Consider the following 115343-nt stretch of genomic DNA (forward strand, 5'->3'; position numbering starts at 1 on the left):
CAATCTGACACTGGCACAAGCCATCGAACAGGAAAAACGCATTCTTGCACCACTGAAAGAACATGCTGATCTGCTCCTCGACAGTACCAATCGTTCTATTCACGATCTCAGTGAAACGATCCGGATGCGGGTTGAAGGCAAAGAGCGAAAAAATCTGATCATGGTATTCGAGTCCTTCGGCTTCAAATACGGCTTACCCAGCGATTCAGATTTCGTCTTTGATGTCCGTTTTCTGCCAAATCCCCACTGGCAACCTGAATTACGTGCTTTTACCGGTCTTGATGCGCCGGTGAAATCTTTTCTGGAACAGCATACCGATGTGATTGATATGCGTCAGCACATTCAGTCTTTCATCGGCTACTGGTTACCTTCTCTGGAGAAAAATAACCGAAGTTATCTGACCGTTGCGATCGGCTGTACCGGTGGCAAACACCGTTCCGTTTATCTGACCCAACAAATCGGAGAATACTTCTCGCAACTGGGACATCAGGTACAAATACGCCATACTTCACTTGAGAAAAATCAGTAAAGGAAGATGTTATGCCACAACTGAGTAAAACGGTTTTAATCCAGAACAGACTCGGGCTTCATGCCAGAGCTGCCGTCAAACTGGTTGAACTGGCCCAGTCATTTGATGCCATTCTGACCATCCGTAGTCAGGAAGGCAAAGAAGCCACTGCCGACGGCGTTATGGGGCTGCTGATGCTGGAATCGGCACAGGGACAGTACGTCACCATTGCTGCCGAAGGAAGTGAAGCCGAACCAGCACTGGAAGCTGTTTGTTATTTAATTGAAGATAAATTTGAAGAAGAAGACTAACCTGCCGTTTTTACGCAAAATAAATTTCTGTACTGCAATAACTTCTTATTAAATCAGGCATAGAATTAAGTTACTATGTCACTTACATAATAAATACGACACAGGAGGAAGTTATGGCAGAGCATATTGAGTTTGATCAGGCTCACCTCACCCTCCAGGAAGTCACCGAAGCCTTAGAAAATGGTCGTTTTGTCCATGTCCGCCGTCAACTTCAGGACATGGAGCCGGAAGATATTGCTCATCTTCTGGAAGCTTCTCCCCGCAAAAGCCGTGAAGTCCTCTGGCAACTGACCGACCCGGAAGACTATGGTGAAATCCTTGACGAGCTGAGCGAAGACGTCAAAGATGCGCTGGTGTCCAAAATGGCTCCGGAACGGCTGGCAGAAGCAACCGAAGGGATGGATACCGACGACGTTGCCTACGTGCTGCGAAGCCTGCCTGATGATCTCTCCCGGGAAATTCTCTCCCAGATGGATACCATCGACCGTCTCCGTGTCGAAATGGCGCTCTCGTATCCGGAAGACACTGCCGGTGGTCTGATGAACACGGATTTCGTCACCATTCGTGGCGATGTCGATGTCGATGTAGTTCTGCGTTATTTACGCATGAAAGGGGAATTGCCTCAGGCAACTGATGCCCTGTATGTGATTGACGAAGACAGTAAACTGATTGGTCATCTGTCACTAACCAGCTTACTGACCAGCCAGCCGGACAGCCGGATTTGCGATATTATGGAGGATGCCGACGAGGCGATTCAGGTTGATGCTAAAGATTCGGATGTTGCCAGTCTGTTTGAACGGCGTAACTGGATCTCCGCACCGGTGGTAAACGCAGAACAACATCTGCTGGGGCGGATCACCATCGATGATGTGGTCGATGTCATCCGGGAAGATGCCGAGCACTCAATGATGAGTCTGGCCGGGATGGACGACGAAGAAGACACTTTTGCCCCAGTGATGAAATCTGCCCGTAAACGTAGCATCTGGCTGGGTGCCAACGTACTGGCCGCTCTGGCTGCGGCTTCGGTATCCAATATGTTTGAAGCCACGCTGGATCAGATGGCGGCTATCGCGGTACTGATGACGATTGTTCCTTCGATGGGCGGAGTTGCCGGTAATCAGACTATTGCTCTGGTGATCCGTGGTCTGGCGCTGGGCCATATCGGTGACAGTAACAAGCGGGAACTGCTGCTCAAAGAAGCTGCCGTCGGTCTGCTCAATGGCTGTCTGTGGGCACTGCTCATTGGCGGTATTGTGGTGTTATGGAAAGGGAACTGGTTGCTGGGTGGTATTATCTCAGCAGCGATGCTGACCAATCTGACGGTGGCTGGTATTGCTGGCGTGACCATTCCGGTGTTACTGAAAAAGATGAAGATTGATCCGGCACTGGCGGGCGGAATGGCTCTGACAACAGTCACCGATGTGATTGGTCTGTTTGTATTTCTGGGGCTGGCGACAATTTTTATTGCCTGATTAAAGTCAGCCTAATATATATTAATAGGTTATTATACAGGGATATTTAATAACTCAAAGATAAAATCTCTATATATTGGAATTTACATATATTTTCTGATATGAGTATCTTGATCATTTCAACTATATATTGTTATAACAATAACCAGTTGTAATAATTGAGGATATGTGTATGCCAACTAAAAGTGGTAAATACTGGGTAACATGGGCAAATGCTAATGCAAAAAATAGTAAAAAAATAGACGATCTTGAAGAGAACTTTAAATCTAACGTTAACAGTTTTATAAAAGCACTAAAAGCTGCCGGAGCTACAGTTAGTGTTTCTGCAACAAAAAGAAATAAGAAGCGAGCATATCTTTTCCATTGGTCATGGAAAATCTCACAAGGTAAAAGTAAGCCTTCAGATGCTACAAAATTGCCTGGTGTAGATATTGAATGGGATCACGGAGATAGCTCAAAAAGCAAAGCTGGCGCTTTAGAAATGGTAAAAGGATTTGGATTAGCAGTTCCTCCCAAAAGTGTTAACCCACCATCTTTAACTAGCAACCATATCTCAGGAAAAGCGATAGATATGACTATAAAATGGACTGGAAAAATAAAAATAAATAAAAAAGATGGGACAACGGTTGAAGTCGAATACATGTCTAACGTTAATAAGAATACTTCATTACACTCTATTGGTGAGTCATATGGTGTAAAAAAACTGAAAACCGATGCTCCACATTGGTCATACAATGGAAGGTAAAATGAAAAATTTGATTTTATATAGTTTATTTATATTCTGTTATCAAAGCTCATCACTTTCAGCAGAAGAACTTCCACTTGATGATAGTAAAATAGGATGGATGCATGGAAAATGCATAGCAATAAAAAACCCCCACATATCTCCACGCCAAGAATTTACTATTATTCATCTTGGAGAAAAAACGCCATCAAGTGTAGGAACTATTGTAGAAAAAACAGAAGGAGATGAAAGCTGTTATCCACTTTTAGAGGATAGAAAAGAAATAAATATTGAAAATGGATATGATTTTTATCTAGTTAGAACCAATGAAGATGTTAATTTAGCTATTGGAACATTTTACCTAGAAAAAACAAATGGGCTAAATTATGGCTATTGTCAAACAAGTGAAGGTATAGAATATTTTATCACCAAAAATGATAAAAAAATCTGGGAAGGATATTATTATTTAGGCTATGAATCTAAACCAACTTGTAAAGATGATTTAACTACTAAATAGTACTGAACTAATAGGCTTTATTAATAAACAATCATTAAAAAAGCCTATTATATAAGGTTAGTTACTCAACCCATCCTCCTTGATCCCAATTATCATATCCCATTGTACCACTGATATTATGATTCCAAATTATCTCTTGATAACTAAGCTCAATAATTTCATACATATCATCTCCATGGGAATTAATGGTATGTGGGAGAGAAAAGTGTATCCCTGAAATAATAGCTTTTTTTAATTCAACTGAATAAAATTTCTCATTATAACCCTGTTCGTTTGTACGATAGAAATTGATAACACAATTCAGAAATTCTTGTTTTGCAAATGCAGTTGACAGGAGAGGACTGGACTTATCTATACTCTTTGTTATACACATAGGGTTATGAGTTTTACCATGCTGTTGTGGATCTTTAGATAGAGAATGATCACAGGATAGCAAAGTTATCTCATCTGTGTGAGATTCTTGATACTTGTTCCCCATTGAGTCTTTTGTGTTACATCCACTGGAAATCAACCCTTGTTTTTCCCCATTAATTGTAATATATGCCACATGTGCCATAAAATAACCTCGTGTTAAGTTAATATTTAACGCTTTCTACCTGATACACTCTACTTCTCTCCAGAAAAGACTATCGCTGTAAAATAAATGAATTATTGTGTTTCTTTTTCTTTAATCAGCAACTCACATATTTCCTGATTCCTTGTATATATATTTTTCGAAAGTTTACCTGTAACAGCCATTTCTTTACAATTCATATAATGATAATTACTCATAAATGCATCAGAAAAAAATATCAAAACAAAAGGAGAAAAAACAGTTACATTTAACATTATTAAGTTTAACTTATATAATAAATTTTCTATTTTTAAACCATTTGCAATATTCTTCAACAAACGATCGAATATAAAATATACTGTTCCTCCAACTCCTAAATTAAACAGCAACATAACTATAAATGACAATTCAACCACTGGAGAATCTGTAGCCATCAAAGCTATGATATGAATAACATAATAAATAGGATAAAGAAGAAACATTCCAGCTAAGTTAATAATCACAAAATAAGTACTAACTTTCTTCCAAAGAGATTGTGGACTATCCTTTTTCCTCATCTGATATACCTATCTGATATATTTTTGATCAAAAAATCACACACTTTTCAGTTATTGATATAAATACGGAACGATTCAATCAGTGTAATCATACTGAAAATAATAAAGATTTTATACCAGCAGTAGCTGAGTCCAAGAAAAATATCAGCATTAATTCCGAGTCGTGATATGTTACACAAAAGATAGAATTATTAATAACACAATTAATATTATTTATTCATAAAGTTGGAAGCAGTGTAAAGCAGGAACGAATTTCAAAATAGACTCGCCATTTATGGCGAGTCTGAGTGACATGGAATAACGATTATTCCCCGGCCACTTTCATCGATTCAATCAGAATAGAACCGGTCTGAATCTGGGAACGAACATCCACATCATTACCGACAGCAACAATATTGCTGAACATCTCTTTCAGTCCGGCAGCAATGGTGATTTCGGACACCGGATACTGAATCTCTCCATTTTCAACCCAGAAACCGGCAGCGCCACGGGAGTAATCGCCGGTGACGATATTCACGCCCTGCCCCATGACTTCGGTGACCAGAAAACCGGTGCCCATTTCTTTCAGCATCTGCTCGAAATTCTGATCGCCGGAAGATTTAACAAACCAGTTGTGGATTCCACCGGCATGTCCGGTCGGTGTCATGTTCATTTTTCTTGCTGCATAGCTGGTCAGCAAATAGGTCGACAGCACACCATCAGTGACAATTTCCAGATCTCTGGTTGCCAGACCTTCACTGTCAAACGGACTGGAAGCCAGGCCGCGCAGGATATGTGGCCGCTCGGAGATCGCAAACCAGTCCGGGAAAATTTTCTCACCCAAATGATCCAGCAGGAATGACGACTTGCGATACAGGTTACCGCCGGAAATCGCCATCACAAAATGCCCGATCACGCCGGTAGCAATCTCAGGAGCAAACATCACCGGATAATGACCGGTTTTCAGCTTCTGCGGATCCAGTCGGCTGACCGTCCGCTCTGCGGCAAGTTCGCCCACTCGCTGCGGCGTCCACAAGTCATCTTTATGCCGGGCAATGGTGTAACTATAATCCCGCTCCATCCGATCCTGCTCACCCTGACCAATCACACAGCAGCTGGTACTGTGACGGCTGGAAGCATAACTTGCCAGCAGGCCGTGGCTGTTGCCGTACACTCTGATGCCGTAGTGGCTGTCATAACTGGCACCATCGCTCTGTTTGATTTTCGGGCTGTAATCCAGCGCCGCTCTTTCGGCAGCAATAGCAATACTGGCCGCTTCATCCGGATTAGGCTCATCCGGGTGGAACAGATCCAGATCCGGAATCTCTTTAACCATTAACTCTTTCGGAGCCGGACCTGCAAATGGGTCTTCCGAGGTGTACTGAGCAATATCCAGTGCAGCCAGAACGGTCTGCTGAATCGCCTGTTCACTCAAGTCTGATGTCGAAGCGCTACCTTTACGTTGTCCCCGGTAAACCGTAATTCCCAGAGCGCCGTCACTGTTAAATTCTACATTTTCAACTTCACAAAAACGGGTTGATACACTGAGGCCCGTACTTTTGGTAATGGCAACTTCTGCGGCGTCCGCCTTTGCCGATGCCAGCTCTAAAGCTTTGGCGACAGCAGCTTCAAGCTCACTTCGCTGTTGTGCAACTTGCTGTTTTACGTCCATAACTGATGTCTTCTTCTTGAAACTATCCCGATAGCATAACAAGAAATTCTCGTTCTCCCCACGATTCTTGCTAAAATAACGGACATTGATAAGCAGATAAGTTAGAGACTATGGCGCGAAAAAACCAAAAAGCTCCCTGGGAAGAGGAAGAAGAGATCATTTGGGTTAGTAAAACCGAAATGAAGAATGACATGATTGAGCTGCAAAAACTCGGGGAAGCACTTGTTGAACTCAAGCCGGCAGTGCTGGAAAAATTTCCGTTACCTCAGGAGCTTGCGGATGCAATCAAAGATGCACAACGTTTTAAAAACGAAGCCAGAAGACGCCAGCTTCAGTATGTCGGTCGTTTGATGCGGCATATTGATCCGGAACCGATTCAGGCAGCACTGGATAAGTTTCGCAACAAACATGCTCAGGCTACGGCCGCGTTTCATCGTCTGGAGCAACAGCGAGACCAGCTCATCACTGAAGGCGACTCCGCTATCAATGACGTGGTAGAAAAGTACCCGGAGGTAGATCGTCAGCATCTGCGTCAACTGGTGCGTCAGGCGAAAAAAGAGCAGCAGAGTGGGAAATCATCCAAAGCCGCCCGGGAGATCTTCCAACTGCTGAAAACACTGGAAGAAGAATCAGAATAAAGCCCGATCCCGATATGCCGCAACAGCGGCATATTTTCAAAGATTTCCGGCCCGGATAAAGGCATTGAGTGACTCATCCGGATGTCGCACCGTCAGTTCATCAATTTCACCAGTCACCTGCACATGATTGTCATTGATATAGGCAAAATGACTGGCCATGTTTCTGGCATCATTCAAATGGTGCGTGATCATCAATACCGAAATATTGCGCTCGTTGGCCAACCGTTTGACCAAAGCCAGCATGTCCGCCCGTAAAATCGGGTCAAGGGCAGAAAAAGGTTCATCCAGCAGCCAGTGAGAGCGTTCCTGTACAAAACAGCGCGCCAGTGCAACCCGCTGCCGCTGACCTCCGGACAACTGCTCCGGACTCCGGTCCAACAGTGTTTCGATGCCAACCTGACCGGCAGCCTGTGCCACTTTATCCCAGTCAGCGCGGGTGAGTTTCAGACCGGGATTCAAACCCAGCCCAATATTGTCCCGAACGCTCAGATGAGAAAACAGATTATGTTCCTGAAACAGCATGGAGAATGGACGCTGATACGGCGGCAGCGCCAGAACGGAATGGTCACCGACCCGGATATCTCCGGATGTCGGCGCAATAAAACCGGCCACCAGACTCAACAATGTCGATTTCCCTGCGCCACTCGGTCCCATCAGCGCCCAGATACTTCCCTGAGGGACGGAAAGAGAGAAATCGAACCACTCCTGCTGATATTCATAACGGACCTGATCAAGTGTCAGCATTGATATTTCTCCCGCTTCGGAACAGACGATCGGCAATAAAGAAGCATCCGAGACTGATCACTAATAAACAACCAGCCACAACAGCCGCAGATTCCATCTGATAACTTCCCAGTAACTGATAAAGATAAAGTGGCAGTGTTCTGAAATCCTGACTGCCAAACAGCGCAATGGCGCTCAAATCGCCCATTGCAACCAGAAAACTGATCACCCAGGCGTGAATAATCGGCTTTCTTACGGCCCGCCACTCAACCAGCCAGAAACGACGCCAGCCCTGCATTCCCAGACTGGCGCACAGATACTGATACTGCTGGGCCAGCATCCACAACGGCTGCTGCAATGTTTTGATGACATAAGGCAAAGCCATCATGGCATTCACCACCACCACAACCCAGTAGGCAAACTCAAAAGCATCGGTAAAAGAACGTAACAAAAGAAATAAACCGGTGCTCATCACCAGTCCCGGAGTCACCAAAATCATCATTCCTACGGTTTCCAGAACATCAGCCCGACGCCGTCTGGCAAGCAGACGCCAGCCCCGGCTGGTCAGCAAAACCCCGATTCCGGCAACCAGTGCCAGCGTACCGGCAACACTGGCAACCGTCAGGGAACTCGCCAGTGCCTGCCAGAAACCAGAACTACTGAACACATGCCATAAGTGCTGATTTATACCGGAGATGATCACCATCAGCAAAGGCGGCAGCACCAGCAGTCCGCAGAAGAGTATCCAACCGCAATCCCAGCAGCGGGCCAGACGGCTGTCCCGGAATAACGGCTGATGATGAGATTCGCCCTGACTTTTCACGTCAGTCGTCTTCGTGATGCTCTGGACCAGAAAAGCCAGCAGACCGCAGAGGAGCATTTGCCACAGCGCCAGCATGGCGCCGGAGCGCAGATCAAAATCAAACTTAATCGCCTGATAGATTGCCAGCTCAATAGTCGTGGACTGCGGCCCGCCGCCCAGAGCCATGACGGTTGCAAAACTGGTAAAACACAGCATAAACACCAGTCCGGCCACATGCGGCAGCTGTTGGCGAATCCGCGGCCAGTCAACATAACGGAACTGCTGCCACGGTGTCATCCCCAGATGACAGGCGAGTAACGTCTGTTCTTCGGGAATCATTTCCAGTGTATGCAAAAATAAACGACTGGCGTAAGGCAGATTAAAAAAGACATGGGCCAGTAATATACCGTTCAGCCCGTAGACCGAAAAACTGAAATCCAGATGCAGTGTATGAAGTATCCGGGCCAGAATACCGCTGTGACCGTAAATGGCCAGCAAACCAAAAACCCCGACCAGAACCGGCATCACCAGCGTGGTCGAAAACAGCTTGATCAGAAACTGGCGTCCGGGAAAAGAACGCCGACGCAGAGCCAGAGCGACCGGAATCGCCGGAAGCACACTCAGCAGCACCGATAAAGAAGCCTGATAGAAACTGAACCGGGTCACATGAAGATAATAAGGATCAGCCAGTATGAGCGTCAGATCCAAACCGGATGCATGGGCAAGCAATGCCCCGAACGCACTCAGGATAAACACAGCGACACCCGCGGCAATCCAGAGCCCGAACCGGGGAACCCGGTGTAATTCAGTCTCCGTCACTGTGCCTGAGTGAGCGCTGTTTGCCATTCACGAATCCAGCGTTTGCGGTTTTCTGAAACCTGCTGCGGGGAAAACTGCAATGCTTTATCCGGCACGGAAAGATTGCGGAAACCTTCCGGCAGAGCAACCGAGGTGACCGGATACATCCAGTTACCAGTTGGGATCACCGACTGAAAATCATCACTGAGCATAAACTGCATAAACTGATCCGCCAGCTCGCTATGCTGGCTGCCGGCCAGCTTCGCAGCGACTTCAATCTGCATGTAATGGCCTTCAGAAAATTCGGCCGTTGCGTAACGGTCATCCTGCTCGGCAATCTGATGGTAAGCCGGAGAAGTCGTATAGGAGAGCACCATATCCGACTCCCCTTTGAGAAACATCGAATACGCTTCCGACCAGCCTTTGGTGACTGTGACGGTTTTCTTCGCCAGTTTTCCCCAGGCCTGAGCCGCCTGATCGCCATAAACGGATTTCATCCACAACAACAGTCCCTGCCCCGGCGTTGAAGTGCGGGGATCCTGATAAATCACTCTCAGATCAGGAAACTGTTCAACCAGAGCTTTCAGGCTATGCGGCGGATGAGCGAGCAGATCTTTGCGGTAAACAAAAGCAAAATAACCGTAATCATAAGGCACAAAAACATCATCCTGCCATGCGCGGGGCAGTTTCAGCGTAGCGGTATCGACATGGTGTTTCGCCAGCAATCCCGTCTGTTTCGCTTCTTCCATCAGGCTGTCATCCAGCCCCAGAATCATATCCGCTTTGCTATGACCACCTTCCAGACGCAGGCGGTTCAGAATCGATACGCCATCATCCAGTGTCACATAGTTCAGATCACAGTGACAGCGGGATTCAAATGCTTTCTCAATCGCAGGTCCCGGTCCCCATTCTGAAGCAAAGGAGTCATAGGTATAAACAGTCAGTACCGGCGTTTCTGCCTGTGCATATCCGGCAGTCAGACTAAGTGATGTGATGCCTGCATAAATCGAGGCTCTGAGGTAGTTGGTTTTCACGGCTCGCTCTCCTTGATACGAGCGGCACAGGGTTGAGGCGGGCTTAAAACAGCAGACCAAACTCAATTCCTACGCCAGCATTATCTGGTTCAGGTATCTGCGGGTTCCGGGCTGTAGCCCGATCTCAGCACCGCTGACAGATAACCGGTTCGGATATCGACGCGGGAAGCTCCCCGATGAGTGTGGAGAATTCTACTGTGAATCGAATCAATTCGCTACCGTTTCAGGCCTGATATCCCCAGCGCGGCACCACGGTCTGTTCAATACCGAGATGATCAAGAATCCGCGCTACCATGAAATCAATGAGATCTTCGATCGACTGAGGCTGATGGTAGAATCCGGGCGCTGCCGGCATGATAGTGACACCGGCCTGAGATAACTTGAGCATGTTCTCTAAATGCACCGTTGAAAACGGGCTTTCCCGCACCACCAGCAGCAATTGTCCTCTCTCTTTGATCACCACATCGGCGGCCCGTTCGATCAAATTATCCGACATACCGTAGGCAATCGAAGCAACGCTGCCGGCAGAACATGGACAGACAACCATCTGTTTGGGCGCTGAAGAGCCGGAAGCGACCGGAGAAAACCAGTCTTCTTTACCACAGACAATCAGTTGTTCATCCCGGCACTGAAAATGTTCCACCAATGTCCGGTGTGCTTTTTCCGGCGCAGCAGAAAGCTGAAGGCCATGTTCCGTAGCCAGCACGACTCTGGCTGCGGATGAGATCAACAGATAAACCTGATAGTCTGCCGCCAGCAAACAGTGCAACAGACGCAACCCGTAAGGTGCACCTGAAGCGCCGGTCCAGGCCAGCGTAATCGCCTTTTCACGAACGACACTATTCATATGACACCTCCAGCTGTTGCAGCAGTTTGTCATGAATCCCGCCAAAACCGCCATTACTCATCACCAGAATAGAATCTCCCGGTCTGGCTTGCCGGGCCACCAGATCAGCTAATGTATCAATATCGTCCGCCGTATAGCCGGGTTGCCGGCACTGTCTGGCAACATCGTCAACCGACCAGCTCAGTTCCTGCGGCTGGTAAAGGAAAACAGCATCGGCCTGAGCCAGCGCATCGGCCAGTTCCTGCTTATGAACACCCATTTTCATGGTTGCCGAACGAGGCTCCAACACGGCCAGAATCCGCTGCTCCCCGACTTTATCTCGCAGCCCGGCTAACGTCTGTCGAATCGCCGTCGGATGGTGGGCAAAATCGTCATAAACCGTCACGCCGTTAATTTCCCCTTTGCGCTCCAGACGACGTTTGGTATTCACAAAATGTCCCAGCGCCTCACATGCCAGTTCAGGAGTCACACCAACATGCCGGGCAGCACCAATCGCCATCATCGCGTTATGCACATTATGATCACCGATCAAATCCCATGAGACTGTGCCGACAATGTCGCCATTGAGTAATATTTGGAATGAAGATCCATCTTTTTCTAATTTCGTTGCATCCCAGTTTGCATTCTTCCCGCAAAACTCTTTTTCACTCCAACATCCCCGCTCTAAAACATCATTTAAAGCAGGGTCATTTTGCGGCAACAGGATGCGGCCAATCCCCGGAACGGTTCGGACCAAATGATGAAATTGTTTCTTGATCGCTTCAAGATCGTCGAAGATGTCTGCATGATCGAACTCTAGATTATTCAGGATCAATGTGTTCGGATGGTAGTGAACAAACTTAGATCGCTTGTCGAAAAAAGCACTGTCATATTCATCGGCTTCGACGACAAAAAAGTCACTTTCTCCCAGCCGGGCGGATATTCCGAAGTTACCTAACACGCCACCGACCAGAAAACCGGGCTTATATCCGCAGTATTCAAGTATCCAGCTCAGCATACTCGATGTGGTCGTTTTTCCATGCGTACCGGAGACCGCCAGCACCCAGCGATCCCGCAGCAGAAACTCACTCAGCCACTGCGGACCGGAGGTATATGGCAAGCGATGGTTAAGCACATATTCAACACAAGGGTTGCCGCGGCTCAATGCGTTACCGATGACAACCAAATCCGGACGCGGCTCCAGTTGTTCAACTTCGAAACCCTCTATAATTTCAATGCCTTGAGACTCAAGCAAAGTGCTCATTGGTGGATAAACATTGGCATCGGAACCGGTCACCCGATGTCCCATCTGACGGGCCAGCGTTGCAACTCCGCCCATAAATGTGCCACAAATTCCGAGTATATGTATGTGCATGAATCTCTCAGTCCTCTGCTTTGCTTTTCGCTCATCTTACCGCTCTTCATTATCATGATTCACACCATAAAAGCGAGCCGGAATTCAACAATCCGAGGGAGAATTTCACAACCCAAACGTAATATTTGCTGTTACATTCCTCTCGTATAAAAAATGAGATCTAGGTCAGTTAGTTTATTACCTTAAATAAGATCCAGATCATAGAATCTTATCTAGTCATCAATATGAATTCGCTGTCTTCGGATATTGATGCAAATGACCCCATGATTGCTTTCAAGGAAATAACATGTCTGAGATGAGAACCTTAGGAGAATTTATTGTTGAAAAACAAACAGATTTTCCTCACGCGAGCGGAGAACTCTCTTCCCTTCTTGCTTCTATACGTTTGGCAGCAAAAATTGTAAACCGAGAAATAAACAAAGCCGGTCTGGCTGATATCACCGGTGCCGTAGGTACAGAGAATATTCAGGGCGAAGACCAGCAAAAACTCGATGTTTACGCCAATGAAAAGTTTAAAGCAGCTCTCGAAGCCCGGGATCAGGTCTGTGGTGTTGCCAGCGAAGAAGAAGACGAAGCAGTTATATTCAATAAAGAACTGAATAAAAATGCTAAATATGTCGTGCTGATGGACCCACTCGACGGTTCAAGCAACATTGATGTTAACGTCTCGGTTGGTACGATTTTCTCGATCTATCACCGTGTTTCTCCGATTGGTACAACGCCAACCGCAGAAGATTTTCTGCAACCGGGGAACAAACAGGTCGCAGCCGGATATGTGATTTACGGTTCCTCAACCATGCTGGTGTACACCACCGGAAACGGGGTCAATGGATTTACTTATGACCCGTCTCTGGGCACATTCTGCCTGTCTCACGAAAACATGATGATTCCTGATGATGGCCGGATCTATTCGATTAACGAAGGCAACTATATCCGTTTTCCGACCGGGGTGAAAAAGTACATTAAATACTGTCAGGAAAACGTGCCGGAAGATGATCGCCCTTATACTTCTCGCTATATCGGCTCTCTGGTTGCGGATTTCCACCGCAATCTGCTCAAAGGCGGTATTTATCTTTATCCAAGCACATTCAGTCACCCGCAGGGGAAACTGCGTCTGCTCTATGAATGCAATCCGATGGCTTTCCTGATGGAACAGGCCGGCGGCATTGCCACTGACGGTATGAACCGGGTTCTTGATATCGATCCGCAAGAGCTGCACCAACGCGTCCCATTCTTTGTCGGTTCAAAAAATATGGTGGCAAAACTCCAGGAATTTCTGGAAGCAAATCAAGACAGTTAAGTCATTCTGAAAGCGCCTCCGGGCGCTTTTTCTTTCTCCGGCCACACCCGTGGTGTGAACACTTTTTGCGTTCGGCGATGAAGTGAATAATAATAGGCCCTTTAAAGACATCCGATAAACAGTAAGGAATACATTCATGAGTTTGAATAACGTACCAGCAGGCAAATCTCTGCCTGATGATATCTACGTCGTCATTGAAATCCCGGCAAATGCTGATCCAATCAAATATGAAGTAGACAAAGAGTCTGGTGCTGTATTTGTAGACCGTTTCATGTCTACACCGATGTTCTACCCATGCAACTACGGTTATGTAAACGATACGCTGTCTCTGGACGGTGATCCGGTTGACGTGCTGGTCCCAACGCCATATCCGCTGGTTCCGGGTGCAGTAATCCGCTGCCGTCCTGTCGGCGTTCTGAAAATGACCGACGAGTCAGGCGAAGATGCAAAAGTTGTTGCGGTTCCTCACTCTAAACTGACTAAAGAATACGATCACATTCAGGATGTTAATGATCTGCCTGAACTGCTGAAAGCACAAATCAAACACTTCTTTGAGCGCTATAAAGAGCTTGAATCAGGTAAGTGGGTGAAAGTTGACGGTTGGGAAGATGCCGCTTCTGCCCGTGCTGAGATCCTGTCTTCTTATGAGCGTGCACAGAATAAATAATTGGTCTTTGGGCTGATATATAAGGAGAGATTTTTATCTCTCCTTTTGTTTATCTGCAGGTTGTATTTCTTGGTTTTTCTTCCTTGTAACCATCCCAGCCTTTAGCTCCGGAATATGACGCACAATGAGTTTTGTGGTTTCAGAGGCATGAGTGTCGTGTGCGCCAGTTCATCTTTCAAAGATGAAAGATGAACCAGAAAATCTTTTTTATCTGGCTTGGTTACTTATGGGCCAGGAACGGTTTTTATGGGAAATTAACCTCCCATCCCTGGTGGTAGAGCGTCAAATTTTGGCACATCGCTAGGGAAGATCGCCCATGATGGCGCTGAAGATGCGTAGATTGACATTTTAGGAGTGAACTTGTTGTCTTTTAGTGAAGTTGCTGATACTGAATAAAAATTACCAGCAGTTACTTCGGCGCATAAAACGGTGCTACAAGTACCACAGAAGTGATAATTTACCTTTTTGCCTGAATCACCAACACGCATGTACGATAATGGTGTGCCCTTTGTAAATTTAAAATTATCTCTTGGCACCCAAAGTCCAAACCATTTGTCTGAACCTGTGAGCGATTGACACTCTGTACAATAGCAAAAAATAGAATTTATCGGATCGTTATTAAAGTAAAATTCAATGTCGCCGCAACTACAATTTCCAATATGTTTTTCCATGTTATCTCCAATCTGGTTGATGCCTGACGCCTAATTCAATGGTACATAAACACCACCATTACAAGGAAAAAGTAACTTAAAACCAAGAGAGTCTGACGCTATATGTAGCCATTGAATGTCTGCAATGCAGTCTAACCCTGTTTTTAAATCGACATATCAACGTTTACTTGAAGCAGGAAAACCAAAGAAAATGGCGATAATTGCCTGCGTCAGAAAGATGGTTGTGATACTAAATTCAATGCTCAGAGATGGCGCTATGTGGAACGAAAATATGGCGAAAAATTAACTATTGACGCCATACTCGTTTGTTAGGTTGTTTTGATGTTTTCTTTTAAGAATGATGCAATCTCTTGTTCAACCTTATATTCAAAATCATGGTCAAAATCATGGTCAAAATTTGCAACCACAATAACGTGGAATTTTAATTCATTTGGTTTATTCTCTACGGGAACTATTTTTATTAATATAGGAACTTGCTCAATCCCTGGGATTTTTTCTGAAAGTTTCTGCCCTAGTTTTCCCATATCTAAATCTTTTAACAATTGTTGTGAAGATTGGATTGAATAACCTTGAGGTACTTTTACGAATACCATAGGATTCAGAGTTTCATGTCTAGAAAGTAAGTTAGTAATATATTCTGCAATAAATTTTTCAACTGTTTTGGTTTTGTCCCAGTCTTCCTTTGAAAAAACTCTAATTTCGTATTTATATTGTTTCTCTTTTTCTCCTGATGGAGAAAAAACTAATGGCATTATGCTAAAAGTAATTTGTTTTTGAGATGCTTCAGGAAACTTTTTAAAAACTATATATTCAAGTTTTCTTATATCCATTTTCTCTATGAATTCTTGACCTGTTTTATCTGTCCAGCCTTGAGGCAATTCAACCAGTGTCATAACTCTAGAATCACCACAGGAAATTAGAAAAACAGTTAACATGATTATTATTATTTTTTTCACTAGTATATCCTTTAATCAAAAGTTGGATGACAACCTAACGAATGACATGGATTCCCCCTCCCGTGGATCTGCCACACTTACGTGGTACTTATTAGCACCGGAGGTACCATGTCTGATTATTCTTATTTTTGCGGTATCGATCTAGCTAAAAACCACTTCAGTATTCATGTCATTGATTCGAAAGGCAAAGTAGCGCTTCATAAATCCGTTACCCGCTCTAAATTATTAACCCCAATGATTGGTATGAACTCCATTATTTGTATCCTAACGCCAACTTAAGCGGACGAAAATAGTTGGCTAAAATTTGTGAGGAACGAACAATAGCCAACTTACGTTCCGTTTAAAGCTCTTGTTACACTTGCTTTTTAGATAACTGTTTATAAAACAATCTTGCACCCCAGCCAAAATTTATTTGTAACATTACATATGAAAGAAACGTTATAAAAATTAAACTTCCAGCCCATATAAATAAAGGTACAGATAAAAGCAATTCTGAAAACTCATTAATAGCCTCTTTACCCTCTATTATTACAAGTGAAGCTAAAAATAGACCTGATATGATTAATGAGGAAAATGTACACGACCACACTAACTTTCTATTCTCAGACTTTACAGGTGCACGTTTATTTTCAGTTACAAATTTCATCATTGTTCCTAGTCCAGCACCTACAAACATTCCTGTATTTGCACTTGACCCTAGGTCGATATCAAACTCTATAACTAATATTTGTACTAGTCCCATTAAGGCAGCATAAATAGCCGAAAATACCGCAATATATTTAACAACGGGTACGGTCTCTATTGTATTTTGTTCATTGTTCACGAAAACCTCCTTGCAGATGTAACAGTATCTTTTAACCAGACTCTGTCTGTATAAATTCGGCAAAAAACACAGAACAGCCTTTCATATCCAATTGTTTCAACTAACAACTCCGCATGGACAATGTCGCAATCACAGCCAGTGTCTGCCTAAAGCACGATACAAAACTAGATACATAATCATCCATTAATAAACATAAGTCAATGAATGACAAAGGAAACACATCCAAAATTTATGGCTGAATGACAATGGGCATGCGACGTGAAATTGTATGAAGTGCTAACCGCCTGAATTTCTTCCCTCGTGAATTGGCTCTCTTTAAGTCAGAAAGTCACTAAATCCACTAAACTCAGGGGAAAAATCAAACTTGTCAATGGGCTGTGGTGAATCAGACATGATACTCAAACTTCCATGAATCCGATTAAAAAAGTACCTTGGAGTTTTAATCGTTTGTTAGCTGCACTCTAAATGAAGGACATAATATCCCATTATTCCTTGCTTATATGTCACATTACATGACCGTCTATGGTTCGGGCATACCTGACCAAAGCCAGAGACTTTCCATTCTTCTCCATTCTCTAAGCGAAATAAAGACCAACTTCCACGAATTTTTCCTCTACCCGTTTTAATACATATAGATGGCTTCACATAAACATTTTCGCTTAATAACTTTGTAGGGTAAGCAGGAAGGGTAGCAAATACCATATACACAAAATATCCCATTATAAAACTAAAAAATGGTAACGCCATTAGCACAAAGAAAAACTCTTTGTAACGACCTTCTTTGTAATGAAGAACTAGATATTTAAAACCTGCTGGTTTCTCTTTGGTACCCTTATAAATGCTCAAAGCAATGATAATCGCGACCAAAATTGATATTGAAGCATATGGAAAAATTGTAGACTCAAGAGTTTCTAAAGGCACATAAGATGAACCAGCTCCAAGTACTATCCCAAGTACTAATAGTGCGAAAATGCTTAATATTGATATCATGACTTTCTCCACTATACGTCATCTCCTTAATCTGACTTATGCTGCTATCATCTGGCTAATGGGCAAAAACAATACCATATGCACCCAATTTAACCAGCCGGAACCTCAAAGCACAAACCGAACCAAAAGTGCCACGTGTCTTTATTCATTTAAGTTTGTCAGCCGCACATTCCAAACGGTTACTGCTTATTCAACAGGAACTTTCGTAAATCTCTTTCTGCACGCAGAACAAACAAAATATAGACTCTGTCATTATCTTGTTTGTAGAAAATACGGCAAGGACCGACAACGATCTCACGGTAACTAAGATGTTCAATTTCAGGTGGAATACGACCTGACTCTGGAAAAGCTTCTAAGCGCTCAACTTTAGTGAAGACAGTCTGAACCAATTGCTTTGCAGCGACTACGTTTTCAAGCGCTATGTATTCAGCAATATCATTGAGGTCGGATAACGCGGGTTCAGTCCAGATTATTTCAGCCATTTTGACATTTTGTCCTTAGCTTCCTCATGATGAACAACTTTACCGTCAGCTAAAGCACGCTCTCCTCGGGCAATCCCTTCAAGAATGACCAAGCGGTTTTGCATAAACTCATAATCATCAACATCGACCAGATATGCCGATGGTTTACCATGCTCGGTAATCAACACGGGTTCTTTAGTGTCGCGCAGATCAGCAAGGATCTTCGTTGCCTGACGTTTAAGTGATGTAACTAGTTCTACTTTCATAAGAACGGCCCCAAAGGAATACTAAAGTGATACTATTCTATCACTTTGAGTATAGCAAGCTCCATGATGGCTAACGCTAAGCTCGTTTTGCGAGGCAAAATTCGTGACAATTATTCTGTCGATTGAAGAAGTTTTCTCGCTCCTTTCTTTTATTAACCTATTGTTTTCAATAAAAAGACTACTGAATCACTTATTGAAATTATAGAAATGAAATACATCTGATTCTATGGCAGACAATCCGACTCTACTGCTTTGAATCCCATCGCATTTTTTTCAGCAACAATCGTAAAATAGCAGGTGGCGGTATTTTTTACCGGCACCTTCTTTTATCCTGTCTCCATTCATTATCTCATTCTGTCCGGTAGCCATACCAAAGGCAGTTGGGTCAATGATCCGGTTAACGGATTGGCTGATTTGTTGATGGACAGCGGTGAATTAGACATGATGTCCCAGCTTCCATGAATCCGATTAGAAAAAGTACCTTGAAGCCTTAAATGTCCCCTTACAACAACCCGGTTGAAACCCATTACTTGTGCATGAAACAGCAGAGCTAATCCGCAAAATACGAGTTATTCAAGCCAGAAAATATGTATTCAAAATCATAATAGATCATGCTTGAGATGTATCACAAAGATACATTTGACTCCCTCTTTCCAATGTATCATTATGATACAAGATAATAAATACTCATTATGACTGACAACCCAAAGCCAGCACCCGTTAGCGAGTTTCCATTGAGAATGGGAACAGCTAAAAAGACAATTAATGATTTAGCGAAAAACCACAAACATAGAATCAGGATTGGCAGGCATACCAAAGATCGAATGGCTGAACGGGGAGTATCCATTAGGGATATTTTTAACGTGCTATCAAGCTCAAGATCTACAATGCAAGAAGAACCAGCAAGACAAGCAAATGGTGACTACATTTGTTCCCTTCTCGGGGTCAGTGCTGGTGAAAGAATAACGGTCGTTATAGCACTCAGGGAAATTGATGTAGCTCCCGGAGCAAAGACTGTAACAGTTTACGTAGAGTAAACTTAAAAATTAGAGAGAAATATAATCATGTATCACTACACCGAAAGCGGCCTTGAAAACATCTACCTGAAAAATGGATTTGTTGTCACAAAGGAAGATGGTGAAGAGTTCGTAAATTTCACAAATTTTGACGGTATCCAACAAGCGATTGCGATTGCTATCTGTACTCAGAAAAAATGGATGTCTTCAGCTCAACTACGATTTTTGCGTAAAGAGTTCAACCTATCTCAAACTGGGTTAGGTCAACTCATTTACTGTGACAGACAGTCAATTGCTCGATGGGAAAAAGGAGAGATTGAAATTCCTCACCTTGCCGATGTTATGTTGCGTGCTTTGTACTTGGAGTCAATCGACAAAGAAAGCCACGTTTCGCTAACGATTAAGTCACTAGCTGACGCTGAAATCGCAGATATGCACAGTAAGATTTGTTTGGAAGAACATAAAGGAGAGTGGAAAGTTATAACAGCTTAAACCACTGCTTCTGACATCTATCAGAAGTAACTGACGCGCTATCACAGAAGTCGCTGAAATTGAAAGATGAATAGCGCATCAAACAGCATCACGATTTATTTCAGAAACCCGGAAAATGATAAATCTCTACTGCTTTGAATCCCATCGCATTTTTCTCAGCAACAATCGTAAAATAGCCGGTGGCGGTATTTTTTACCGGCACCTTCTTTTATGCTGTCTCCATCCGTTATCTCTGTCTGGGCCATTCCGTTGTTATGTCTGTTGTTATGAAAACCTCACTCGACCATCTTCCCGAATATAAACAGCGTGAGCTGGCGACGATCTCGGGCATCCTCCGCGATACGCTGGAAGATTATCTCCGGGGCAAAACCGGGAGTAAAAGTGAGTTTCGCATCCTGAAAATCATTCTGTTTGGCAGCCACGCCAAAGGCAGTTGGGTCAATGATCCGGTTAACGGCTATATCAGCGACTACGATATTCTGGTGATTGTGAACAAACCGGCACTGGTCGAAGATGATGTGGTGTGGCAACGGGCCGAAGAGCAGATCGACCGCAAGGTAAAATCCGCACCGCTCGGTTTGATTGTGCATGATCTTCAGGAAGTAAATGAACGACTGCAACAAGGGCATTACTTTTTTCGGGATATTCGGGAAGAAGGGATTGAGCTATTTGCCGCAACACCAAAGCCATTGGCGCTACCGGGAGATTTGACTGAAGCAGAACAACGGGATATTGCCCGGAAGCATTATGAGCAGTGGTTTACTGGGGCAACTAATGTGTTTAAAAAATACTATTTTTCGTTAAAAGAACTGACGCCCCGAGAAGCAGTATTCGATCTTCACCAAACAACCGAACGTCTTTTTTCCTGCACACTGCTCGTTTGCACCAACTATTTACCCAAATCCCACAATATTGAAAAACTGGGTAAATTCTGCGCGCAGATCGATCCGGCCTTTGCGGAGATTTTTCCGATGGATAACAAATTCCACCGCCGCAGTTTCCGGAGGCTGCAACGGGCTTACATCGATGCCCGTTACTCAGAACATTACGAAATCACGGAGGAAGAGCTGGATTATCTGGCAACGGAAGTGCAGCGATTACAGAAACTCACGGAACGGGTTTGTGGTGAGCGGATTAGTTGACTTGATGGACAGCAGTGAATTAGACGTGTGTTCCAACTTTCATGAACCCGATTAGAAAAAGAGCCTTGAAGTCTTAGAGGTTGTTAAGTTCTATTCGTACCACGACGATGTATCAACATCCAACTCTTCTGCTTCGACCTGAAAATCATCGGGGTTTTCAACGTGTGATTTCATATCCAATGAAAATGGATAACTTTCATTCATAATACATAAGTCATCTTTCGAACCGTACTCTTGGGTAACGTGCACAGTGCCTCTTACAGTAATGTAAATGTACTCGTGGTCAATATTTGTACACTCAATTTCCTCTACTTCTGAGTAGTCGACAAATACATGATTCGCAATAATGGTAAGGCTATCGGGTATAGCACCAACGGCGGTGGTTACCACGGAATCATGGACTTTCTCTTCAAGCGCTTCGATAACGATATGTTCCAAGTCATCTATTTGACTCAAGGAATCACTTGCTATCTTGATAACTTGCCGCGCATCTTCAAAGAACTTTCTGGGGCATGCCTCAAAATATTTCTCAGTGATGTGTGTATATTTATTAAAGAAGTGAAACTCATCTAAAAACTCTGAGATGCATTCATTCAGATGCTCCAGCACATCTTGCCCTAGGTATTCATCTGATATATTTGATTGTGCACAATACTTTAATTGCTGGCGTCTAGTTACTTCATGTTTTTCACTTTCCCGCTCATACCATGAAACTTTCTTGATTTTTTTTACTGGAGCTTTCCGTTTAAGAACATGGAGCACAAGCTCACGCATTGAGAAAGCAAAATTATGGAATCTTAGTGGGTTCCCATGAGATGCATAGTTTCTTAGACTAGCGACGAATAGCTTTTGCTCAAACTCAGTTTCCAAGAGAGATTGAAATTCCTGCATAAAATCTAAGTTTTGTAGTTTCTTTAGCTTCATGGCTTCCTATGGAACTTAACGCCTCACTAAAAGGCAAATAAACGTTTGGCTAAAATTTTTAGCGCAGCGACAAAGCCAAACTTTATTTGTCCTGCTTGAGTGATTTGTTAGTTTTCGTTTGCTCCAACAGCTTCTCCTTTAATGAATTTTCTACTGGAACTATAAACTGCTGACCAACTGAAGTTGATACGCAAACTTTTAGTGAATTAATGTTATTAGATTTTTCAGTTAAAGTTTTTGCCATACTAACCAGCCAATCCTCGTCGTTACCGCGGAGATTAAATGGAACCATAAAAATCGCTTCTTCTCCTTCAGTTAACATTTTAGGAACGTTGTCGGAATTAGGCGTACCAAATATTTGAATCATATGCTGTTTGTTTTTGAAGCGACCAGCTTGCCACCCAATATTTGTAATTTTTACGGGTCGAGCACCAGTGTTAACAACTTGAATGCAACAATAGTCATCGTTAGTTTTTTCTAGCCTTGATATTAGAATTCTATGACCCGCAAAAACTATTAATTTCACTTTGTTTGCGTTGCTCGCTAACCATAAAGAGGTTATGACTGCGCTAACCGTTCCTATGCTGGCAACCCAAGTGCCAACTACATTCCAAATTTGGAGGGTATTATCCATGCTACCTCAGAAAACTAACAGTATCTTTTAACCAAACTCTGTCTGTATAAATTCGGCAGAAAATACAGAATAACTTTTCATATCTAATTGTTTTTAATAACAATTCCACATGACCAATGTTGCAATTACAGCCAGTGTCTGCCTAAAGCACGATACAAAACTAGATACATATTTATCCATTAATAAAAATAGGTCAATGGCAAAAGAAACGCATCCAAAATTTATGGCTGAATGACAATGGGGCGTGCGACGTGAAATCGCATGAAGCGCTAACTGTCTGAATTTCTTCCCTCATGAATTGGCTCTCTTTACTTTTTAGTCAGAAAGTCACTAAATCCACTGAACTCAGGGGAAAAATCACGGATGATTTTTCAGCTATTCTCTAACAAGAAGGCATGAGCAGGATGCGAATAAATCCGCCCCTGATAGCGAGTGCTGAAGCCCAAATAGATGTTTTTGGTTACTTTTGACATCTATCAAAAGTAACTGGTGCGCTATCACAGAGGTTGCTGAAATTGAAAGATTAATAGCGCATCAAACAGCATAACGATTCGCATCTTTATTAACCTTCCCAGCCTTTGGCTCCGGAATATGACGCACTATGAGTTTTGTGGTTTCAGAAACATGAGTGTCATGTGCGCCAGTTCATCTTTCAAAGATGGAAGATGAACCAGAAAATCTTTTTTGTCTGGCTTGGTTACTTGTGAGCCAGGAACGGTTTTTATGAGTCCTCCTGACTCAGAAAAACCTAAAATTTCTTCCCTGAAATTTTTCCTTATTGCAGCAGATCCCATTAATTTTTTATCTCGCAAAAAGTCAGAAGCCGATTGAATCCACTGAGCTCAGGGGAAAAATCAAGGATGATTTTTCAGGATTTGCTGAGCAGGATGCGAATAAATCCGCCCCTGATAGCGTGCGCTAAAGCCAAATCAAAGGCATTTTGGGATACTTTTGCTGCCGGGCAAAAGTATCTGGGGCGCATATGATGAGGCTCTTGAGATTGACTTAGGTTGGGCGCACCAAACCACAGCATAACAATTTACATCTCTAATTGGCTTCATCCTATATTGAAAGGAGTTCGTCTCTGGCTGCTTTAGCCAGCGACTCATTATCTACTCCCAAAACTTTAAACGCTCTTGGCACCACACCGTGTTTTATGGAAGCAGCCACAATGATTACGTGGGCGCTTTGAAGAGGACGACTGTTATCCTCTTTTTTCAGCGCATAAAGAGATTTCATTAAATCTTGGCCTGAAGGATGTGAATCGAGAAGGATTTTGTCTGATTTTATCGGCTCTGGCGTAATCTCCGTCGCTTGCCCACTGATACCGATAGAGCTTAGCGCCTCATCATACTGCGCTTTTATAGCACTTTTGAATTTATTGGCATCGATGCCAAACTTGTCAAATACTCTCTTCGCTGTACCGTCTTCCAGATTGAGTGCAGAAAGTACAAAGTGTTCAGCTCCTGGCTTTTCTTCGCCCATGATATTGGCCTGCTCTTCTGCTCCGGGTATTAACTTTCCAATGGTTTTCATATCTCGAAAACGTAATAGAAGACGCTTAAACATCGCTTTTTCCTTTTTGGCTCGTTGTACTCTGAATGTATGCAGCGTGGCGTTTATGGGCCGCTTGTTTTGAAACACCCAGTGCTTCGGCAACTTGCGACCAACTCCACCCTTGGGCAATGGCTTCTTTGACGGCTTGTCTTTCCAGTTGCTCTGCCATATGGCGAAGCGCAACGACAGCAGCAAGCGCATCTTCGGGGTTATTTGGTGATGGAAGTGATTTTATATCTTTCATGCGTCAACATTAGTTGACGGGCAGAAGATTGTCAACCAATGTTGACGAATCTAAACTGAAGGAAGGGCGATGCAGGCATCTAAGAAATGATATGAATCCTCTCTAAACAACCTCATCAGCATAATGATGAGCTTCCGCCGACAAGCGCCGAAATTCGGCCTGAGCGGATGCCCGGATTGAGTTGGCTTCTATATTGAGTTGACCTCGATAAAGAGTATCTGGGGCGCAAGTGAAAATGCGATTGAAACTGACTGAGGCCGGGCGTATCAAACAATACTCCAAAACTCAGATCCGCTGACACCAATCCCCGGAAGCAATCGTCTTCGTCAGCCTTGAGACATCCTGATAAAGATAGATCCAGGCCATGCCAAACGGTGTTTCAATACTTTCCCGGCGGTATTCAACCGGTACATCTTCCAGTTCATCCAGACGGGACAGGGTTTTGTCATCAACGACGTAGATTTCCCCCATCACCGATTGATGCCCTTCGATCAGGCCCGGATACGGCCCCAGATCATAAAGGGTGAATTCCGGCGGGGTTTCGTAGTATCCAAGCATCGGGCAGTCTCCCAGATGCCAGTGATTATCTTCACCATCACGCAATGTGCCGTAAACAAATACTAACTGTTGCTGCATAAACACTCCTTGTTCACCCTCTACAACGCTGTATCGGATTCAGCCCGCCGCTTTTGTGGCCTGAGAATCCTAATCAAATTCGAACTGGTACAGGACATTCATTGTGCTGGTCAATCCGGATACCGCTTCAATATATAAATCACTCATCAGACGATAGCGCACCGTAAACTCACCGACTGAATTAAAAATACCAACACCGTATTTCACTTGCAATCCCGGCAGAATATAGCCACTAACCGTCACCTGAGAGTCTTCACCGGCTCCGGAAGTGTCTAACTGCAAATCCTGAACACCGAAGGCTTGGCCGATCTCTCCGACCAGTTTCCCGCTCTGAGCCAGACTCAGACCAATCAGGCTGGTCGTCAATGCCCCATTGTTCGATTCTGCATCCAGATTCTGCCCCCGGATCAGATAAGACAGCGCATTTGCCTGTGCCATTGCCGGATTGGAAAAAATCGATACCGACGGATTATCTGCCGGACCGTCAACCTTAATGCCGACAGTGACATCATCTTCAATGTTATCCGGATTGCGGATCGCAGTAATTGCCACATACGGCTGACTGACCGGGCCATTCATAATCACTTTGCCCTGCTGAATCACCAGATCCTGTCCCAGAGAACGATAAGTCCCGTTCAGAATATTCACTTCACCAGTCATAAACGGCGCATTGTCACGCTGTGAAATCGTCAGTCCACCCTGAAGGTTTCCGTCCAGTCCAAATGCAGATAACCGCACTTTTTTCCCCAGTGTCACGGTTACATGACTCTCCAGCGTAAACGGCAATGACTGCTGCTGTTCTACCGGCTGAGAATGGCGAATAATCACCTGATCCTTAGAAACCCGGACCGCACTATCCGGCAACTCATCAACCGTAATGTCGCCTTCCGGTATTTCGACTGTCCCTTCAACTCTGGCAATCTTCGGCGTCAGCGTCAGCGTCATATCCGGAATTGCCCTGAGTTTCACATAAGGCGGAAAATCGATATCAACCCCATCGGCATACAGCCGGGAGTGAACTGCCCATGCGTCCATTTTAGCCCAGTCGGCATCGCCCTGAAGATGTAACTCACCTTCTGGCGTCTGCACCAGTGCTGAAAGCTGAGCCTGATAACCCTGAAAACGGATGTCGATGTTGCCCTGACGAATATCAACCGGTGTCACTTCACCCTGTAACTGTAGCTGACTCACGGCAAGTTTGCCTTCAATCTGCGGATGCAGTATTGGCCCATGTACTTTCAGGCGCCCGTCAACGATCGAACCGAACTCACTGTAATCGCCGAGCAAAGATTGCATCAGGCTCAGATCCAGCCGGTTCACATCGATGTTGCCGGTGATGTGCTTTTGCTGCCGGTTAATGTCCGGAATGGTCACCGCTAAATCAAGCACACCGTGTTCCGCTAAATCAATCCGGCCGGACGCAGCAAGATGGTCATCCTTCAGGTTCATCTGTAACTGCATCTGTTGCCATGCAACCACCAGCGATTTTGTTTCCATCTGCTGCTGTAGCTGCCCCTGTTCTACCGTCACCGTCAGCTCGGCTTCGGGAGGCTGCTTCTGATCCGGCCCCTGCGCCCACTTCAGAAACGCTTGTGCATTTAACTTTCCCTCAACCGTGGTTTCTTCAGGCAGCAGATGGGCCAGCCGGGACAGATCCAATTGATGAAGAGACAGATGAAACTGACCGGATGACGGACTGATCGTTGTATCCTGATCCAGACACAACGATGATGATCCGTCTCGCCAGCAGTGAGCCTGGACGCTCAACTGCTGCTCCTTCGGCATCAACGTCATTTTGACCGGCGCACTTAAAGTCAGATGATGCTTATCCAGAGACAGTTCCGCCTGCTCAAGCATGCCCTGCCATACACGAAATGTTTGATCGGTCGAACCGGCAATCTGTACCTGAATCCGTCCTTCCGGTGCATCAGCATCCAGCTTGAACTGATGTTGGGTGAGATCGCCCTTTCCGCTCAGCATCAACGTCTTCACGGCGTAATCCTGATAACGCCCCTGAGTCATATTCAGGACAACATCACCGCGCATTTCAGGAAAACCGGCAAGCTTGCCCTTTAAAAAGACCTCTTTGGCCTGAATCTCATTATGCCAGCGCAACTGCTTACCGGTCAGAGCGACATTCGCTTCAGGATGACGGAGATTTCCCCGCATACGGATTTTTCCCTGAATGGTTCCTTTCCCACCCGGCAGACTCTTTGATAAATCGGGAATCGCAACCGCCACGTCCATATTCCACTGCTGATCAAGTGTTCCCTGAGCCCGGATCTGATTCTGACCGTGAGAAAAGACCAGTGCCGGAGTCGAAGCTTTAATCTGCATATTTTCCGTTTCACCGGAAAGCATCAGTGGACCGGCAATATGCAGCGGATACTGTTTCAGTTCTCCGTTCAGCTCCAGTTGGGTGACATCAAGCTGCCATTTCTGATCGGAGAGGGAAGCATTCAGATCAATCTGACCCGCCAGTTTACCGGGGAAATCAGGCCATTGAGCCTGCGGTTCGATCTGCCGGAATGCCAACTGAGAACCGAGTTCCAGCGTTTTTTCCCAGTTGAAATGACTTTGTCCGCTCACGGTGCCGTTCAGGGTATTCACTTGCAACGTTGCCAGATCCAATTGTGTCAGTGACCCTTTGCCGGAAATATCAAATTTCGCGGATGGAATATCTTTACCGTCAACCTGCCCCTGAAGTGCAAGCGTGTAGTTGTCGAGCTGCCCTTTCAGATTCAAATGGGCAAGATCCAGCTGATATTGTGAGTCTCCCGTCAGTGGCCACTGCCCGGAGAAATCCCGGACGGTGATTTCAAACGGCAAGCCTTCTGTTATGGGTTCAAGCTGAGCTGAAATATCAGCCTGTACTCGTTCACCCAGTCCTGCGTCTACCTTCATCTTTGCCAGACTGCCACGCAAATGTGCAGTAACCGTCTGCCCGTTGATTTCCGGCAGATGCAACACCGAATTCAACTGGATATTCAGCGGATAACCTCCGGATAGTGTCGCCTGACCTTGTGCGGCAACATCCAGCTCCGGTGTCGACACTTCTAACTGTTGTAAACGAACCCGGTGCCGGAACGCCTGACCGGAAACATGAAGCTGTTTAATCTCCTGGGCCAGTCCGCCGCGAATATTCATCCCTTCCAGACTGAATTCATTCAGGCGGACATCAACCGGAATCCAGACTTCAGGCAATGTGACTGCCGGATATGAAAAAGAGGAGAGTGATGATGCTGCCGTCTGTTGTGATTCCGGTGACGTATGGAGATCAACAGTAATCTGCCGCAATGCTGTTTTATCCAGCGTCAGCCGGCTCCTGTACCACGAAAAACCACCACTGAACTGCTGCCACTGAATCCGCATTTGTGGTAATTCCAGAATGATATCTTCCAGTGAGAAATGGGAAACAGTAATTGGAACCGGCAAACTGATCACCGGATAAGGGTCTGAATCAGTATCATCAGGCCCGGAAGGCTGGCTATCTTCCGGCAGGGAAAGGTGTGCTCCACGAACAGTCAGGGAATCAAGACACAGTGAGGGCTGAAACAGGCAGCGACTCCGTATGGACAATCCGACCTGCGCAAGCTGAACCGCCAGTTGTGTCTGTGAATCAGCGTACACCACATCATGCAGACTCATCTCTCCGCCTAAAATGCCCTCGGCCCGCTCAATACGAAGCCCCGGTACAAAACGCTCAGCTCCGGTAACCGCCAGATGCAGTCCGGCAGGTGTATATAACAGAAATGCTGTCAGTGAAATCAACAGCGCCAGCACTAGTACCACGGCAATCATTAACCACTGACTGGTGCGTAACGCAAGCCGAATCATAGCTCCGGCCCCAGCGTAAAGTGGATCTGGAATTCATCTCCTGGCGTAGTATCCAGTCCCCAGGCGAAATCGAGGCGCACCGGTCCAATCGGAGACACCCAGCGCACACCGAAGCCGGTGCCCCGCTTCCAGTCCGGGGTGTCATTAAAAGCATCACCATAATCGTAAAATAGTGCGCCCCACCAGTTACCATACAGGTTGTATTGGTATTCCAGCGATGCCGTCGCAAGATATTTCGCACCACTGCGCGAGCCACTTGCATCGCGCGGGGAAATCGATTCGTATCCATAACCGCGGATACTATTGTCTCCCCCGGCAAAAAATCTCAGCGACGGAGAAACCTGACTGAAGTCATCGACTAAATTCGCACCACCATCCAGCCGTAACAGGCCACGATGCCGGTCATTATAAGTGCGAATCCACGAAGTCCCTGCCTGAATCCTCAAAATATCGGTTTCCGAGTGAAAGTTCTCATTACCGTATTCCAGCGTCAGTGTTTCTTTGTCACCCCAGGTCAGCAAGCGCTTACCCCGAATCCGGGTGCGGGTAAAGGTGATCCCCGGAAGGACAAACTGACCGACATCATCCAGATCGCCCTGTTCATAGTTCTCAATCAGATAACGGGTAAAAATAGTCCGGTGCCATCCATTCGACAAACGCCAGTGTCTTTCCAGCGAGAGATTGGATTCAATACTTTGCGTATCCAGATTATCAACCCGTTTCAAACCATACTGAATCTGATAATACTGATTCAGTACATCTTCCAGCGGGATTTTATAACTTGCCGAAACGACCTGTTCCGGCTCTGACAATGAGAAACGACTACTGAAACTGTGCCCACGATTATTGAACCAAGGTTTATTCCATTTCAGCAGAACTTCAGGCCCGACGTCGGTCGAATAGCCTAACCCGGTTTCAATCTGATTTTTACTCGCCGGGGTCAGAGTGACATTCATTGGTAAATCACGCTGTGTATCAAGATGGCTCAAATCCGGTTCAACTAATACAGAAGCAAACCAGTCGGTACTCGCCAGACGTTGATTGAATTCTCCCACCTTGGAAACCAGATACGGATCGCCGGGCCGGTATGTCTGAAGTGAAGCAACCCGTTCCGGATCGATCTGACTGCCGACCATAATGGTCTGCCCGAAACGATAACGAATCCCACTGTTAAAATGCAGCACCACACGAGCCAGATTTTCATCGGCCAGGATCTCTAAACGGTTTTCTGCAAACGTCCCGTTAAAATAACCTCTTTCCAGAGCTAAGCTCTGTAGCCCGGATTTCAGTTGCTCATAATCTTCATGATTGAGGATTTCACCTTTTTTCAGCCGACTATTCTCAACCAAACGGATAAAATCCTCATCACTACGTGCTTCTCCCGTTAACTGAATATCGGCAGAATCAATATAAGTGGGCGGACCGGGCTCCACATCAGCCTGAATTTCAGAATTTTCCTGATCATATTCAAAACTGATCACCGGATGATAGTAGCCGAGAGCCTGCAAAGCCTGTGATATGTTGTCTTCAATACGGGCGCGAAAACGTAAGCGGGGAGAATAGTCACTCTGAGGAATTGACGAAAGGTAAGCTTCTACATTGTTATACAAATCCCCACTCAATCCGTTAATCTTTAAAGATATCTGACGCTCAGCAGATACCGCTGAGAAGCACAGAACAGACAGTAAACAGAAAAGCGTTAAATATCGTCTCATACAGCCGTTTTGTAACGTGAATAGGATGAAGTGTTAAAACAATATCTTAACCGTAGACAAGCCTTTCGTCTGTATACTTTGCGTAAATTTTACCTTTTGGACGCATTTTACTCGGTCAATCCCTGTATGGGATGGTCATCGTTTGTCCGACCTTTCTTGTCGGGCTCATCCAATGGCAACACGAGAGATAATCAGGATTGATTCATGCTGTTTCTGCGGTCTGAACTTCATCTCTGGAAGCCAGTTAACACTTTTCACTCAACCGTACAAAACACCATCATTCTCTGACTATTTTTACCGCAGAAAAACAACAAGCCGGTTCGCGTCTCATAAAATATGAACTACATTTATAAACCCAACACCCCAAGACACATCCTTACACATGCCATATGAAGATAATACAAGGTAAAGTCATGTCAGAAAAACAACAGATGGTTACAGAAGAAACTGCGCTGAAAGGTCGTTTCACTCCACTTGAGATTGAAGACAGCCACTTTGTCAATCATTCCCGGCTCACTGCCGAACCGGAAAAAGGGCAGCAGAAAATATTAGTCGGGATGGGGTGTTTCTGGGGAGCGGAAAGACTGTTCTGGCAACTTCCCGGCATCGTTTCTACATCCGTCGGCTATTCAGGCGGATATACGCCTAATCCTACTTATGAAGAGGTCTGTACCGGTCTGACGGGCCATACGGAAGTGGTCAGGATTATTTACCAGCCACAACAGATTTCTCTGGAAAAACTGCTGGGTTACTTCTGGGAAAATCATGACCCGACTCAGGGAATGCGTCAGGGCAATGATCTGGGAACACAATACCGTTCAGCCATTTATGTCTACAATGATAAACAACGATTAATTGCCGAACATTCCCGGCAAACCTACCAAAAATCACTGATGCACGAAGGTCAGGGAAAAATTACGACCGAGATCCTGTCAGCCGGGCCTTATTACTTTGCCGAAAGCTACCATCAACAGTATCTGGCGAAAAACCCCAATGGCTATTGCGGACTTGCCGGCACCGGAGTGTGCTTCAACCCGCTCTGACCGGATAGCGGATTATTATACGAAGAAAAATTGTTACACGAATAAAACTTGCACCAGCCGACAATTGTTATATTATAACATTTCTATCATTAACACCGGATGTTACATGTCGGCTGCCACTCAAACTGTAGGTTTATTAAAAGAAATAGGTTTGTCAGAAAAAACAAATCTGTCAAAAGAAATAAGTCTGTCAGAAATAATACGTCAGCCGATGAAGATGGTTGCACTTGCCTCCATCTTTTTGACACTCTGGCTCAGCGCTGCCTACATTGTTCATCAATCTGACACATTGGCCGTGCATCATCAGCACCATGACTGTCAGTTATTTGCCGGTATTCACCATGCAATTCAATCTCATGGAACCATTCTGCCAGTCATCGCGTCTCACGAATTTATCGAGCCGACTGCTGAAATTATAAAAATAAGCCTCCCGTTTCTGGCTTATTTTGCACGCTCACCTCCGCTAGTCATTCAGTAACCCAGCCCGGAATCGAAGACGCTCAAATATGTCTCAGAAGCGCTTCACAGCATGAAACTCCACAATTACATATGGGTTCTCTTGTGATGCATCTGCAACGGTCAGACTGAGTCATCTAAAATAAAGTCATCAGTCCCCGTATTGATCCATTTGATTGGTACGCCGATTCCGAACCGGGGTTAACTATGAATTTTGTTTAAGTCATCTTAACTACGGAGTTTTTTACATGTTAAAAATACATAACCTTGCAATCCTTGCAGGGCTGATCACGGCTGCATCCGCTCATGCAGAAGAGAACTTTCGCCAGCATGAAGCGCACGTTCACGGTGTTGTCGAAATGAACATTGCTCAGGATGCCAATGAATTACTGGTTGAAATCACTTCACCGGGAATGGATATTGTCGGTTTTGAGCATCCGCCACAAACCCCTCAGGAGCATCAGGCTCTCGATCAGGCGATGGAACTGCTGGAACAGGCGGATAATCTCATCACGATCAATACTCAGGCAGGCTGTAAGCTTGAACATAGCGATGTGCACCAAACCTCTCATCATCATGAAGATGAGCATGATCACGATGCTGCGCATCACCACGATCATGATGAAGCAGCCCATGACAGCGAACACCATCATGACCATGATGAAGACGCCCATGAAGATGAACATCACCATGACGGAGATGAACATGAGCATGGTACGCATAATGCGTTCTCAATTCAGTATCGCTATACCTGCCGGGATAGCGAAAATCTGAACCACCTGTCAACCCAGTGGTTTAATCATTTCCCACACACTCATGAAATCCACACCAATGTCTTTACGGATCGTCAGCAGACAGCCATTAAGCTGAATCCACACCAGACCGATGTGTCTTTATAACGTGAACTTCAAATACCGGCAGGGCAGTCTATGCCCTGCCTTATCAGAGGATTTCGAGTGATGAAGGATTCACAACCATCCGGATCAGAATACGTAATCGAACTCAGCAATGCGCAGTTTCGGTGGGCTGATGATGCACCACCGACCATTGATATTGAACACCTGACTGTCAGCGCCGGTGAACACCTGTTTATCAAAGGACCCAGTGGCTGCGGGAAGTCGACACTTCTTGCTCTGTTAACCGGTATTAATACCTGCCAGTCCGGTTCGGTCTCGGTGTTAAACCATGATCTGTCCCAACTGACATCCAGACAGAGAGACAGGTTCCGGGCTGATCATATCGGTTATATATTCCAGCAGTTTAATCTATTGCCGTATCTGTCCGTCATTGACAATGTACTGCTCCCCTGCCATTTCTCGGAGCTACGCCGCACAAATGTTTCCGGTTCTTTACACGAAAAAGCCCGACAACTGCTGACCGGGCTGAAGCTACCAGAACATCTACTGACTCAACCGGTGGTAGAACTCAGTATCGGACAACAGCAACGGGTTGCCGCTGCCCGGGCTTTAATTGGCTCGCCAAAGCTCATTATTGCCGACGAACCTACCTCAGCGCTGGACTACGATAACCGCAGTGCTTTCATTGAGCTCCTGATGGAAGAAGCCGATCAAGTGAATGCCACACTGATTTTTGTCAGCCACGATCCCACTCTGGAATCAATGTTTAACCGCAGCATCAATTTGCCGCAACTGAACCTGGCGGGGAAACACGTATGAAAATCATTATGAATCTGGCCTGGAAAAGCGTGCTCAACAGGAAAACAACAGCACTGTTAACCGTTCTGACCGTCGCAATCTCGGTTATTCTGCTCATGGGAGTCGAACGGATCCGGACACAGGCCAAAAGTAGCTTTGCCAATACCATTTCAGGTACCGATCTGATCGTCGGCGGGCGCTCCGGACAGGTCAATCTGCTACTTTATTCGGTATTTCGTATCGGCAACGCGACCAACAATATCGACTGGAAAAGCTTTCAGGAATTCAGTCATCACCGGGCGGTAAAATGGGCAATCCCTATTTCACTGGGAGACTCTCATAAAGGCTTTCGGGTGATGGGCACCAACCTTGATTATTTCAAGTTCTATCAATACGGACATAAACAGCATTTAAGCTTTCAGGAAGGTCAGCCTTTCCACAGCCTGTTCGATACCGTCATCGGTTCCGATGTTGCCAAAAAGCTGGGCTATCATATCGGCAGTAAAATCGTCATTGCACATGGTATCAGCGATGTCGGTTTCAGCCGCCACGACAAACTACCTTTCACCGTTACCGGAATTCTTGCTCCCACAGGAACTCCCGTTGATAGAACCGTTCATGTCTCGTTGGGAGCAATTGAAGCGATTCACGTCGGTTGGGAATCCGGAGCGCATATCGGCAATACACCGGATGCTGCCGTTCTGGAAAAGCGACATTTCCAGCCCGGTCAGATTACAGCGATGTATCTGGGCCTGAAATCCCGTATCCAGACTTTTGCCTTGCAACGGGAGATCAATGAATACCGTAAAGAACCATTAAGTGCGATTCTTCCCGGTGTTGCGCTACAAGAGCTATGGGGAATGATGTCCGTTGCAGAACAAGCCCTGATGGCCGTTTCTGTCTTCGTCGTGATTGCCGGTCTGATGGGAATGCTCAGCAGTCTCCTGACCAGTTTGCAGGAAAGACGGCGGGAAATGGCAATTCTCCGGGCGATGGGCGCCCAGCCCAAACATGTCTTTGCCTTACTGATTAGTGAAGCCAGTGCGTTGACCTTTACCGGCATTATTGTAGGCGTGGCGGGTTTATACGGGCTGATGTCGATTATCGCGCCATTGATCCATGCGCAATACGGTATCATTATTACCCTTGATCGCCTGAGTTCTCATGAATGGCAACTACTCGGTTACGTGCAGCTTGCGGGGATTCTGATCGGCGTTGTTCCGGCAATACGAGCCTACCGGCAATCGCTCAGCGATGGGATGACCATAAGAATATAGGAAGTTTGAATGAAGAATTATTTTTTATCTGTCATGCTTTTGTGCGTGACACTGTTTTCTTTCTCAGTCTGGAGTGCGCAAGCACCCCAGACGCTTGACTGGATGGATCTCATCCCACAGAAAGAACGTCACCAGTTCGATCAGAAAGGGATGCCGGCCGTCAGTCACAATGGGAATACTCCGGCCCAGCAAAACCATATCGGTTCAGTCAGACCGGAACTCGACGGAAAGTTTGTCAAAATTCCCGGCTTTGTGATTCCACTGGAAGGAGACGATCAGACCATCACAGAATTTCTGCTGGTTCCTTATTTCGGAGCATGTATTCATGTACCACCGCCACCGCCGAATCAGATTATTTATGTCAAATTTCCTCAGGGAGCTCCGGTTCAGGAACTGTGGGACGTTATCTATGTGGTAGGAAAACTGAAAGCAGAACCCGTCAGCAGTGACGTTGCTGATGCCGGCTACAAGATTGAAGGAAGTCGTATCGAGCCTTACGATGATCAGTAAACGCGGTTATACGACAAGATAGCTTGAAAGATAGCCAAGCAATGCAAAATAAAGAATGAATAATACGGTGACAGACAGAGCCTTTTTCACTGGAAGTATCAATTTTCAAAATTAACAGTAGTAACAATTTTAACAAAACATTAGCATTCTGAGTAGCGAAAATTGATCAATCCGGCTAGATGTATCTCGAATTCCGAGTTAAATTGTCACTATTACGCTTACTTGTCAGTTGGTATCGAATTATTCATGGAACAGCGAACTCCCACGATTATTGAACATGAGGCTGATAGCCCGAAGAAGTCTCATTCAAGAGGTCACTACATCAAAGATAGTGGTCATCGGATTCAGAATATCGCCAGAGATCACGGGTTAGATGCGCTGATCAGTGAAGAGAAAATCGAAGTAACGCCACTCGATCGGGCATTAAAGCGGGAACATAAACGTAAAGAACAACGTCAGAGAAATCTGGAAAGTATTGTCAGACTTGCCCATAAATCCTGTAAAAACGAAACTGCCGGAGATCCGGATCAGGACTGGCTCTACCGTTTCTTCGATATGGCGCAGGATATTCATAACTCTTCGATGCAGCGGCTGTGGGCTCAGGTTCTCAAACGTGAAGTGACTAATCCTGGCTCAACCTCGATGAAAGCGCTCCGGGTTCTGAAAGATATGACGCCGAAAGAAGCGCAAATTCTGCAAAAATCTGCGGCACTCGCTTGTAGTTTCGGCAATGACAACAGCCGGAAACTATTAGTCGGGCTTCGGGCACACAACGGGATTTTTACTTTCGGTAAGCGGGACGTCACCATTACACTGAGTCTGGGCAGCTTCCAGCTTCCTTATTCGAGCCTGCTGGTTCTGATCGAGCTCGGTCTGCTTCACGCTACAGAGCTGGAATCGGGGGAAATTGAGCAAGAGTCTGCACTGTCATTCCATTATCAGGGAAAAAATCTTTCGCTTCAGGCGATGAACAGAGGCATTCACTTGCTCTACTATCGTTTCAGTCCGACCGGTAATGAGCTGTGCAAGCTGTTGGGCAATAAACTTCATCAACAGTACTATGATCAAATGATTGCCCTGCTCGGGCAGAAATTTATGGTGCATACCGATGTCACTGGCAGTATCCACCACACGGTTTAACCGCTTCTGCCCTTCCTGACTTTAATTCGATACCGGTGCAATGATGCCGCGCTGGCTTAACTCACTCACACAAAGTTCAACCAACGCATCGATCCCCTGTTCACCGGCAGGTAAATCAATTTCTGGTTGTAATGGCACTTCATATTCAGAGTCGATCCCGGTAAAGTTTGCAATCTCCCCGGCTCTGGCTTTCTTATAAAGCCCTTTCGGGTCACGCTGTTCGCAGACTTCCAGAGTTGTGTTGACAAATACTTCCAGAAACTCACCTTCCGGAAGCAGTTCCCGAACCATCTGGCGTTCGGCACGGTGAGGAGAGATAAAAGCCGTCAGCACAATAAGTCCGGCATCGGCCATCAGTTTTGCCAGTTCACCGATGCGACGGATATTTTCCCGCCGATCCTGTGCTGAAAAACCAAGATCGCTACATAATCCGTGACGAACATTATCGCCATCTAACAAATAGGTATGATAACCCAGTTGAGCCAGACGATTTTCCAGAGCACCAGCCACTGTTGATTTTCCCGCCCCGGATAATCCGGTAAACCAAAGAACCGCTGGCTTCTGATTCTTCAGCGTCGCACGAAATGCTTTATCGATCGCATGCTGGTGCCACACGATATTCTCATCTTTTTTAGTCGGTGCGGTACTCATAGCACTCTTCCTCTACACATAAACATGAAACATATTAGGTTTAATCAAAATAGGTTAAAACGGGAAAAAAACCGGAATCAACGTCAGAACCAGAGTTGAATAGACCAAAGAAATTGGAATACCGATTCTGACATAGTCACTGATTTTGTAATTTCCGACACTATAAACCAACAGATTGGTCTGATAGCCATAAGGCGAAATAAAACTGGCACTGGCACCAAACAGAACAGCCATAATAAACGGCATTGGATCAACGCCATAACCAACAGCCAGACTATAACCAAGCGGAAAAGCCAGCGCTGCGGCGGCATTATTGGTGATCAGTTCGGTCAGAACCAGAGTAATCAAATAGGTGGCGACCAAACCACCAAAAACTCCCCAGCCGTTTAGCGTATGAATAAAGAATTCCCCCATCCGCTGGGAAAGTCCGGATGAGATCATCAACTGGGCAATCGACAGCGCTGAACCAACGATCACCACAATATCGACCGGAAAACGCCGACGTAACTCACCGATCTGCACTACACCAAATGCAACCAGTAAAATCAGATAGATAGCTAATCCTTTAATGATCGGCAACAGATGAAACAGTGCAGCACCAATCACAGCAGTGAAGCCAAGTAATACCAGACTGGATTTATGACTATCCAGCCTGGCACTCGAATCCAGATCATTCATGAAAACAAATTCCCGGCGCAGCGCATGGCGCTGAGCCTCAAACTGTTTTCCGGGAACCAGCACCAGCGTATCACCGGCAGTTAACACCACATTGCCCAACCCGCCTTCCAGACGTTCGTGTCCACGACGAATCGCAACAACAACAGCATCAAAACGGTCCCGGAATCGACTGGATTTCAGAGTCTTATTACAAAAACTGGCAGAAGAACTCACCACAACTTCAACAAAATTCTGCCCATTCAGATGATGCTGGCCAAACAAGGTTAAGCCTTTAATTTCCTGCAAGGTCGAAACACTTTCTACATCACCACAGAATAGCAATCGGTCCTGAGCCTGCAATACAAAGTCCGGTCCGACTGAAGGCACACTTTCTCCGTTACGGATAACCTCGGCTAAAAACAGTTTTCGCAATGCCCGTAGATTATTTTCTGCAATGCTACGTCCGACTAACGGAGAGTTTGGTTCAACAATCGCTTCCAGAAAATAAGGCAGCTCATCCTGCCCCTGCTCATCATAGTTCGGCAGCAGGTAGCTAAGAGGAATCAGGATCAGAACACCACCGGCAAGAACGGCCAGCCCGATCATGGTCGGCGCAAAAAAATCGAGACTCGGCAGACCGGCATCTTCAACAAAGCTGTTAATGATGAGATTTGTCGATGTGCCAATCAACGTCAGTGTTCCGCCAAAAATGGCAGTATAAGAGAGCGGGATCAGTAATTTTGAGGGAGCATGCTGCTGATTGCGCTTGATCGCCCCGATCAGAGAAACCACAACAGCGGTATTATTGGTAAATGAGGAAAGAAAAGCGGTCGATAATCCCAGTTTAGCAATCACCGTACCTAGCTTTCCTTCTGAAATATTGCTGCTGATCCAACCAATAAGACGGGTTTTTTCCAACCCGGCAGAAGCCAGAATCAACAGAATCAGTGTGAGCAGAGATGAGTTTGTGAAATTCGCCGCCAGATCATTTACTTCGATCATACCGGCCATAAAGGCGATAAAAGCTGCCCCTGCAAAGATAAAACTGGGCTTGACCCGTGTTATCAGCAAGCAGATAACCACACTGCATAGAATCGCAATTAACAGCCCTTGTTCCCACATCACTCATCCCTCAGAGAGGGTGAGTTCACCCCCTCAAACAGCCTACTTCAGCAACTGACCGATATCTTTTGCACCCCAGTGTGGGAAGTGCTTACGAATCAACGCATTCAGTTCAAGCTCAAATTCAGAGAAATCTCCCTGCACCTGAGCAACACTTTGCAGGCTGTCACGAACCAGCCCGGCACCGACAGTCACATTCGTCAGCCGGTCAATCACGATAAAACCACCGGTATCAGCACAATCGAGATACTTATCCAGTGCTATCGCCTGATTGAATGTCCACTCACATAACCCGATACCATTCAGTGGCAGAGACTCCGCCTGATAGGTTGAAAGGTTATTGATATCGTACTGATGTCGAATCTCCTTCACCTGACCAATGGTCTTATGCCCGGCGATTTTAATGTCATAATCACGGCCAGCTTTCAGCGGTTGTTCTGTCATCCAGACCACATCGGCCAGCAGGTGATTGGTCGTTTCAAGCTGAGCATTCTCCAGAACGATCAAATCGCCACGACTGATATCAATCTCATCGTTCAGTGTCAGAGTCACTGCCTGACCGGCAGATGCCTGTTCCAGATCACCATCAAAAGTCACAATGCGGGCGACCGTTGAAATTTTTCCTGATGGTAGTGATTTAACGCTATCACCGACCCGGACAACACCCGATGCGATCGTTCCGGCAAATCCACGGAAATCGAGATTCGGGCGGTTCACATATTGAACCGGGAAACGGAACTCGCCACTGCCTTTCTCCTGATCGACATCGACGGTTTCCAGCAACTCAAGTAACGACGGTCCCTGATACCAGTGCATATGCTGGCTTTTATCAACAACGTTGTCTCCTTCGAGAGCCGAGATCGGAATAATCTGAATATCGATTTCACCCTGAAGGTGCCGGGAAAACTCAAGATATTCCTGACGAATCTCTTCAAAACGATCCTGAGAATAATCCACCAGATCCATCTTATTGACCGCGACAACAAAATGTTTCAGTCCCAGAAGATTGGAAATGAATGAGTGGCGACGCGTCTGATCCAGAACCCCTTTCCGGGCATCGATCAGAATAACGGCCAAATCACATGTAGACGCACCGGTTGCCATATTACGGGTGTACTGCTCATGTCCCGGAGTATCTGCAATAATAAATTTACGCTTTTGTGTCGAGAAATAGCGATACGCAACATCAATCGTGATGCCTTGTTCGCGTTCTGCCTGTAATCCATCAACCAACAGAGCCAGATCCGGACGTTCACCCGTCGTGCCGACCCGCTGACTGTCCGAGTGAACGGCTGCCAGCTGATCTTCATAGATCTGTTTTGAATCATGGAGCAAACGACCGATCAACGTACTTTTGCCGTCATCGACGGAACCACATGTCAGAAATCTAAGCAACGATTTGTGCTGGTGTTGATCGAGATAACCTTCAATACCTAACTCAGCTAGCTGAGCCTGAACTGCGCTATTCATAAAACTTTCCTTCGCCCCTTAGAAATAACCCTGACGTTTTTTCAGTTCCATTGATCCGGATTGATCGTGATCGATGGCACGTCCCTGACGTTCACTGGATGTTGCCACCAGCATTTCTTCAATGATTTCAGGCAATGTACTTGCCGTTGATTCGATGGCTCCGGTCAGCGGATAGCATCCCAGAGTGCGGAAACGAACCGACTTATTCTCAACAACTTCACCCGGCAGAATTTCCATCCGTTCGTCATCAACCATGATCAGCATGCCATCACGCTCAACTACAGGACGAATGTCGGCAAAGTAAAGCGGGACAATATCGATATTTTCCAGATAGATATATTGCCAGATATCCAGCTCAGTCCAGTTCGACAGAGGGAAAACCCGGATACTTTCACCTTTGTTAATCTGGCCGTTATAGGTATGCCAGATCTCAGGACGCTGGTTCTTTGGATCCCAGGTATGGTTCTTATCCCGGAATGAGTACACCCGCTCTTTAGCCCGTGACTTCTCTTCATCCCGGCGGGCACCACCGAATGCGGCATCAAAACCGTACTTATTCAGTGCCTGCTTCAACCCCTGAGTTTTCATAATATCGGTATGTTTTGAACTTCCGTGGACAAATGGATCAATTCCCATTTCAAGTCCTTCCGGGTTCTTATGTACCAGTAACTCAAAGCCGTATTTTTCCGCTGTTTTATCCCGGAATTCGATCATTTCACGGAATTTCCAGTTGGTATCAACATGGAGTAGCGGAAAAGGGATTTTCCCCGGATAAAAAGCTTTGCGAGCCAGATGCAGCATCACCGATGAATCTTTTCCGATGGAATACATCATCACCGGATTACCGAATTCAGCTGCGACTTCACGGATAATGTGAATACTTTCAGCTTCTAGCTGTTTTAAATGTGTTAAGCGTTGTTGATCCATCTCTTGCTTCCTTTTGACTCACAAGATGAGTGTTATGCAATTCGATTTCGTAATTTATATGTCATCACTGGTAATTTATATGTCGCATGTATGCTGATGACTTTACGCATACTGACAGTGGGCTGCTGTATCCTGTCCGCTAAACCAGTTGAGTTTTTCGGACAATGCAACCACTTCACCAATGACGATTAAAGCTGGTGAATCGGCCTGAGCGGCCAGTTGTGGTAAATCAGCCAGAGTGCCGCAAAATAATTTCTGCGCTGCCTGAGTACCTCGCTCAATTACCGCGGCCGGAGTTTCAGCAGAACGACCATGCTGAATCAGCTGTTCCCGGATATAACCTGACTTCATCAGCCCCATATATATCACTAGTGTCTGCTGACCCCGGGCAAGTGTTGACCAGTCCATTTCATCGTTTTCAGCCCGGACATGACCCGTCACAAAAATAGCGGACTGAGCGTAGTCCCGGTGTGTCAGCGGAATACCGGCATAGGCTGTTGCCCCGGCAGCGGCAGTAATTCCGGGAACCACCTGAAAACGGACACCGGCATCGAATAGTGTTTCCAGCTCTTCACCGCCTCGTCCGAAGATAAATGGATCTCCGCCCTTAATACGCACAACCCGATGCCCTTGCTTCGCGAAGTCCACCAGTAACTGGTTGGTTTTTTCTTGTGGGACACTATGGTGCCCAGCACGCTTCCCGACACACACCAGAATGGTGCTGTCGGGGACCAGTGACATGATCTCTTCTGAAACCAGATAATCGTACAAAACGACGTCGGCCTGCTGCAGAAAACTGACGGCTTTGACCGTTAATAATTCCGGGTCACCCGGACCCGCACCGACCAGCGCAACTTCTCCGGCCTGTAACTGAGATTTTGTGAAGTGATAGCTGATTCGTTCTGACTCATTGACCTTCACAGATGAACGTACTTGTTTGACTGGTAAACGAGTCACAACCTGATCCTTCGCCATAACACACTCCACCTAAAATGAATAAGTGCATTATGGCGGCCTCATCATATGACATGAAATTCTAAAATTTTATTTTTTATTCGAAAAACTGCTAAGAACACTTTCTTATCAGTCAGAAGCTCCAGCCCATGTATTCAAAGATACACATCACATTTTATAACCTATTGAAATATAGGTTTCATTCATATTTGCTACATTAATCAGGTTATTCACCTTTATGGATAAGACTCCACATGAAGCAGCAAAAAAAATATCTCACACTGACATTACTCGGCAGTTTGTTGGCACTTCCGTTATCAGTCGATGCAGAAACCGTACATCTTCGTATCATTGAAACCACTGACATCCATGCCAATGTCATGGATTATGACTACTACAAAGACAAACCTTCAGAAAAAATCGGCTTACTCCGGGCTGCAAGTCTGGTCAGAAAGGCTCGTGAGGAAAATCCGAACGCATTACTGGTCGATAACGGAGACCTGATTCAGGGAAGCCCGATGGGTGACTACATGGCAGCCAGAGGGATTAAACCCGGAGAAATCCATCCGGTTTATAAGGCAATGAATCTCCTTGGCTATGAGGTTGGGAATATTGGTAATCATGAATTCAACTATGGTCTGAAATATCTTCGTGAAACCCTCAATGATGCTGATTTTCCTTATATCAATGCCAATATATTTGATGCGAAAACAGACCAGCATTATTTCCGCCCCTATCTCATCAAATCTTATACATTGACCGATACCGAGGGAAAATCTCAGTCGTTGAAAGTTGGTTACATTGGCTTTACACCGCCTCAGATTATGGTTTGGGATAAAAAAAATCTCAGCGGAAACGTTTATACCAAAGACATAAAAGCGACGGCAGAAGCTCTCATTCCACAAATGAAACAGGAAGGTGCGGATGTCATTATTGCCATTCCGCATTCGGGAATTTCTACTGATCCTTACCGGGTCGGTGCCGAGAACTCAGTTTATTATCTGTCAGAAGTTCCCGGAATTGATGCCATCACCTTTGGTCATGCACATGCGGTCTTTCCCGGCAAGGGATTTGACCATCTGCCGGATGTTGATAATCACAAGGGAACAATTCATGGGGTCGCTGCTGTCATGCCCGGTCGCTGGGGAAGCCATGTTGGAATCATTGATCTGACTCTGGAAAAGAAAAATCATCAATGGCAGGTAACGGACAGCAAATCTGAAGCCCGCCCTATCTATGACAATACAGCTCACCATGCACTAGTGTCTGCCGATCCACAGCTCCGTCAGGCCGTTCAGTCAGACCATCTGGCCACCCAACAATTTGTTAATCAGCCTATCGGTCGCGCTAGTGACAAGATGTATAGCTATCTGGCACTGGTGCAGGACGATCCCACAATTCAGATCGTCAATATGGCACAGAAAGCCTATGTTGAAAGGATGATTCAGGGCGATCCGGATTTGGATGGACTACCGGTCCTTGCAGCGGCCGCACCATTTAAAGCCGGTGGCAGAAAGAACGATCCGTCTAACTATACCGAAGTAGAAGCCGGACAGCTTACTTTCCGCAATGCAGCCGATCTCTATCTGTACCCCAACACACTGGTTGCATTAAAGATTAGTGGACGGGAATTAAAAGAGTGGCTGGAATGCTCCGCCGGACAATTCAGACAAATTGATCCCAACAAAGAAGAGCCTCAGTATCTGATCAACTGGGATGGATTCAGAACCTATAACTTCGATGTCATTGATGGCATTCAGTACCAGATCGATATTACTCAACCTGCCAGATATGATGGTGATTGCCAATTGATTCATCCGGATGCCGGACGCATTGATCATCTGTCTTATCAGGGAAAACCAGTACAAGAGAATCAGCAGTTTATTGTTGCAACCAACAACTACCGGGCTTATGGCAATAAATTCCCAGGAACCGGAGCATCACATGTTGCTTTTGACGCACCGGATGAAAACCGGGCCATTCTGGCCAGTTACATCACTCAGATGAGTAAGCAGGACGGAGAAGTTCATCCTAAAGCCGACAATAACTGGCATCTGGCTCCGCTTCAGACATCAAAAATTCTCGATATTCGCTTTGAAACGGCTCCGGGGGAGAAAGCCTCACAATTCATTCAGCAATATGGACGTTATCCGATGAAGCAGATCATGACTGATGACACAGGATTTGCGGTCTATCAGATTCGGCTACAAAAATAAGCATGAATTGATTACAGTAAAGCCGTAACAACGGTTACGGCTTTCTAGGTATTCTCTTGAGGTATTGATGAAAAAAACATTCCAGACCCATTTAGAGCATTATGGTTTTACAGATGAAGAAATTCAGGCATTGGTCGATATCGCAACACCTCTCGATTTACCAACACGCCATATTCTTTCTCATCAGGGAGAAGTCGCATCTCACATCTACTTTGTTCTGGAAGGAATATGTCACGCCAGTTACCTCACCGATAAAGGAAAATCTTTCAGCAAAGAGTTTTACTGGGAGTCAGACTGGATCATTGGTTTTGAAAGTCTGATAAAACAAGAACCATTACCTTATCTGCTGGAAACGCTTTCTCCGGTCAAATTGATGTATCTGCCGGTTAGTACTCTGTTTCAGTGGCACACATCCCAACATCCGGCTTATATCAAGCTACTGGAAGCCAAACTGATGCATAAAGAAAACAAAGAGAGATTTATGCTGCTCTATACACCGGAAGAGCGTTATCAGTTATTCCGCCAAAATTATCCGGAACTGCTCGACCGTCTGGCAGACTATCATGTTGCCGCTTATCTGGGCATCACACCAATCAGCCTGAGTCGTATCAAAAAGCGGCTCAATAATACTCAGGAAAATTGATGGCCAGCTCATTCCTGCTGAGAACTTTGAGTATTTACCATTAACATTTGTTAATGATAATCACATCATATAAAAGTAGATTATTGGTCATGACTTTCATTAACTCAGTCGGTATTTCTGATGATAACCTGGCAATTACTTCCCTTTTCCGAGCTGACAACGACACAGTTGTACCAACTCCTAAAACTGCGGGTTGACGTTTTTGTCGTTGAACAAACATGTCCTTATCCTGAGTTAGACGACAAAGACCATATGTCCGGAGTCCATCATCTGCTGGGTTACCGGAATGGAAAACTTCTTGCCTGTGCCCGCCTGATTCCACCTGGTATCAGCTATTCGGGATGTAGTATTGGCCGGGTCGCAACCCATATGTGTATCAGAGGAGAAGGTGCAGGACATCAGTTACTGACCCATGCGATTGAACGATGCAGTAATCTGTGGCCGGACACACCAATAGAAATTGGAGCACAGGAACAGTTAAAGACATTTTACAACCAACATGGATTTGTTCAGACTTCCGAACCTTATCTCGAAGATGGTATTTCTCATATCGACATGAAGAGAACATAATCATCATGCTGTCTCAGGAAATCGTCCGGACGGCAATCATTTTACTGATACTGGGAAATCTGGCGGCTTCATTATCAGACGTTGCCGTCAAAGCATTAGATGGCAGCGTCTCTCCATTTCAGTATATGTTTTTGCGCCAGCTTTTGTCCGTTGTACTTACTACGCCTTTCTGGTTATTTCAACCCAAAGAGAAGCGAGTACTGACTCACTTCGGAATTACCCTCATCCGCAGTCATCTGATCTTAATCGGAAGCGGATGCATGGTGGTCGCAATTACCTATCTTTCACTTGCCACTGCCAATGCTGTATTCTACGCAGCACCGCTCCTGATGTTACCGCTTTCGATCTGGTTACTCAGAGAATATCCGACCCGGAGTAAAGTGCTGAAAACCCTGATAGGGTTTTGTGGTGTTCTCATTGTATTGCGCCCCTCTCAGTTTCACTGGGCGGCTCTTTTTGCTTTGGGTACAGCAATTACACTGGCATTGTTTCAGATATTGGTTCGTAAATTACCGACTCAGCAAACACTTCCCACAACCCTATTCTGGACAAGTTTATTTTCTCTACCGGTTGCCGCTGTTCTGGCCTTTTATGACTGGCATACACTCGATATCCGAGCTGTTGGCTGGATTGGAATCAGTGCAATGATGGTTCTGGCTTACAACGGACTGGCTGTGGCTGCATACCGGCTCGCACCCGCTAATCAGATAGCTATTGCCGAATATTCAGGACTGATACTTGTCATCTTACTGGGCTGGGGCTGCTTTGGTGAAATACCAACAACACTCTCGATCATAGGAATAGGACTCATCGTTATTCCTCTGATGTCCTTCCGCTCAATTCGTTCATTGTTCAGACTCTATTTGCTACGTCCAAAGCCGCCACTGGATAAACGGAAAAACATCACCGACTGATCTTTCTGCTCCAGTTGTAAAATATCTAACTGCCCTTTGGTCGTCAGCTTATAACGAATCAGTTGCCCCGGTTTAATGTTACTGAGTGGCTTATCCAAACCTTCGACCTGAACCAATGCATTCAGATCAGCCAATGATAAATCATTCGCGCGGAAGACTTTAGAAAGCGTGTCACCATTTTGTACCGTGTAGGTAACCCACGTTGTTGTGCGAGGTTCAGAGGCTGGTTTCGGGGATGCGACTGGTGCGGAAGGTTCCTGTAAGCTATTTGGGTCCAGATCCAACGCAACACGCTGATCTCCAACAGGCAGCTCAGAAGCAATTTGTTCTTCCTTCGGCCACGGGATCAGGACAAGGAGAATGACAACTGGAGCCAGAATCATCAGTAAACGTTGATGTAACTTCGGCAGCTCACACCATACCCGACGACACTGTCTGACAACCTGCTGAAATGACTGCTGGAAATTTATAGCTGACCACTTGCTCTGAATAACGGCAAGATAGCCACCTTGCACCTTTTTTTCCTGTCGGCGATTCACGAATACACATCTCCCATTCTCACCACGAGTAGTATAAAAACTCCCGCGTAATGAGTATAGGGGAATCATGGCTAGAACTAAAATGTTGACATAATCTTAAAATATTTTCATCTAAGTTTAGAGACATGTCACACCAAAGTATGCAATGCAATATTCTCCTGGTTCTTCATTTCATCATTTATCAATAACTGCTATCCTCTAGCGTTTTAACGCAAAAGAGTGACAGTTATGTCTGACGTACAACTTGAAACAAATGAACAAAAGGCAAGCTACGGTATTGGTTTGCAAATGGGCCAACAGCTTGCTGGCAGTGGCTTAGAAGGACTGAGCGTCGATGCTATTGCTGCCGGAATTGCGACAGCATTAACTGGTGATATGCCAGCAATCGAAATCGATGAAATTAATCAGGCACTGCAAGCCGTACACGCAAAGGCGCAAGAAGCACGTGATGCAGTTGCAAAAGTAGCAGCAGCCGATGGTGAAGCATTCCTGAAAGACAATGCGCTACGCCCTGAAGTTACTGTATTAGAATCCGGTCTCCAATATGAAGTCATCACTGAAGGATCGGGTGACGTACCTACCTCAGATAAAACTGTTCGAGTACATTACCATGGTGAGCTGACTGACGGCACAGTATTCGATAGTTCTGTTTCACGTGGCCAGCCAGTTGAATTCCCGGTAACAGGAGTTATCAAAGGTTGGGTTGAAGCACTGCAAATCATGCCTGTCGGTTCAAAGTGGAAACTTTATATTCCTCAGGATCTTGCTTATGGTGAACGCGGCGCAGGTGCTGCTATTCCTCCATATGCTGCACTTGTCTTTGAAGTCGAACTTCTCGACATTCTGTAAGCGAATCAGCTGTAAGTAAATTAGCAAAGAATTAACATCAAGCGGTGCTCAGCACCGCTTTTTTTTATCTAAACTTAATCATCCGCTCACAATGATGGGAAATTCCATTTATGACCACAACACGCACTCTGATATGGGCGCTGATGTTAAGTGCCACACTCACAGCCCCAGGTTACGCTTCTTTCACACTCGGTGGTAACACAGAAAATCTCACAAGCACCATAGGAAAAACTCTTGGACTCACGGAAAGTAATTCAACTCTGATTTCACAGGTAACCAAACAGCTTCCCGTCTCCGGCCAACAGGCAACCGGTGGTGTCGGTGCATTATTATCACTAGCTCAGAATCAACTATCTGATGAGAATAATACCGAGCTCAATCAACTTGTCCCCGGAATAGAACATTTGTCGGATCTGAACCAGTCTGGAATTCAGAATGGGCTATCAGAAATTAACGATATGAATGCGGTCACCAGCACTTTTAAACAACTGGGATTGAGTCCCGACATGGTGTCACAATTCGTACCATTGATCTTAAAATACCTAACCACTCAGGGAGCAAGCGACGGACTACTCAGTTCACTCACCAGCTTATGGCAGAGTTAATCTGACAATTCATCATTTTTTCATCAGACACAAAAAAGCCGAGCATACGCTCGGCTTTCTTAAATAGACGAACTGATTACTCAGCAGCTTCAACAGCTTCTGGGCGATCAACAAGCTCAATGTAAGCCATTGGAGCTTTATCACCTGCACGGAAACCACACTTCAGAATTCGAGTGTAGCCACCTTGACGTGCAGCGAAACGTGGACCAAGTTCGTTAAATAGTTTTGCAACAACTTCGTTATCACGAGTGCGTGCAAATGCCAGACGACGGTTAGCAACACTGTCTGTCTTAGCTAGTGTAATCAAAGGCTCAACTACGCGACGTAGCTCTTTAGCTTTTGGCAAAGTAGTCTTGATAACTTCATGACGTACCAGAGAGCTAGCCATGTTGCTGAACATCGCTTTGCGATGACTGCTGTTGCGGTTGAGTTGACGACCACTCTTACGATGGCGCATGACCAAATCCTTCTAACTTGTATCGATTAATCTTCAGCGATAGATGCTGGCGGCCAGTTTTCCAGGCGCATACCCAGAGAAAGACCACGAGATGCAAGCACGTCTTTAATCTCTGTAAGAGATTTTTTACCAAGGTTAGGTGTTTTGAGTAGTTCCACCTCAGTACGCTGTACTAGATCACCGATGTAGTGAATCGCTTCTGCTTTCAAACAGTTAGCAGAGCGAACTGTTAGTTCAAGATCGTCTACAGGACGCAATAGGATCGGATCGAATTCAGGCTTCTCTTCTTTCTCCTCAGGAACTCGTACATCACGTAGATCTACGAATGCATCCAGTTGTTCAGCAAGAATTGTTGCTGCACGACGGATAGCTTCCTCAGGTTCGATTGTGCCATTTGTCTCCATATCGATGACGAGCTTGTCCAAATCAGTACGCTGCTCAACACGTGCTGCTTCTACAGTATAGGCGATTTTATCAACCGGACTGTAGGTAGCATCAACAAGCAAACGACCAATAGGACGATCATCTTCATCTGTATGAATACGAGCAGAAGCCGGAACATAACCACGACCACGTTGAACCTTGATGCGCATTGCGACCTCAGCATTGTCATCGGTAAGATGACAAATAACGTGCTCAGGGTTTACGATCTCAACATCACCATCATGAGTGATGTCACCTGCAACAACAGGGCCCGAGCCTGATTTGTTTAGTGTAATGAACACTTCATCTTTGCCTTCGGCAACGCGAACAGCCAAACCCTTCAGGTTCAGAAGGATTTCTAGGATATCCTCTTGAACACCTTCTTTGGTGCTGTACTCGTGTAGTACGCCTTCAATTTCAACTTCAGTCACTGCGCAACCAGGCATAGACGAAAGAAGAATTCGGCGAAGTGCATTACCCAGAGTATGGCCGAAACCACGCTCTAACGGCTCAAGAGTTACTTTTGCGTGTGTCGTGCTGATCTGTTCAATATCAACAAGACGTGGCTTAAGAAATTCTGTTACAGAACCCTGCATTGTGTCCTCTCTTTAATTTAAACCTTACTTAGAGTAAAGCTCGACGATCAATTGTTCGTTGATGTCAGCTGATAGATCTGAACGCTCTGGCAATCGCTTGAACGTACCTTCCATTTTGCTGCCATCCACTTCAATCCAAGTTGGTTTTTCGCGTTGTTCTGCAACTTCTAGAGCTGCTGTGATACGAGATTGCTTTTTCGCTTTCTCACGCACTGCAACAACGTCGTTTGCCGTAACATTGAAAGAAGGAATGTTTACTACTTTACCGTTTACCAGAATAGCCTTGTGGCTAACTAACTGACGTGCTTCTGAGCGAGTTGCGCCAAAGCCCATACGGTAAACAACATTATCCAAACGACCTTCAAGAAGCTGAAGTAGGTTTTCACCGGTGTTGCCTTTTAAACGGGCAGCTTCTTTATAGTAGTTACGGAATTGTTTTTCCAGAACGCCGTACATACGACGAACTTTTTGCTTCTCACGAAGCTGAACGCCATAATCAGATAGACGACCGCGACGAGCGCCGTGTACACCTGGTGCGTTATCGATTTTACACTTGGTATCTATCGCACGAATACCTGACTTAAGGAACAAGTCAGTACCTTCGCGGCGGCTAAGCTTCAGCTTAGGACCCAAATATCTTGCCATGATCTTTCTCCAATCTTCCCCGAAACGTTATACGCGACGTTTCTTAGGTGGACGACAACCGTTATGAGGGATTGGTGTCGCATCAACAATGTTTGTGATACGGAAACCAGCAGCGTTCAGTGCGCGAACAGTTGATTCACGACCTGGACCTGGACCCTTCACCATAACTTCCAGATTCTTAAGGCCATACTCTTTAGCCATTTCAGCACAACGCTCTGCAGCGACCTGTGCGGCAAACGGAGTAGACTTACGAGAACCACGGAAACCAGAACCGCCAGCAGTAGCCCAAGCCAGAGCGTTACCTTGACGATCAGTAATGGTTACGATTGTGTTGTTAAAAGATGCATGGATATGCGCCACGCCATCTGCGACTTGCTTGCGTACGCGCTTACGTGCGCGAGTTGGTTGTTTAGCCATTGTACTCTACCTTCCCGATTATTTCTTGATCGGCTTACGCGGACCCTTACGGGTGCGAGCGTTGGTTTTAGTACGCTGTCCACGTAGAGGTAGACTGCGACGATGACGAAGACCACGATAACAACCAAGGTCCATCAGACGCTTGATGTTCATAGATACTTCACGACGTAGATCACCTTCTACAGTGTATTTAGCTACACCATCACGCAGTTGATCGATCTGCTCTTCAGTTAGTTCACTGATCTTAACACTTTCAGCAATACCCAGTTCAGCCAAGATAGCTTGTGAACGAGTCTTACCGATGCCATAGATTGCAGTTAATGCAATTACAGCATGTTTGTGATCAGGAATGTTAATGCCTGCTATACGGGCCACTATTCACTCCTAGTACTTTCATCAAAGAATTAGCCGCAACAAAGCCCGTAGAGGATACGTTGCGGGATACTACTTCTTTTGCACGCAAAAGGTAGGCCGAGGAATATACTCGACCGACCTTGTTTTTTCAAGTAAAAATTTCTGCTAATTAGCCTTGGCGTTGCTTATGCTTTGGCTCACTGCAAATCACGCGAACAACACCGTTACGCTTGATAACTTTACAGTTACGGCAGATTTTTTTAACGGAAGCACGAACTTTCATTGCTAAACTCCGTGAGAGAAATCCGAATTAACGGCCGTAGCCTTTCAGATTTGCTTTTTTCAACACAGAATCATATTGACTTGACATCATATGAGTCTGTACCTGTGCCATAAAGTCCATAATAACCACAACTACAATCAGTAGTGAGGTGCCGCCGAAATAGAAACGTACGTTCCAAGCGACCATCATGAACTGAGGGATCAGACAGATAAAGGTAATATATAGCGCACCAGCTAAGGTTAAACGCGTCATCACTTTATCAATGTATCTTGCAGTCTGCTCACCTGGGCGGATACCGGGTACGAACGCACCAGACTTCTTCAAATTATCTGCTGTTTCACGTGGGTTAAATACCAACGCTGTATAGAAGAAACAGAAAAAGATAATTGCAACAGCATAAAGTATTACATACAACGGTTGACCAGGGCTTAGTGCCAAAGACACTTTCGTCAGCCAGCTAAACGCTGAACCTTCACCACCACTATTGCCAAACCATTGTGCTAATGTTCCGGGGAACAAAATAATACTAGATGCAAAAATTGCAGGAATCACCCCCGCCATATTAATTTTTAATGGCAAATGGGTGCTTTGTGCTGCGAAAACTTTTCGTCCTTGCTGGCGTTTTGCGTAGTTAACAACGATACGACGCTGACCACGCTCCATAAAGACAACAAAATAAATCACAGCAAACGAGATTACCGCAATCAATAATAGAAGAAGCACATGCAATTCACCTTGACGCGCTTGCTCAATCGTTTGTCCGATTGCATTTGGCAAACCAGCAACAATACCTGCAAAAATTAGCAATGAAATACCATTACCAATTCCCCGCTCTGTAATCTGTTCACCTAACCACATCAGGAACATGGTACCGGTTACTAGACTCACTGTTGCGATAAACGTAAACATGGTTTGGTCGATAACAACCAGATTTGAGACCATGTTTGGTAGTCCTGTCGCAATTCCCAAAGCTTGGAATGTTGCAAGTACAAGCGTGCCGTAACGCGTATATTGGCTAATCTTACGACGCCCTGCTTCGCCCTCTTTCTTGAGCTCAGCTAACGCGGGATGAACTACAGTTAGCAACTGGACTACAATCGATGCCGAGATATACGGCATGATTCCCAGAGCTAATATAGATGCACGCGAAAGAGCACCACCGGAGAACATGTTAAACATTTCTACGATGGTCCCTTTTTGCTGTTCGAACAAATCGGCTAGTACAGCTGCGTCAATACCAGGAATCGGCACAAAAGAGCCAGCTCGGAATACGAGAAGCGCACCTAGTACGAATAACAAGCGCGACTTCAATTCACTTAAGCCGCTCTGAGCACTACGAAAATCTTGTCCTGGTTTCTTAGCCATCTGTACCTCTTTTCGAGATTATTCCTCGATTTTTCCGCCTGCAGCTTCGATTGCAGCTTTAGCGCCTTTAGTTACGCGTAGACCTTTCACTGTAACAGCTTTGTTGATCTCTCCAGAAAGAACGATTTTCACATTCTCAATGTTTTTAGTCACAACATTTGCCGCTTTCAGGCTATTCAGATCAACAACTTCGCTTGTTACTTTCGCTAATTCACTTAGACGAACTTCAGCAGACACTAAACTCTTACGAGAAGTGAAACCGAATTTTGGCAAGCGTTGTTTCAAAGGCATTTGACCACCTTCAAAACCTGCACGAACTTTACCGCCAGAACGTGATTTTTGACCTTTGTGGCCACGGCCACCGGTTTTACCAAGGCCTGAACCGATACCACGACCTAAACGCTTCTTAGAAGGCTTAGAACCCGCAGCCGGAGATAGAGTATTCAAACGCATTCTGATTACTCCTCAACTTTAACCATGTATTGAACCTGATTGATCATACCGCGCACGCACGGAGTATCTTCAAGTTCAACAGTGTGGTTGATACGACGAAGGCCTAGACCACGCAAGGTAGCTTTATGCTTTGGCAGGCGACCAATTGAGCTTTTAGTTTGAGTTACTTTAATAGTTGCCATGGTTCTCACTCCGAAATCGCTTCAACAGTTAGACCACGTTTAGCTGCAACCATTTCTGGTGACTTCATACTGCCCAATGCATCAATCGTTGCACGAACGATGTTGATTGGGTTTGTTGAGCCATACGCTTTTGACAAAACGTTATGTACACCTGCAACTTCAAGTACAGCACGCATCGCACCACCGGCGATAACACCTGTACCTTCTGCAGCTGGCTGCATGTAAACTTTAGAGCCCGAATGACGACCTTTCACCGCGTGGTGAAGAGTACCTTCGTTCAACGCGATAGTAACCATGTTACGACGCGCTTTTTCCATTGCTTTTTGAATCGCAGCAGGTACTTCACGGGCTTTACCGTAACCGAAACCTACACGACCATTACCGTCACCAACAACTGTCAGCGCAGTAAAGCTCATGATTCGACCACCTTTAACCGTCTTAGAAACACGGTTAACGGCGATTAGCTTTTCTTGCAAATCATTCGCTTGTTGTAATTCTTTAGCCATCTTCCAACCCTACCTTAGAATTTCAGACCAGCTTCGCGAGCAGATTCTGCCAGCGCCGCTACTCGACCGTGGTATTGGAAACCGGAACGATCAAAAGCAACTTCTGACACGCCTTTTTCCAGAGCGCGTTCAGCAATAGCTTTACCTACTGCTTGTGCTGCTTCGATGTTTCCAGTGTATTTCACTTGCTCACGGATCGCTTTTTCTACAGTAGAAGCTGCAGCGATAACCACAGAGCCGTTAGATGCGATAACCTGAGCGTACACGTGACGAGGAGTACGGTGTACAACTAGGCGAGTGGCACCCAGTTCTGCAATCTTACGACGTGCACGAGTGGCACGACGGATGCGAGATGCTTTCTTATCCATAGTGTTACCTTACTTCTTCTTAGCTTCTTTAGTACGCACATTTTCATCTGCGTAACGAACACCCTTACCTTTGTAAGGTTCAGGCTCACGGTAAGCACGAATATCAGCCGCAACTTGACCCACAAGCTGTTTATCACAACCAGTGATGACAATTTCAGTTTGGCTTGGACATTCTGCTTTAATTCCTGATGGCAATTCATGCTCAACAGGGTGAGAGAAACCCAGTGTCAGAGCTACAGCATTGCCTTTCATTGAGGCACGGTAACCAACACCTTTAAGAGTGAGCTTCTTCGTAAAGCCTTCCGTTACACCGACAACCATGTTGTTTACTAGTGCACGTGCAGTACCTGCCTGTGCCCAAGCATTAGCAACACCTTCACGAGGACCGAAGGTCAGGTTATTTTCTTCCTGAGCGATCACAACTGCGTTATTTACTACGCGAGTCAGTTCACCCTTGGCACCTTTTACAGTGATCTCTTGGCCGTTTAATTTCACCTCTACGCCAGCTGGAATAGCGACAGGTGCTTTAGCAACACGAGACATATCCTACTCCTATAATTAAGCTACGTAGCAAATGATTTCACCACCAAGACCTGCTTTACGGGCAGCACGGTCTGACATCAGACCCTTGGAAGTGGACACGACAGCAACACCCAGACCGCCCATCACTGATGGCAGCTCGTCTTTTCTTTTATAGACGCGCAGACCAGGACGTGAAACACGTTGGATTTGCTCGATTACTGGCTTCGCTTGGAAATACTTCAGCGTAACTTCCAGTTCAGGTTTTACATCGCCTTCAACAGCGAAATCTTCGATATAACCTTCAGCTTTCAGAAGTGCAGCAATTGCAACTTTCAGCTTTGAAGAAGGCATTTTTACAGCAACTTTGTTTGCTGCCTGACCGTTACGAATACGGGTCAGCATATCCGAAATCGGATCTTGCATGCTCATAAACTTTACTCCAAATGATTAAGTGGCAATTACCAGCTAGCCTTACGAAGTCCAGGAATCTCGCCTTTCATGCAAGCTTCACGAACTTTGATGCGGCTTAAACCGAACTTACGTAGGTAACCGTGTGGACGACCAGTTTGGTTACAACGGTTACGCTGACGTGATGCACTTGAATCACGAGGAAGCGTTTGAAGTTTCAGCACAGCATCCCAACGTTCTTCTTCAGATACGTTTACGTCGCTGATGATAGCTTTTAACGCTGCACGCTTTTCAGCATACTGAGCTACAAGCTTTGCACGTTTTGCTTCACGTGCTTTCATTGATTGTTTAGCCATAACAGTAACCCTTCACCTTACTTACGGAATGGGAAGTTAAAGGCAGCCAGCAGAGCACGGCCTTCCTCATCATTGGACGCACTAGTCGTGATGGTAACATCAAGACCGCGTACACGATCGACTTTATCGTAGTCGATTTCCGGGAAGATGATTTGCTCGCGAACGCCCATGCTGTAGTTACCGCGACCGTCAAAAGACTTAGCGCTAACACCACGGAAGTCACGTACACGTGGAAGAGCGATAGAAATTAAACGCTCCAAAAAATCCCACATACGTTCGCCACGCAAGGTTACTTTACAACCAATTGGGTAGCCTTCACGGATTTTGAAACCTGCAACAGATTTGCGTGCTTTAGTGACAAGAGGCTTTTGACCAGCAATAGCCGCCATGTCAGCTGCCGCATTTTCCAGCAGTTTCTTATCGTTGATAGCTTCACCAACGCCCATGTTTAGGGTGATTTTCTCAATCCTAGGGACTTGCATGACGCTTGTGTAACCGAACTGTTTGGTCAGTTCAGCGACTACAGACGACTTGTAGTAATCATGCAGTTTCGCCATAGTAGAACTCCAAATTACGTCTATTAGTTAGAAATGGTTTCGCCGTTAGATTTGAAGAAACGAACTTTTTTGCCGTCTTCAAAACGGAAACCTACACGGTCCGCTTTACCAGTAGCTGCATTGAAGATTGCAACGTTGGAAGCATCAATAGCTGCTTCTTGTTCAACGATTCCACCTTGAACACCCATAGCCGGAACAGGCTTCTGATGTTTCTTCACAAGGTTGATGCCTTCAACAATAACTTTACCAGTTCCAAGAACCTTAGTTACTTTACCTTTCTTGCCTTTGTCTTTACCGGCAAGAACAACGATTTCGTCGTTACGACGGATTTTAGCTGCCATCTTTACGCTCCCTTACAATACTTCTGGAGCCAGTGAGACAATCTTCATGAATTTCGCGTTACGAAGTTCACGAGTCACTGGACCGAAGATACGTGTACCGACTGGTTGCTCAGTATTGTTGTTCAACAATACACAAGCGTTACGGTCGAAGCGAATGACAGAACCGTCTGGACGACGTACGCCTTTACGGGTGCGAACTACCACCGCCTTCAGGACATCACCTTTTTTTACTTTACCGCGAGGAATTGCTTCTTTAACGGTAACTTTGATGATATCGCCGATATGTGCGTAACGACGGTGAGAGCCACCCAGAACCTTAATACACATTACGCTGCGAGCGCCTGAGTTATCAGCTGCGTCCAGCATACTTTGCATTTGGATCATGTTAGTGCTCCGCTAAATATTAAAACTAGACCCTCTCGGGTCGGGCTGCCTTATAAAAAGGGAGGCGAATTGTACCACCCTTTTTTCAGATTGGGTAGTCAAAAAACAAACGGCCCCAAAAATAATTGGAGCCGTTTCTTTATTGAAAAACAAAAACTAAATTTTCGCTTTTTCTACCACTTTAACCAAAGTCCAAGATTTGGTCTTAGACAGTGGACGACATTCACGAACTTCAACAGTATCGCCTAAGCCACACTCGTTGTTTTCGTCATGTGCGTGAATTTTAGTCGTGCGCTTAACGAACTTACCGTAAATCGGATGTTTTACGAAGCGTTCGATAGCAACAACGATAGACTTGTCCATCTTGTCGCTTACAACACGACCTAATTGAGTACGAATTTTGTCGCTCATTATGCGCCTGCCTTCTCAGTCAAAACAGTTTTCACACGTGCGATATCACGGCGTACAGCTTTCAGAGTATGAGTCTGCTGTAGTTGACCAGTTGCTGCTTGCATGCGCAAGTTGAACTGTTCACGTAGCAAATTCAATAGCTCAGAGTTCAGCTCTTCAACGCTTTTTTCGCGTAGATCTTGTGCTTTCATCACATCACCTGCTTAATTACGAAAGTAGTCTTGAACGGAAGTTTTGCAGCTGCAAGCGCAAATGCTTCACGTGCCAATTCTTCAGGTACACCATCCATTTCGTACATAACCTTACCAGGTTGGATTTGGGCTACCCAGTACTCAACGTTACCTTTACCCTTACCCTGACGAACTTCAAGTGGTTTTTCTGTGATAGGCTTGTCTGGGAATACACGAATCCAGATTTTACCTTGACGCTTAACGTGACGTGTCATCGCACGACGAGCCGCTTCGATCTGACGAGCAGTCAAACGACCACGGCCGACAGCTTTCAAACCAAAAGTACCGAAAGAAACATCAGTACCTTTAGCCAGACCACGGTTGCGACCAGTATGAACCTTACGGAACTTTGTACGTTTAGGTTGTAGCATCTGTCGACTCCTTACTTACGGCCTTTACGCTGTTTCTTAGGCTTATCACCTTTAGGCTCAGCGGTATTTGCATTTGCAGCTGGCATCCCACCTAGGATTTCTCCTTTGAAGATCCATACTTTAACGCCAATCACACCATACTGAGTGTGAGCCGAAGAAGTTGCGTACTCAATGTCTGCACGAAGAGTATGTAGAGGTACACGACCTTCACGATACCACTCAGAACGTGCGATTTCAGCGCCGCCTAGACGGCCACTTACTTCTACTTTGATACCCTTAGCACCTAGACGCATTGCGTTTTGTACCGCACGCTTCATAGCACGACGGAACATAACACGACGCTCTAGCTGAGACGCGATGCTATCAGCCACTAACTGACCGTCTAGCTCAGGCTTACGTACTTCAGCGATGTTGATTTGCGCTGGTACACCTGCAATTTTCGCTACCGCAGCACGTAGTTTTTCGACGTCTTCACCTTTCTTACCGATAACGACACCTGGGCGAGCCGTGTGGATAGTCACACGGATGCTTTTCGCAGGACGCTCGATAACAATGCGCGATAGAGACGCTTTTGACAATTCCTTCGTTAGGAATTGACGTACCTTGAAGTCGCCGTCTAGGTTGTCAGCGAAATCTTTGGTGTTAGCAAACCATGTAGCATTCCAAGGCTTAACGATGCCCAGACGAATACCATTTGGATGTACTTTCTGACCCATTGCTTACTCTCCTAGTCTCTTAGCGATCTGCGACAACCACAGTAATGTGGCTTGAACGCTTCAAGATACGGTCCGCACGGCCTTTGGCACGAGGCATAATACGCTTCATGACAGGGCCCTCATCTACGAAGATTTTTGCGACGCTTAGGTCGTCAATATCTGCACCTTCGTTGTGCTCCGCGTTTGCGATAGCTGACTCAAGAACTTTCTTAACTAAGTCAGCAGCTTTTTTGTTGCTGAAAGTCAGAATTTCCAGAGCCTGATCGACAGACTTACCACGGATTAAATCTGCAACTAAGCGAGCTTTCTGTGGAGAAATACGAGCAAAGTTATGTTTAGCAACAGCTTCCATCATCTACTCCTTACTTCTTCTTCGCTTTCTTATCTGCAGCATGACCGCGATAAGTACGTGTTGGTGCAAATTCACCCAGTTTGTGACCGATCATTTCATCAGTTACGAAAACCGGAACGTGCTGACGACCATTATGGACAGCGATGGTCAAACCAATCATTGATGGAATGATCATTGAACGACGGGACCAAGTCTTAATAGGCTTTTTGTCTCCGCTTTCCACCGCTTTCTCTACCTTCTTCAGCAAGTGTAGGTCAATAAATGGACCTTTCTTGAGAGAACGTGGCATGGCTTATCCTCTTATATAGATTACTTATTACGACGACGTACAATGTACTTGTCGGTGCGTTTGTTCTTACGGGTCTTGAAGCCTTTAGTAGGCATACCCCAAGGAGACACAGGATGACGACCACCAGAAGTACGGCCTTCACCACCACCGTGTGGGTGATCAACCGGGTTCATCACAACACCGCGAACGGTAGGACGAACACCGCGCCAACGTGTAGCACCTGCTTTACCAAGTTCACGAAGCATGTGCTCAGAGTTGCCGACTTCACCGATAGTTGCACGGCCTTCAGCAGGCACGCGACGCATCTCACCAGAGCGCAGACGAATCGTTGCGTATGCACCGTCACGAGCGACGATCTGTGCATAAGCACCAGCAGAACGCGCAAGCTGTGCACCTTTACCAGGTTTCAATTCAACACAGTGAACGGTTGAACCAACTGGGATATTGCGCATAGGCAGAGTGTTACCTGCTTTGATAGGCGCATCAACACCAGACTGGATCACATCACCAGCTTGAAGACCTTTTGGTGCAATGATGTAACGACGTTCACCATCTGCATAAAGAACCAGAGCGATATTTGCGCTACGGTTTGGATCGTATTCCAGACGCTCAACTTTTGCCGGAATGCCATCTTTAGTACGTTTGAAGTCAATCAAACGATAGTGTTGCTTGTGACCACCACCGATGTGACGTACTGTGATACGACCGTTGTTGTTACGACCACCGTTTTTAGAATTCTTTTCTAAAAGCGGAGCATAAGGTTTACCTTTATGCAGGTCATTATTCACAACTTTAACGACGTGACGGCGACCAGCCGAAGTCGGCTTACATTTAACAATAGCCATTTTTCAACTACTCCTGTTATTCCGCGCCGCCAACGAAGTCAAGATCCTGACCTTCTTTCAAAGTTACATACGCTTTTTTCACGTCGCTACGACGGCCTTGGCGCAAACCTTGACGTTTAGTCTTACCCTTAGCAATAAGAGTATTTACAGATTCAACTTCAACTTCAAATAGCTTTTCTACAGCTGCTTTGATCTCTTTTTTCGTTGCATCTTTCGCTACTTTGAAAACAATTGTGTTAGCTTTCTCTGCAGCCATCGTTGCTTTTTCAGAGATGTGCGGAGCACGTAGAACTTTTAGTAGACGCTCTTCGCTAATCATGCCAGCATCTCCTCAACTTGCTTAACTGCAGAAGCAGTCATAAGAACCTTGTCAAACGCGATCAGGCTGACAGGGTCGATACCTGCTGCATCACGTACGTCAACTTTATAAAGGTTACGAGCAGCTAAGAACAGATTCTCGTCTACTTCACCAGTAACGATAAGTACATCGTTAAGCTCAAGTTCTTTAAGCTTAGCTACCAGTTCTTTGGTTTTTGGAGCTTCTACTGAGAAGTCATCAACAACAATCAGACGCTCTTGACGAACCAGTTCAGAAAGAATGCTCTTCATAGCACCGCGGTACATTTTTTTGTTTACTTTTTGGCTGTGATCCTGTGGTTTCGCAGCAAAAGTAACACCACCTGTACGCCAGATTGGGCTACGGATTGTACCAGCACGTGCACGGCCAGTACCTTTTTGACGCCATGGTTTAGCGCCACCGCCAGAAACTTCTGAACGTGTTTTTTGAGCACGAGTACCTTGACGAGCACCTGCTGCATACGCAACAACTACTTGATGAACAAGAGCTTCGTTGAACTCACGTCCGAAAGTAGTTTCGGAAACAGTTAGTGCGTCGGCACCTTTAACCATCAATTCCATTACTTACTCCTAGACGTTATGCTTTAACAGCTGGTTTAACGATCACGTCACCACCGATAGCACCAGGGACTGCACCTTTAATCAGAAGCAGATTGCGCTCAGCGTCAACACGTACGATCTCCAGGTTTTGAGTCGTTACACGCTCAGCACCCATGTGACCTGCCATTTTTTTGCCTTTGAACACGCGACCCGGAGTCTGACATTGACCGATAGAACCAGGAGCACGATGCGACAATGAGTTACCGTGAGTCATATCTTGAGTGCGGAAGTTCCAGCGCTTCACAGCACCTTGGAAACCTTTACCCTTTGATGTACCAGTAACGTCTACTTTTTTTACTTCATTGAAAAGTTCAACAGTCAGTTCTGAACCAACTGAAAACTCTTCTCCGTTTTCTAAACGGAATTCCCAAAGACCGCGGCCAGCTTCAACACCTGCTTTCGCAAAGTGACCAGCTTCTGGCTTAGATACACGGTTGGCTTTTTTCGCACCAGAAGTTACTTGGATTGCAGTGTAACCGTCAGTTTCAAGTGTTTTAACCTGAGCAACACGATTCGCTTCAACCTCAACAACTGTAACTGGGATAGAAACGCCTTCTTCGGTAAATACGCGGGTCATACCCACTTTACGTCCGACTAGACCAATCATTATTCTAATCTCCCTTAACCCAGGCTGATTTGTACATCAACGCCAGCAGCAAGATCGAGACGCATCAGAGCGTCAACAGTTTTGTCTGTTGGCTCAACGATGTCGATTAGACGTTTGTGAGTACGGATTTCGTACTGGTCACGAGCATCTTTGTTGACGTGTGGAGAGATAAGAACAGTGAAACGCTCTTTACGAGTAGGTAGTGGAATAGGACCACGAACCTGTGCGCCGGTACGCTTTGCTGTTTCAACGATTTCCGCAGTAGAAGCATCGATCAGTTTATAATCGAAAGCTTTCAGGCGGATTCGGATACGTTGGTTCTGCATGAGACAGAGCTCCAAATTCAAAAAATTACACAAACAATATCGCCACTCAGACTCACTTAACTGCGAGAGAATGCCGATTGATTCATGTGAAACCGTAGCTCCCTAATTGGGAACATTGTCAGCTAATTTAGATCAACTTTATATTTAAGCTAATTCATATTAACTGCGAACATAAGCTAAGTATACATTACCTGATAAATCAATAAGATATATCAGCTCCTTGCTGCTCATTGGTTCACAACTGGCTTAACCAGTGGAGGGGTATTATACAGATAGAACGATGACATGCAAGGTTTGCCGGAAAAATAATCGAAATCACACAGAGGAGAGAAATACTGGCTCCGCCGTGGAATCCGGAGCCAGTAAATATAAAGCCAATCTAACGTAACAAACGCTGTCTGACCGCCTCAAAAAGGCAGATGCCGGTCGCAACAGAAACGTTTAGACTAGAAACGCTACCCGCCATCGGAATCTTAATCAGTTCATCACAGGTTTCCCGGGTCAGGCGACGCATACCATCACCTTCAGCTCCCATCACTATCGCCAGAGGACCGGTCAGTTTCGACTGGTAAATATCCTGAGTTGCTTCTCCGGCAGTCCCGACAAACCAGACGCCATTTTCCTGTAAAGCTCTCATCGTTCTGGCCAGATTCGTGACTCTCACCAGAGGAACCGTTTCGGCCGCACCACAGGCAACTTTACTGACTGTCGCATTCATCGGCGCAGATTTATCTTTCGGAACGATCACAGCGGCCACGCCGGCAGCATCGGCATTTCTCAGACAGGCGCCAAGGTTATGCGGATCTGTCACTCCATCCAAAACCAGCAGTAAAGGCTGTTCTTCACCTTGTAAAATCACATCTAAATCATGCTCATTCAATACTTTGGCTGGTTTCACTCTTGCCATGATCCCTTGGTGACTGGCGCCTTTGGACTTCTTATCCAATGCCTGACGATTCATCTGCTGAATCGAAATACCCAGCCCTTGCAATTCATCCAAGACCGGAAGCAGGCGACTGTCCTGCCGTTCTTTCAGGACAAAAACTTCGATCAACCGATCCGGACTTTTCTCCAGTACAGCACTCACAGCATGAATGCCATATATAAATTCATTACTCATCTGTTACCTATCATTTACGAGTTTTGGCTGATTTAGATTTACCACTTCGCGCTTTTTTCTTACGGGCTTTTTCAGACTTACTCTTCTTCTTGGCCGTCTTTTTATGGCTACCATCTTCGTCTTCTGGCCGTTTCACCGGCTCAATACTTGGTATCGCTTTCCGCTGACGGCGGGAAGTTCCTTTCTTCCCTTGCCTGGCTTCTACCTCACGTTTTTTAGCAGTTTTTCCTTCGCCGCGTAGCTTACGACTTGTTTCGACCAATTCAAAGTCAATATGACGATCATCCAGATTAACTGCCTGAACTTTGACTTTCACGGCATCACCCAGGCGATATATCAGACCAAAACTTTCACCAATCAGGCGCTGTCCTATCGGATCATACTGATAGTAGTCATTCGCTAACGTAGAAATATGTACCAATCCATCAATGTGCAGTTCGGTCAGACGGACAAAGAAACCAAAGCCAGTCACATTGGCGATCACACCATCCAGCACTTCACCAACATGATCCTGCATGTATTCGCATTTCAGCCAGTCAGAAACGTCTCTCGTCGCATCATCAGCCCGACGCTCTGTCATTGAACATTGCTCACCGTAATAGTCCATGTCATCAAATGAGTAATGATAACCGCCCGTCGGTGTCCAGCGATCTTTATTCGTTCCCTGATGTTTCGCAATCTGATATTTAATCGCCCGATGTAATAATAAGTCGGGATAACGTCGAATCGGAGAAGTAAAATGGGCGTAGCGTTTTAAAGCCAGTCCAAAGTGACCACAGTTATCGGGATTGTATACCGCCTGCTTCATGGAGCGGAGCAACATCGTCTGAATCAACTCATGATCAGGCCGGTTTCCTACTTGCTTCATCAGGATTGCATAGTCTGTCGGAGATGGCTCCAGCCCGCCGGTCAGATTCAGCCCTAACTCTCCCAGAAAATCCCGGAATCCCATCAGGCGTTCTTCTCCCGGAGTCTCATGAATCCGGTACAATGCCGGCTCTTTCATTTTCTCAACCAGAGAAGCCGATGCGATATTAGCCAGAATCATACATTCTTCAATGATTTTGTGTGCGTCATTACGGATCAACGGTTCAATCCGCTCGATTTTCCGCTCAGCATTGAAGATAAACTTCGTTTCCACAGTTTCAAACTCAATCGCACCCCGGCTTTCTCTCGCACCTTTCAGAACCTGGTACATGCGGTGCAATTCTTCCAAATGAGGAACTAATGATTCATAGCGCTCGCGAAGTTCCTCTTCACCATCCAGAATTGCGGCGACTTTGTTATAAGTCAGCCGCGCGTGAGAATTCATCACTGCTTCATAATGTTTGTAGCCCGAGAGTTTCCCTGTGGCTGAAATCGTCATCTCACAGACCATACACAAACGGTCAACCTGCGGATTGAGCGAGCAGAGTCCATTTGACAGAATTTCCGGTAACATCGGAACAACCTGCGAAGGAAAATAAACCGAATTACCACGGTTCACTGCTTCTTTATCCAGCGCGGAATCCGTTCTGACGTAATAACTCACATCAGCAATTGCAACCCAGAGACGCCATCCGCCCCCTTTCTTTGCTTCACAATAGACGGCGTCATCAAAGTCCCGTGCATCTTCACCGTCAATCGTCACCAATGGCAGTGATCTTAAATCCACCCGTCCCTGTTTTGCTTCTTCCGGAACTTGTTCCGTAAACTGTTTCACCTGCTGCTCAACAGCTTCTGGCCATTCATGGGGAATCTGGTGTGTACGGATTGCTATCTGCGTTTCCATACCCGGCGCCATATTCTCACCCAGAACCTCAATGACTTTCCCCATCATTCCTCTGGAACGACTGCCCCTGTCGGTAATTTCAATCACAACGACATTCCCCATCCGGGCACCGGTGCGGGCTTCATCCGGAATCAAAATGTCATGACTGATTCTAGAGTCGTCAGGAACCACATAAGAATACCCGTGTTCAAAGAAAAATCGCCCGACAATCTGGCTGTTTCTTTCCTCCAGAATCCGCACCAGCCGACCTTCTTTCCGGCCTTTTTTGTCGGTTCCATCCGGCTGAACTAAAACATAATCGCCGTGGATCAACGTTCTCATCTGGTGATGAGGCAGTAAAATATCCTCTTCTTTACCTCGGTTTCCTTCCGGCCTGACCCAGCCGTGACCATCTTTATGGCCAATGACATAACCCTTAATCATCTCCAGTTTTTCCGGCAGGGCATAACACTGACGCCGGGTAAAAACGAGTTGCCCATCTCTTTCCATGGCCCTCAGGCGACGACGTAATCCTTCATACTGTTCTTCCCCTGAGAGCTGTAACGCCTCAAACAGATCATTACGGTTCATCGGTACATTTGCCTGAGTCAGAAATTCCAGAATGAACTCTCGGCTGGGAATGGGATTGTCATAGTTATTTGCTTCACGATCAGCAAACGGATCGTTTTGAATTGTGTCAGACATAAGTCGTCCTAAAGGAAGGTCATTTTTTAAAATGCTGCCTGCCGGAACATGTTTCATTGAACATGCAGAAAAGCATCGATACGGGTTGTTGATCACTATATTAGCGGGAAGTTGTGATTTCTTCAAAAAATCAGGTGGTTAAACTAGGCAAGTTTTCAGTAAAGATAACAAAACAGACTGGTGGCCTGCACGGCTACCAGAAAGTTTCTCTCAGTTTTGCCCGGGCGATAATATTATCGGGCATCCGCTGTTCAAGTCCCTGACGCAACATCGCAATACGTTTGTGCATCCGGGAATCGGCTGTTACGGAGTGATACAGCCATCGGTAAGCATCTTCATAATCAAGCGGGCTACCATAATCTCTGAGCAGTAATTCAGCCAGCTTCACTCGCGCTTTCAGGTTCCCCATCGCCGAAGCTTCTCTCAGGTAGACAATCGCTCTTTCTCTGTCTTGCTGAACAAGAATACCTTCAGCATAATAGCGCCCCAGTTGCTCAAGCGCGGTCGGCAAGCCCTGACTAGCCGCAGCCTCTATATAATACAAGCCCAGCTCTGCATCCTGAGTTACACACACGCCCGATGCCAGCATATCACCATACAAAAATTCATATGATGGTAAATTGATACGCGTTGCACGAGCAACGATATCTTCAACCAGCTGACATTTATCTGCTTTGACTCGCTCCAGATGCTTGTTCTGTTCGATTAATTGAATCAACTCAGCTTCGGAATAGATAGGGACAGGCGGTCCGACATCAGCGACAGCTGCATAGCCTGAAACGCTCAGCATCATTAACAACGAAGCTGCTACCCTTAGTAGCCTCATATACATACTCTTTTTTGAACGATCGCTTTACGATTTCACCCTCTTTTCCCAGGGCTTAAATACCGTATCGGCAGACGAACAAATGACTTTAGGAGAAAGTTATTGTCGATTTTTTACACAACCCAACTGTACATAACAATCCCTGAAAAAGCAAAAAGCCGGTCCTCAAAGACCGGCTTTGCTATCAAACAGTATGTGTTACGCAACACTGAACGGATGAACTTTAATAATAGTTTCATTCCGGTCCGGACCTGTTGAAATAATATCGACAGGAACACCCGTCAACTCTTCGATTCGCTGAACATAGTTCAGAGCAGCCTGAGGTAAATCCTCAAGTGATTTGGCACCGAATGTGCTGTCAGACCAGCCCGGCATCGTTTCATAAATCGGTGTAACATGCTCGTATGCATCGGCAGCCATCGGAGAGACTTCCGCAACCGATCCATCCTGCATTTGATAACCAGTACAGATTTTGATTTCTTTCAAACCATCCAGTACATCCAGCTTAGTCATACAGAAACCAGTAATTGAGTTGATTTGAATTGCACGACGCATCGCAACAGCATCAAACCAGCCACAACGACGTTTACGGCCTGTTGTTGCACCAAACTCCTGCCCTTTGGTTCCCAGATGTTCACCAACTTCGTCATTCAACTCCGTTGGGAAAGGACCAGCACCAACGCGGGTACAATAAGCTTTAGCAATACCAAGAATATATCCAAGGTGGCAAGGGCCGAAACCGGATCCGGCAGCAACACCGCCTGCAGTAGTATTTGAAGAAGTTACATAAGGATAAGTCCCGTGATCGATATCCAGAAGAGTTCCCTGAGCCCCTTCAAACATGATTTTGTCACCGCGCTTGCGGGCTGCATCAAGTTCATCGGTAACATCAATCACCATTGACGTTAACACGTCGGCATAGCCCATGACCTGTTCCAGAACTTCATCGTAACTGACTGGTTCAACCTTATAGAAATTGACCAGCTGGAAGTTATGATATTCCATGACTTCCTGTAGTTTTCCAGCGAAAGCAGCCCGATCAAACAGATCTCCGACACGCAAACCACGACGAGCAACTTTGTCTTCGTAAGCAGGGCCGATACCACGACCGGTTGTGCCGATGGCTTTCTTACCACGAGCGGCTTCACGTGCCTGATCCAGAGCAATATGGTATGGCAGAATCAGAGGGCAGGCTTCAGAAATAGAAAGACGTTCACGGACAGGAATACCCCGCGCTTCCAGCTCTCCCATTTCTTTCAGAAGAGCATCCGGCGAAAGTACCACACCATTACCGATAATACATTTTACGTGTTCGCGGAGAATTCCAGATGGAATCAAGTGAAGAACGGTTTTTTCACCGTCAATGACCAGTGTATGACCTGCATTATGGCCGCCCTGATAACGGACAACATACTTTGCATCTTCAGTAAGCAGATCAACAATTTTTCCTTTACCTTCATCACCCCATTGGGTGCCTAGTACGACTACGTTATTTCCCATCTTTCCAAATCTGATTGCTGGTTAAAAATGGATTCTACCACCGAATGTTTCGTGATGCAGTCATTTTTTAAGCATAAAAATTTCATAAAAAAATAACTTTTTGTTCTATTTTATCATCAAAACGAAATCGTTTGCGTCGGATGCAACATCACTACTCATCAGCATAGATTTTGATCTGTTTTTTCCCATGAATATCTATGCAACCACGATACATTCCCGAACAGTTGATTCCAAAATGAATTTCACCATTCTGATCAATTGCAATCAAACCACCTTCTCCGCCCAGCATCTTCACATCTCCCTGAATTACGGATGTACAGGCGGTATGAATATCTTCCTGCAAATAGCGCATTCGGGCTGCAACATCACTGGCGACACAACAGCGGATGAATACTTCTCCCATTCCGGTAGCAGAAACTGCAACACGATGGTTCTCGGCATATGTCCCTGCCCCGATGATCGGCGAGTCACCAACCCGGCCATAGTGTTTATTCGTCACTCCACCCGTACTGGTCGCAGCAGCCAGATTTCCTTCGGCGTCCAGCGCAACTGCTCCGACAGTTCCAAATTTATGATCATCAGGATAATGAGATTCAGAAAGAGCCACTTTTCCCTGCTCCTTCATCGCTAAAAGCTGTTCATAGCGCCGGTCGGTAAAGAAATAATCCTGTTCGGTGTAGTCATACCCCAGATTTGACGCAAATTCTTCAGCACCCTCACCGATGAGCAATACATGCTCACTTTTCTGCATCACATCTCTGGCAAGTAACACCGGATTCCGGATATGCCGGATACCAGCAACAGCACCAGCCTGCCGCTGTTTACCGCTCATAACGGCAGCATCCATTTCTACCATCTCTTTATCCGTCAGCACCGAACCTTTTCCAGCATTAAAATGTGGTGAATCCTCAAGAATTCTAACTGCACACACGACAGCATCCACTGCACTTTTCCCTTGTCGAAGCAACTCATGTCCCTGGCTGACAGCCATATCCAGAGCCGATTCAATCTCCCGGCGAATGTCGCAGGTCATCTGAGAACGCAAAATTGTCCCGGCACCACCATGAATCGCAATAGCAAAAGGTTTATTCATACATACATCCTGTCAGACCAACAAAAAACACCTGCACAAAAGGGCAGGTGTTTCCATAAAGATTCAGTGAAGCGAATCAGGATTCAATTAATGGCAACCGCAACCGCCGTTACCACCACAGCAACCTTCTTCACCATGCTCGTGATCGTGACCACCACAGCAGCCTTCTTCACCATGTTCATGACCGTGACCACAGCCACCGCCCTGATGAATATGCCCATGCGCAATTTCTTCATCAGTTGCAGAACGAACGGCAACTACCTCAACGTCAAAAGTCAGAGTCTGACCAGCCAGCATGTGGTTACCATCAACCACAACTTCATCACCATCGACTTCAGTAATTTCAACCGGAATCTGGCCCTGATCGGTTTCCGCCAGAAAACGCATGCCCGCTTCAAGCTGATCAACACCATGGAATACATCTGCCGGCACACGCTGAACCAGATCATCATTATATTCACCGTATGCATCTTCAGGTGCGACTGTTGCGGTAAATTTGTCTCCTGCAACTTTACCTTCAAGCTCACGCTCCAGTCCTACAATCAGGTTGTTGTGACCATGCAGGTAATCGAGTGGGGCATCAGCTGTTGACTGATCGGCTACAACACCATCTTCCAGTTTGAGTTGATAAGCCAGACTCACCACAACATTCTTTTCAATTTTCATAAACGCTCCAAGGCATCGAGTGTATTTTGTCACCTGTCGTGACCGTATAGCATATGTCCAAGCGATCGGAAATCCTTGGAGAACTGCGCAATATTATGAAGAACTCTCCTCAAAACCTCAATTAATCCGGTTTAAAAATACCAATCATTGCTTCTTCTGCATGAGTACTCTGCTGAACTGAACGTGGAGTTCTCTGTTCGGTGTAATCACATTCGACACACTCGACATACTCAATCTGATGATCTTCCCACCAGCGTAGCGAATCAGCTGTCTGACACTGTGGACAACTGGCTCCGGCAATAAAACGTTTCTTTGTTCCTGCCATTTAATCTTGCTCTCTTTCCCAAAAATCACGAGCCTGATGGTCTTTTTCCATTTCACGCCCAAATATTTCTTCCAGCTCCTGCCTGACCTCTTTGGCCCGCAATGAAAGTTGCTTATCTTCATTATGCATTGGCAGAAGCTCTTTTAGCATAGCGTTATCCAGACGACGAAAATGTGACTCGGCTCGTTTCGCCTGATACGGATGCATCCCCAATTCAACCAAGGTCTGCCGCCCTAAATCCAGAGCGCCCAGAAAGGTTTCTCTAGAGTAATGTTCGACTCCATGGTTCAGTAACTGATACGCTTCAACCCGGCTCCGGGCCCGGGACAGAATTTTCAGCGTCGGAAAATGATGCTGACATAATTCGACGATCGCCATCACTTCATCCGGATCATCCGTGCATATCACAATCGCTTCTGCATCTTCCGCACCGGCAGAACGAAGCAACTCTAGATTGGAAGCATCTCCGTAAAATACCTGATAGCCATATTTACGCAGTAACTTTATCTGGCTGGCATCACTTTCAAGAATGGTGACTTTAATTTTATTGGCGAACATCAGACGGCCGACAATTTGTCCAAACCGCCCAAACCCGGCAATAATGACTCTCGGCTCATGATTTTCAACATCAACAGTCAGGTCATCTGCCGTATTGAATCCGCGGGCAAACCAGCGCCTCTGAATGCTGAGCAATATCGGTGTCGTCACCATGGATAAACTGACGACCACCAGCAAAAATGAGGTTTGCTCTGATTGTAGCAATCCTTCAGATTGCGCCGCGGTAAAAATAACAAAAGCAAATTCACCGCCCTGGCTCAGAATCGCCGCCATATTACTACGAGCTTTAGCCCGGGTTCCGAACAGTCGCGCCAGTAAATAAAGGACACCACCTTTCACTGCCACAAGAATGGCTACAGCGGCTAAAATCTGTAGCGGATTCTGAATGAGCAGCCCCAAATCAACCGCCATACCGATGGCCATAAAAAATAGCCCGAGTAGTAAACCTTTAAATGGCTCTATCGAAACTTCCAGTTCATGGCGGAATTCACTCTCTGCCAGTAGCACACCGGCCAGGAAAGTTCCCAGAGCCATAGACAACCCCAGAAACTGCATCAGCAACGCAATACTGATCACCAGCAGGAGAGCGGCTACTGTGAATAATTCCCTGACACCGCTCATCACAATATAGCGAAACAAAGGACTCAGCAGGAAGTGACCGCCAACCAGCAATCCGACGATACCACATAACATCCAGAGACCATCGATCCACTCTCCGGCAGAATTCCCGGCCAGAACAGGAAGAAGCGCCAGCATCGGGATCACTGCGATATCCTGAAATAACAGTACCGCAAACCCGGACTGCCCGGTTTCACTTCGCTCCAGCTCCTGCTCTTCTATAACCCGTAAAGCAATAGCCGTGGAAGAAAGTGCCAACCCCATTCCCATCACCAGACTCGCCTGCCAGCTACTGACAAAAAAATGAATCAGGCTGGCTAAAACAGCGCTGGTCACAACAACCTGAGCACCGCCAAGCCCCAGAATAGGTGATTTCATTTGCCAGAGCTTACGGGGATTCAGTTCCAGACCAATGACAAAAAGCAGCAGGACAACACCAAACTCGGCAAAATGCAAGATAGCTTCAACGTCATTGATCAATCCCAGTCCCCAGGGACCGATCGCAACCCCGGCCAGCAGATAGCCCAGCACTGACCCCAGTCCTGCCCGCTGTGCCACCGGCACTGCAATCGCTGCCGCGGTCAGAAATACGGCACCGCTTTGCAGAAAGTCATTCGTCAGTGCAGCCATTTATTCCTCCTCTGGATGATGGGTGTTCGTTATCTCAGGAGCACTCAGCCACCGACGATAAGACTCAGCATGTCCGTACCTTTCGGTTTCGGTCACATTACGAGACCAATATAAGATTAACGGCTCACACCACTCCATGCGACAAAGAGAGGCAACCAGTTCAAAAGGCTGTAAAATCTCATCCAGCGGATATTTGTTGTATCCCTTACTGCCGAAAGCAGCTTTCTTCCCCCCGGTGGTAATGACACTACGCCAGAGTTTCCCTTCCAGCGCACACCGGGCACCAAATGCGAAATCCTTGCATAACACCCGATCCAACCACTCTTTTAGCAAAGCAGGACAGGAATACATATATAACGGATGCTGAAAGACAATGACATCGTGTTCCATCAGCAATGCCTGTTCAGCATTCACATCGATGAAGAAATCCGGATAGGCAGCATAAAGATCATGAATGGTGACATGCTCAAGCGGCTCGATCGCTTTGATCAATATCTGATTAACGACAGAACTCTGAGGCTCCGGATGCGCAAAGATCACCAGCACTTTGGGGCATTTCATGATAAGTGGAACCGAATCTGCCATGATTTTACTCACTCCTATTTAGATGAATCATAACGCATTTTAGCCAGAGCACGCGTATCTTTCCCGACGATTTCTGTAATAATTATTTTCGTCGTGAAATCACAACAACTCAAGTCATAACCTTCCTCCGGCAACAAATAAGCACACAGAAACACCAGCCGGGGTTATTGGTGTATATGTTATCACCTGCCATATAAATAGAAGATCTCTCGCCTAATCATCGACATTTATCGTCAATCCACCTACTATTTCGGGCAGTTCGCTTTCAACCTCAAAAATTTTTATGATTACCTTCTCTGATATTCAGTTACTACGCGGCGGAAAACCGCTTTTAGAACAAGCCTCTGCAACCATCCATCCGGGAGACAAAGTCGGTCTGGTCGGTAAAAATGGCTGCGGCAAATCTACTCTGTTTGCGTTACTGAAAGATGAACTGAGTGTCGATGCCGGTTCATTCAACATGCCCGCGCAATGGGAACTTGCCTGGGTCGCTCAGGAGACACCGGCTCTGGAACGCAGTGCGATTGAATATGTCATCGATGGTGATCGGGAATACCGTTTGCTGGAAAAACAGTTACAACAGGCGGAGCAAAATGGAGAAGGCACCCGCGTCGCAGAACTACACGGTCATATAGAAACCATTGGTGGCTATAGTATCCGGGCAAGAGCCGCGGAGTTACTTGACGGTCTGGGGTTCAGTCAGGAACAGATGCAGTGGCACCTGACACAATTCTCCGGAGGGTGGCGGATGCGCCTGAACCTGGCTCAGGCATTATTATGCCGTTCCGATCTGCTGTTACTCGACGAACCAACCAACCACCTGGATTTAGATGCCGTAATGTGGCTGGAACGCTGGCTGCAAAATTATCCGGGGACTCTGGTGTTAATCTCCCATGACCGGGATTTCCTCGATCCAATCGTCGGCAGAATTATCCATATCGAGAATCAGCAGCTCAACGAATATACCGGAAACTATTCTTCTTTCGAGAATCAGAGAGCTGAAAAACTGGTCCTGCAACAGGCCATTTATCAGAAGCAGCAAAAACAGATCTCGCATATGCAGAGTTATATTGATCGCTTCCGCTATAAAGCATCTAAAGCCCGGCAGGCACAGAGCCGGATCAAAGCACTGGAACGGATGGAAAAAGTTCTGCCGGCTCAGTTAGATAACCCTTTCAGCTTTGAGTTCAGAGAACCGGCTGCATTGCCAAATCCAATTCTGATGATGGATGAAGTCAGTGCCGGATATGGTGATGTTTCCATTCTCAGTCAGATCAGACTCAATCTGGTTCCGGGCAGTCGTATCGGGCTTCTGGGTCGTAATGGTGCCGGTAAATCGACACTCATTAAACTTCTGTCCGGAGAGCTAAAACCTCAGAGCGGCTCACTAACTTATTCTCAGGGCGTGAAGATCGGTTATTTTGCCCAGCATCAGTTGGAAACACTCCACCCTGAAGAAACCCCATTGCAGCATTTGATGCAGATCGCTCCAAATCATACGGAACAACAGTTGAGAGATTATCTCGGTAGTTTCGGCTTTCAGGGAGACAAAGCTCTGGAAAAAGTAGCGCCATTCTCCGGCGGAGAAAAAGCCCGTCTGGTACTGGCACTTATCGTCTGGCAGAAACCAAATCTGCTGCTACTGGATGAACCGACCAACCACCTTGACCTGGATATGCGTCAGGCACTGACTCTGGCATTACAGACTTATGAAGGTGCAATGGTTATCGTCAGTCACGATCGGTATCTGCTCCGGGCAACCACTGATGATTTCTATCTGGTTCATGATGCACAGGTTGCATCATTCGATGGCGACCTGAATGACTACTATCGCTGGCTGACCGATCAACAAAAACAGGAAAAGAGAGAACAGACTCCGGCAAAAGAGAGTCAGTTCAGTGCCGCAGCCAAAAAAGAGCAGAAACGTAAAGAAGCCGAATTACGCAAACAAACAGCACCAATTCGCAAGAAGCTGACACAACTGGAGCAGGAAATCGATAGATTACATGCGACCCTCAGCGATGCCGAGCAGCAATTAGCCGATTCCTCGCTGTATGAAAGCGAGAATAAAGCTAAACTTACTCAGGTGCTGGCACTTCAGGCTCAAAGCAAATCTGATCTTGATGAAGTGGAATCCCAGTGGATGGAACAGCAAGAACACCTTGAACAGATGGAACAGGAGTTCAATTCTCTATGACTCAGACGCAGGTTCATATTTCCCTGACACTGGAGCGACTCTGGCAATTCAGTTTGCAATATTACAGTGTGCGGGAAGTAAAAGAAGCCTGCCTGAGCCTACAAAACAACTACCACGGCAATGTCAACTTATTACTGTTACTCAAATGGCTGGATGAACAACAGGCGAGTATCGATGAACAGGACTGGCACCGGGTGCTGACCTGCATTGGTCCGACCGAAGGATTGCTGCACAGCTACCGGGAACTCCGCAGAAAACTGAAAGTTCATCTGCCGGATACGCTTTATCGTGAATCGCTTCAGTTTGAGCTACAGCTGGAAAAACAGCAGCAGTCCGATCTGGTTGACTGTATTAATCAGCTTGAGCTCTATTCTGTCGGCTCACAACGAATGACCCAACGCTACTGTAAAGAACTGGCTGCTGATCATCTTGCCGGTATTTTCAGTAAGCCAGCCTCATTTTCACCAAAGCAGTTGTCATCAAAGCAGTCACCACAAAAATAATTACCATCAGAGCAACAGGGAAAGTAACCGTGCAGAATTACTGTGAAAAGGATAATACTGTGAGCCGGATTAACTCACTGACATTTAAACCGGCTTTCGGCGGAACAACACCTCATATACAGACACTGCTTCCCAGATGGGTACGCCGGGAACCGCTGTTTTCTCCGCACAGGGAAACACTGACAACGCCGGATGATGATATTCTGAGTCTGGCATGGAGCGAAGATCCATGCCTTCCATCAGTTCAGATCAAACCGCTGTTCATTTTATTTCATGGTCTGGAAGGGAACTTTGACAGCCCTTATGCCAACGGTCTGATGCATGCCTTTGCCCAACAAGGCTGGCTGGCCGTCATGATGCATTTCCGGGGATGTGACGGGCAACCTAATCGCCGTCCCCGCGCTTATCATTCGGGAGAAACCAGTGATCCCCGCTATTTTCTGGAGCAAGTCAGCCTGCGTTTCCCCGGTAATTACAAAATGGCTGCCGGCATTTCTCTCGGTGGTAACATGCTGGCGAATTATCTGGCCGAGTTTGCCGATGAACCATTGCTCAATAGCGCGACCATTATTTCCGCTCCTTTCGATCTGGGCGCATGTTCAAGCAGAATCAATCAGGGATTTTCCCGTCTTTACCAGACTTATCTGCTCAGCTCACTCAAGAAAAATGCCTACCGCAAGTTAGATACACTTCAGCAGGCCATTCCGATCACTCAACCACTGATCCACCAGTTGAAAACATTACAGGAATTCGATGATCTGATTACTGCTCCCTTACACGGTTTTTCCGATGCTCAGGACTATTATCAGCAATGTTCGGCAATTTCTAAACTGGACCGGATTCGCCTGCCAACCCTGATTTTACACGCGAAAGACGATCCGTTTATGACAGACGCAGTCATTCCTAACACTCCACTTCCGAAAACAATACACTATCAGCTTCTGGAACATGGCGGGCATGTCGGCTTTTTGAGTGGCAGCATCCTCAGACCCCGTTTCTGGCTGGAAGAAATGCTGCCGCAATATTATCGGGAAAAACGATATTATCGGGAAAAGCGATGATTATTATGAAAAGTTATCAAAAATCCGCAAATATGCATATTGAGTTCATTTGAGTATAATAGTCAGATATACCTGAGTAAAAAATAGAGAGTCATCACTATGATTGTTCCCTGGCAAACGATCGATCCGGACACACTCGATAACCTGATCCGGGAGTTTATTCTCCGGGAAGGGACCGATTACGGCGAGCAGGAAGTGTCTCTTGAGGACAAGGTTGCCCAGGTCAAACAGCAAATTCAGACCGGTGAAGCAGTCATCGTTTATTCAGAACTTCATGAATCCGTTGATATTCAACTAAACAGATATCGTTAATTCATCAATTGTCCGGTGACAGCACCGATTTCCATGATATAGTGAATCAGATTTCCCGGAGAAAAAACCGGGAAATCGGTTGATTGAGTGAATGATAAGACAAGGTATGTCATGTCAGCAAAACATCCGATTATCGCCGTAACCGGTTCTTCCGGAGCCGGTACAACGACAACCTCCGAAGCCTTCCGCAAAATGTTTAACATGATGCGAATCAAGCCAGCCTGGGTTGAAGGTGACAGTTTTCACCGCTTTACCCGGCCGGAAATGGACGTAGAAATTCGTAAGGCCAGGGAGCAGGGCCGCCATATCAGTTATTTCGGCCCTCAGGCAAATGACTTTCCTGCACTGGAAGAGTTTTTCCGGGAATATGGTCGTTCCGGGACAGGAAAAATTCGCCGTTATCTGCATACATTTGATGAAGCAGTTCCTTATAATCAGATGCCGGGAACATTTACTCCCTGGCAGGATCTGCCCAACGATACCAATGTCCTCTTTTATGAAGGGTTACATGGCGGTGTTGTTGATGGAGAGACAAATGTCCCTCAGCATGTTGATTTTCTGATAGGCATGGTACCGATTGTCAATCTGGAATGGATTCAGAAATATGTCCGGGATACCCGGGATCGGGGACACTCCAGAGAAGCGGTGATGGATTCGATTGTCCGTTCAATGGATGACTACCTGAATTATATTACTCCTCAATTTTCCCGGACACATATCAACTTTCAGCGGGTTCCGACGGTTGATACCTCGAATCCTCTGAGCGCCAAGGGGATTCCGAGCCTGGATGAAAGTTTTGTCGTCATTCGTCTGCGTGGGATTAAAAAGGTCGATTTCCCTTATCTTTTGGCGATGATTGACGGTTCGTTTATGTCACGACATAACACCATTGTCGTACCGGGAGGAAAAATGAGTTTTGCAATGGAATTGATCGTTCGTCCAATCCTTCAGCAGTTGATTGAAACAGGGAAAATTGGTTAACAAACGATTCAATGGGACAGAATTTGGTGCTTTTAGTTCCTATACCGTGACAATGAGCACATTTTTGCGTACAAAATCACGGTCATGACACGATTAAAGTCAAGAAATTGTGTAAGAAAAAGGATACTATTTGAAACCGAAACAGAAGACAACTTGCAGGCTTTCTCAAGTGCTTTTATGCTAAGTATTCAGTTCGAGCTTCGCTAAAACATGGAAAGCAGCAAGCATACCCTGCAGAGGAAGAGAGATATTATGGTTCTAGGTAAACCTCAAACCGATCCAACATTAGAGTGGTTTCTTTCACATTGTCACATTCATAAATACCCGTCGAAAAGTACGCTGATTCATGCAGGCGAAAAAGCGGAAACGCTTTATTACATCGTGAAGGGTTCCGTTGCTGTTCTGATAAAGGATGAAGAAGGAAAAGAGATGATCCTTTCTTACCTCAATCAGGGTGACTTTATCGGTGAACTTGGTTTATTCGAAGAAGGTCAGGAACGAACAGCCTGGGTCAGAGCAAAATCTCCCTGTGAAGTTGCAGAAATTTCCTTCAAGAAATTCCGTCAGTTGATTCAGGTAAACCCGGATATTCTGATGCGTCTGGCAGGACAAATGGCAAGCCGCCTTCAGGTAACCAGCCAGAAAGTTGGCGATTTGGCCTTCCTGGATGTTACTGGACGTATTGCACAGACATTACTGAATCTGGCAAAACAACCTGATGCAATGACGCACCCGGATGGAATGCAGATTAAGATTACCCGTCAGGAGATCGGTCAAATCGTTGGCTGCTCCCGTGAAACCGTTGGCCGCATTTTGAAGATGCTCGAAGAGCAAAACCTTATTTCAGCCCACGGAAAAACAATCGTGGTATACGGTACACGATAATTTCTTCCCTGATCCAATAAGTAGAAAGCCATCCTCGGATGGCTTTTTTATTACTGATATCCCTTCAATATGATTCACCGCTGATGATGTGTACTTTCAAAGATTTTGTCGGCTGATGCTTCAACGAATCCGGGATACAACATCCCATTTGCCATCGGATAACGTTTGGCAAATTCATAGAACCCACCGGGAACCAACAGTTCCGCTTCATCAAATTCAACGACAACCCGATCTGCCATCGTGGATGACTGCTCCAGAAAAAGTTCCGGCGATCCCTTCACTTCACCCCCGGCTGCGTTTATGACAAAACCATGCTGATGCAGGTAAGCATTCACTTCAGCCACCTGATTGAATCGAGACAGTTGATTCACACTGACAGTGAAATGATTGGCTCCGTATCCGTGCGCAGCAACCCAGGCAGCATACTCACTTTCTTCTGCCAGCAGATAATACTGTTCCAGTGAAATGGGCCATAAACGTCCGCCATAAAGAAAATCGACGTCCGTAACCATATCAGGCTTCACATGAGACACCAGACTTCGGACAATCTTCTGCAATGCTTCAGAGCAACGGTTTACTTCCAGTTCACTGATAAAAACTTTGGGTAATTTAGGATTAGGATGCTCAAAATGCTGTGCTCGCAGCATCTTCTGTTCAAACTGGTAATGTCCTTTGGCTATGTATCCCAGACGAAGAAATGGCTGAGCGACAATTTCAAGACCAACCTGTGGCAGATTAAAGGTACGCAATGCAATATGGTCATTGATCAGCGGCTCATTCTCCTGAAGTAGTTCATGAACCCGCCATGCTGACGGGCAAAGTCTGGTTGTATAATCTTGCCATAATGCAGTAAACAGTGAGTCCGGCGTCATAAGCGCCTCCTTCTCTATCAACAATGACGGGCTTCACCGGGCACCGTCTGCCATCTCTGAATATTTCAGGAGATCAGCAGAAAACGGACCCGATCACCAGACTGGATCAACAAAGCCCGGGCAACTTCAGGCGTGACGATCACAGTCTCAGATTCCAGGCGAAAATCAACCTCAGCAATTGTTGCCCGGAAAAATTCAAATGAGGTATTACTAAGCATTATTTTTTGGCGGCCCTTATGTGCTGCAACTTTGACGGTTGCAGAGACCGAATGCCTCACCGACTCAATATGCCGTAAATCACACTCAACTGTCGGACCGGCATCAAAAATATCGACATAATTCCGGCAGGTAAAACCTTCTTCTTCCAATAATTTTAAAGCCGGTTTCGTTTTTTCATGGACCTGTCCGATAACAGCCTGTGCTTCTGGAGTCAGTAAATTAATATAAATCGGCAGCTTAGGCATCAGTTCCGCAATAAACCCTTTATGTCCCGAACCGGTTAAATAATCTGCCAGAGAAAAATCGATAGAAAAAAAGTGTTCCTGAAGCCACTTCCAGAAAGGAGAGTTTCCCTGTTCGTCAGAAACACCACGCATTTCAGCAATAATGGTCTGGGCAAAACGCTCCCGGTGCTCAGCCAGCATCAGAAAACGGCATTTTGACATCAGACGTCCGTTGAGTCCGACACGAAACTCAGGCAAAAGAAACAGTGTGCACAGCTCTGAACACCCGGTATAGTTATTGCCAAGCGTCAGTAACTTCACAATCTTGTTGACTCCCAGACGACGGGAAGAATGAAGAATCGTACTGATATGATAAGAATAAGAAGGCGCATCCCAGCCAACATAAGCTTCGATAGCGGTTGTACCGGCAATCCGGCCACTTTCTGTATCCACGCCGACCATCAGATAACTTTCATCTGTCGGAGCCTGAATACCGGTTTTAGCGAAACTCGCTTCAGAATGTTCAATACGATGAGACAGTAATGCCTCATTCACGGGCAGTGATGTAAATCCATAACCTGATTCTATTGCACAATGATAGAGTGCATTATAGTCAGCCATTGCAATGGGACGAACCACAAGCATGGATGTCTCTCCCTGAAAATCTGCATCCGAAATGAACGCAGTCTGACTATAAGCATAGCTCAGGATCGCCCAGATCCTGAGCTAAAATGTCACTAAGTTAATGATGCAATAGCTTTTTCCAGTCTCTGCAAACCTTCATGGATATCTGTATCATCAATAATCAGCGAAGGTGTGAAGCGGACAACATTCGCTCCGGCAACCAAGACCAGCACGCCCTCTTTTCCTGCCGCCTGCAATATTTCCCGGGATCGTCCTTGCCAGGCTTCAGTCAGTACGGCGCCCAGTAGCAGGCCTTTACCACGAATTTCGCTGAATATCGGATATTTAGCATTGATCTGTTGCAATCCATCACGGAACAACTGCTCTTTCTCTTTTACCCCCTGAAGCACCTGAGGCTGAGATGTGATATCAACGACAGCTTCTGCCACAGCACAGGCCAGAGGATTCCCGCCATAGGTTGAGCCATGGACACCAACCTTAAAGTGAGATGCAATTTCCGTGGTGGTTAACATCGCCCCAATCGGGAAACCGCCACCCAAAGATTTCGCGGTACTTAGTATATCCGGAGTCACTCCCGTTCCCTGATAAGCATAAAAGTCACCGGTGCGACCATTACCGGTCTGGACTTCATCAAAGATAAGTAACGCATTGTGCTCATCACACAACTCTCTGACCGCCTGAATGAATTCAGGTGTCGGAGAAATGATACCGCCTTCTCCCTGTAACGGCTCCATCATTACCGCACAGGTCCGCTCTGAAATCTGAGCTTTGAATGCTCCCAGATCGTTATAAGGAAGATGCACAACATCTGACGGCTTCGGTCCGAAGCCATCGGAGTAGGACGACTGTCCTCCAACGGTCACGGTAAAAAACGTCCGCCCATGGAATCCCTGTTCAAATGCAATAATTTCAGATTTTTCCGGGCCATAATTATCTGCGGCCCAACGACGGGCCAGCTTCAGTGCAGCCTCGTTAGCCTCAGCCCCGGAGTTGGCGAAAAAGACTTTTTCTGCAAAACTCAGTTCCGTTAATTTCTTTGCCAGACGCAAGGCTGGTTCATTGGTCATCACATTACTCAGATGCCAGACTTTCTGAGCCTGCTCTGTCAGAGCCTGAACCATTGCCGGATGGCAATGTCCCAGGCAACTGACTGCGATGCCTCCGGCAAAATCGATATATTCTTTCTCTGCCTGATCCCACAGCCGGGAACCTTTTCCCCGTACCGGAATCACTTCCATCGGACTGTAACAAGGTACCATGACCTCATCGAACTGTGCCCGATCGACTTTACTTTCTATAGCCATTGACGCATTCCCCTTTTCGTTCACGAGCTTACAACCGACAAATACCAGTATCCACCATTATAGATGATCGGTTCATTCTGACAGTTTACGGATGCTCTTAATATACCGTTCGACCGGTGTCAGTAACCGACACCATCGTCAATGACACTGTTCAGAACATTCTGCATTATTGATTCTATATGACTATTTATGCAATAAAAATGATTTTTATTGCATTTTAGATAATTTTTCGGGAAAGGTGTTTAGCGACAGGCTACGAGCGGCGCAAAAAATTAGCCAGCAGTTCATGTCCCTGCTCTGTTTTGATCGATTCGGGATGGAACTGAACGGCATCAATAGGCAGCGTACGATGCTGATAGCCCATGATCTCATCGATACCGCCATCTGAGGTTTCTGTCCAGGCCGTGACTTCAAAGCAATCCGGTAAGCTCTGCTTTTCAACAACCAGAGAATGATAGCGGGTAACGGTCAGCGGGTCGTTCAGCCCGTGAAATAACCCCTGATGAGTATGGCGAACCGGAGAAGTCTTGCCATGCATTACCTGTCTTGCCCGGACAACATTCGCACCGAACGCCTGAGCAATGGCCTGATGGCCAAGGCAAACCCCCAGCAACGGCAACTGACCGGCAAAATGTCTGACTGCTTCCAGAGAAATTCCGGCTTCATTCGGCGTACATGGCCCCGGAGATATTACCAGATGGGAAGGATTCAGCGCTGCAATACCGGGAATATCGATCTGATCATTACGGATAACTTTTACGTCAGTACCCAATTCACAGAAGTACTGATACAGGTTGTAAGTAAACGAGTCATAATTATCAATAATGAGTAACATGAAAATTCCGCGCCAAACTACTGCTGAAAGTCAGGCCGCTATTGTGCAGGATAGTGCCAATAAATCAAGAATGAACATCCATCGTCTTAGGTGCTATTTGTAAAAATACTGAGAACCAAAAGACAAGTGGAGATCATGGTGCAAGATAACCCTCAGCTTCTTCTACCGGACAACAGAGCGACATTTGATCAGTGAGCCATGCAATCAGTTCTGATTCAGCCTGACTGTCAGAGTCGGGAAGCTGCAATACCACATATCGGTGCCCGGAACGTAAAAATCCGTAAGGTGCTATCAAGCGCCCCTTTTTCAGTTCATCAACAATCAACGGATAAGAACTCATTGCAATCCCTAACCCATCAGCTGCCGCCTGAAGCGAAAAATAGAAATGCTCAAAATGCTGATCCTGACCAAAGGAGTGCAGATTTCTCTGGTTATCACGCGACAACCAGTCATCCCATGCATGAGGACGGGTTCGGGTATGCAAACGCTTCATCCGCTCCGGACTTTGACTGTTTTGCCGCCAGTAATCAACAGTACAGACCGGCCCGATCCACTCATCCACCAGCACAGTTCTCCGATAATCACGATCGATGACAAAATCATCCCGACGAATAGCCAGCGATAACCCGGAACGTCCCAGTCTGACTGGTCCACCGGCCGTCGACAAGCGTACATCAATTCCGGTTTCCCGGAAAAAACCATCCAGCCGCGGCATTAGCCAGCGCATCGTCAGCGTGGGCTCACAAGAGATTTCCAGCACTGAAGGATCCTGTTGTTGCAGACGCTCTTTCCCTTCTTCTAAAGCCTGAAATGCCACATCCGTATACTGTTTCAGCAAACGTCCGGCCTGAGTCAGCACCATCTGCCGCCCCTGCCGCTCAAACAACTGCTGACCGGTATATTGTTCCAGCACCTTGATCTGCTTGCTGACCGCACCATGCGTCAGACACAGAACTTCAGCAGCCTGAGTAAAACTGACTGACTGTGCCGCTACATGGAAAATATGAAACGATTTCAGATGTCTCATGTGTGAATTTATCTCACATATTGATGGAATTCATTTCGATTATAAATGATTCATAAATGCATACAATAACAGACCTCACTTCATGGATTCGGAGAGATTATGACAACACTGACATTGGCTTTACTCGGATTATTAATCGTCATCAGCCCCGGAGCTGACTTCGCTCTGGTGCTGAAAAACAGTCTGGTCTACGGTCGCCGGGCCGGTATTCATACGGCTTTGGGAATCGGTCTGGCGATTGGCGTTCATATCAGCTATTCACTGCTTGGGATCAGTTACCTGATTTCACAGAGTCAGTGGTTATTCACAGTCATCCGTTATGCCGGTGCTGCCTATTTGATCTATCTGGGAATCAAAGGACTATGCGAAAAAACTCCAGAGCCAAAATCCACGCCCCATCTTCAGGCGGCAGTGGTCACTCAACCCCGGACATTTATGCAGGGCTTTTTCTGTAATGCGCTGAATCCTAAAACAATGCTGTTTTTCCTGAGTATTTTCAGTCAGATCCTAGGCACCAATGACCCACATCATCAGGAAGCACTTCTCTATGGTTTCTATCTCATGGCGTTACACGGAATATGGTTCTGCCTGCTGGCACTGTTTGTCACCACAGAAAAACTGCAACAGATACTCCGGGCGATTACCCGGCCAGTTCAGCATATGTGCAGCCTCGGACTCATCAGCTTCGGAGCATTGCTGGCGCTACGTAGCTAACGCCACCGTTTCTGATGCTGACAATTCATTCAGCTATTTATTCATAGGGATGCCCGTAATTAATTGGATATTTTGGGAACACTCTCACAGAATCAAACACATATATTGTATGGTTTGAATAGAAGGTGGATATCAAAAGACGCATATGAGTATTTCAACAGTCAACCATGCAAAGCCGACTGGTATACGGCCAGAAGATGTTACCCGGAATAATAAACAGCACTCCATTGAAGACATTGCCTGGCAAAAAATCAGACACAGCTTTTGCAGTACTGAAAAGAAAGCAGCAGTAGCATGTCTGCATGACATCATGTACAACACGGAGAACATAAGTGTAAACGGCAAGCTCATTGCATTTGAACGATTGCAGAGAATGGCGGGAGAAGGGCATAAGTCCAGATTTCAGTCTGAGATTTCCGCAACAAAAGACCCACATAAACACCAGCTGACGCTCAGGTTAGATGACATGGTGATTCTCTCAGGTGAATACAAAAAACACGGAGAACCCAGTTTTAAGATTGCAGCCGGACATAAACTGGATTTCAGCTATGATCAGGGGGCTTTGTATAAGATTGTGTCTGATACCGAACTCAAAGGATATAATGTCATACCTGAAGGTAAAGAGTATCATTCGTCAGGATTGTCAAAGGCAGAGACAATCCCGGAAGGCCTGAGAACACCAAAGCCCGGAGAAACAGTCATCCGGATGAATCCTGTCGGAGCCGGGATTAAGCATACCGAGAATGTTGGCTATTATGATTTTAAGCTCGGCAGAAAAAGTGCTGTCAGTCAGGAGTTGAAAGCCAATCACGGCCTATCGACCTTCAAATCCAAACTCAAAGAACTGCGCCATGAAATCCTGCTTGATGAACGCTCTGCATCACACTCCCACCACTATCGGCTCGAAGGCAGTAAAGCGAATCAAGTAACAGATAAACACCTGAATCGTAATTCAACCGTCAATGCGTTCAGAAATATGCTGCTGAATGTCCCGGAGAAACACCAAGATGCATTCTTCCATCAGTTAACCACTCAACTGAATGAGCGCCTTGATTTTATGCGAGCCAACGATCAGGTGACATTTGTCGGTTCAAGCCTGCTTATCGCTGCACCGGAATACCCCAAAACTGAATATCCGGACATGCAGATGGATGCGCCGGAAGTCAAATTCATCGATTTTGCACATCCGATCAGACAGGGCGATAAAAAATTCACTCAACAGAGAGCATCCGTTATTCATGGAATCGAAAATATGATCCGGGATTTGGAAACAGCTTTCAGACAATAATAAATAAGTATAAGAAAGCCCGACCACGGACCAGCCGGTGATCGGGCTTCTTCAAATCAACTCAGATTATCCCCAGACTTGCTGAGCGACCTCCCGTACGAAAGCAATTTTTTGCCACTGCTGTTCGTCAGTCAGTTCATTACCTTCCTCCGTCGAAGCAAATCCGCACTGAGTGCTCAGGCAAAGATTTTCCAGAGGCACATACTGTGCTGCTTCATGAATTCGGGCAATGACTTCCGCTGTATTTTCCAGCTTGCCGGTTTTGGAAGAAACCAGCCCTAAGACAACCTGCTTACCCTGAGGCACTTTTGCCAAAGGTGAAAAATCACCGGAGCGGTCGGTATCAAACTCCAGATAAAATGCAGAGACATTCTCTCTGGCAAACAGCACATCAGCAATTGGTGCATAACCACCGGATGCAGCCCAGGTCGAACGGTAGTTCCCCCGACAGACATGTGTCGTCAACACCAGATCTACCGGTGCATTTTCCAGAGCCCGGTTGTTGACCTGTAATAGCTTCTCGGTCAGTGACGCAATACTCTGAACATGGTCAAAATCATGGGAATCCCCACACCCGCAAGAGACTTCTCCGGGCGTCGCCGCTTCTGCCGCCGCAGCTGCAATTTTAGGATCGGTTAACATGCCCCAGGTACAGTCATCAATCTGTAAATTGCGACAGCCCACAGCATACAACTCCTGAATGAAAGTCTGATAAGCCAGAACAATGTCATTCAGTAACTCTGCTTCATCCGGATAAATCGCTTGTGTCTGTTCCAGATTACACGGACGCTGTAATTCTTTCAAAAACTGCGCCGGAGCCGGAACTGTCAGGCGAGGCACGATTCCTTCTTCTGCAAATTGCAGCAGAAATTTGAAATGCTCAAGAAAAGGATGATTTTCACCACTGATCTTTCCGGTCAGCCGGACACTTTCCGGACGGGTTTCGACCTGAGCAAAGAGATAACCCTGCTCAATCTCAGATTTCTCTACGCCATTCAGACCCCACATAAAATCCAGATGCCACCAGCTCCGGCGAAATTCACCATCGGTAATCACCTGTAATCCGGCGGCTTTCTGTCTGGCAACCAGCTCAGAAATGGCTTTGTCTTCTACTTCTGTCAGTTGCAATTGGGTTAACTGGCCGGCAGCAAACTGCCGGCGAGCTTCATGAAGATAATCTGGGCGGAGATAACTACCGACCACATCGGCACGAAATGGGGGAAAATGGGTAGACATGATATTTTCTCAATCTGCTATTGAATTATGTTCATAGCGTACGCTGCTCTCAGTATGAGAAAAGTGATATTTATTCAAATCAAATATGAGAAAAAATCATGATAAATGCACCCTAAAACTTAGTTGGATAAAAGATGAATAAATTTTCCGTGGCATCCTGAATCGCCATCAATAAGATAAAAGTTGATCCTTTTCCCACTGACGAGAGCTGTCATCAGAGTTGAATAGACAATCTTATTATTCTCTTCATTTTTATTCCATCCTAACCATTTTCCGGCAGGACAAAGTGAAGTACCAACATTCATCTGAAAGACAACATTTCCCGGCATATAAGTTCCTTCAACAATCGTCACTTTCCCGGTGATTAATGTTTCACTTGCATTTACTGAAAACACACTTGTAGCACATAAAAATAACAATGCAGATAATTTCTTTTTCATTTTAAGCCCATTTTATAAACAATAAGTCTACAGATAATATATTTCTTCAGACATAAATATCGCCCCAAGAATATAAATAGTTCTTTCAATACAGGTATCTTAAATCTGAGTTAATACAGACAAATACACCAACAGTAATTCTAAACCTTTATTCCTGCATCGTGAAACTGAACTTCTGCCCCTGATAGTCTGAACTAATCATTCAGAAAGGAATGAAAGGAAAGAGAAGAGAAAGTCCGAAGCATGATTCCAATCACAATGTGATACTATTTTCATATTCAATGTAATGCATTTCACTCACCCAAAACTATAGTCTTCAATGATGTATTAACATCAATTCATAATCCAACAACGTCAAGGAAAATGGTCATGAAATCGCTACTTATTCGTTCAATCGCTCTGCTCTGTTCAGTCGGTTTTGCTGGTATTGCGTCAGCGGTGACAACCGATGGTACTTATACGCTTTACTATGACTGGAACTGCAACGGAGGTTATAGTTCAACCTCTGTCACACTCAGCGTCGACGGTACTTTTACTGCCGGTAGCTACAGCGGTAACTGGGTCGAAAACAACCAAACCCTTACTCTGACTTATAGCTCCGGCACTTACTATACCGGTTACCATACCAGTGAGGCTGTCGTCGGAGTGCAAAGATCATACAACGGCTTAGATGGCTGCTTCTATATGCTGAAATCAAGCACCGTAGCTCTGAAACAGGCTCAAAGCACTGCTGTGGATTCTGATGGACGGTAATATTTCAGACACTTCGAAACACAGTCCAATAGGGAGAAGTGTTTACTTCTCCCTGATTGTAAAACCGTGACTGGTTTTAGTTATATACCGCGACATAGAGAGGTGACTCTCTGTCACTCCAGTCATTACACTGATGCATTCCCTTCACTGTCACAGGCTTCCCTTGCGCCTGAGCAGCAAGTACTAATGAATACATCGCTTTCCCCAATTCATTACTCAAAGAAAATGCCCATTCATTCGTTATCGTACTACATGGTGCTTTTTCCGAGTTTCCTTCCGTCCTGAACATGACCACTCCATGTCCTGAATCATCCCGGTGAACGATCACCTGCGTAATCTTTCCTGTGCCGGTTCCCGCTGAAGCAGTAAAAGAAAGCAGAGATCCTAAAAGGATGCCTAAAAACGTCGATTTTTTCATTGTTACTCCTATTCATACTTATATTATTAATATGTTATGAGATCATGGTTGTTATTTGATCTGCATAAAAATTAAAAAAGGACACTCAGTCCCAGAGAATCATTATCTGATTAAACACCTGTAAATCAGTAATAATACTCTTGATAGAGTGCCCTATATTGTGAGGTATTTTCTAATTAATTACACTGATACCCACAAGTAAAGATTGTTGCCGGTGTTGAGGTCGCTCTGATACCATTCACACCGTTAACCAAGGTATTCCCCCACGGACTGAATGAGTTGTTATCCCAGTTATTCACAATATCTAACTCTGCGTTCTCCGAACTGTTACCTGACCATGACCAGCCGATATATCCCAGATTCAACGTCTCTGCCCGTTCCATAATCGCATCTTCAGCGACTTCTGATCCCTGATGTCCTGCACCAAATTCCCCGACTAAAAGTGCTAAGCCCTTGTTCAGGAATGACGTTATATAATTGTTCACTGCATTATAATCGCCATAAACCTGATACATATGAACACTGAAAATCGTATTGCGTAGTGGGTCTGCATTAAATACAAACTGGGCATTATTCAGCATAATCTGTTTCCAGTCCTGCCCCCAGTTCGGAGCATCAACCATCAACGTATGAGTAAACCCTGCATCTCTTAACCGTTTGATCGCATTCATAGTGCCGTTAATCCACACACTACTATCAACATTATTACCAATCGGCTCATTCCCCAGATTAATGATGACGTAATCTTCCTGCCCGACTAATTTGTCCTTCATTTCAATCCAGTAACCCGCAGCAGAATCTAAACTTGCAGCGCTGCCTTCCTCACCAAACCCGGTTGTATCATGCACTTCCAGAACAGCAATTAAATGTCTTTTCTTAGCCTGCTGAATAACATTCGCAACATCATCAGCGTTGTTCTTATTCCAGCGGTGTCCATTACTTAACACAACCCGAACGGTATTCGCACCGGTCGCAGCAATACCATCTAAAGCATGATCTAACTGATAGGTAAACCAGGTGTGAGCGTGGTTTATCCCACGCATCTTAAAGGCATGACCATTGCCCTCATATAAGACGCCATTAGCAATATAAAACCCAGCCTGGGCAGACAATGCATAAATAAAGCCTAACGTTGCTATCAATATTTTTATCAATTTCATATCCATATCCTTAAAGTAGATGAAGGCTCCGCTGTGGATGATTCCGGCAGCGATCACCGTTCAAACCGCAAAAAGTATGATACGAATATCATATACCTTCAAGAGCTGCCTGCCACTCTACTTACCGGGATGAGAGATTGATTCCTGAACTGTCTGTCCTCACAACAATTGTCCTTGCAACAATTGTTTTCAATTGATCACAGTGCAGAGAAAAAATAAGACGCGGCATTGACGGTTAATAAATTAGTTTCATAATAGCTATTGTCAATATAAACCTTGTTTCAGTTGTACAAGAATGGCGTCAAACCTAAATGACGGAATCATAATTAATATATAGGAAATAAGTATGAAATTAGAAAAGATAATCGTTGGACTTATTACAACAACAGCTCTTTGCAGCCAAGCGGCCTTCGCCTCGATTTATCCGGGTAATGTCAATATCGTCAATACGGAGCTCAAATATCCGGCTCAGAAAACACTCGAGGTGGACTACCACATGTTCGGCTCTGAGATTTTTAATAATGGCAACACTGTGAATTTTGGGCTCACGCAAGATGGCGGAGACTCATTCATTAATATCGGCCGTGATTTTGCTGATATTTCATGTGGAAGCGGAGGTTTAGGCGGAACCATGCGATGTGTCCCAAGTAGCTCAACACAAACATACAGCGTCAATCTGGATTCCGTGTTAAGTGAACAAAATAAAACCGTACTGGCAAATTCATGTGCCCCCTATGAATTTCAGGTGAAAGCTAGTTACAGTATTTCGAGTGCACTGAGTATGAATACCGTCAAGATCGGGGGGCAAGGAGCACCGGACTGGCTGGTTTCTTCCGGTAGTTTTTCGCCAAACCAGGTCGCCGCAGGCGATAAAGTTGTCATTAATGCGGTGGTATCATCAGCCAACTGCTCGCAAAAAAGCGGTACAGCTCCAACACTAGCTGTATTTTTAGCGAATGCAGATAAGCAACTTATCTATTTCTATGGCGAAACACCCATTAGACTCCCCAACGGTTCAAGCCACACGATCACTGTCCCGATGCTTTCAGGCCTGACGGCGGGTACTTATTATTTAGTGTTGGCGGTCGACAGAACTAATGTTGTTGCTGAAACCAATGAAAATAACAATATCGCGATGGGTAAAATTACTGTGATTGACAGCTCAGCCACAGAACAAGGCATTGCGGCTAAATCAAATGTACAGTCAGCCAACAGCAGTGGCTTAATGACTTACCTGACCAGAACCGACGAAGATAACCAAAACTTCGTTGACCCACAATTACCGGTCACACCAGGGATGAAAATGCTCAAATCAAGTGAGCTTAAAGACAACGATGTGATTAACCCGAATAAACTTCAGACTCAATCTCCGTCAGATAAGAAAGAATAATCGGTTTATTGATTTGTCCAAAAACAAACGCCAGTCAGGTTAGGCTGGCGTTATTTCCCTCTGATACAGCTTTTCTCGATGTTGAGGAGTACTCTGTTTCCAGATTTATAAAACCTAACTTAATAACTCATCTTAAATCCAGAAACCATATATATATTCACATCACTAATTGAGCATTCTTCATCGGATGAAATATTTTGTGTGATAACATCATATTCTTTTCCCGTCTTATCAAAAAATGAAAAAAGGTAAACATCTGTATACTGAGCATTTTTCATCGTTTCTGAAGCGAGTAATTTGAACTGTGTTCTATCCTCATTCAGTTCATCCTCATTTACTATTTTTTTATCCTGTAACCAGATTTTTGCCATATTCATCGGCCATGTATGGCATGTTGTATCCAGCCTTGCAAAAGAAGAAAAACTGGAAAGAGCTAAGAACAGTAAAAGAAATAGTCTCATTATTCTACGACCTCAATTTGTCTTTCATTACTTAACCAAATACGCTGGCGAGCCCAAAAAGGAGCAACAATACAACCTTCTGATGCCTGACCGGGGTGAGCTTGACTGTCTCCATGAATCATGAATCCGCTACGCCCAAACATTTGATTACCATCATCAGGTCGTAATCTTAAAGTATATATTCCTGTATGAGGATGTTTAAAAGGTGTACCGACAATAGTATACCTACCTCTCGGAATCGGACCTTTACTTTTTACATTCTGCATTTCAGGGTTGTTTTTCCCGATTCCATTTCCGGAGTATGCTTCCGATATTTTCAGTCCATTTCTACTGAGATAATGTGAACGCAGATGATAGACCCAAGCCATAAACTCTCCATCCAGATATTATTAATGTATCTGATAAATCAATAGAAATTGTATTAAGAAGAGTATAAAAGACAATTTATTAAAGAATTATCCCTTTAAAGTGAGAGACTTACCAGATATATATCCACCTTAATTTATGCAATTTGATAGTAAGATGTCTCAAAGCGACATACAGAAATGGTGGAAAGAAGAAATGATGGACACATACCTTCAAGAGATCCCTGTTACTCCACTCACCGGGATAAGAAATTAATTCCTGAATGTGAATTGACTCACAGATAATAGTAACTGAAATGTCACTCAGGTATGAGTTCCTACAATAGATAACATATTATAAAAACAACCACTTGAAGTAGCCATACACCATAAATACGATGGTAGATCACTGGCAAACCCAGTGACAGGCGTAGGAACCTGTATTAATCTACCGATACACGACTAAGCTGGTATAACGGCTTTTTCGTAACCGTCTCAACATATCAATTATGGTGAGCTGAATAGGGCAGCTTCGGCTGGCCGTTACGGTAGTTGCGGTAATTCCTACCCCTGTTCAGTTCACCACTCACAGAGTAGGAACTTTGGGTGGTGATTCATCATCACAACTACCGGAGGCGACTATGCCCAAACACCCAACCAATCCTACTCTACATCTGACCGCTCGCGGATATCTGATCGACTTACTCATCACCAGCACCGAACCTCATATCGATCAGCATGAATTACGCGAAGTGATTCTGTTCCTCAATAATCTGATCACGTTTGATGAAATGAGTCTGTGCAGTGACGGTAGTGGAGAAAGATAATGATAGAATGACAGGGATTGTTGGGGCAATCCCTGTGTTAACTTGCAGTTATCAACTACTGAGGTGTGTATCCTATTTATTTTTTATAGTTTTTAAACAAATACTTTATATGCGGAATCACCTTCGTATATTGTATCAATACTAATGTATTCTACCTGCATCATATTTATAGAGTGCTTGCCCAATAACACCATTCCTGTGTTATTTAAATTATCATTAACTTGATACATAACAGACACATTGTCTGATTCTAATCGCTTAAATAACTCAGTATTAGGTACAAAATACCTAGTTCGGGCTAAAAAAGAGGAGCATTCTTCATTAAGGATACTTAATATATCTTCTTCAATGTTATTCCCAACGAGAAGCAAAAGTCCACCATCCAGTGGCTTTATAGCCAACGGTGGCCAAGAATCTATCTCACTTAGCTGCACTTCTTTTATGGCAAGATAGTGATCTTTTCTCAAACATATATTCCATCCTTGTTTTAAATACCTTTTTTCAATCACCTTTGCCGCGACTGATGATTTACCTGGTAGATTAATCAACCAAGTCACAACAACCACAACTCTCAAACCAATTTGGTTTAAGAACTCTCGAATCAAAAAAGGTATAGAGTCTAACTCCCCATCTTTAATCACAAAGCTATATCGATTCAGTTCTCTACCTTTTGATTGATCGAGACAAAGCTCATCCACACCACATTTTTTTTCATACAAAGATTCATTATTCGCTATAGGTTGCTCTTTTCCAAATTCAATCATAAGTCACCTATTATTTTGAGGGTTATGTGTCGATGGATAGGTATGATGGGTCGTGCTCCCTGGAGTATCTACACCATAGTGAGGAGGAACATTATCTTTCTTATGACCATAAGGATCATGATGAACTGTTCTACCAGTATCAGTTGAACGAACTTCCGTACGGACACCAGGATCACCCTGAGGTGATCGTGATCCAGGTCTTGAAGGCTTATCTGGAAGCTGTTCTCTACCACCATGTTTTCCCATACCTGCTTGACGTTCGGCTGCTCTTCTTGCTGCTTTTTTTGACGGATGAGGAACATCAATACGTCCTGCAACTTTTGTAGAAAGTCTCCCTGCCGTAGCCGCGTTTCCTATAGCAGGTACAACAGCAGCAACAGAAATACCCGCATTTACAAAATCGCCCTGTAGCGCATACAGCCCTGCATTAATAACATCAGCAATATCACCAATACCCGGAACTTGTCCAGCGACATCTAATACAGAGTGAATAACATCCACTGCCTTACTAAGCCAACTTTTTTCCTCCTCTGGTTGAGGCTCAACAGATAAAGTTGGTTCATCAGTTGTTGGAGAGTTTGAAGTTTCTGCAGATTCTGGACTAGATACCTTATCTGACTTACTCTTAGAATCTCCACTCTTGTTTCCATCACCATGTTTAGCCGTTGTTGTGTCAGAATCCTTTCCGTTATCCGCATCAGCGCCAGTCCCTTCTGAATTTTGGTCGCTTGATGCTTCAGTACCTGATTGTTCTTCAGTTTCAAAACCAGTCGGATCCACATACTTCAGCGGGTTGTTCCAGACATAAGAGTAGCGGTTAAAGCTGTTGGTCACAAATGGTGCCTGAATCTCCGGATCCGGGCTGATAAACCGCCCCAATTCCTGATCATAAACCCGGCCGTTCATATGAATCAGCCCGACTTCGGTGATCTCTTCATGGCCGGTGTAACCCCGGTTGGTAATTGCGGCCTGCACGACGTCCAGCGGGCCGTCTTCCCGCCAGCTGACTTTGCGCTGTTTACCCCAGGTATCATAACTGCGCCGCTCGACAATCACGCCGTAGCCGTCGGTGATCATGTCGACCGATTCCAGCGCATCATAGTGCAGATAACGTACCTGCTTATCTTTCAGCTTGTCATCAGCATCTTTGAGCTGGGTATTCAGGGCGATCAGCTTGCCATCTGCATAGATAAAGTGCTTATGCTGTACTTCACCGGTGTTGGTATCCGTCACCCGTTCATAGTATTTGCCGAAGTAGAACGTCTCTTTACCGTCGCTGGAGCTCTTCAGATAACGGTTATGTTCAGCGTCATATTTGAAGGTCACCGTATTGCCGTTACGGGTAATTGTTTCCGGCTTGTTAAACGCATTCCAGCTCAGCGTCCGCTCGTTATCACTGCTGCCAGAAGCCCATGCCCGAAGCATGTTTCCGGCACTGTCGTAGGCGTAATTTAATCCATTGGCCTGTGTGACCGCATGTGGACCTGCGGCCTTACCGTCGTACTCGTAAGCGCCGATACCCTGCTTATAGGTGATATTGCCGAGGCTGTCATAGCGGTAGCTGAACGACGTGGCGAAATCCGGGTTATCTTTGCCGTGGCGGTTCGGATTATCCAGTGCAATGGTATTGGAGGTAACCCGATCCAGTCCGTCGTATGACCACTGATCGGTAATGCCCAGTTGCTCATCCTGCCGGTAAACCACGTTGTTGTGCTGGTCATAACGGTACAACAGCGAACGAATCACCTGCCCGGAGTTGAGACTACCGGCTAGTTGACGGTTGAACAACACACTCGCTTTATGAGTAGTAATCATACTCGGACGACCGGTATTCGGATCGTGAATATAGGTATTGGCCAGCCCGTTCCCCAGCGTTTCCGACAGCGTATGATCGTAAGCATCAGTGTCCCGGCGTTGCCAGTAATAGATGTAAGCCGGGTTATCTGTTGACTCATCCAGTTCGGATTGAGTCAGAATCAGGTTCAGATGATCAGCCTGACTGGTCGTTCCCGTATTCCGGCACCGGCTCCGCAACGCTGTGTCTACCTGGCTACCCCCTAACTGATTGGCATACTCACAGTAGAGCCCGCTCATATCTGCCACTTTTTCGGACAACGCAATCAGTTGACTGGCGAGATGGGTATAGAACTTATACCGTCTTCCGGCGATGACCGCCGCTTCATCAAGTTCATCAGCCGTGAAGTGTAACTCTTCACGGGTCTCCGCATCGGCCTGAGCAATATAGATATCCTGCGTGCTCATCAGATCCGGCTGACCATTGCCATCATAATCCGTCAGCAAATAATCATGTGCGGCAGTCAGAGACTGACTGTTAAATTCATCAGCACTTACCGGATTCACGGAAGTATCATAACGCCGGACACCACCACCGCTGCCGGCCAATGTCGTCGTCAGCCGGTAAATCGCTCCATCCAGTGTAATATCCAACGGTATTGAAACATCATCATGTAGCAACACCCAGGTACCGGGACGTAGATAACATTCACCATTACTATTACACCACTGTTTATAGCGATAACCGCCAGCGAGTAAGGCTGCCGATGCACTATCCAGTGTATGTACATTGACGGTTTTCTGATTGTATTCGCTGGCTTTCTCTTTAAAGAAAGAAGTCTGAGTAGCATAACGCTCGGCTTTATTGAGATAAACACCGGCCTGAGCAATCGCTTCATCAAGTAACTGACGGATATCTTCCCGGAAGCTGGCACTGGTAAAGACTTCATCAGCATAACTGCGTGGGCTGCGCACCGCAGACACATAACCGTACTGATTGTACACATACTCAACGGCCAGACGTTCCTGCGCATTGCTGCTTTCAGAAACAGAGTTGGCTTTGCCCCAGACAGAGGTGTCTGTCCCGTTCGGACGCACTTCTCTGGAAACCCGCTCATAGTCATCGTAGAAATAGTGGGTACTGAATTTCTCCCCTTTGACTCTGACGGCGATTTCTTCAACCAGTCCCGCCTGATTGTAGTAATAGTCGGTCTCATTGCCGTTCCCGGAGAATCCGGCAATTACACCGACAGCACCGCGTTCATCATAACGCCAGTTTGAAACGGCACCACCTTCGGTCTGTTTCACTTTCCGCCCCAGACGGTCATAGACAATTTGGGTGACAACGCCGTAGGCATCCTGCTTATACACCAGTTCGCCAAGCGCGTTGTAACGATAAGACCATTTGCCCATATCCGGGTCATCGAGGAAAGTCCGGTGACCTAATGAATCGTAACGAATACTGGTAACATTGCCTTTTGAATCCTGACTGGCACGCAGACTGCCATCGGGGTAATAGTCGTAAGTCTGGTAAGCGCCAAGCGGTTCATCCTTACGCAGAATATAACCCATCACATCACTTTGGGTACTGTGCTGATAACCTCTGGCATCGGTGACTGTGGTTTTCAGGCCCTGATAAATGGTTTGATAAACGGCACGCTTGCCGCCATCGGCCGGTTCAGACTTGAGCACTTCCCGGTTGAGCAGGTCATAACCGAAGGTGACAACCGGAGGATTGGTGTCAGACAGAAAATGAGGGCGCGTGACTTTGAGTTTGCGTCCGTTGCGATCCCAGGTGGTGTCGACTGCGATCCATCGTCCCTGAAAACCAAGGTGTAAATTACGCACTTCCCGGCCAGCATAGTCATACTGAATGATACTTTTGGCACCAGTTGCTGCTGTCGTAGTGACACAAGAAACTGTCTGCGGTACGTCCCGTGGACATTGTCCGCCCAACTGATAAACCGTTTGATTGATATTGCGAACACCGGGCAACGTTTCAGAAGCAACCCGGCCAAACACATCATAGGTATAGCTTGTGGTTCGGGACTTCAGCGGACTTACCGACTGATTCAGAAGCCCGCGCCCGTTGTACCGGATCGAGGTTTTCTGCCCCATCGCATTAACAGATGCGGTCACAAATAAGCCTTCACTGTCATACTGAGTCGTCACTGTTCGCTGTGGCAAATCAGTACCACCGGTACTTTCTGCCGTAACATTACCCCAGTCATCATACTGATAAGACTTATGTAACTCGCCATTACTGACTGAAGCTTCACCTGTAGACTCGTATTCAGATCCCTGAGTCACTTGTGAAGCAATAAAGCCTTTCACGGTATAAGTGAAGGTCTGTTTTGTAGTTCGGCTCAGCCCGGAGGTTTCATCAGTAAGTGTTGAAACCGTATTAGTGATAGCGCCAACCTGCCAGTAATTATTGCCGGATTCCGTCAGCAGTTGAACATTAGTCGATTTACTGGTCGAGATCTCTGGTATTCCATCCCCATTGACATCCATCAGTGAGTAACTGCCACATCCGGTTGCCCCTGACTGTAAAAACTCCTGCGCACTGATCTGAGTTAAAGAGCCCTGATAACGGGTTAATCCATCCAAATCGTTCGCGACAGATTTCACGGAATATTTAAAATATTCACCATAACGCTCTAGCAGCAGAGGCGTATCAACCTCACCATGCAGAATAATCACATAATCGTTCGGTTTGAAATAGATCGTTCCCTGAGGTGAACAGTAACTACTGATCCCGGCTTTATAGCGTCCCAGAATCGCAGAGATATTATCGACCTGACTTGTTGAAGTTAAATCGAAGATTGAATAGTTCTGATTGACCCCGGAAGAAAGATATTCATAACGCTGATGTCGGGTGTAGCTGCCGGCACCTTCAAGCCCACTGGTTATGGTCACGTTTTCATCAGTCAGACTACCAAAGCGATTGAGCACCCGTTGGGTTACCTGCTGTTTCTCAACCACCTGATTCGACAGGCCATACTGTTTCTGAGTGATCGTGCTGGCATAAATCTGGTAATAATTTGTCAGATATCCCCGATAATCATTGCGGGTATAAGCATAATTCGTATCAGAAATCAGATGATTATTTTTATAAACCCGCACCCGGTTAGTTTTGCCCACTTTGACCAGATCCAACTGCTCAAAATCGGTAATCGTCTTAGTGGATACATCTGCATTTTCGACTTCGGTAATCTGGGCAAATCCCAGAAAACCACCGCCCAAACGGTGAGACTTGGCACCGACATAATAATAGGCATAGCGGGTTGAATCGTATCCTTTCGGCTGTTTGAGTACCTGTGAAACCAGATAACGGCGTGGTGTCACGTTACGGATATTATTGGCATCATAAAAAGACTGGGTCAGAACGGAGCGATCCACTGCCGGTTTATAAGTTACATCGTACTTAATCGCATATTCGTGGAAGGATGTAATTTTGTCCTGAATGGCTGGGGTGGAATAATAGAGCTTAGCTGTCACTTGTCCTGATGAACCATATCCAACCACGTCAGTCCAACCATCACCATTCCAGTCCCCAAAAGAACTATCTTTAAAATCATGCGTCAAGATGACATTACTTGTTATCGTTCCAAACCGATTGAGATAGAACTTACCCTCATGGTAAAGCTCGGGATAACCATCATTGTTAATATCAACAAACTTTATATTACTCCAGTCATATTTTTTACCTGTAGTGGTATCATCTGCCGAACTACGGAGTACAACAGTTCCGGGGCTAGAATTACCTGACTGAATATTTAACTCGATTGGTTCTTGGTACTTAACTCCATCAAAAACAAATAAAAGTAATTTAGGTTTTTCTGTCGAAGTATCTAATCCTTTATATATAACTAAATCTAAATAGCCATCATTGTTGATATCGACAAAGCTAACAAGCTTGTTAACTGACTCTGGTACATTGGTCGTTCCATCATTATTGAATAGTTTTACCGGGGAAGACGGCGTGTTATATAAAAGCTGCTTTTCTCTGCCTGTTATTATATAAGCATAAAAAGAACCAGAGTCATTCAATATATATTTATCATCGATTCCGTCCCCGTTAATGTCAACGACCTGGTAGTTAGAAATGAGCTCATCTCCGCCATCACCATCGAAATCACCGGCATTTTGCCCCTTACATGATGCATCCGTGCACCGGCAATAGCTTCGGTAAATCCCGTCTCTTGCCATATATGAAGCATCACCGCCATTTTGGCACTGATTCAATACAACCGATAACGCATTGGGTTTACCCGTTAAAGCAAAAGATTTTACATTTGAAGTAACTTTACCAGCATCTACAGGTGAATAAGGCGGCTCCGCTATCGGATTTTTAAACTGAGACTGTGCAGATGTACGGAAAGTACTAGCCATGGGGGAAACACGACCATAAAGAGTGCTCACTCCATCATTATTCTGATCAATAAAATAAGGCTGATAAAAACCAGTTTCCCGGCCGCCATCGAGTTGGACTCTGCCTGTCTCCGCCCAGTTAAATTTCAGCGCGGTTGAACACTCGCCTCCGGCACAATATTCGATCTGACTGACCAGACTGCGGGCAGTACCGGCAGAGTAGTGATAAGCCAGATTATAATCACCAATTAGCTGATCATTGCGATCATAAGTGTGAATACTTTTTAAGCGAATATTACGATTGAGTCTGGAGCCATAAAAATATTGAGAAACTTTGTCTGAGCGGTCTTCATACTGAAAATTAACTTTTCCTCCGGCATACTGAATCTGATTCAGGACATGTGTGCCGGCACCATTATTTTCCGCATACAAGAAGGTAATATGGTTATTTTTACTGCCATCGGTAATCTTATTCAACGCCCATTTATAAACATGTGCCTGCCCTGGTAATTCAACCCGGGAATCATTGCTATTACCATACTCATAAACCGAACCGTCTTTACGCCAGATTTTAAAATAAGCCGGGCCACTGCCACCGGTTCTGCCAAAAGAAACAATTTTATCGTAACCATTTTTTTCCAGACGGTACTCAGTCAGATCCCCACCATCTTTTCCCGAAACAGCAATTAAACGTTGTCCGTCTAAACAATAGCGATCATTACCATCAAAATTAACCCCACCCCAACGGCCATCTTTGAGTAAGTTTTTTCCACAGCGGCTAATGTTTGACACGCCACCCAGTGACCACCCCATTCCCAAATCACCATTGGGTGAATCACTGCGATATTCAAAGCTCAACTTCGGCTGATGTCCGGCCCGGCCCGGTGACACATGAATCGGCAGCGAATAAGTCGCCTCACCACCCGAAGCCTGAAATTCACCGGAAAGCTGAATTGATTTCTCTCCGGGCGTCACTGCGGCTGCATTATTCGCAAAAAGAAATAAAGCAGAGAATAAGATATAAAATAATGTCACTGTACGAGTTATTGTTATTTTCATAAGACGATTGGTTTTCATAAGACCGACCACTGGCAATCATAAATAAGTTGGGGGAAAAATTATGGTGCAGGATGAGCAACTGACTTCAGTTGTTGTAACCTCTGCTTCAAATCAATCAATTCATCTGGCTGGGAATATTGCTTGCGGATATTCTTCTGCGAGAAATCAGCAAGATCACCGTGGAGCAGGGGTAAATGGTTGTGAGTATCTTGCAGCAAACCATCGGTTACGGTTTGTTGCAACTGGATTACCGGAGATGGATATTCAGCATCACGACTTAGTACCGGGGAATTGATCTGTTCATGGGAAGGTAACCGGATATTCTCTTCTGATTTTTCACGATCCGAGATTTCAGTTGGCGTAGTCAGTTTTATATGTAAAAAAAAGTAAAACAGACTGATACACAGAAGAGTAATAAGTAGAATGGTAAACCAGTGACGTTGACTTAGCATAAAAAACACACAATTCAGGATAAAGAGACGCTACCGCCCTTCATCTGATAAAAATGAATAATAATATAAATATCATTTATGGAAATAGCATCATATTTTCCTGTGGAAGTTCAGCAAGTCATCATCTGATAAATAGTGATAATCATCACTGTTTTTATTATTCATATCCATGATTTCTTAAAAGTGATTCACTCAAAAGTTAAATATGTAAATCCCAATGTTTTCTTTCCGTTAAAGGAATGCACAAAAAAATCCCCCGCGAAATACACAGGGGATTTAAGCTTAAAGCAGAACTATTCAAGTTCAAATAATCAATTAACGATTGGCACAGAATCCTACAGAATGAGTGCTTGCGCCTGGCTGAAGAACTTTGTTCCAGTCAACGCCACGAATTGTCACTTTAGTTCCTTCCTGAGTCCAGACTGCATTCCATAACGCATAAACACTACCTTCTACGTCAAAAGCAGTATTCCATTCAACGGCTTCTGAACCATTGTTGGTTACAACGATATCAGAGCAGTATGTTGAGCTGCCATCCTGTGGGATGTTAACGGAAACAGATAGGTCACCGGTGCCAGGATCAGTTGGGTCGGTTGGATCCGTCGGATCGGTTGGGTCTGTCGGATCAGTTGGATCTGTCGGATCGGTTGGATTCGTTGGATCGGTTGCTTCCGAAGTACTGAAGACAATATGATAAGCAGACAATGCCGGAATGTTGTAATTAAGCTGATTGTTGGTGACTTCAACTTCACCTTTGTCCTGAATTTCACTAGAAGAAGCATCCAGCACATAAGTCTTACCAGACTTATAAATGGTGGTTGAATCGATATTGAATACACCGTTAATCGACTCATTCATATTCTTATTCAGAACGATGACGTGCAGCAGACCGGTTGATGAATCAACAGAAGCATAAATAGAGCTATTTTCTTTATCGCTCATTGTTGCTGCTACGCTGGTATCACCAAATTTTCCGTTTGCTCCGTCATAGTTCCGGTAAAGACGATATGCAGCTGCAAGATAGCTTTGTTCATCATTCAGAATCCAGCTGTTCGCGGCATAAACATCATATTTACCAAAGATACCCAACAGATCTGCTTCGGTAATACCACCGGTAATATCATCACCACCGCCGTAACCATACTCGGTAAACGCAATCTTCGTTCCAGGGTAATTGGTGTCGATAGAATCCTGAATGTGTGGGATCAACGGCAGTTCAGCCATATTCCACTTGGCAATCCAGCTATCTTCCTGATACTCAGAATCCCATAATGTCCGTGGAGCCTGCATCCGGGCAACTCTATCTTTCACTGAATCGGCATCGCCGTCTGTTACACGTTTATCACCGGTCGCTTCTGAATACCAGTGCAAATCAAGTACGTCCAGCAAGCGTTTTCCGGAAGATTCACTTGCAGTTTTCATCTGAGCCAGATAATAGTCGATATACCAGTGGTACTGACTTGAATAGTTAGACCAGTCTGGCGCATCGGTCAGAGAAGTAAATCCGGTAAATCCGTATAGAGCAGGACCAAAAATGGTCGCTGTCGGATCGACATCTTTCACAGCCTGAGCAGCTTCAATAGAACGATCAACCAGTTCTTTTGCTCCGGGCTTTTCAGGATGGATCCGTGAGTGTGTATGGAACCACAAGCTAGGTTCGTTATCCAGCGAGTAGGCAAATACACCACCGTCAGCCGCACGGCCATAGCGTTGAACCAGGAAGTTCACCATTTCATCCGTATATACGGCGTTATCGGTTAAATCCGGAGTTAATGAGAATGGCGCATTTTTCTTCGCAACAACCGGAATCCAGCGGGAAGAAGGAGCAACTTCGCCTTCCTGAACCGTTCCGTTTTTATCCGCAGAGACATAACCGGCCAGTGGTACTGTTACCATGGCTTTCGCTCCGGGGATGACATCATTGTCAACAAAATCAGTCAGTGTGATACCCGGAATAGTTTCATCAGCACCACTTGGTACCATAAAGGTATCACTGGAATGCTGCCAGTCAGAACCGGCATTGGAATAGTTGTTTTCCCAGTTATATCCGGTTGTCCGGTTTCCGCCCAGACGATAAAAACCAAAGTTTTCACGACCTGTCATGTTCATTCTATGGTTAGTACCATAGATTAATGCACTGATTGCATGATTCTGTGCATCTGGTGAAATTGAGTAATCTACACTCACCTGAGCAGAAGCTGCACCACTGGCAAGTGCTGCAAAAATCAGTAAAGATAACTTTCTTGGTCTAGCCAGTATGTGTCGATGGCCTGGTACATTCATCGCAAATATTCTCCTTTCGCTACATTATATTGATGCTGCCGAAACAAAGCCTCACCCAAGAAAACTTTATAAAACAAAAAATTCATCAAAATCAGTTATGTATAGAATAACTAAACACACCGAATCACCCCGTGACATCATTTTGCCTTCGGGCCGATACTGATGAAAATTCCGGATCAATCATGGAAGATATCTATCCGTCAGCAGACATGTTTTCCCTTCTCTGTTATAGCCGGGACTGCTCAAGTCAATTCGTGATGCGAACTCTCACACAAAAAAAGCCGGTAAACGGCCGTCTCTCCCATATTCACATCACCATTCCCAGAATCAATCGATCGTTGGTGATCAGGTTTAGTCATCCTGAAAGCACTATGTAGAGTGCATGGCCATGTCACTTTCATCGTTCAAAGCAAATAACCGGCAACAAAGATCAACATTTTCTGGTCTTGAAACAGCACAAGACCCAAACAACAGAGACAAGTGGAACATTCAATATACTAATACAACGAATTGCACATAATGAGCTTAAATAGAGCCAAGTCATATAATTATTTTCAATCTGTCTACTTGCTCCCAATTCAGCAATTGAATAACTGACAAAGAACGAGATACACCGGCAAAAATTCGGAACACAGATAAAACCACCTGAATTTGCTCAATTTTTTAGTCGCAGTTACTCAATGCAAAATCAGAGTTTTCTCTTTGATATATCTGTTTTTATATTCGGTTCATCTATGGGATTTTTCTTTCTTACAAACATGTCTGAACAGAACAAATCCACATGATCGTCTTTCTGTGACGCAGATCGGTCGCACAATTATCAATATAAGTTATTATTAATTTAGAAATCACTAATATAAAAAGAGAGTAAGTAAAGATGAAAAGGACGATCGTAATTGGTGCAGGGCTGGGCGGAATCTCCGTTGCATATGAGTTAAGACAGAAACTGCCGAAGGATCATGAAGTGCTTCTAATCAATGAAGGTTCTGAATTCCATTTTATTCCCTCGAATCCCTGGGTCGCCCTTGGGGAACGAACCAAAGAACAGGTCATATTAGATCTGACACCCTACACGAAAAAGTTTCGTATTCCGTTTAATACCTCTGGTGTTGCACAAATCCATGCTCAGGATAAATGTCTGCAAACCGAAGACGGAACGGAGTACGAGTATGATTATCTGGTGATCTGTACCGGACCAAAACTGGCATTTGAAGCGGTGCCCGGAGCCGGGCCGGAAGACGGCTATACACAATCGGTCTGTACTGTTGATCATGCAGTCAAGTCTTACCATGCGTACCAACAGCTGCTTGAAAATCCAGGACCGGTCATCGTCGGTGCCCTTCAGGGAGCCAGTTGTTTCGGACCGGCTTACGAGTACATTTTGTCCCTCGAAAGTCAGTTACGTAAACAAAAAATCCGGGATCAGATTCCGATTACGTTTGTCACCAGTGAACCTTATATTGGTCATATGGGATTAGGTGGTGTCGGCGACTCAAAAGCACTGATGGAACATGAATTCCGGGATCGGGGAATTAAATGGATTTGTAATGCCCGCGTCACCCATTTTGAATCAAATCTGGCCCATATAGAGGAATTAAACCGTAAGGGAGAAGTCGATTTCGAACATCATTTACCTTTCGAAATGGCGATGTTCCTGCCACCGTTTAAAGGTTCTCCTGCCGTCGCAAATGTACCGGAGCTGTGTAATCCTAAAGGCTTTGTACTAACCGATGAATACCAGCGCAGTCCGGTTTATCCCGAGATTTTTGCTGCCGGTGTCTGTGTTGCGATCCCGCCACTGGAAGAAACACCAGTGCCTGTCGGTGCACCAAAAACCGGTTTTATGATTGAGTCCATGACCAGTGCGATTGTAGAAAACATTCTGAGTATCGAACGTGGTGAGCCGGTCAAAACTAAACCATCAATGAATGCGGTCTGTCTGGCCGACATGGGTGACAAAGGTGCAGCATTTATCGCCCTGCCACAAAACCCTCCCCGAAATACCAACTGGACGTCGATGGGACAGTGGGTCCATCTGGCCAAAATCGCTTTTGAGAAATATTTCCTCTACAAAGTGAAAAAAGGCACCAGTGAACCGATTTATGAAAAATATATTATGAAAGCGGCAGGAATCAAACGGATCAAATAAAAAAGGCTGCCATCACGGCAGCCCTCTCATTGACAGATAAAACTTAAAGTGGTGCAACAAAGCCAACAGCCTCATACGCTTTTTTCAGCATTGGGGCTGCTTTGGCCGACGCAGCTTCCGCACCGGATTTCATCACTTCATTCAGATAATTCAGATCAGTACGCACTCTGTGAAACTCACGCTGTACCGGTTCAAGCATGGCAACAACGGCTTCACCCACATCTTTCTTGAATGGCCCGTACATTTCAACACCTTCATATTTCGCTTCAATTTCAGCGAAAGTCATTCCTGTTGCAGCCGAGTACAATCCCATCAGATTGGAGATTCCGGCTTTATTCTCAACATCATGACGAATCCGAGGTGGTGTTTCAGTATCGGTTTGCGCCTTGTTGATCTTCTTGATAATCGATTTTGGATCTTCCAGCAGCGTAATGACATTCTTACGATTGTCATCTGACTTCGACATTTTCTTCGTCGCATCCTGAAGACTCATCACCCGGGCATTCACTTTAGGAATGTAAGGCTCAGGAACAGTAAAGATCGGCTGCTCAGGGCTATAAATATTATTGAAGCGAATGGCAATATCACGGGCTAGTTCCAGATGTTGCTTCTGATCGTTACCGACCGGAACCTGATGCGTACCGTATAAAAGAATATCGGCAGCCATCAGCACCGGATAATCAAACAGCCCGGCGTTAACATCATTCGCATAACGCGCAGATTTATCTTTAAACTGAGTCATCCGGCTCAGTTCACCCATCTGGGTATAACAGTTGAGAAGCCAACTTAATTGCGCATGAGCCGGTACGTGGGACTGAACAAATAATGTGCTCTTCTGCGGATCAATGCCGACCGCAAGACAAATCGCCAGTGCATCTAACGTGGCTTCGCGCAGTGCTTTCGGATCCTGACGGACCGTTACTGCATGGAGGTTCACGATACAATACTGACAATCATAATCATCTTGCATCTGATGCCATTGACGGAGAGCACCCAAGTAATTACCAATACTGAGTTCACCGGAGGGTTGAACACCACTAAAGACGATCGGTTTGTCCGATACCAGGGAGTTGCTCATGAGAAAAATTCCTTTGACTTCATCAAAATTAGAGAAAAAACCGTGTGACAGCTTTAAAAACAGTCACACGGTCTGCTCAGTGTACTCATTAGGAAGTATTTTTCTAGATATTTATCGCATTCATGCTGAAACCAGAACAATATCCAATACTTCACTGATCTGATCAGCGACAAAATCCGGATCGGAATCCGCAATCGGCTCACCGTGGTTATAACCGTATGTCAAACCGAATGAACGGCACCCGGCCCGTTTCGCTGCCAGAATGTCATTCTTTGAATCACCAACCATCAACATCTGCTGTGGCTGGCAGTTATAAGTCGTCAGCAACCACTCAAGGGCCATTGGATCCGGTTTCTTTTTCTCAAACCGATCCCCACCAAGCACTTCCTTAAAATAATGAGAGATGCCATGTTGTTGTAGAATATCAGGAACAAACTGAGACGGTTTATTGGTCGCAATCGCCAACGTAAATCCAGCCTGATATAGCTGTTCCAGTGTCTCTTTAACGCCCGGATACAAATGGCTGAGACGGTGGCCTGTCGCATCGTAATACACATCAAACCGGCTTCTGGCATCTTGCAGAAGTTCCGGACTCAATGACGGATCAACAGTTAAACTCTGACTTAAAGCGCGGGCAATCAGTACATCGGCACCGTTGCCGACATAATCACGAACCTGTGCTTCAGACACTCCCGCATAGCCCAGCGCACGCACTGTCTGGTCCGCAGCAACGGCCAGATCGGGAACGCTGTCCAACAACGTGCCATCCAGATCAAATACGATCAATTGAATCTGCTCAGAAGACATCACTTATACTCTCTATTTGATTTTTTATATGGCGGTACAACACAAACTCACCGGGACTGGATCCTATCGGATCCACAAACAATAACTTACCGTGTGACCAGAGCCAGTTCGGCGCGCATCGCGTCAATCACACTCTGATAATCCGGCTGACCAAAAATAGCTGAACCTGCCACAAACATATCGGCTCCGGCTTCTGCAATTTCACGGATATTCTCAATTTTCACGCCACCATCAATTTCCAGACGAATCTTGCGACCGGAAGCTTCGATACGCTCACGAACAGCACTAAGTTTATCCAGAGTATGAGGAATGAAAGACTGCCCGCCAAATCCCGGATTAACTGACATCAACAGGATTAGATCAACTTTATCCATCAGGTAATCCAGATAGCTCAATGGCGTGGCCGGATTAAGTACAACTCCCGCCTGACAACCATGATCTTTAATTAATTGCAAAGTCCGGTCAACATGCTCGGAAGCTTCGACATGAAAGGTAATCATTGATGCCCCGGCTTTGGCAAAATCAGGAATCAGACGATCAACCGGTTTAGCCATCAGATGGACATCAATCGGTGCAGTCACACCATAATCACGTAAGGCCTGACATACGGGAGCACCAAAAGTCAGATTGGGTACATAATGATTATCCATGACATCAAAATGGATCACATCTGCACCGGCATTCAGGACATCGGCAACGTCCTCTCCCAAACGGGCTAAATCGGCAGAAAGGATGGAAGGGGCAATCAAAAAGTCTTTCATAAAAGCGGGCCTCTGTGAGCATGAAGATTAGAAATACTTGCCAGGAAGGATCATTCTACCGAAGCCCTTCCCCGGATCCTAGCGTGTGTTTGCCTTTCGTATCGGTTTTTGCAGACCACAGCTCTCTCCACCATTTTTACCGGTATGAGACAGCAGTGTAAATCTGACTAGTCTGTCAAACCCTCAGAATTACCTTCAAACAGAGCCAGAAGTTCATCGACTTTATTACGTCCGGCACCGTTACGGCTAATTGTCCGCTTTACTTTGACCACACTCAGTTTTGCACCGTGGTACAACCTGCGGGTCAGAATCGTATCATGATTGGAGATCAACACCGGAATCCCCCGCTCATTGGCTGTTTTCTCTGCAATGTCAGCGAGAGCCGCCTGATCATCCAACGAAAAACCACCGCCGGCATAAGAGGTAAAATTTGCAGTGTGGGATAATGGCGCATAAGGCGGATCACAATAGACAACACTGGTTTCATCCGCCCGTTCGAAACTATCCTGATAATTGGTACAGATAAACGTTGCTTTTTGCGCTTTTTCGGCAAAAAACTCCAGCTCAGCTTCAGGAAAATAAGGTTTCTTGTAGGATCCGAAAGGGACATTAAATCCCCCTTTCTTGTTATAACGACACAGTCCGTTAAATCCAAAACGGTTCATGTACAGAAATGCCAGTGAACGATACATGACATCACTGGTCTGATTAAACTGATGCCGGACCGACAGATATGCTTCTTTACGGTTATTCTCGGCAATAAACCAACGTTTGGCTTCGGTAATATAATGTTCAGGCTGCTCTTTGAGCAGATTATATAAATTGATGAGATCAGGATTGATATCAGCCAGAATATAATGCTCGTAGTCGGTATTGAGAAAAATAGAACCAGCACCGACAAAAGGCTCAACTAAAGATTGAGCTGCCGGTAAATGGCGTCGGATATCATCAACCAATCCATATTTTCCGCCAGCCCACTTCAGAAAGGCGCGATTCTTTTTCATCTACTGCTCTATCTATCCACCACGATCAACAAGGCTGCGAAATCTAACATATTTTCACTTCATCCCCAAGTGAACCCGAACTATTTCACCCGTTCTATCTCTCGTTGCACCTGTCGGAGTGACTTCGCCCACGGACCTAGTGCCTGAATCGAACTGGGAAGTGTCGCCACTGCATCCCGGGCCATCTGAATCGTCGGATAGTTTTCGTAAGTCACGATATACCAATTGACCTGATCCCGGATTGTCGGATAGACATAAACCTGACTCTGCAACTGATGACGCCGGATAAAATCTTCAACTTCCTGCAAAGAGTTAAAGGCCGCAAGTTGCAGGGTATAACTCCGGGCAGACATCGCCATCAACTCTGTGGTTGTATAGGCAAAAGACAAACCAGGCAGGTTGGGCGAGCTGGCAGCACTGTCTTTATCAGCGGTTGGAGAAGATGAGCTTTCCGCTTCAGCCGGAGAGACAGACGAGCTTTCCTGAGCTTCTTCTGTCGACGCAGGGTCAGTTGCTACAGGGGTTTCCGGTGAAGCCTGCTGAGCCAGATGATCAAGTTTTGCCGTATCAGCATGCTCCGGCTTACCTTCCATCAACGCATCTACAACCTCGGAGGAAATAACTACACGCTGTCCCTGATCATCAACACCGACACTCTCACCATCGGAGATAACTGCCGGGGGCAGCGCATTGGAATCATCAGTCACACCACCGGGCAAAACCTCATTCTGGTTCTCTTCGTCTGATGCTGAAGAAGACGTTTTGGCATCTCCCGCCATATTCCCGCTTTCCGGCAGCGTCGGAATAACCGTCTGTTCCTTCGCCACATCATCTGCAACAATATCATCCAGTGTATTTACGGCCGGAGCCTGCTGCCCGGAGAGCATCCACCAGTAACCGCCGCCTAGACAGACAGCAACTAATAGTATCAATACTGCGATCTTGGCAGGAGACCCGACTATTGAGCGAATCACGATCCGCTTTTCCATCTTCTTCTCTCCTAATGCTATGATATCACCCGGAGTTTTCTTCGCCTTACTATACGCATGACGAACTCTTTTCTCCATTTTAACGTCGACGAAGCGCATCACCAGATATTCGAAAAGACGATCAGCGTCATCCTGAGAAAGCCGCTCAATCTCCAGATCAACGGGTTTATGCTCCTGACCATAGCCAATCCGGGTCAGCAGCGTGTCAAGAACCCGGGGAAGTGCAAACAGGATCACATTGATCGACCACTGCGGTTTTTCCTGAGCTTCCAGCACTAACATCCATAATTCGGAAATCAGATTTTCAGATAAAAGTTGAGCATTATCGACCACAATCACGATATTGCAGGGATCATCTTCAAAAACGGCGGTCAGATTATCGGTCAGAGAATCATCCGGATTAAAACGGGCATGAGAGGAAATTTGGGTCAGAATGGTCATGCGGTGCTGATGATCATCCTGATTCGGGTAACATAGCAACAACGATTGATTCTTATCTTCCGCCCACGCTTCCAGATAGCGTTGTGCGATCCAGGTTTTCCCCGCACCTGCTTCACCGGAAACTGTCACTAAATTGGAACCGAAATGCGTCAGAAGCCTCAGTCGCTCCAACAGATCGACCTGAGACTGTAATTCCAACACTCGCCCGTGTGCTGCACTCATGAAACCATCCTACCCAGAAGAATGAAAGACAGTTGAATTATACTGTACGACAGAAATCTATCGCCTGCTCAATAACCGATTCTGGGATATCCTTCCACACTTCAGCGGTACCGATTCCCGTCGGCAGAACCAATCTCAATGTTCCGGCCAGAACCTTTTTATCCCGCATCATATGAGTCATGAAATCAGAAAAAGACATTCCTTCTGGCGTCTGTACCGGCAACCTGGCCGATTTCAGAATCGCAACAATACGTGCAAACTGTGCCTCAGAAATTAATCCGTGCAGCTGTGCCGTTTTCGCAGCCATGACAGTCCCGGCAGCAACAGCTTCACCATGAAGCCACTGACCATATCCCAGATGGGCTTCAATCGCATGCCCGAATGTATGTCCCAGGTTAAGCAGAGCACGAATACCGGCTTCTTTTTCATCCTGTGCAACAACTTCGGCTTTGATCTCGCAGCAACGGGCTATCGCATAAGTCAGCGATGTCTGATCCAATGCGTAAAGTGAATCAAGGTGAGTTTCCAGCCAGTCAAAAAATTCAGCATCATAGATAATGCCGTATTTGATCACTTCAGCAATCCCGGCTGCAAATTCACGTTCCGGCAGAGTTGCCAGACAGTCAGTGTCGATAATCACAGAACGGGGTTGGTAGAATGCACCAATCATATTCTTACCCAACGGATGGTTTACCGCTGTTTTCCCACCAACAGAAGAATCGACCTGAGACAATAGTGTCGTCGGAATCTGGATAAAGTCGACGCCCCGCTGATAACAGGCAGCAGCAAAGCCAACCAAATCACCGATCACACCTCCACCTAAAGCAACAATCACAACATCTCGTCCCAGATTATGCTCAAGTAAGAATGTCATCACCGTATTGAATGTGTCCAGACTCTTGTACTGTTCCCCATCGGGTAATTCCAGTAAATACGTCTGACAACCGGCGTTTTCAAACAACTGTGTGACTTTATCGGCATAAAGCGGCGCAACCGTAACGTTGCTAATCATCACCACTTTCTGCTGAGGGGGAAGAAAAGAAAGATGTGCCGGATCTTGGAATAATCCGGCTCCGATTGAAATGGGGTAACTACGCTCACCTAAACTGACCGTAATCTGCTCCATGGGTTGCACTCCGCAAAAAATTAAAAAAACTTACTGTTCTTCTAACATTTTTACGATCTGATTGGCTACCACTTTTGCACTTTGGTCGTCAGTTTTCACAGTAATATCCGCAATTTCTTCATAAAGCGGATTACGCTCCTCAGCCAAAGTTTCTAAAACTTCGCGTGGCTGTTCTGTTTGCAGAAGCGGGCGCTTTTTATCACGACTGGTACGAGCTAACTGCTTCTCAATGGTCGTTTCCAGATAAACAACGACACCCCGGGCAGAAAGACGATTGCGATTCTCTTTGCTTTTTACAGACCCACCGCCTGTCGCCAGAACAATTCCCTGTTGTTCCGTGAGATCATGGATGACAGTTTCTTCACGTTTGCGGAAACCATCTTCTCCTTCAACATCAAATACCCAAGCAATATCTGCTCCCGTTCGTTCTTCAATGACGGAGTCAGAATCTACAAATTCCATATGAAGTTGTTGTGCCAGATATCTACCGATAGTACTTTTGCCGGCCCCCATAGGACCAACAAGGATAATATTACGTTTTTCAGCCATGTTTAGCAGTAATTAACAACATTAATTCAATGACATCGCCACAAGTGAATTCAAGGTATAGCAAGGGTTGAATCAGCTTCGTGGCACCAATTCCTCACAGACATTTCGTGATAAGACCCGAAATTATCTAGATCTGAGTGCCCGAATGCAACATTATTTTTCGGCTATCTGCAAAAAGCAAACTAACTTATTGAATAACAACCCGAGGCGTGACGAAAATAAGCAGTTCGTTCTTATCTGTTTTTTGATAATTACGCCGAAACAAGTTGCCTAATAATGGCAAATCCCCCAGCACGGGAACTTTATCAATCCGGTGCATCTGTATTTTCTGATAAATTCCGCCCAGTACTACAGTTTCTCCGTCATTCACCAACACCTGAGTCCCGATTCTTTGAGTGGTAATCGCGACAGCTTCTCCCGAACCTGTTTTGACAACCTCTCCGGGACGATCCTGTGTCACTTTTAAATCAAGGAGCATGTGGTGATCCGGAGTAATATTCGGTGTCACTTCCAGACTCAGTACTGCTTTCTTGAAAGCAATTGTCGTCTCATCATCAGAACTCGATTCCTGATAGGGAATTTCTGTCCCCTGTTCGATAAATGCCGCCTGATGATTTGTGGTTAACAAACTCGGACTGGAAATAATTTCGGCTCTGGATTCACTTTGTAAAGCAGACAGTTCCAAATCCAGCAGAGTCCCGGCTCCCAGCTTTGCCAGTTGGAAAGCAATAGATGAAGCATTACCGGAAGTACTCGGCAAATTAACATTCAGAAAATCGGTCACCTCTGCCGATTCCGTCACTCCGGTGTCATGACCACCCGCATGCATCTGCTCAATATTCCCCCCGACAGCAAAACTCCCCTGCCTCATTTCCGCCCCCCAGCGAACACCAAGTTCATCCAGTGCGCCTTCGCTGACAATCACAATTCTCGCCTCAATTCTGACCTGCCGGACCGGAATATCCAATGCCTGAATCATGTCCCGGACAGACGCCAGACGGGATGGTATATCCCGTATAATCAGTGAATTGGTGCGCGGATCAACCCGTACAGTCCCTAATTCAGATAACAGTCCAGGTTGTTTTCCCCCCTCAAGCAACGGAAGCAGTTCAGACGTTTTTGCATACTGAACGGGAATCAGTACTGTTGCTAAAGATGACTCTGACTCTTTGTGTTCATGCGCAGAGAGAGCTTCTGTCTGCTCCGGCTGCGGTACATCAAATGGGTCACTAACCGGTTGAGCCACACATACCACACAGTTCAGTCCCCATAAGAACAACAATCCCCAAAACCGAAAATCAGATAATATTCTCCGGTACTTATTTCGACTCATGATCATCAGTTCCTTTATTTTGGTCTTGGGGTTTACCGGGTATATAACCCGTGGCCGAAACCTCAATACGATTCTGCTTAAATGAAATTCTTTTCCAAATCACCGGCTGAAAAATAACTTGGGGTGTCTGCTGCTCAATGGCACCGATAAAATTCCGGATATCCGGAAAAACTCCGCTCAATCTGATTTCAAAAATATCAGCCATATTCCCGAACTGCCGCGTTGGCTTTTTCCAGACAAAATGTCGGATACGGACATGGTTGTGTTCAGCCAACTGCTCTATCCTTTTTACCCATGCAGAAGAATCATGCTCCCCAATTACCTCTGACATTTTTTGCACCAGTTTCTGCCGGAGAGCATGCCAGTCGTCTTCCTGCTCCCGGAAATGATGAATCTGCTGTCTGAAAGCTTCCTGCTGCTGAGCCAGTTCATTCAAACGGATCTGGTACTGTTGCAACACTTCATATCTGCCATGCCAGAAAAGCGGATAACTGGCACCGGAGAGCGTGATGACCAACACAATGATGAGTCCGCCCTGCTGTAAGGGAGAAGCATGCAATATCAAACGCCACAAAGCATCAGAAGTCATCGTCAGTCACCTCTTTTCTCTGCGCTTTATCAGAAGTTGCCTTTATCACGAAACGAAGCTGGAAAGCACGAAATATGTTTCCCCAGTGGGGAGAATTGTCACGCACGGAAAGGATATCCAATTGTTGAACTGATGGAGCCTGTCTGAGACGCTGAATAAAATGAGCAATATTTTCCGGATAACGACTCACTCCCTGAATGATCACCTGTTGTTCCTGCAAACGGATCTCTTCCAGATAGATACCTGATGGTGTCGACGATGTCAGGAATGACATTAGCCATACCGGCACCTGGCTTTGTGCTATCCATTGATTCATCTGATCCAACAGTTTCTGATCCTGTACTGCTTCTTCTTGCTG

At 45.7% G+C, this 115343-nt stretch carries 127 protein-coding genes, 2 pseudogenes and 1 riboswitch (2 of these 130 only partly in view); of the genes and pseudogenes, 39 read left to right on the forward strand and 90 right to left on the reverse strand.

The features are described 5' to 3' along the window. The 5 genes from rapZ to OCU74_RS14035 all read left to right on the forward strand — a co-directional run. Positions 1-529: the 3' portion of an RNase adapter RapZ gene (gene rapZ / locus OCU74_RS14015; RefSeq protein WP_087482363.1), read on the forward strand. 335 nt of this gene lie to the left of the window's left edge; 529 of the gene's 864 nt are visible here — the last part of the coding sequence; its start codon lies off the left edge, out of view; it ends in the stop codon at positions 527-529. Positions 530-540: 11 nt separating this feature from the next. Continuing rightward, a complete protein-coding gene (locus OCU74_RS14020) occupies positions 541-819 on the forward strand; it encodes an HPr family phosphocarrier protein (protein ID WP_087482362.1) in 279 nt (92 codons plus the stop codon). Positions 820-932: 113 nt separating this feature from the next. Then, positions 933-2291 (forward strand): magnesium transporter, encoded by a 1359-nt coding sequence (gene mgtE, locus OCU74_RS14025; protein WP_087482361.1) that lies wholly within the window; start codon positions 933-935, stop codon positions 2289-2291. Positions 2292-2463: 172 nt separating this feature from the next. Continuing rightward, positions 2464-3036 (forward strand): hypothetical protein, encoded by a 573-nt coding sequence (locus tag OCU74_RS14030; RefSeq protein ID WP_087482360.1) that lies wholly within the window; start codon positions 2464-2466, stop codon positions 3034-3036. A gap of 1 nt (position 3037) precedes the next feature. Then, the gene (locus tag OCU74_RS14035; RefSeq protein ID WP_087482359.1) at positions 3038-3532 is read left to right on the forward strand and encodes a hypothetical protein; all 495 of its coding nucleotides are present in this window, start codon (positions 3038-3040) and stop codon (positions 3530-3532) included. A gap of 61 nt (positions 3533-3593) precedes the next feature. On the opposite strand, the gene OCU74_RS14040 is transcribed toward OCU74_RS14035, so the two are convergent. The 3 genes from OCU74_RS14040 to pmbA form a co-directional block, all read right to left on the reverse strand. Beyond that, the gene (locus OCU74_RS14040; protein WP_087482358.1) at positions 3594-4088 is read right to left on the reverse strand and encodes an Hcp family type VI secretion system effector; all 495 of its coding nucleotides are present in this window, start codon (positions 4086-4088) and stop codon (positions 3594-3596) included. Between the two features lie 92 nt (positions 4089-4180). Continuing rightward, on the reverse strand, positions 4181-4642 hold the full coding sequence (locus OCU74_RS14045) for a hypothetical protein (protein ID WP_087482357.1): 462 nt from the start codon (positions 4640-4642) through the stop codon (positions 4181-4183). Positions 4643-4946: 304 nt separating this feature from the next. Continuing rightward, complete coding sequence (gene pmbA, locus OCU74_RS14050; RefSeq protein WP_087482356.1) at positions 4947-6293, reverse strand: metalloprotease PmbA; 1347 nt, start codon at positions 6291-6293, stop codon at positions 4947-4949. 110 nt (positions 6294-6403) lie between these two features. Between pmbA and yjgA the strand changes: the two genes are divergently transcribed. Continuing rightward, positions 6404-6931, forward strand: coding sequence for a ribosome biogenesis factor YjgA (yjgA, locus tag OCU74_RS14055; protein WP_087482355.1), 528 nt, complete (start codon positions 6404-6406; stop codon positions 6929-6931). A 36-nt stretch (positions 6932-6967) separates the two neighbouring features. On the opposite strand, the gene thiQ is transcribed toward yjgA, so the two are convergent. The 5 genes from thiQ to mpl form a co-directional block, all read right to left on the reverse strand. After that, positions 6968-7675 carry a thiamine ABC transporter ATP-binding protein gene (gene thiQ / locus OCU74_RS14060; protein WP_087482418.1) on the reverse strand — a complete coding sequence of 236 codons (708 nt, stop codon included), beginning with the start codon at positions 7673-7675 and terminating at the stop codon, positions 6968-6970. Further along, on the reverse strand, positions 7662-9302 hold the full coding sequence (gene thiP, locus OCU74_RS14065; RefSeq protein ID WP_087482354.1) for a thiamine/thiamine pyrophosphate ABC transporter permease ThiP: 1641 nt from the start codon (positions 9300-9302) through the stop codon (positions 7662-7664). The genes thiQ and thiP overlap by 14 nt, the downstream gene beginning before the upstream one ends. Next, positions 9272-10249 (reverse strand): thiamine ABC transporter substrate binding subunit, encoded by a 978-nt coding sequence (gene thiB, locus OCU74_RS14070; protein ID WP_234993625.1) that lies wholly within the window; start codon positions 10247-10249, stop codon positions 9272-9274. The genes thiP and thiB overlap by 31 nt, the downstream gene beginning before the upstream one ends. 88 nt (positions 10250-10337) lie before the next feature. After that, a riboswitch (TPP riboswitch) is annotated at positions 10338-10474 on the reverse strand. Between the two features lie 37 nt (positions 10475-10511). Then, positions 10512-11135 carry a flavin prenyltransferase UbiX gene (locus tag OCU74_RS14075; protein ID WP_087482353.1) on the reverse strand — a complete coding sequence of 208 codons (624 nt, stop codon included), beginning with the start codon at positions 11133-11135 and terminating at the stop codon, positions 10512-10514. After that, on the reverse strand, positions 11128-12489 hold the full coding sequence (mpl, locus tag OCU74_RS14080) for a UDP-N-acetylmuramate:L-alanyl-gamma-D-glutamyl-meso-diaminopimelate ligase (RefSeq protein WP_087482352.1): 1362 nt from the start codon (positions 12487-12489) through the stop codon (positions 11128-11130). Before mpl ends, OCU74_RS14075 begins: the two co-directional genes overlap by 8 nt. A 286-nt stretch (positions 12490-12775) precedes the next feature. Here mpl and fbp point away from each other — a divergent pair, with 286 nt between their 5' ends. Both fbp and ppa read left to right on the forward strand, forming a co-directional pair. Then, positions 12776-13789 (forward strand): class 1 fructose-bisphosphatase, encoded by a 1014-nt coding sequence (gene fbp, locus OCU74_RS14085; RefSeq protein WP_087482351.1) that lies wholly within the window; start codon positions 12776-12778, stop codon positions 13787-13789. Positions 13790-13925: 136 nt separating this feature from the next. Further along, a complete protein-coding gene (gene ppa, locus OCU74_RS14090) occupies positions 13926-14456 on the forward strand; it encodes an inorganic diphosphatase (protein WP_087482350.1) in 531 nt (176 codons plus the stop codon). A 254-nt stretch (positions 14457-14710) separates the two neighbouring features. Here the strand turns inward: ppa and OCU74_RS14095 are convergent, their stop codons facing one another. Then, positions 14711-15127, reverse strand: coding sequence for a GFA family protein (locus OCU74_RS14095; RefSeq protein ID WP_087482349.1), 417 nt, complete (start codon positions 15125-15127; stop codon positions 14711-14713). A 115-nt stretch (positions 15128-15242) separates the two neighbouring features. On the opposite strand from OCU74_RS14095, the pseudogene OCU74_RS14100 reads away from it, so the two are divergent. Continuing rightward, positions 15243-15413, forward strand: a pseudogene (locus tag OCU74_RS14100) (IS110 family transposase); the annotation flags it as partial. 22 nt (positions 15414-15435) lie between these two features. Here the strand turns inward: OCU74_RS14100 and OCU74_RS14105 are convergent. Further along, positions 15436-16083: a hypothetical protein gene (locus OCU74_RS14105; protein ID WP_087482348.1), complete on the reverse strand. Its 648-nt coding sequence runs from the start codon at positions 16081-16083 to the stop codon at positions 15436-15438. Between the two features lie 108 nt (positions 16084-16191). On the opposite strand from OCU74_RS14105, the pseudogene OCU74_RS14110 reads away from it, so the two are divergent. Then, positions 16192-16329, forward strand: a pseudogene (locus tag OCU74_RS14110) (IS110 family transposase); the annotation flags it as partial. A 106-nt stretch (positions 16330-16435) separates the two neighbouring features. Here OCU74_RS14110 and OCU74_RS14115 read toward each other — a convergent pair. From OCU74_RS14115 to OCU74_RS14130, 4 genes are all read right to left on the reverse strand, one after another. Further along, on the reverse strand, positions 16436-16906 hold the full coding sequence (locus OCU74_RS14115; RefSeq protein WP_087482347.1) for an ABZJ_00895 family protein: 471 nt from the start codon (positions 16904-16906) through the stop codon (positions 16436-16438). A gap of 450 nt (positions 16907-17356) precedes the next feature. Next, positions 17357-17896 (reverse strand): hypothetical protein, encoded by a 540-nt coding sequence (locus OCU74_RS14120; RefSeq protein ID WP_143693289.1) that lies wholly within the window; start codon positions 17894-17896, stop codon positions 17357-17359. Positions 17897-18075: 179 nt separating this feature from the next. Beyond that, the gene (locus OCU74_RS14125; RefSeq protein ID WP_087482345.1) at positions 18076-18378 is read right to left on the reverse strand and encodes a type II toxin-antitoxin system RelE/ParE family toxin; all 303 of its coding nucleotides are present in this window, start codon (positions 18376-18378) and stop codon (positions 18076-18078) included. Continuing rightward, complete coding sequence (locus OCU74_RS14130) at positions 18366-18623, reverse strand: type II toxin-antitoxin system Phd/YefM family antitoxin (RefSeq protein ID WP_087482344.1); 258 nt, start codon at positions 18621-18623, stop codon at positions 18366-18368. The genes OCU74_RS14125 and OCU74_RS14130 overlap by 13 nt, the downstream gene beginning before the upstream one ends. Before the next feature lie 297 nt (positions 18624-18920). On the opposite strand from OCU74_RS14130, the gene OCU74_RS14135 reads away from it, so the two are divergent. The 4 genes from OCU74_RS14135 to OCU74_RS14150 all read left to right on the forward strand — a co-directional run bounded on the left by OCU74_RS14135 (position 18921) and on the right by OCU74_RS14150 (position 21273). Continuing rightward, positions 18921-19085 (forward strand): hypothetical protein, encoded by a 165-nt coding sequence (locus tag OCU74_RS14135; RefSeq protein WP_159457464.1) that lies wholly within the window; start codon positions 18921-18923, stop codon positions 19083-19085. Positions 19086-19315: 230 nt separating this feature from the next. Next, positions 19316-19660 carry a DUF4258 domain-containing protein gene (locus OCU74_RS14140; protein WP_087482343.1) on the forward strand — a complete coding sequence of 115 codons (345 nt, stop codon included), beginning with the start codon at positions 19316-19318 and terminating at the stop codon, positions 19658-19660. Between the two features lie 27 nt (positions 19661-19687). Next, positions 19688-20131, forward strand: coding sequence for a helix-turn-helix domain-containing protein (locus tag OCU74_RS14145; protein WP_087482342.1), 444 nt, complete (start codon positions 19688-19690; stop codon positions 20129-20131). A gap of 179 nt (positions 20132-20310) precedes the next feature. Beyond that, positions 20311-21273: a HEPN domain-containing protein gene (locus tag OCU74_RS14150; protein ID WP_087482341.1), complete on the forward strand. Its 963-nt coding sequence runs from the start codon at positions 20311-20313 to the stop codon at positions 21271-21273. Between the two features lie 90 nt (positions 21274-21363). Here OCU74_RS14150 and OCU74_RS14155 read toward each other — a convergent pair whose 3' ends face one another. The 8 genes from OCU74_RS14155 to tamA all read right to left on the reverse strand — a co-directional run bounded on the left by OCU74_RS14155 (position 21364) and on the right by tamA (position 30820). Beyond that, positions 21364-22197 carry a pPIWI-associating nuclease domain-containing protein gene (locus OCU74_RS14155; protein ID WP_087482340.1) on the reverse strand — a complete coding sequence of 278 codons (834 nt, stop codon included), beginning with the start codon at positions 22195-22197 and terminating at the stop codon, positions 21364-21366. An 82-nt stretch (positions 22198-22279) separates the two neighbouring features. Further along, a complete protein-coding gene (locus OCU74_RS14160; RefSeq protein WP_087482339.1) occupies positions 22280-22831 on the reverse strand; it encodes a hypothetical protein in 552 nt (183 codons plus the stop codon). Positions 22832-23430: 599 nt separating this feature from the next. Beyond that, complete coding sequence (locus OCU74_RS14165; RefSeq protein WP_087482338.1) at positions 23431-23625, reverse strand: hypothetical protein; 195 nt, start codon at positions 23623-23625, stop codon at positions 23431-23433. A gap of 268 nt (positions 23626-23893) precedes the next feature. Next, complete coding sequence (locus OCU74_RS14170; protein WP_087482337.1) at positions 23894-24400, reverse strand: Clp protease N-terminal domain-containing protein; 507 nt, start codon at positions 24398-24400, stop codon at positions 23894-23896. Further along, complete coding sequence (locus OCU74_RS14175) at positions 24393-24632, reverse strand: helix-turn-helix domain-containing protein (RefSeq protein ID WP_087482336.1); 240 nt, start codon at positions 24630-24632, stop codon at positions 24393-24395. The genes OCU74_RS14170 and OCU74_RS14175 overlap by 8 nt, the downstream gene beginning before the upstream one ends. A 285-nt stretch (positions 24633-24917) precedes the next feature. Then, positions 24918-25268, reverse strand: coding sequence for a gamma-glutamylcyclotransferase family protein (locus tag OCU74_RS14180; protein WP_087482335.1), 351 nt, complete (start codon positions 25266-25268; stop codon positions 24918-24920). Positions 25269-25337: 69 nt separating this feature from the next. Beyond that, positions 25338-29105 (reverse strand): autotransporter assembly complex protein TamB, encoded by a 3768-nt coding sequence (gene tamB / locus OCU74_RS14185; protein WP_087482334.1) that lies wholly within the window; start codon positions 29103-29105, stop codon positions 25338-25340. Continuing rightward, entirely contained in the window at positions 29102-30820 is a 1719-nt protein-coding gene (gene tamA, locus OCU74_RS14190) for an autotransporter assembly complex protein TamA (protein WP_087482333.1), read from the reverse strand. The genes tamB and tamA overlap by 4 nt, the downstream gene beginning before the upstream one ends. Before the next feature lie 413 nt (positions 30821-31233). Between tamA and msrA the strand changes: the two genes are divergently transcribed. The 7 genes from msrA to OCU74_RS14225 all read left to right on the forward strand — a co-directional run bounded on the left by msrA (position 31234) and on the right by OCU74_RS14225 (position 36901). Beyond that, positions 31234-31863 (forward strand): peptide-methionine (S)-S-oxide reductase MsrA, encoded by a 630-nt coding sequence (gene msrA, locus OCU74_RS14195; RefSeq protein ID WP_087482332.1) that lies wholly within the window; start codon positions 31234-31236, stop codon positions 31861-31863. Positions 31864-32014: 151 nt separating this feature from the next. After that, positions 32015-32341: a DUF2607 family protein gene (locus tag OCU74_RS14200; protein WP_159457463.1), complete on the forward strand. Its 327-nt coding sequence runs from the start codon at positions 32015-32017 to the stop codon at positions 32339-32341. Between the two features lie 226 nt (positions 32342-32567). Continuing rightward, complete coding sequence (gene zrgA, locus OCU74_RS14205) at positions 32568-33218, forward strand: zinc uptake protein ZrgA (protein ID WP_087482330.1); 651 nt, start codon at positions 32568-32570, stop codon at positions 33216-33218. 60 nt (positions 33219-33278) lie between these two features. Continuing rightward, positions 33279-33995, forward strand: a complete 717-nt coding sequence (locus tag OCU74_RS14210) for an ABC transporter ATP-binding protein (RefSeq protein ID WP_087482329.1) — start codon at positions 33279-33281, stop codon at positions 33993-33995. Then, a complete protein-coding gene (locus tag OCU74_RS14215) occupies positions 33992-35251 on the forward strand; it encodes an ABC transporter permease (protein WP_087482328.1) in 1260 nt (419 codons plus the stop codon). The genes OCU74_RS14210 and OCU74_RS14215 overlap by 4 nt, the downstream gene beginning before the upstream one ends. A 9-nt stretch (positions 35252-35260) precedes the next feature. After that, the gene (locus OCU74_RS14220; RefSeq protein WP_087482327.1) at positions 35261-35761 is read left to right on the forward strand and encodes a DUF3299 domain-containing protein; all 501 of its coding nucleotides are present in this window, start codon (positions 35261-35263) and stop codon (positions 35759-35761) included. 246 nt (positions 35762-36007) lie between these two features. After that, positions 36008-36901 carry a TIGR03899 family protein gene (locus tag OCU74_RS14225; RefSeq protein WP_087482326.1) on the forward strand — a complete coding sequence of 298 codons (894 nt, stop codon included), beginning with the start codon at positions 36008-36010 and terminating at the stop codon, positions 36899-36901. A 21-nt stretch (positions 36902-36922) separates the two neighbouring features. Here the strand turns inward: OCU74_RS14225 and cysC are convergent, their stop codons facing one another. The 5 genes from cysC to cobA form a co-directional block, all read right to left on the reverse strand. Next, the gene (gene cysC, locus OCU74_RS14230; protein WP_087482325.1) at positions 36923-37552 is read right to left on the reverse strand and encodes an adenylyl-sulfate kinase; all 630 of its coding nucleotides are present in this window, start codon (positions 37550-37552) and stop codon (positions 36923-36925) included. A 54-nt stretch (positions 37553-37606) separates the two neighbouring features. Further along, positions 37607-39331, reverse strand: coding sequence for an SLC13 family permease (locus OCU74_RS14235; protein ID WP_087482324.1), 1725 nt, complete (start codon positions 39329-39331; stop codon positions 37607-37609). Positions 39332-39373: 42 nt separating this feature from the next. Then, complete coding sequence (gene cysN / locus OCU74_RS14240; protein WP_087482323.1) at positions 39374-40801, reverse strand: sulfate adenylyltransferase subunit CysN; 1428 nt, start codon at positions 40799-40801, stop codon at positions 39374-39376. Positions 40802-40819: 18 nt separating this feature from the next. Next, on the reverse strand, positions 40820-41728 hold the full coding sequence (cysD, locus tag OCU74_RS14245; protein WP_087482322.1) for a sulfate adenylyltransferase subunit CysD: 909 nt from the start codon (positions 41726-41728) through the stop codon (positions 40820-40822). A 102-nt stretch (positions 41729-41830) separates the two neighbouring features. Continuing rightward, positions 41831-42703, reverse strand: coding sequence for a uroporphyrinogen-III C-methyltransferase (gene cobA / locus OCU74_RS14250; RefSeq protein ID WP_087482321.1), 873 nt, complete (start codon positions 42701-42703; stop codon positions 41831-41833). A 233-nt stretch (positions 42704-42936) separates the two neighbouring features. On the opposite strand from cobA, the gene OCU74_RS14255 reads away from it, so the two are divergent. The 4 genes from OCU74_RS14255 (at position 42937) to OCU74_RS14270 (ending at position 47025) form a co-directional block, all read left to right on the forward strand. After that, complete coding sequence (locus OCU74_RS14255) at positions 42937-44898, forward strand: bifunctional 2',3'-cyclic-nucleotide 2'-phosphodiesterase/3'-nucleotidase (protein WP_087482320.1); 1962 nt, start codon at positions 42937-42939, stop codon at positions 44896-44898. A 67-nt stretch (positions 44899-44965) separates the two neighbouring features. Beyond that, positions 44966-45541, forward strand: a complete 576-nt coding sequence (locus OCU74_RS14260) for a Crp/Fnr family transcriptional regulator (RefSeq protein ID WP_143693287.1) — start codon at positions 44966-44968, stop codon at positions 45539-45541. Positions 45542-45661: 120 nt separating this feature from the next. After that, the gene (locus tag OCU74_RS14265; RefSeq protein WP_087482319.1) at positions 45662-46111 is read left to right on the forward strand and encodes a GNAT family N-acetyltransferase; all 450 of its coding nucleotides are present in this window, start codon (positions 45662-45664) and stop codon (positions 46109-46111) included. Positions 46112-46116: 5 nt separating this feature from the next. Next, the gene (locus OCU74_RS14270; protein ID WP_087482318.1) at positions 46117-47025 is read left to right on the forward strand and encodes a DMT family transporter; all 909 of its coding nucleotides are present in this window, start codon (positions 46117-46119) and stop codon (positions 47023-47025) included. Here OCU74_RS14270 and OCU74_RS14275 read toward each other — a convergent pair. Then, positions 46971-47564, reverse strand: coding sequence for an OapA family protein (locus tag OCU74_RS14275; protein ID WP_087482317.1), 594 nt, complete (start codon positions 47562-47564; stop codon positions 46971-46973). The genes OCU74_RS14270 and OCU74_RS14275 overlap by 55 nt on opposite strands. A gap of 228 nt (positions 47565-47792) precedes the next feature. Between OCU74_RS14275 and OCU74_RS14280 the strand changes: the two genes are divergently transcribed. Further along, positions 47793-48413 carry an FKBP-type peptidyl-prolyl cis-trans isomerase gene (locus tag OCU74_RS14280; protein ID WP_087482316.1) on the forward strand — a complete coding sequence of 207 codons (621 nt, stop codon included), beginning with the start codon at positions 47793-47795 and terminating at the stop codon, positions 48411-48413. A 110-nt stretch (positions 48414-48523) separates the two neighbouring features. Continuing rightward, positions 48524-49018: a DUF2780 domain-containing protein gene (locus OCU74_RS14285; protein ID WP_087482315.1), complete on the forward strand. Its 495-nt coding sequence runs from the start codon at positions 48524-48526 to the stop codon at positions 49016-49018. A gap of 76 nt (positions 49019-49094) precedes the next feature. On the opposite strand, the gene rplQ is transcribed toward OCU74_RS14285, so the two are convergent. From rplQ to kefG, 37 genes are all read right to left on the reverse strand, one after another. Beyond that, a complete protein-coding gene (gene rplQ, locus OCU74_RS14290; protein WP_059119775.1) occupies positions 49095-49475 on the reverse strand; it encodes a 50S ribosomal protein L17 in 381 nt (126 codons plus the stop codon). Positions 49476-49501: 26 nt separating this feature from the next. Beyond that, on the reverse strand, positions 49502-50494 hold the full coding sequence (locus OCU74_RS14295; protein ID WP_087482314.1) for a DNA-directed RNA polymerase subunit alpha: 993 nt from the start codon (positions 50492-50494) through the stop codon (positions 49502-49504). Positions 50495-50518: 24 nt separating this feature from the next. After that, positions 50519-51139 (reverse strand): 30S ribosomal protein S4, encoded by a 621-nt coding sequence (rpsD, locus tag OCU74_RS14300; protein ID WP_021019664.1) that lies wholly within the window; start codon positions 51137-51139, stop codon positions 50519-50521. A gap of 27 nt (positions 51140-51166) precedes the next feature. Then, the gene (gene rpsK, locus OCU74_RS14305) at positions 51167-51556 is read right to left on the reverse strand and encodes a 30S ribosomal protein S11 (protein WP_001118870.1); all 390 of its coding nucleotides are present in this window, start codon (positions 51554-51556) and stop codon (positions 51167-51169) included. A gap of 18 nt (positions 51557-51574) precedes the next feature. Next, complete coding sequence (gene rpsM / locus OCU74_RS14310) at positions 51575-51931, reverse strand: 30S ribosomal protein S13 (protein WP_087482313.1); 357 nt, start codon at positions 51929-51931, stop codon at positions 51575-51577. A gap of 148 nt (positions 51932-52079) precedes the next feature. Further along, entirely contained in the window at positions 52080-52193 is a 114-nt protein-coding gene (gene rpmJ, locus OCU74_RS14315) for a 50S ribosomal protein L36 (protein ID WP_000868186.1), read from the reverse strand. Positions 52194-52220: 27 nt separating this feature from the next. After that, positions 52221-53558, reverse strand: coding sequence for a preprotein translocase subunit SecY (gene secY / locus OCU74_RS14320; RefSeq protein WP_087482312.1), 1338 nt, complete (start codon positions 53556-53558; stop codon positions 52221-52223). Between the two features lie 18 nt (positions 53559-53576). Next, positions 53577-54011 carry a 50S ribosomal protein L15 gene (rplO, locus tag OCU74_RS14325; RefSeq protein WP_021019661.1) on the reverse strand — a complete coding sequence of 145 codons (435 nt, stop codon included), beginning with the start codon at positions 54009-54011 and terminating at the stop codon, positions 53577-53579. A gap of 5 nt (positions 54012-54016) precedes the next feature. Further along, positions 54017-54193, reverse strand: coding sequence for a 50S ribosomal protein L30 (gene rpmD, locus OCU74_RS14330; RefSeq protein ID WP_087482311.1), 177 nt, complete (start codon positions 54191-54193; stop codon positions 54017-54019). A 5-nt stretch (positions 54194-54198) separates the two neighbouring features. Beyond that, positions 54199-54699 carry a 30S ribosomal protein S5 gene (gene rpsE, locus OCU74_RS14335; protein WP_087482310.1) on the reverse strand — a complete coding sequence of 167 codons (501 nt, stop codon included), beginning with the start codon at positions 54697-54699 and terminating at the stop codon, positions 54199-54201. A gap of 14 nt (positions 54700-54713) precedes the next feature. Further along, a complete protein-coding gene (gene rplR / locus OCU74_RS14340; RefSeq protein ID WP_087482309.1) occupies positions 54714-55067 on the reverse strand; it encodes a 50S ribosomal protein L18 in 354 nt (117 codons plus the stop codon). A gap of 9 nt (positions 55068-55076) precedes the next feature. Then, a complete protein-coding gene (gene rplF, locus OCU74_RS14345) occupies positions 55077-55610 on the reverse strand; it encodes a 50S ribosomal protein L6 (protein ID WP_087482308.1) in 534 nt (177 codons plus the stop codon). 15 nt (positions 55611-55625) lie between these two features. Further along, a complete protein-coding gene (gene rpsH / locus OCU74_RS14350) occupies positions 55626-56018 on the reverse strand; it encodes a 30S ribosomal protein S8 (RefSeq protein WP_087482307.1) in 393 nt (130 codons plus the stop codon). 29 nt (positions 56019-56047) lie between these two features. After that, a complete protein-coding gene (gene rpsN / locus OCU74_RS14355) occupies positions 56048-56353 on the reverse strand; it encodes a 30S ribosomal protein S14 (protein WP_087482306.1) in 306 nt (101 codons plus the stop codon). 17 nt (positions 56354-56370) lie between these two features. Beyond that, positions 56371-56910 (reverse strand): 50S ribosomal protein L5, encoded by a 540-nt coding sequence (gene rplE, locus OCU74_RS14360; protein ID WP_087482305.1) that lies wholly within the window; start codon positions 56908-56910, stop codon positions 56371-56373. 23 nt (positions 56911-56933) lie between these two features. Beyond that, a complete protein-coding gene (gene rplX / locus OCU74_RS14365; RefSeq protein ID WP_038179115.1) occupies positions 56934-57251 on the reverse strand; it encodes a 50S ribosomal protein L24 in 318 nt (105 codons plus the stop codon). Positions 57252-57263: 12 nt separating this feature from the next. Continuing rightward, the gene (gene rplN / locus OCU74_RS14370) at positions 57264-57635 is read right to left on the reverse strand and encodes a 50S ribosomal protein L14 (protein WP_021019652.1); all 372 of its coding nucleotides are present in this window, start codon (positions 57633-57635) and stop codon (positions 57264-57266) included. Between the two features lie 156 nt (positions 57636-57791). Then, complete coding sequence (rpsQ, locus tag OCU74_RS14375) at positions 57792-58046, reverse strand: 30S ribosomal protein S17 (RefSeq protein ID WP_087482304.1); 255 nt, start codon at positions 58044-58046, stop codon at positions 57792-57794. Then, the gene (rpmC, locus tag OCU74_RS14380) at positions 58046-58237 is read right to left on the reverse strand and encodes a 50S ribosomal protein L29 (RefSeq protein WP_011078825.1); all 192 of its coding nucleotides are present in this window, start codon (positions 58235-58237) and stop codon (positions 58046-58048) included. Before rpmC ends, rpsQ begins: the two co-directional genes overlap by 1 nt. Next, entirely contained in the window at positions 58237-58647 is a 411-nt protein-coding gene (gene rplP / locus OCU74_RS14385; RefSeq protein WP_087482303.1) for a 50S ribosomal protein L16, read from the reverse strand. Before rplP ends, rpmC begins: the two co-directional genes overlap by 1 nt. 11 nt (positions 58648-58658) lie before the next feature. Continuing rightward, a complete protein-coding gene (gene rpsC / locus OCU74_RS14390; protein ID WP_087482302.1) occupies positions 58659-59363 on the reverse strand; it encodes a 30S ribosomal protein S3 in 705 nt (234 codons plus the stop codon). A gap of 19 nt (positions 59364-59382) precedes the next feature. After that, on the reverse strand, positions 59383-59715 hold the full coding sequence (gene rplV / locus OCU74_RS14395; RefSeq protein ID WP_038179118.1) for a 50S ribosomal protein L22: 333 nt from the start codon (positions 59713-59715) through the stop codon (positions 59383-59385). A gap of 10 nt (positions 59716-59725) precedes the next feature. Then, the gene (rpsS, locus tag OCU74_RS14400; RefSeq protein ID WP_004398469.1) at positions 59726-60004 is read right to left on the reverse strand and encodes a 30S ribosomal protein S19; all 279 of its coding nucleotides are present in this window, start codon (positions 60002-60004) and stop codon (positions 59726-59728) included. 20 nt (positions 60005-60024) lie between these two features. Then, positions 60025-60849, reverse strand: a complete 825-nt coding sequence (gene rplB / locus OCU74_RS14405) for a 50S ribosomal protein L2 (RefSeq protein WP_087482301.1) — start codon at positions 60847-60849, stop codon at positions 60025-60027. A gap of 16 nt (positions 60850-60865) precedes the next feature. Next, the gene (gene rplW, locus OCU74_RS14410) at positions 60866-61168 is read right to left on the reverse strand and encodes a 50S ribosomal protein L23 (protein ID WP_087482300.1); all 303 of its coding nucleotides are present in this window, start codon (positions 61166-61168) and stop codon (positions 60866-60868) included. Continuing rightward, on the reverse strand, positions 61165-61767 hold the full coding sequence (gene rplD, locus OCU74_RS14415) for a 50S ribosomal protein L4 (RefSeq protein ID WP_038179121.1): 603 nt from the start codon (positions 61765-61767) through the stop codon (positions 61165-61167). Before rplD ends, rplW begins: the two co-directional genes overlap by 4 nt. Before the next feature lie 16 nt (positions 61768-61783). Next, the gene (gene rplC / locus OCU74_RS14420) at positions 61784-62413 is read right to left on the reverse strand and encodes a 50S ribosomal protein L3 (protein ID WP_087482299.1); all 630 of its coding nucleotides are present in this window, start codon (positions 62411-62413) and stop codon (positions 61784-61786) included. 14 nt (positions 62414-62427) lie between these two features. Further along, complete coding sequence (gene rpsJ, locus OCU74_RS14425; RefSeq protein ID WP_001181007.1) at positions 62428-62739, reverse strand: 30S ribosomal protein S10; 312 nt, start codon at positions 62737-62739, stop codon at positions 62428-62430. A gap of 379 nt (positions 62740-63118) precedes the next feature. Next, complete coding sequence (gene rlmB, locus OCU74_RS14430) at positions 63119-63859, reverse strand: 23S rRNA (guanosine(2251)-2'-O)-methyltransferase RlmB (RefSeq protein ID WP_087482298.1); 741 nt, start codon at positions 63857-63859, stop codon at positions 63119-63121. A gap of 10 nt (positions 63860-63869) precedes the next feature. Then, positions 63870-66314 (reverse strand): ribonuclease R, encoded by a 2445-nt coding sequence (gene rnr, locus OCU74_RS14435; RefSeq protein ID WP_087482297.1) that lies wholly within the window; start codon positions 66312-66314, stop codon positions 63870-63872. 193 nt (positions 66315-66507) lie between these two features. After that, positions 66508-67140, reverse strand: coding sequence for a flagellar protein MotX (motX, locus tag OCU74_RS14440; protein ID WP_087482296.1), 633 nt, complete (start codon positions 67138-67140; stop codon positions 66508-66510). A 198-nt stretch (positions 67141-67338) separates the two neighbouring features. Further along, entirely contained in the window at positions 67339-68640 is a 1302-nt protein-coding gene (locus OCU74_RS14445) for an adenylosuccinate synthase (RefSeq protein WP_087482295.1), read from the reverse strand. Positions 68641-68791: 151 nt separating this feature from the next. Beyond that, the gene (locus OCU74_RS14450) at positions 68792-69733 is read right to left on the reverse strand and encodes an isoaspartyl peptidase/L-asparaginase family protein (RefSeq protein ID WP_087482294.1); all 942 of its coding nucleotides are present in this window, start codon (positions 69731-69733) and stop codon (positions 68792-68794) included. 87 nt (positions 69734-69820) lie between these two features. Beyond that, on the reverse strand, positions 69821-70399 hold the full coding sequence (gene slyD, locus OCU74_RS14455) for a peptidylprolyl isomerase (RefSeq protein WP_087482293.1): 579 nt from the start codon (positions 70397-70399) through the stop codon (positions 69821-69823). A 121-nt stretch (positions 70400-70520) separates the two neighbouring features. After that, entirely contained in the window at positions 70521-70724 is a 204-nt protein-coding gene (locus tag OCU74_RS14460) for a YheV family putative zinc ribbon protein (RefSeq protein WP_087482292.1), read from the reverse strand. After that, complete coding sequence (gene kefB, locus OCU74_RS14465; RefSeq protein ID WP_087482291.1) at positions 70725-72530, reverse strand: glutathione-regulated potassium-efflux system protein KefB; 1806 nt, start codon at positions 72528-72530, stop codon at positions 70725-70727. After that, positions 72531-73115 carry a glutathione-regulated potassium-efflux system ancillary protein KefG gene (gene kefG / locus OCU74_RS14470; RefSeq protein WP_087482290.1) on the reverse strand — a complete coding sequence of 195 codons (585 nt, stop codon included), beginning with the start codon at positions 73113-73115 and terminating at the stop codon, positions 72531-72533. A 283-nt stretch (positions 73116-73398) separates the two neighbouring features. On the opposite strand from kefG, the gene OCU74_RS14475 reads away from it, so the two are divergent. The 6 genes from OCU74_RS14475 to crp all read left to right on the forward strand — a co-directional run bounded on the left by OCU74_RS14475 (position 73399) and on the right by crp (position 79054). Then, complete coding sequence (locus OCU74_RS14475; protein WP_087482289.1) at positions 73399-75312, forward strand: ABC transporter ATP-binding protein; 1914 nt, start codon at positions 73399-73401, stop codon at positions 75310-75312. Continuing rightward, a complete protein-coding gene (locus OCU74_RS14480; RefSeq protein ID WP_087482288.1) occupies positions 75309-75815 on the forward strand; it encodes a TIGR02444 family protein in 507 nt (168 codons plus the stop codon). The genes OCU74_RS14475 and OCU74_RS14480 overlap by 4 nt, the downstream gene beginning before the upstream one ends. Positions 75816-75883: 68 nt before the next feature. Continuing rightward, complete coding sequence (locus tag OCU74_RS14485) at positions 75884-76876, forward strand: hydrolase (RefSeq protein WP_390623658.1); 993 nt, start codon at positions 75884-75886, stop codon at positions 76874-76876. Between the two features lie 99 nt (positions 76877-76975). Then, complete coding sequence (locus OCU74_RS14490; RefSeq protein ID WP_087482287.1) at positions 76976-77188, forward strand: YheU family protein; 213 nt, start codon at positions 76976-76978, stop codon at positions 77186-77188. Positions 77189-77299: 111 nt separating this feature from the next. Beyond that, the gene (locus OCU74_RS14495; RefSeq protein WP_087482286.1) at positions 77300-78169 is read left to right on the forward strand and encodes a phosphoribulokinase; all 870 of its coding nucleotides are present in this window, start codon (positions 77300-77302) and stop codon (positions 78167-78169) included. A gap of 252 nt (positions 78170-78421) precedes the next feature. Further along, on the forward strand, positions 78422-79054 hold the full coding sequence (gene crp / locus OCU74_RS14500) for a cAMP-activated global transcriptional regulator CRP (RefSeq protein WP_038179153.1): 633 nt from the start codon (positions 78422-78424) through the stop codon (positions 79052-79054). 74 nt (positions 79055-79128) lie between these two features. On the opposite strand, the gene OCU74_RS14505 is transcribed toward crp, so the two are convergent. The 5 genes from OCU74_RS14505 to OCU74_RS14525 all read right to left on the reverse strand — a co-directional run bounded on the left by OCU74_RS14505 (position 79129) and on the right by OCU74_RS14525 (position 84180). Then, entirely contained in the window at positions 79129-79926 is a 798-nt protein-coding gene (locus tag OCU74_RS14505) for a DUF1338 domain-containing protein (RefSeq protein WP_087482285.1), read from the reverse strand. A gap of 65 nt (positions 79927-79991) precedes the next feature. Further along, the gene (astA, locus tag OCU74_RS14510) at positions 79992-81014 is read right to left on the reverse strand and encodes an arginine N-succinyltransferase (RefSeq protein ID WP_087482284.1); all 1023 of its coding nucleotides are present in this window, start codon (positions 81012-81014) and stop codon (positions 79992-79994) included. 92 nt (positions 81015-81106) lie between these two features. Continuing rightward, positions 81107-82318 (reverse strand): aspartate aminotransferase family protein, encoded by a 1212-nt coding sequence (locus tag OCU74_RS14515; RefSeq protein WP_087482283.1) that lies wholly within the window; start codon positions 82316-82318, stop codon positions 81107-81109. A gap of 253 nt (positions 82319-82571) precedes the next feature. Next, positions 82572-83153, reverse strand: coding sequence for an aminodeoxychorismate/anthranilate synthase component II (locus OCU74_RS14520; RefSeq protein ID WP_087482282.1), 582 nt, complete (start codon positions 83151-83153; stop codon positions 82572-82574). A gap of 133 nt (positions 83154-83286) precedes the next feature. Further along, positions 83287-84180: a LysR family transcriptional regulator gene (locus OCU74_RS14525; RefSeq protein WP_087482281.1), complete on the reverse strand. Its 894-nt coding sequence runs from the start codon at positions 84178-84180 to the stop codon at positions 83287-83289. 99 nt (positions 84181-84279) lie between these two features. On the opposite strand from OCU74_RS14525, the gene OCU74_RS14530 reads away from it, so the two are divergent. Both OCU74_RS14530 and OCU74_RS14535 read left to right on the forward strand, forming a co-directional pair. Beyond that, a complete protein-coding gene (locus OCU74_RS14530) occupies positions 84280-84894 on the forward strand; it encodes a LysE family translocator (protein ID WP_087482280.1) in 615 nt (204 codons plus the stop codon). A 145-nt stretch (positions 84895-85039) separates the two neighbouring features. Further along, positions 85040-86182: an inositol polyphosphate kinase family protein gene (locus OCU74_RS14535; RefSeq protein WP_087482279.1), complete on the forward strand. Its 1143-nt coding sequence runs from the start codon at positions 85040-85042 to the stop codon at positions 86180-86182. Between the two features lie 66 nt (positions 86183-86248). Here the strand turns inward: OCU74_RS14535 and OCU74_RS14540 are convergent, their stop codons facing one another. After that, complete coding sequence (locus tag OCU74_RS14540) at positions 86249-87418, reverse strand: 5-methyltetrahydropteroyltriglutamate--homocysteine S-methyltransferase (RefSeq protein WP_087482278.1); 1170 nt, start codon at positions 87416-87418, stop codon at positions 86249-86251. Between the two features lie 119 nt (positions 87419-87537). Further along, positions 87538-87858 carry a hypothetical protein gene (locus tag OCU74_RS14545; protein WP_087482277.1) on the reverse strand — a complete coding sequence of 107 codons (321 nt, stop codon included), beginning with the start codon at positions 87856-87858 and terminating at the stop codon, positions 87538-87540. A 369-nt stretch (positions 87859-88227) separates the two neighbouring features. Between OCU74_RS14545 and OCU74_RS14550 the strand changes: the two genes are divergently transcribed. Beyond that, the gene (locus OCU74_RS14550; protein WP_087482276.1) at positions 88228-88611 is read left to right on the forward strand and encodes a hypothetical protein; all 384 of its coding nucleotides are present in this window, start codon (positions 88228-88230) and stop codon (positions 88609-88611) included. 76 nt (positions 88612-88687) lie between these two features. Here the strand turns inward: OCU74_RS14550 and OCU74_RS14555 are convergent, their stop codons facing one another. Both OCU74_RS14555 and OCU74_RS14560 read right to left on the reverse strand, forming a co-directional pair. After that, positions 88688-89029 (reverse strand): hypothetical protein, encoded by a 342-nt coding sequence (locus OCU74_RS14555; RefSeq protein ID WP_087482275.1) that lies wholly within the window; start codon positions 89027-89029, stop codon positions 88688-88690. A 176-nt stretch (positions 89030-89205) separates the two neighbouring features. Beyond that, the gene (locus OCU74_RS14560; RefSeq protein WP_200807777.1) at positions 89206-90189 is read right to left on the reverse strand and encodes a glycoside hydrolase family 5 protein; all 984 of its coding nucleotides are present in this window, start codon (positions 90187-90189) and stop codon (positions 89206-89208) included. Positions 90190-90535: 346 nt separating this feature from the next. Here OCU74_RS14560 and OCU74_RS14565 point away from each other — a divergent pair, with 346 nt between their 5' ends. Then, complete coding sequence (locus tag OCU74_RS14565) at positions 90536-91579, forward strand: CARDB domain-containing protein (protein WP_087482273.1); 1044 nt, start codon at positions 90536-90538, stop codon at positions 91577-91579. 119 nt (positions 91580-91698) lie between these two features. Here OCU74_RS14565 and OCU74_RS14570 read toward each other — a convergent pair whose 3' ends face one another. Both OCU74_RS14570 and OCU74_RS14575 read right to left on the reverse strand, forming a co-directional pair. Further along, positions 91699-92040, reverse strand: coding sequence for a hypothetical protein (locus tag OCU74_RS14570; RefSeq protein WP_087482272.1), 342 nt, complete (start codon positions 92038-92040; stop codon positions 91699-91701). Beyond that, the gene (locus OCU74_RS14575) at positions 92040-92408 is read right to left on the reverse strand and encodes a tlde1 domain-containing protein (RefSeq protein WP_087482271.1); all 369 of its coding nucleotides are present in this window, start codon (positions 92406-92408) and stop codon (positions 92040-92042) included. Before OCU74_RS14575 ends, OCU74_RS14570 begins: the two co-directional genes overlap by 1 nt. Before the next feature lie 617 nt (positions 92409-93025). Between OCU74_RS14575 and OCU74_RS14580 the strand changes: the two genes are divergently transcribed. Continuing rightward, entirely contained in the window at positions 93026-93211 is a 186-nt protein-coding gene (locus tag OCU74_RS14580; protein WP_087482270.1) for a hypothetical protein, read from the forward strand. 92 nt (positions 93212-93303) lie between these two features. Here OCU74_RS14580 and OCU74_RS14585 read toward each other — a convergent pair whose 3' ends face one another. The 4 genes from OCU74_RS14585 to OCU74_RS14600 all read right to left on the reverse strand — a co-directional run bounded on the left by OCU74_RS14585 (position 93304) and on the right by OCU74_RS14600 (position 103937). Then, on the reverse strand, positions 93304-93975 hold the full coding sequence (locus OCU74_RS14585) for a hypothetical protein (RefSeq protein ID WP_087482269.1): 672 nt from the start codon (positions 93973-93975) through the stop codon (positions 93304-93306). 3 nt (positions 93976-93978) lie between these two features. After that, the gene (locus OCU74_RS14590; protein ID WP_159457462.1) at positions 93979-101202 is read right to left on the reverse strand and encodes an RHS repeat-associated core domain-containing protein; all 7224 of its coding nucleotides are present in this window, start codon (positions 101200-101202) and stop codon (positions 93979-93981) included. A 59-nt stretch (positions 101203-101261) separates the two neighbouring features. Next, complete coding sequence (locus tag OCU74_RS14595; protein ID WP_143693283.1) at positions 101262-101654, reverse strand: hypothetical protein; 393 nt, start codon at positions 101652-101654, stop codon at positions 101262-101264. A 315-nt stretch (positions 101655-101969) separates the two neighbouring features. Continuing rightward, a complete protein-coding gene (locus tag OCU74_RS14600) occupies positions 101970-103937 on the reverse strand; it encodes a glycoside hydrolase family 44 protein (protein WP_200807776.1) in 1968 nt (655 codons plus the stop codon). Between the two features lie 877 nt (positions 103938-104814). Between OCU74_RS14600 and OCU74_RS14605 the strand changes: the two genes are divergently transcribed. Further along, a complete protein-coding gene (locus OCU74_RS14605) occupies positions 104815-106086 on the forward strand; it encodes an NAD(P)/FAD-dependent oxidoreductase (RefSeq protein WP_087482266.1) in 1272 nt (423 codons plus the stop codon). 43 nt (positions 106087-106129) lie between these two features. Here OCU74_RS14605 and trpS read toward each other — a convergent pair whose 3' ends face one another. The 10 genes from trpS to OCU74_RS14655 all read right to left on the reverse strand — a co-directional run. Beyond that, positions 106130-107164: a tryptophan--tRNA ligase gene (gene trpS, locus OCU74_RS14610; RefSeq protein WP_087482265.1), complete on the reverse strand. Its 1035-nt coding sequence runs from the start codon at positions 107162-107164 to the stop codon at positions 106130-106132. Positions 107165-107284: 120 nt separating this feature from the next. After that, a complete protein-coding gene (locus tag OCU74_RS14615) occupies positions 107285-107971 on the reverse strand; it encodes a phosphoglycolate phosphatase (RefSeq protein WP_087482264.1) in 687 nt (228 codons plus the stop codon). 86 nt (positions 107972-108057) lie between these two features. After that, positions 108058-108732 (reverse strand): ribulose-phosphate 3-epimerase, encoded by a 675-nt coding sequence (gene rpe / locus OCU74_RS14620; RefSeq protein WP_087482263.1) that lies wholly within the window; start codon positions 108730-108732, stop codon positions 108058-108060. A 167-nt stretch (positions 108733-108899) separates the two neighbouring features. Continuing rightward, the gene (locus tag OCU74_RS14625; protein WP_087482262.1) at positions 108900-109736 is read right to left on the reverse strand and encodes a Dam family site-specific DNA-(adenine-N6)-methyltransferase; all 837 of its coding nucleotides are present in this window, start codon (positions 109734-109736) and stop codon (positions 108900-108902) included. A gap of 80 nt (positions 109737-109816) precedes the next feature. After that, complete coding sequence (locus tag OCU74_RS14630) at positions 109817-111388, reverse strand: AAA family ATPase (protein ID WP_087482261.1); 1572 nt, start codon at positions 111386-111388, stop codon at positions 109817-109819. Between the two features lie 37 nt (positions 111389-111425). Next, positions 111426-112514, reverse strand: coding sequence for a 3-dehydroquinate synthase (aroB, locus tag OCU74_RS14635; protein WP_087482260.1), 1089 nt, complete (start codon positions 112512-112514; stop codon positions 111426-111428). Positions 112515-112544: 30 nt separating this feature from the next. Continuing rightward, the gene (aroK, locus tag OCU74_RS14640) at positions 112545-113063 is read right to left on the reverse strand and encodes a shikimate kinase AroK (protein ID WP_087482259.1); all 519 of its coding nucleotides are present in this window, start codon (positions 113061-113063) and stop codon (positions 112545-112547) included. 187 nt (positions 113064-113250) lie between these two features. Further along, positions 113251-114402 (reverse strand): type IV pilus secretin PilQ, encoded by a 1152-nt coding sequence (locus OCU74_RS14645; protein ID WP_087482258.1) that lies wholly within the window; start codon positions 114400-114402, stop codon positions 113251-113253. Then, positions 114383-114985: a hypothetical protein gene (locus OCU74_RS14650; protein WP_087482257.1), complete on the reverse strand. Its 603-nt coding sequence runs from the start codon at positions 114983-114985 to the stop codon at positions 114383-114385. The genes OCU74_RS14645 and OCU74_RS14650 overlap by 20 nt, the downstream gene beginning before the upstream one ends. After that, positions 114975-115343 carry the 3' portion of a PilN domain-containing protein gene (locus OCU74_RS14655; RefSeq protein WP_087482256.1) on the reverse strand. Its footprint extends 222 nt past the window's final position, so the window shows 369 of its 591 coding nt (coding positions 223-591); its start codon lies beyond the right edge, outside the window — the gene reads right to left on this strand; it ends in the stop codon at positions 114975-114977. Before OCU74_RS14655 ends, OCU74_RS14650 begins: the two co-directional genes overlap by 11 nt.

Source organism: Vibrio mangrovi, from assembly GCF_024346955.1.
Taxonomy (GTDB): domain Bacteria; phylum Pseudomonadota; class Gammaproteobacteria; order Enterobacterales; family Vibrionaceae; genus Vibrio; species Vibrio mangrovi.

Bases quoted from the DNA above. Each gene is read 5' to 3' on its own strand.
- rpmD (WP_087482311.1), bottom strand. From the start codon at position 54,193: ATGGCAACTATTAAAGTAACTCAAACTAAAAGCTCAATTGGTCGCCTG.
- rplC (WP_087482299.1), bottom strand. From the start codon at position 62,413: ATGATTGGTCTAGTCGGACGTAAAGTGGGTATGACCCGCGTATTTACC.
- rpsK (WP_001118870.1), bottom strand. From the start codon at position 51,556: ATGGCTAAACAACCAACTCGCGCACGTAAGCGCGTACGCAAGCAAGTC.
- OCU74_RS14020 (WP_087482362.1), top strand. From the start codon at position 541: ATGCCACAACTGAGTAAAACGGTTTTAATCCAGAACAGACTCGGGCTT.
- mgtE (WP_087482361.1), top strand. From the start codon at position 933: ATGGCAGAGCATATTGAGTTTGATCAGGCTCACCTCACCCTCCAGGAA.
- yjgA (WP_087482355.1), top strand. From the start codon at position 6,404: ATGGCGCGAAAAAACCAAAAAGCTCCCTGGGAAGAGGAAGAAGAGATC.
- OCU74_RS14505 (WP_087482285.1), bottom strand. From the start codon at position 79,926: ATGACGCCGGACTCACTGTTTACTGCATTATGGCAAGATTATACAACC.
- OCU74_RS14540 (WP_087482278.1), bottom strand. From the start codon at position 87,418: ATGTCTACCCATTTTCCCCCATTTCGTGCCGATGTGGTCGGTAGTTAT.
- OCU74_RS14120 (WP_143693289.1), bottom strand. From the start codon at position 17,896: ATGATATCAATATTAAGCATTTTCGCACTATTAGTACTTGGGATAGTA.
- rpsQ (WP_087482304.1), bottom strand. From the start codon at position 58,046: ATGAGCGACAAAATTCGTACTCAATTAGGTCGTGTTGTAAGCGACAAG.
- crp (WP_038179153.1), top strand. From the start codon at position 78,422: ATGGTTCTAGGTAAACCTCAAACCGATCCAACATTAGAGTGGTTTCTT.
- OCU74_RS14580 (WP_087482270.1), top strand. From the start codon at position 93,026: ATGCCCAAACACCCAACCAATCCTACTCTACATCTGACCGCTCGCGGA.
- kefG (WP_087482290.1), bottom strand. From the start codon at position 73,115: ATGGCAGATTCGGTTCCACTTATCATGAAATGCCCCAAAGTGCTGGTG.
- motX (WP_087482296.1), bottom strand. From the start codon at position 67,140: ATGAGGCTACTAAGGGTAGCAGCTTCGTTGTTAATGATGCTGAGCGTT.
- cobA (WP_087482321.1), bottom strand. From the start codon at position 42,703: ATGGCGAAGGATCAGGTTGTGACTCGTTTACCAGTCAAACAAGTACGT.
- OCU74_RS14180 (WP_087482335.1), bottom strand. From the start codon at position 25,268: ATGCAGCAACAGTTAGTATTTGTTTACGGCACATTGCGTGATGGTGAA.
- OCU74_RS14295 (WP_087482314.1), bottom strand. From the start codon at position 50,494: ATGCAGGGTTCTGTAACAGAATTTCTTAAGCCACGTCTTGTTGATATT.
- rpsN (WP_087482306.1), bottom strand. From the start codon at position 56,353: ATGGCTAAACAATCAATGAAAGCACGTGAAGCAAAACGTGCAAAGCTT.
- slyD (WP_087482293.1), bottom strand. From the start codon at position 70,399: ATGAAAATTGAAAAGAATGTTGTGGTGAGTCTGGCTTATCAACTCAAA.
- rpsE (WP_087482310.1), bottom strand. From the start codon at position 54,699: ATGGCTAAAGAATTACAACAAGCGAATGATTTGCAAGAAAAGCTAATC.
- OCU74_RS14125 (WP_087482345.1), bottom strand. From the start codon at position 18,378: ATGGCTGAAATAATCTGGACTGAACCCGCGTTATCCGACCTCAATGAT.
- OCU74_RS14255 (WP_087482320.1), top strand. From the start codon at position 42,937: ATGAAGCAGCAAAAAAAATATCTCACACTGACATTACTCGGCAGTTTG.
- OCU74_RS14170 (WP_087482337.1), bottom strand. From the start codon at position 24,400: ATGTTTAAGCGTCTTCTATTACGTTTTCGAGATATGAAAACCATTGGA.
- OCU74_RS14030 (WP_087482360.1), top strand. From the start codon at position 2,464: ATGCCAACTAAAAGTGGTAAATACTGGGTAACATGGGCAAATGCTAAT.
- OCU74_RS14165 (WP_087482338.1), bottom strand. From the start codon at position 23,625: ATGGGATCTGCTGCAATAAGGAAAAATTTCAGGGAAGAAATTTTAGGT.
- OCU74_RS14285 (WP_087482315.1), top strand. From the start codon at position 48,524: ATGACCACAACACGCACTCTGATATGGGCGCTGATGTTAAGTGCCACA.
- rplV (WP_038179118.1), bottom strand. From the start codon at position 59,715: ATGGAAGCTGTTGCTAAACATAACTTTGCTCGTATTTCTCCACAGAAA.
- cysC (WP_087482325.1), bottom strand. From the start codon at position 37,552: ATGAGTACCGCACCGACTAAAAAAGATGAGAATATCGTGTGGCACCAG.
- OCU74_RS14650 (WP_087482257.1), bottom strand. From the start codon at position 114,985: ATGACTTCTGATGCTTTGTGGCGTTTGATATTGCATGCTTCTCCCTTA.
- thiQ (WP_087482418.1), bottom strand. From the start codon at position 7,675: ATGCTGACACTTGATCAGGTCCGTTATGAATATCAGCAGGAGTGGTTC.
- OCU74_RS14460 (WP_087482292.1), bottom strand. From the start codon at position 70,724: ATGGCAGGAACAAAGAAACGTTTTATTGCCGGAGCCAGTTGTCCACAG.
- OCU74_RS14215 (WP_087482328.1), top strand. From the start codon at position 33,992: ATGAAAATCATTATGAATCTGGCCTGGAAAAGCGTGCTCAACAGGAAA.
- OCU74_RS14130 (WP_087482344.1), bottom strand. From the start codon at position 18,623: ATGAAAGTAGAACTAGTTACATCACTTAAACGTCAGGCAACGAAGATC.
- OCU74_RS14575 (WP_087482271.1), bottom strand. From the start codon at position 92,408: ATGGCTTGGGTCTATCATCTGCGTTCACATTATCTCAGTAGAAATGGA.
- zrgA (WP_087482330.1), top strand. From the start codon at position 32,568: ATGTTAAAAATACATAACCTTGCAATCCTTGCAGGGCTGATCACGGCT.
- rplB (WP_087482301.1), bottom strand. From the start codon at position 60,849: ATGGCTATTGTTAAATGTAAGCCGACTTCGGCTGGTCGCCGTCACGTC.
- OCU74_RS14560 (WP_200807777.1), bottom strand. From the start codon at position 90,189: ATGAAATTGATAAAAATATTGATAGCAACGTTAGGCTTTATTTATGCA.
- OCU74_RS14630 (WP_087482261.1), bottom strand. From the start codon at position 111,388: ATGAGTGCAGCACACGGGCGAGTGTTGGAATTACAGTCTCAGGTCGAT.
- rplF (WP_087482308.1), bottom strand. From the start codon at position 55,610: ATGTCTCGTGTTGCTAAAGCACCTGTCGCTATTCCAGCTGGCGTAGAG.
- OCU74_RS14520 (WP_087482282.1), bottom strand. From the start codon at position 83,153: ATGTTACTCATTATTGATAATTATGACTCGTTTACTTACAACCTGTAT.
- OCU74_RS14600 (WP_200807776.1), bottom strand. From the start codon at position 103,937: ATGAATGTACCAGGCCATCGACACATACTGGCTAGACCAAGAAAGTTA.
- OCU74_RS14570 (WP_087482272.1), bottom strand. From the start codon at position 92,040: ATGAGACTATTTCTTTTACTGTTCTTAGCTCTTTCCAGTTTTTCTTCT.
- rnr (WP_087482297.1), bottom strand. From the start codon at position 66,314: ATGTCTGACACAATTCAAAACGATCCGTTTGCTGATCGTGAAGCAAAT.
- OCU74_RS14220 (WP_087482327.1), top strand. From the start codon at position 35,261: ATGAAGAATTATTTTTTATCTGTCATGCTTTTGTGCGTGACACTGTTT.
- rpsS (WP_004398469.1), bottom strand. From the start codon at position 60,004: ATGCCACGTTCTCTCAAGAAAGGTCCATTTATTGACCTACACTTGCTG.
- msrA (WP_087482332.1), top strand. From the start codon at position 31,234: ATGTCAGAAAAACAACAGATGGTTACAGAAGAAACTGCGCTGAAAGGT.
- rpsH (WP_087482307.1), bottom strand. From the start codon at position 56,018: ATGAGCATGCAAGATCCGATTTCGGATATGCTGACCCGTATTCGTAAC.
- OCU74_RS14040 (WP_087482358.1), bottom strand. From the start codon at position 4,088: ATGGCACATGTGGCATATATTACAATTAATGGGGAAAAACAAGGGTTG.
- OCU74_RS14530 (WP_087482280.1), top strand. From the start codon at position 84,280: ATGACAACACTGACATTGGCTTTACTCGGATTATTAATCGTCATCAGC.
- OCU74_RS14155 (WP_087482340.1), bottom strand. From the start codon at position 22,197: ATGAAGCTAAAGAAACTACAAAACTTAGATTTTATGCAGGAATTTCAA.
- OCU74_RS14555 (WP_087482275.1), bottom strand. From the start codon at position 89,029: ATGAAAAAATCGACGTTTTTAGGCATCCTTTTAGGATCTCTGCTTTCT.
- rplD (WP_038179121.1), bottom strand. From the start codon at position 61,767: ATGGAATTGATGGTTAAAGGTGCCGACGCACTAACTGTTTCCGAAACT.
- rpsC (WP_087482302.1), bottom strand. From the start codon at position 59,363: ATGGGTCAGAAAGTACATCCAAATGGTATTCGTCTGGGCATCGTTAAG.
- tamA (WP_087482333.1), bottom strand. From the start codon at position 30,820: ATGAGACGATATTTAACGCTTTTCTGTTTACTGTCTGTTCTGTGCTTC.
- OCU74_RS14590 (WP_159457462.1), bottom strand. From the start codon at position 101,202: ATGAAAATAACAATAACTCGTACAGTGACATTATTTTATATCTTATTC.
- OCU74_RS14160 (WP_087482339.1), bottom strand. From the start codon at position 22,831: ATGGATAATACCCTCCAAATTTGGAATGTAGTTGGCACTTGGGTTGCC.
- OCU74_RS14550 (WP_087482276.1), top strand. From the start codon at position 88,228: ATGAAATCGCTACTTATTCGTTCAATCGCTCTGCTCTGTTCAGTCGGT.
- rpe (WP_087482263.1), bottom strand. From the start codon at position 108,732: ATGAAAGACTTTTTGATTGCCCCTTCCATCCTTTCTGCCGATTTAGCC.
- astA (WP_087482284.1), bottom strand. From the start codon at position 81,014: ATGCTTGTGGTTCGTCCCATTGCAATGGCTGACTATAATGCACTCTAT.
- OCU74_RS14280 (WP_087482316.1), top strand. From the start codon at position 47,793: ATGTCTGACGTACAACTTGAAACAAATGAACAAAAGGCAAGCTACGGT.
- aroK (WP_087482259.1), bottom strand. From the start codon at position 113,063: ATGGCTGAAAAACGTAATATTATCCTTGTTGGTCCTATGGGGGCCGGC.
- OCU74_RS14515 (WP_087482283.1), bottom strand. From the start codon at position 82,318: ATGGCTATAGAAAGTAAAGTCGATCGGGCACAGTTCGATGAGGTCATG.
- mpl (WP_087482352.1), bottom strand. From the start codon at position 12,489: ATGCACATACATATACTCGGAATTTGTGGCACATTTATGGGCGGAGTT.
- rplR (WP_087482309.1), bottom strand. From the start codon at position 55,067: ATGGATAAGAAAGCATCTCGCATCCGTCGTGCCACTCGTGCACGTCGT.
- fbp (WP_087482351.1), top strand. From the start codon at position 12,776: ATGTCTGAGATGAGAACCTTAGGAGAATTTATTGTTGAAAAACAAACA.
- rplP (WP_087482303.1), bottom strand. From the start codon at position 58,647: ATGCTACAACCTAAACGTACAAAGTTCCGTAAGGTTCATACTGGTCGC.
- OCU74_RS14265 (WP_087482319.1), top strand. From the start codon at position 45,662: ATGATAACCTGGCAATTACTTCCCTTTTCCGAGCTGACAACGACACAG.
- OCU74_RS14445 (WP_087482295.1), bottom strand. From the start codon at position 68,640: ATGGGAAATAACGTAGTCGTACTAGGCACCCAATGGGGTGATGAAGGT.
- kefB (WP_087482291.1), bottom strand. From the start codon at position 72,530: ATGGCTGCACTGACGAATGACTTTCTGCAAAGCGGTGCCGTATTTCTG.
- aroB (WP_087482260.1), bottom strand. From the start codon at position 112,514: ATGGAGCAGATTACGGTCAGTTTAGGTGAGCGTAGTTACCCCATTTCA.
- OCU74_RS14270 (WP_087482318.1), top strand. From the start codon at position 46,117: ATGCTGTCTCAGGAAATCGTCCGGACGGCAATCATTTTACTGATACTG.
- secY (WP_087482312.1), bottom strand. From the start codon at position 53,558: ATGGCTAAGAAACCAGGACAAGATTTTCGTAGTGCTCAGAGCGGCTTA.
- OCU74_RS14585 (WP_087482269.1), bottom strand. From the start codon at position 93,975: ATGATTGAATTTGGAAAAGAGCAACCTATAGCGAATAATGAATCTTTG.
- rplN (WP_021019652.1), bottom strand. From the start codon at position 57,635: ATGATCCAAATGCAAAGTATGCTGGACGCAGCTGATAACTCAGGCGCT.
- OCU74_RS14525 (WP_087482281.1), bottom strand. From the start codon at position 84,180: ATGAGACATCTGAAATCGTTTCATATTTTCCATGTAGCGGCACAGTCA.
- OCU74_RS14605 (WP_087482266.1), top strand. From the start codon at position 104,815: ATGAAAAGGACGATCGTAATTGGTGCAGGGCTGGGCGGAATCTCCGTT.
- OCU74_RS14490 (WP_087482287.1), top strand. From the start codon at position 76,976: ATGATTGTTCCCTGGCAAACGATCGATCCGGACACACTCGATAACCTG.
- rpsD (WP_021019664.1), bottom strand. From the start codon at position 51,139: ATGGCAAGATATTTGGGTCCTAAGCTGAAGCTTAGCCGCCGCGAAGGT.
- ppa (WP_087482350.1), top strand. From the start codon at position 13,926: ATGAGTTTGAATAACGTACCAGCAGGCAAATCTCTGCCTGATGATATC.
- OCU74_RS14035 (WP_087482359.1), top strand. From the start codon at position 3,038: ATGAAAAATTTGATTTTATATAGTTTATTTATATTCTGTTATCAAAGC.
- rplW (WP_087482300.1), bottom strand. From the start codon at position 61,168: ATGATTAGCGAAGAGCGTCTACTAAAAGTTCTACGTGCTCCGCACATC.
- rpmJ (WP_000868186.1), bottom strand. From the start codon at position 52,193: ATGAAAGTTCGTGCTTCCGTTAAAAAAATCTGCCGTAACTGTAAAGTT.
- rpsJ (WP_001181007.1), bottom strand. From the start codon at position 62,739: ATGCAGAACCAACGTATCCGAATCCGCCTGAAAGCTTTCGATTATAAA.
- cysN (WP_087482323.1), bottom strand. From the start codon at position 40,801: ATGAATAGCGCAGTTCAGGCTCAGCTAGCTGAGTTAGGTATTGAAGGT.
- OCU74_RS14260 (WP_143693287.1), top strand. From the start codon at position 44,966: ATGAAAAAAACATTCCAGACCCATTTAGAGCATTATGGTTTTACAGAT.
- thiP (WP_087482354.1), bottom strand. From the start codon at position 9,302: ATGGCAAACAGCGCTCACTCAGGCACAGTGACGGAGACTGAATTACAC.
- rpmC (WP_011078825.1), bottom strand. From the start codon at position 58,237: ATGAAAGCACAAGATCTACGCGAAAAAAGCGTTGAAGAGCTGAACTCT.
- rplO (WP_021019661.1), bottom strand. From the start codon at position 54,011: ATGCGTTTGAATACTCTATCTCCGGCTGCGGGTTCTAAGCCTTCTAAG.
- OCU74_RS14045 (WP_087482357.1), bottom strand. From the start codon at position 4,642: ATGAGGAAAAAGGATAGTCCACAATCTCTTTGGAAGAAAGTTAGTACT.
- OCU74_RS14225 (WP_087482326.1), top strand. From the start codon at position 36,008: ATGGAACAGCGAACTCCCACGATTATTGAACATGAGGCTGATAGCCCG.
- OCU74_RS14475 (WP_087482289.1), top strand. From the start codon at position 73,399: ATGATTACCTTCTCTGATATTCAGTTACTACGCGGCGGAAAACCGCTT.
- tamB (WP_087482334.1), bottom strand. From the start codon at position 29,105: ATGATTCGGCTTGCGTTACGCACCAGTCAGTGGTTAATGATTGCCGTG.
- OCU74_RS14565 (WP_087482273.1), top strand. From the start codon at position 90,536: ATGAAATTAGAAAAGATAATCGTTGGACTTATTACAACAACAGCTCTT.
- OCU74_RS14210 (WP_087482329.1), top strand. From the start codon at position 33,279: ATGAAGGATTCACAACCATCCGGATCAGAATACGTAATCGAACTCAGC.
- OCU74_RS14495 (WP_087482286.1), top strand. From the start codon at position 77,300: ATGTCAGCAAAACATCCGATTATCGCCGTAACCGGTTCTTCCGGAGCC.
- rplE (WP_087482305.1), bottom strand. From the start codon at position 56,910: ATGGCGAAACTGCATGATTACTACAAGTCGTCTGTAGTCGCTGAACTG.
- OCU74_RS14145 (WP_087482342.1), top strand. From the start codon at position 19,688: ATGTATCACTACACCGAAAGCGGCCTTGAAAACATCTACCTGAAAAAT.
- pmbA (WP_087482356.1), bottom strand. From the start codon at position 6,293: ATGGACGTAAAACAGCAAGTTGCACAACAGCGAAGTGAGCTTGAAGCT.
- OCU74_RS14175 (WP_087482336.1), bottom strand. From the start codon at position 24,632: ATGAAAGATATAAAATCACTTCCATCACCAAATAACCCCGAAGATGCG.
- rplX (WP_038179115.1), bottom strand. From the start codon at position 57,251: ATGGCAGCTAAAATCCGTCGTAACGACGAAATCGTTGTTCTTGCCGGT.
- OCU74_RS14545 (WP_087482277.1), bottom strand. From the start codon at position 87,858: ATGAAAAAGAAATTATCTGCATTGTTATTTTTATGTGCTACAAGTGTG.
- OCU74_RS14645 (WP_087482258.1), bottom strand. From the start codon at position 114,402: ATGATCATGAGTCGAAATAAGTACCGGAGAATATTATCTGATTTTCGG.
- rplQ (WP_059119775.1), bottom strand. From the start codon at position 49,475: ATGCGCCATCGTAAGAGTGGTCGTCAACTCAACCGCAACAGCAGTCAT.
- OCU74_RS14235 (WP_087482324.1), bottom strand. From the start codon at position 39,331: ATGTGGGAACAAGGGCTGTTAATTGCGATTCTATGCAGTGTGGTTATC.
- OCU74_RS14075 (WP_087482353.1), bottom strand. From the start codon at position 11,135: ATGAATAGTGTCGTTCGTGAAAAGGCGATTACGCTGGCCTGGACCGGC.
- OCU74_RS14450 (WP_087482294.1), bottom strand. From the start codon at position 69,733: ATGAATAAACCTTTTGCTATTGCGATTCATGGTGGTGCCGGGACAATT.
- OCU74_RS14480 (WP_087482288.1), top strand. From the start codon at position 75,309: ATGACTCAGACGCAGGTTCATATTTCCCTGACACTGGAGCGACTCTGG.
- OCU74_RS14535 (WP_087482279.1), top strand. From the start codon at position 85,040: ATGAGTATTTCAACAGTCAACCATGCAAAGCCGACTGGTATACGGCCA.
- trpS (WP_087482265.1), bottom strand. From the start codon at position 107,164: ATGAGCAACTCCCTGGTATCGGACAAACCGATCGTCTTTAGTGGTGTT.
- OCU74_RS14615 (WP_087482264.1), bottom strand. From the start codon at position 107,971: ATGTCTTCTGAGCAGATTCAATTGATCGTATTTGATCTGGATGGCACG.
- OCU74_RS14595 (WP_143693283.1), bottom strand. From the start codon at position 101,654: ATGCTAAGTCAACGTCACTGGTTTACCATTCTACTTATTACTCTTCTG.
- OCU74_RS14140 (WP_087482343.1), top strand. From the start codon at position 19,316: ATGACTGACAACCCAAAGCCAGCACCCGTTAGCGAGTTTCCATTGAGA.
- rlmB (WP_087482298.1), bottom strand. From the start codon at position 63,859: ATGAGTAATGAATTTATATATGGCATTCATGCTGTGAGTGCTGTACTG.
- OCU74_RS14625 (WP_087482262.1), bottom strand. From the start codon at position 109,736: ATGAAAAAGAATCGCGCCTTTCTGAAGTGGGCTGGCGGAAAATATGGA.
- cysD (WP_087482322.1), bottom strand. From the start codon at position 41,728: ATGGATCAACAACGCTTAACACATTTAAAACAGCTAGAAGCTGAAAGT.
- OCU74_RS14095 (WP_087482349.1), bottom strand. From the start codon at position 15,127: ATGGAAAAACATATTGGAAATTGTAGTTGCGGCGACATTGAATTTTAC.